85 protein-coding genes are annotated in these 82,313 nt (G+C 38.2%); 65 read left to right on the top strand and 20 right to left on the bottom strand.

Annotated features, from left to right (window positions below; genetic code table 11):
* The first annotated feature begins 158 nt into the window (after positions 1-158).
* Positions 159-449: a hypothetical protein gene (locus AC5WOE_RS18355; protein WP_496053190.1), complete on the top strand. Its 291-nt coding sequence runs from the start codon at positions 159-161 to the stop codon at positions 447-449.
* A 96-nt stretch (positions 450-545) separates the two neighbouring features.
* Here AC5WOE_RS18355 and AC5WOE_RS18350 read toward each other — a convergent pair whose 3' ends face one another.
* Positions 546-887, bottom strand: a complete 342-nt coding sequence (locus AC5WOE_RS18350) for a hypothetical protein (protein ID WP_496051414.1) — start codon at positions 885-887, stop codon at positions 546-548.
* 273 nt (positions 888-1,160) lie between these two features.
* Here AC5WOE_RS18350 and AC5WOE_RS18345 point away from each other — a divergent pair, with 273 nt between their 5' ends.
* From AC5WOE_RS18345 to purD, 13 genes are all read left to right on the top strand, one after another.
* On the top strand, positions 1,161-1,964 hold the full coding sequence (locus tag AC5WOE_RS18345; RefSeq protein ID WP_496053189.1) for an alpha/beta fold hydrolase: 804 nt from the start codon (positions 1,161-1,163) through the stop codon (positions 1,962-1,964).
* A gap of 239 nt (positions 1,965-2,203) precedes the next feature.
* Positions 2,204-2,686 (top strand): 5-(carboxyamino)imidazole ribonucleotide mutase, encoded by a 483-nt coding sequence (gene purE / locus AC5WOE_RS18340; protein ID WP_496051416.1) that lies wholly within the window; start codon positions 2,204-2,206, stop codon positions 2,684-2,686.
* Entirely contained in the window at positions 2,683-3,849 is a 1,167-nt protein-coding gene (purK, locus tag AC5WOE_RS18335; protein WP_496053188.1) for a 5-(carboxyamino)imidazole ribonucleotide synthase, read from the top strand. Before purE ends, purK begins: the two co-directional genes overlap by 4 nt.
* A 15-nt stretch (positions 3,850-3,864) precedes the next feature.
* A complete protein-coding gene (purB, locus tag AC5WOE_RS18330) occupies positions 3,865-5,157 on the top strand; it encodes an adenylosuccinate lyase (protein ID WP_496053187.1) in 1,293 nt (430 codons plus the stop codon).
* 12 nt (positions 5,158-5,169) lie between these two features.
* A complete protein-coding gene (gene purC, locus AC5WOE_RS18325) occupies positions 5,170-5,874 on the top strand; it encodes a phosphoribosylaminoimidazolesuccinocarboxamide synthase (protein WP_496051419.1) in 705 nt (234 codons plus the stop codon).
* Position 5,875: 1 nt separating this feature from the next.
* Entirely contained in the window at positions 5,876-6,124 is a 249-nt protein-coding gene (gene purS / locus AC5WOE_RS18320; protein WP_496051420.1) for a phosphoribosylformylglycinamidine synthase subunit PurS, read from the top strand.
* 2 nt (positions 6,125-6,126) lie between these two features.
* Complete coding sequence (purQ, locus tag AC5WOE_RS18315) at positions 6,127-6,798, top strand: phosphoribosylformylglycinamidine synthase subunit PurQ (RefSeq protein WP_496053186.1); 672 nt, start codon at positions 6,127-6,129, stop codon at positions 6,796-6,798.
* Positions 6,795-9,041 (top strand): phosphoribosylformylglycinamidine synthase subunit PurL, encoded by a 2,247-nt coding sequence (gene purL, locus AC5WOE_RS18310; RefSeq protein WP_496053185.1) that lies wholly within the window; start codon positions 6,795-6,797, stop codon positions 9,039-9,041. Before purQ ends, purL begins: the two co-directional genes overlap by 4 nt.
* On the top strand, positions 9,005-10,429 hold the full coding sequence (gene purF, locus AC5WOE_RS18305; protein WP_496051423.1) for an amidophosphoribosyltransferase: 1,425 nt from the start codon (positions 9,005-9,007) through the stop codon (positions 10,427-10,429). Before purL ends, purF begins: the two co-directional genes overlap by 37 nt.
* Positions 10,426-11,433, top strand: a complete 1,008-nt coding sequence (gene purM, locus AC5WOE_RS18300; protein ID WP_496053184.1) for a phosphoribosylformylglycinamidine cyclo-ligase — start codon at positions 10,426-10,428, stop codon at positions 11,431-11,433. Before purF ends, purM begins: the two co-directional genes overlap by 4 nt.
* Entirely contained in the window at positions 11,430-12,008 is a 579-nt protein-coding gene (gene purN / locus AC5WOE_RS18295) for a phosphoribosylglycinamide formyltransferase (RefSeq protein ID WP_496051425.1), read from the top strand. The genes purM and purN overlap by 4 nt, the downstream gene beginning before the upstream one ends.
* On the top strand, positions 12,001-13,545 hold the full coding sequence (purH, locus tag AC5WOE_RS18290) for a bifunctional phosphoribosylaminoimidazolecarboxamide formyltransferase/IMP cyclohydrolase (protein WP_496051426.1): 1,545 nt from the start codon (positions 12,001-12,003) through the stop codon (positions 13,543-13,545). The genes purN and purH overlap by 8 nt, the downstream gene beginning before the upstream one ends.
* Before the next feature lie 13 nt (positions 13,546-13,558).
* Positions 13,559-14,821: a phosphoribosylamine--glycine ligase gene (gene purD / locus AC5WOE_RS18285; RefSeq protein WP_496051427.1), complete on the top strand. Its 1,263-nt coding sequence runs from the start codon at positions 13,559-13,561 to the stop codon at positions 14,819-14,821.
* Between the two features lie 39 nt (positions 14,822-14,860).
* Here the strand turns inward: purD and AC5WOE_RS18280 are convergent, their stop codons facing one another.
* Positions 14,861-15,205, bottom strand: a complete 345-nt coding sequence (locus AC5WOE_RS18280) for a hypothetical protein (RefSeq protein ID WP_496053183.1) — start codon at positions 15,203-15,205, stop codon at positions 14,861-14,863.
* A gap of 319 nt (positions 15,206-15,524) precedes the next feature.
* On the opposite strand from AC5WOE_RS18280, the gene AC5WOE_RS18275 reads away from it, so the two are divergent.
* Positions 15,525-15,665 carry a hypothetical protein gene (locus AC5WOE_RS18275; RefSeq protein ID WP_496051429.1) on the top strand — a complete coding sequence of 47 codons (141 nt, stop codon included), beginning with the start codon at positions 15,525-15,527 and terminating at the stop codon, positions 15,663-15,665.
* 296 nt (positions 15,666-15,961) lie between these two features.
* On the opposite strand, the gene AC5WOE_RS18270 is transcribed toward AC5WOE_RS18275, so the two are convergent.
* On the bottom strand, positions 15,962-17,119 hold the full coding sequence (locus tag AC5WOE_RS18270; protein ID WP_496053182.1) for an FxsB family cyclophane-forming radical SAM/SPASM peptide maturase: 1,158 nt from the start codon (positions 17,117-17,119) through the stop codon (positions 15,962-15,964).
* A gap of 297 nt (positions 17,120-17,416) precedes the next feature.
* Between AC5WOE_RS18270 and AC5WOE_RS18265 the strand changes: the two genes are divergently transcribed.
* Positions 17,417-17,617 carry a TetR-like C-terminal domain-containing protein gene (locus tag AC5WOE_RS18265; protein ID WP_496053181.1) on the top strand — a complete coding sequence of 67 codons (201 nt, stop codon included), beginning with the start codon at positions 17,417-17,419 and terminating at the stop codon, positions 17,615-17,617.
* A 452-nt stretch (positions 17,618-18,069) separates the two neighbouring features.
* Here the strand turns inward: AC5WOE_RS18265 and AC5WOE_RS18260 are convergent, their stop codons facing one another.
* Positions 18,070-18,282: a hypothetical protein gene (locus tag AC5WOE_RS18260; RefSeq protein ID WP_028778373.1), complete on the bottom strand. Its 213-nt coding sequence runs from the start codon at positions 18,280-18,282 to the stop codon at positions 18,070-18,072.
* A 659-nt stretch (positions 18,283-18,941) separates the two neighbouring features.
* Positions 18,942-19,160: a YgaP family membrane protein gene (locus AC5WOE_RS18255; RefSeq protein WP_496053180.1), complete on the bottom strand. Its 219-nt coding sequence runs from the start codon at positions 19,158-19,160 to the stop codon at positions 18,942-18,944.
* Between the two features lie 194 nt (positions 19,161-19,354).
* On the opposite strand from AC5WOE_RS18255, the gene AC5WOE_RS18250 reads away from it, so the two are divergent.
* From AC5WOE_RS18250 to AC5WOE_RS18240, 3 genes are all read left to right on the top strand, one after another.
* On the top strand, positions 19,355-20,617 hold the full coding sequence (locus AC5WOE_RS18250) for an O-antigen ligase family protein (RefSeq protein ID WP_496053179.1): 1,263 nt from the start codon (positions 19,355-19,357) through the stop codon (positions 20,615-20,617).
* A gap of 67 nt (positions 20,618-20,684) precedes the next feature.
* Positions 20,685-21,296, top strand: a complete 612-nt coding sequence (locus AC5WOE_RS18245) for a 3D domain-containing protein (protein ID WP_496051434.1) — start codon at positions 20,685-20,687, stop codon at positions 21,294-21,296.
* A gap of 82 nt (positions 21,297-21,378) precedes the next feature.
* Positions 21,379-21,534: a hypothetical protein gene (locus tag AC5WOE_RS18240; protein ID WP_496051435.1), complete on the top strand. Its 156-nt coding sequence runs from the start codon at positions 21,379-21,381 to the stop codon at positions 21,532-21,534.
* Between the two features lie 159 nt (positions 21,535-21,693).
* On the opposite strand, the gene AC5WOE_RS18235 is transcribed toward AC5WOE_RS18240, so the two are convergent.
* From AC5WOE_RS18235 to AC5WOE_RS18220, 4 genes are all read right to left on the bottom strand, one after another.
* On the bottom strand, positions 21,694-22,095 hold the full coding sequence (locus AC5WOE_RS18235) for a hypothetical protein (RefSeq protein ID WP_496051436.1): 402 nt from the start codon (positions 22,093-22,095) through the stop codon (positions 21,694-21,696).
* 71 nt (positions 22,096-22,166) lie between these two features.
* Complete coding sequence (gene curA / locus AC5WOE_RS18230) at positions 22,167-23,189, bottom strand: NADPH-dependent curcumin/dihydrocurcumin reductase (protein WP_496051437.1); 1,023 nt, start codon at positions 23,187-23,189, stop codon at positions 22,167-22,169.
* 113 nt (positions 23,190-23,302) lie between these two features.
* Positions 23,303-24,223: a mechanosensitive ion channel family protein gene (locus tag AC5WOE_RS18225; protein ID WP_496051438.1), complete on the bottom strand. Its 921-nt coding sequence runs from the start codon at positions 24,221-24,223 to the stop codon at positions 23,303-23,305.
* A 28-nt stretch (positions 24,224-24,251) separates the two neighbouring features.
* Entirely contained in the window at positions 24,252-25,250 is a 999-nt protein-coding gene (locus AC5WOE_RS18220; protein ID WP_496051439.1) for a metal-dependent hydrolase, read from the bottom strand.
* 693 nt (positions 25,251-25,943) lie between these two features.
* Here AC5WOE_RS18220 and mutY point away from each other — a divergent pair.
* Positions 25,944-27,014: an A/G-specific adenine glycosylase gene (gene mutY, locus AC5WOE_RS18215; protein ID WP_496051440.1), complete on the top strand. Its 1,071-nt coding sequence runs from the start codon at positions 25,944-25,946 to the stop codon at positions 27,012-27,014.
* A 13-nt stretch (positions 27,015-27,027) separates the two neighbouring features.
* The gene (locus AC5WOE_RS18210; protein WP_496053178.1) at positions 27,028-28,188 is read left to right on the top strand and encodes a VanW family protein; all 1,161 of its coding nucleotides are present in this window, start codon (positions 27,028-27,030) and stop codon (positions 28,186-28,188) included.
* A gap of 102 nt (positions 28,189-28,290) precedes the next feature.
* On the opposite strand, the gene yfhS is transcribed toward AC5WOE_RS18210, so the two are convergent.
* The gene (gene yfhS / locus AC5WOE_RS18205) at positions 28,291-28,476 is read right to left on the bottom strand and encodes a mother cell protein YfhS (RefSeq protein ID WP_496051442.1); all 186 of its coding nucleotides are present in this window, start codon (positions 28,474-28,476) and stop codon (positions 28,291-28,293) included.
* Positions 28,477-28,604: 128 nt separating this feature from the next.
* On the opposite strand from yfhS, the gene AC5WOE_RS18200 reads away from it, so the two are divergent.
* The 11 genes from AC5WOE_RS18200 to AC5WOE_RS18150 all read left to right on the top strand — a co-directional run bounded on the left by AC5WOE_RS18200 (position 28,605) and on the right by AC5WOE_RS18150 (position 38,571).
* Positions 28,605-29,285: a hypothetical protein gene (locus AC5WOE_RS18200; RefSeq protein WP_496051443.1), complete on the top strand. Its 681-nt coding sequence runs from the start codon at positions 28,605-28,607 to the stop codon at positions 29,283-29,285.
* Between the two features lie 295 nt (positions 29,286-29,580).
* Positions 29,581-30,399, top strand: coding sequence for a pyrroline-5-carboxylate reductase (gene proC / locus AC5WOE_RS18195; protein ID WP_496051444.1), 819 nt, complete (start codon positions 29,581-29,583; stop codon positions 30,397-30,399).
* A gap of 154 nt (positions 30,400-30,553) precedes the next feature.
* Entirely contained in the window at positions 30,554-31,120 is a 567-nt protein-coding gene (locus tag AC5WOE_RS18190; RefSeq protein ID WP_496051445.1) for a DUF402 domain-containing protein, read from the top strand.
* Positions 31,108-31,638, top strand: coding sequence for a signal peptidase I (gene lepB, locus AC5WOE_RS18185; RefSeq protein WP_496051446.1), 531 nt, complete (start codon positions 31,108-31,110; stop codon positions 31,636-31,638). The genes AC5WOE_RS18190 and lepB overlap by 13 nt, the downstream gene beginning before the upstream one ends.
* A 224-nt stretch (positions 31,639-31,862) precedes the next feature.
* Positions 31,863-32,642, top strand: coding sequence for a GTP-sensing pleiotropic transcriptional regulator CodY (gene codY / locus AC5WOE_RS18180; RefSeq protein WP_496051447.1), 780 nt, complete (start codon positions 31,863-31,865; stop codon positions 32,640-32,642).
* Positions 32,643-33,030: 388 nt separating this feature from the next.
* On the top strand, positions 33,031-33,951 hold the full coding sequence (gene cyoE / locus AC5WOE_RS18175; protein ID WP_496051448.1) for a heme o synthase: 921 nt from the start codon (positions 33,031-33,033) through the stop codon (positions 33,949-33,951).
* Between the two features lie 27 nt (positions 33,952-33,978).
* Positions 33,979-34,983 (top strand): cytochrome c oxidase subunit II, encoded by a 1,005-nt coding sequence (coxB, locus tag AC5WOE_RS18170; RefSeq protein WP_496051449.1) that lies wholly within the window; start codon positions 33,979-33,981, stop codon positions 34,981-34,983.
* 163 nt (positions 34,984-35,146) lie between these two features.
* Positions 35,147-37,009, top strand: a complete 1,863-nt coding sequence (gene ctaD / locus AC5WOE_RS18165) for a cytochrome c oxidase subunit I (RefSeq protein WP_496051491.1) — start codon at positions 35,147-35,149, stop codon at positions 37,007-37,009.
* Position 37,010: 1 nt separating this feature from the next.
* Positions 37,011-37,628, top strand: coding sequence for a cytochrome c oxidase subunit 3 (locus AC5WOE_RS18160; protein WP_496051450.1), 618 nt, complete (start codon positions 37,011-37,013; stop codon positions 37,626-37,628).
* 3 nt (positions 37,629-37,631) lie between these two features.
* On the top strand, positions 37,632-37,928 hold the full coding sequence (locus AC5WOE_RS18155) for a cytochrome C oxidase subunit IV family protein (RefSeq protein WP_496051451.1): 297 nt from the start codon (positions 37,632-37,634) through the stop codon (positions 37,926-37,928).
* Between the two features lie 88 nt (positions 37,929-38,016).
* Positions 38,017-38,571 carry a DUF420 domain-containing protein gene (locus tag AC5WOE_RS18150; RefSeq protein WP_496051452.1) on the top strand — a complete coding sequence of 185 codons (555 nt, stop codon included), beginning with the start codon at positions 38,017-38,019 and terminating at the stop codon, positions 38,569-38,571.
* 154 nt (positions 38,572-38,725) lie between these two features.
* On the opposite strand, the gene AC5WOE_RS18145 is transcribed toward AC5WOE_RS18150, so the two are convergent.
* From AC5WOE_RS18145 to AC5WOE_RS18135, 3 genes are read right to left on the bottom strand one after another with little or no spacing between them, the layout of a single operon-like run.
* Positions 38,726-39,031: a hypothetical protein gene (locus AC5WOE_RS18145; RefSeq protein WP_496051453.1), complete on the bottom strand. Its 306-nt coding sequence runs from the start codon at positions 39,029-39,031 to the stop codon at positions 38,726-38,728.
* A gap of 12 nt (positions 39,032-39,043) precedes the next feature.
* The gene (locus AC5WOE_RS18140) at positions 39,044-39,637 is read right to left on the bottom strand and encodes a hypothetical protein (RefSeq protein WP_496051454.1); all 594 of its coding nucleotides are present in this window, start codon (positions 39,635-39,637) and stop codon (positions 39,044-39,046) included.
* A 20-nt stretch (positions 39,638-39,657) separates the two neighbouring features.
* Positions 39,658-40,173, bottom strand: coding sequence for a DUF6557 family protein (locus AC5WOE_RS18135; protein WP_496051455.1), 516 nt, complete (start codon positions 40,171-40,173; stop codon positions 39,658-39,660).
* Between the two features lie 329 nt (positions 40,174-40,502).
* Between AC5WOE_RS18135 and AC5WOE_RS18130 the strand changes: the two genes are divergently transcribed.
* Genes AC5WOE_RS18130 through AC5WOE_RS18120 form a run of 3 tightly spaced genes read left to right on the top strand, consistent with a single transcriptional unit; the run spans position 40,503 to position 46,092 of the window.
* Positions 40,503-42,227 (top strand): fatty acyl-AMP ligase, encoded by a 1,725-nt coding sequence (locus AC5WOE_RS18130; protein WP_496053177.1) that lies wholly within the window; start codon positions 40,503-40,505, stop codon positions 42,225-42,227.
* The gene (locus tag AC5WOE_RS18125; RefSeq protein ID WP_496053176.1) at positions 42,214-45,351 is read left to right on the top strand and encodes a beta-ketoacyl synthase N-terminal-like domain-containing protein; all 3,138 of its coding nucleotides are present in this window, start codon (positions 42,214-42,216) and stop codon (positions 45,349-45,351) included. Before AC5WOE_RS18130 ends, AC5WOE_RS18125 begins: the two co-directional genes overlap by 14 nt.
* A gap of 3 nt (positions 45,352-45,354) precedes the next feature.
* Positions 45,355-46,092 (top strand): thioesterase II family protein, encoded by a 738-nt coding sequence (locus tag AC5WOE_RS18120; protein ID WP_496051458.1) that lies wholly within the window; start codon positions 45,355-45,357, stop codon positions 46,090-46,092.
* 57 nt (positions 46,093-46,149) lie between these two features.
* Here the strand turns inward: AC5WOE_RS18120 and AC5WOE_RS18115 are convergent, their stop codons facing one another.
* Positions 46,150-47,442, bottom strand: coding sequence for a glutamate-1-semialdehyde 2,1-aminomutase (locus tag AC5WOE_RS18115; protein WP_496051459.1), 1,293 nt, complete (start codon positions 47,440-47,442; stop codon positions 46,150-46,152).
* Positions 47,443-47,608: 166 nt separating this feature from the next.
* Between AC5WOE_RS18115 and AC5WOE_RS18110 the strand changes: the two genes are divergently transcribed.
* The 10 genes from AC5WOE_RS18110 to AC5WOE_RS18065 all read left to right on the top strand — a co-directional run bounded on the left by AC5WOE_RS18110 (position 47,609) and on the right by AC5WOE_RS18065 (position 60,759).
* Positions 47,609-48,775 carry an ATP-binding protein gene (locus AC5WOE_RS18110; protein ID WP_496051460.1) on the top strand — a complete coding sequence of 389 codons (1,167 nt, stop codon included), beginning with the start codon at positions 47,609-47,611 and terminating at the stop codon, positions 48,773-48,775.
* A gap of 544 nt (positions 48,776-49,319) precedes the next feature.
* Positions 49,320-52,253, top strand: coding sequence for a hypothetical protein (locus AC5WOE_RS18105; protein ID WP_496051461.1), 2,934 nt, complete (start codon positions 49,320-49,322; stop codon positions 52,251-52,253).
* Positions 52,254-52,360: 107 nt separating this feature from the next.
* Positions 52,361-53,104, top strand: coding sequence for a sporulation protein (locus AC5WOE_RS18100; protein ID WP_496051462.1), 744 nt, complete (start codon positions 52,361-52,363; stop codon positions 53,102-53,104).
* A gap of 8 nt (positions 53,105-53,112) precedes the next feature.
* Positions 53,113-53,874 (top strand): sporulation protein, encoded by a 762-nt coding sequence (locus AC5WOE_RS18095; RefSeq protein WP_496053175.1) that lies wholly within the window; start codon positions 53,113-53,115, stop codon positions 53,872-53,874.
* Between the two features lie 138 nt (positions 53,875-54,012).
* Positions 54,013-54,870, top strand: coding sequence for an iron uptake system protein EfeO (efeO, locus tag AC5WOE_RS18090; RefSeq protein ID WP_496051464.1), 858 nt, complete (start codon positions 54,013-54,015; stop codon positions 54,868-54,870).
* Position 54,871: 1 nt separating this feature from the next.
* Positions 54,872-56,140, top strand: coding sequence for an iron uptake transporter deferrochelatase/peroxidase subunit (gene efeB, locus AC5WOE_RS18085; protein WP_496053174.1), 1,269 nt, complete (start codon positions 54,872-54,874; stop codon positions 56,138-56,140).
* The gene (locus AC5WOE_RS18080; protein WP_496053173.1) at positions 56,140-57,927 is read left to right on the top strand and encodes an FTR1 family iron permease; all 1,788 of its coding nucleotides are present in this window, start codon (positions 56,140-56,142) and stop codon (positions 57,925-57,927) included. Before efeB ends, AC5WOE_RS18080 begins: the two co-directional genes overlap by 1 nt.
* Before the next feature lie 251 nt (positions 57,928-58,178).
* Positions 58,179-59,174, top strand: coding sequence for an ABC transporter ATP-binding protein (locus tag AC5WOE_RS18075; RefSeq protein ID WP_496051467.1), 996 nt, complete (start codon positions 58,179-58,181; stop codon positions 59,172-59,174).
* 6 nt (positions 59,175-59,180) lie between these two features.
* Complete coding sequence (locus tag AC5WOE_RS18070; protein ID WP_496051492.1) at positions 59,181-59,972, top strand: ABC transporter permease; 792 nt, start codon at positions 59,181-59,183, stop codon at positions 59,970-59,972.
* 1 nt (position 59,973) lies between these two features.
* Positions 59,974-60,759: an ABC transporter permease gene (locus tag AC5WOE_RS18065; RefSeq protein WP_496051468.1), complete on the top strand. Its 786-nt coding sequence runs from the start codon at positions 59,974-59,976 to the stop codon at positions 60,757-60,759.
* Here AC5WOE_RS18065 and gerPC read toward each other — a convergent pair.
* Positions 60,671-61,039: a spore germination protein GerPC gene (gerPC, locus tag AC5WOE_RS18060; protein ID WP_496051469.1), complete on the bottom strand. Its 369-nt coding sequence runs from the start codon at positions 61,037-61,039 to the stop codon at positions 60,671-60,673. The genes AC5WOE_RS18065 and gerPC overlap by 89 nt on opposite strands.
* A 107-nt stretch (positions 61,040-61,146) precedes the next feature.
* Between gerPC and AC5WOE_RS18055 the strand changes: the two genes are divergently transcribed.
* The 11 genes from AC5WOE_RS18055 to dnaG all read left to right on the top strand — a co-directional run bounded on the left by AC5WOE_RS18055 (position 61,147) and on the right by dnaG (position 71,440).
* On the top strand, positions 61,147-61,536 hold the full coding sequence (locus tag AC5WOE_RS18055; protein WP_496051470.1) for an Hsp20/alpha crystallin family protein: 390 nt from the start codon (positions 61,147-61,149) through the stop codon (positions 61,534-61,536).
* Between the two features lie 21 nt (positions 61,537-61,557).
* Positions 61,558-61,776, top strand: a complete 219-nt coding sequence (locus tag AC5WOE_RS18050) for a spore germination protein (protein ID WP_240877064.1) — start codon at positions 61,558-61,560, stop codon at positions 61,774-61,776.
* Positions 61,776-62,078 (top strand): hypothetical protein, encoded by a 303-nt coding sequence (locus AC5WOE_RS18045; RefSeq protein WP_496051471.1) that lies wholly within the window; start codon positions 61,776-61,778, stop codon positions 62,076-62,078. Before AC5WOE_RS18050 ends, AC5WOE_RS18045 begins: the two co-directional genes overlap by 1 nt.
* Before the next feature lie 984 nt (positions 62,079-63,062).
* On the top strand, positions 63,063-63,716 hold the full coding sequence (locus tag AC5WOE_RS18040) for a peroxiredoxin-like family protein (protein WP_496051472.1): 654 nt from the start codon (positions 63,063-63,065) through the stop codon (positions 63,714-63,716).
* A gap of 46 nt (positions 63,717-63,762) precedes the next feature.
* Complete coding sequence (locus AC5WOE_RS18035; RefSeq protein ID WP_496051495.1) at positions 63,763-63,906, top strand: hypothetical protein; 144 nt, start codon at positions 63,763-63,765, stop codon at positions 63,904-63,906.
* A gap of 200 nt (positions 63,907-64,106) precedes the next feature.
* Positions 64,107-64,772, top strand: coding sequence for an NAD(P)H-dependent oxidoreductase (locus tag AC5WOE_RS18030; protein ID WP_496053172.1), 666 nt, complete (start codon positions 64,107-64,109; stop codon positions 64,770-64,772).
* A 287-nt stretch (positions 64,773-65,059) separates the two neighbouring features.
* Positions 65,060-65,497 (top strand): DUF3592 domain-containing protein, encoded by a 438-nt coding sequence (locus AC5WOE_RS18025; protein WP_496051475.1) that lies wholly within the window; start codon positions 65,060-65,062, stop codon positions 65,495-65,497.
* Positions 65,498-66,016: 519 nt separating this feature from the next.
* The gene (locus AC5WOE_RS18020) at positions 66,017-66,757 is read left to right on the top strand and encodes a class I SAM-dependent methyltransferase (RefSeq protein ID WP_496053171.1); all 741 of its coding nucleotides are present in this window, start codon (positions 66,017-66,019) and stop codon (positions 66,755-66,757) included.
* 21 nt (positions 66,758-66,778) lie between these two features.
* Positions 66,779-68,638: a tetratricopeptide repeat protein gene (locus AC5WOE_RS18015; protein WP_496053170.1), complete on the top strand. Its 1,860-nt coding sequence runs from the start codon at positions 66,779-66,781 to the stop codon at positions 68,636-68,638.
* Complete coding sequence (locus tag AC5WOE_RS18010) at positions 68,622-69,626, top strand: HPr kinase/phosphorylase (protein WP_496053169.1); 1,005 nt, start codon at positions 68,622-68,624, stop codon at positions 69,624-69,626. The genes AC5WOE_RS18015 and AC5WOE_RS18010 overlap by 17 nt, the downstream gene beginning before the upstream one ends.
* Before the next feature lie 20 nt (positions 69,627-69,646).
* The gene (dnaG, locus tag AC5WOE_RS18005; RefSeq protein ID WP_496053168.1) at positions 69,647-71,440 is read left to right on the top strand and encodes a DNA primase; all 1,794 of its coding nucleotides are present in this window, start codon (positions 69,647-69,649) and stop codon (positions 71,438-71,440) included.
* Positions 71,441-71,600: 160 nt separating this feature from the next.
* Here the strand turns inward: dnaG and AC5WOE_RS18000 are convergent, their stop codons facing one another.
* Positions 71,601-72,905, bottom strand: a complete 1,305-nt coding sequence (locus AC5WOE_RS18000) for a helix-turn-helix domain-containing protein (protein WP_496053167.1) — start codon at positions 72,903-72,905, stop codon at positions 71,601-71,603.
* Between the two features lie 224 nt (positions 72,906-73,129).
* Between AC5WOE_RS18000 and AC5WOE_RS17995 the strand changes: the two genes are divergently transcribed.
* Genes AC5WOE_RS17995 through AC5WOE_RS17985 form a run of 3 tightly spaced genes read left to right on the top strand, consistent with a single transcriptional unit; the run spans position 73,130 to position 74,016 of the window.
* Positions 73,130-73,342, top strand: a complete 213-nt coding sequence (locus AC5WOE_RS17995) for a hypothetical protein (protein WP_496053166.1) — start codon at positions 73,130-73,132, stop codon at positions 73,340-73,342.
* A complete protein-coding gene (locus AC5WOE_RS17990; protein WP_496053165.1) occupies positions 73,299-73,658 on the top strand; it encodes a hypothetical protein in 360 nt (119 codons plus the stop codon). The genes AC5WOE_RS17995 and AC5WOE_RS17990 overlap by 44 nt, the downstream gene beginning before the upstream one ends.
* A 16-nt stretch (positions 73,659-73,674) precedes the next feature.
* On the top strand, positions 73,675-74,016 hold the full coding sequence (locus AC5WOE_RS17985) for a hypothetical protein (protein WP_496051483.1): 342 nt from the start codon (positions 73,675-73,677) through the stop codon (positions 74,014-74,016).
* Between the two features lie 213 nt (positions 74,017-74,229).
* Here AC5WOE_RS17985 and AC5WOE_RS17980 read toward each other — a convergent pair whose 3' ends face one another.
* Positions 74,230-74,874, bottom strand: a complete 645-nt coding sequence (locus tag AC5WOE_RS17980; RefSeq protein ID WP_496053164.1) for a YczE/YyaS/YitT family protein — start codon at positions 74,872-74,874, stop codon at positions 74,230-74,232.
* A 72-nt stretch (positions 74,875-74,946) separates the two neighbouring features.
* On the opposite strand from AC5WOE_RS17980, the gene paiA reads away from it, so the two are divergent.
* A complete protein-coding gene (gene paiA, locus AC5WOE_RS17975) occupies positions 74,947-75,465 on the top strand; it encodes a spermidine/spermine N(1)-acetyltransferase (RefSeq protein WP_496051493.1) in 519 nt (172 codons plus the stop codon).
* A 253-nt stretch (positions 75,466-75,718) separates the two neighbouring features.
* Here the strand turns inward: paiA and AC5WOE_RS17970 are convergent, their stop codons facing one another.
* Complete coding sequence (locus AC5WOE_RS17970) at positions 75,719-76,162, bottom strand: carboxymuconolactone decarboxylase family protein (protein WP_496051485.1); 444 nt, start codon at positions 76,160-76,162, stop codon at positions 75,719-75,721.
* Between the two features lie 299 nt (positions 76,163-76,461).
* Positions 76,462-77,310 carry an alpha/beta hydrolase gene (locus AC5WOE_RS17965; RefSeq protein WP_496053163.1) on the bottom strand — a complete coding sequence of 283 codons (849 nt, stop codon included), beginning with the start codon at positions 77,308-77,310 and terminating at the stop codon, positions 76,462-76,464.
* 434 nt (positions 77,311-77,744) lie between these two features.
* Between AC5WOE_RS17965 and bcp the strand changes: the two genes are divergently transcribed.
* From bcp to perR, 4 genes are read left to right on the top strand one after another with little or no spacing between them, the layout of a single operon-like run.
* Positions 77,745-78,209, top strand: a complete 465-nt coding sequence (gene bcp / locus AC5WOE_RS17960; RefSeq protein ID WP_496053191.1) for a thioredoxin-dependent thiol peroxidase — start codon at positions 77,745-77,747, stop codon at positions 78,207-78,209.
* Between the two features lie 24 nt (positions 78,210-78,233).
* Positions 78,234-79,019 carry a class I SAM-dependent methyltransferase gene (locus tag AC5WOE_RS17955; protein WP_496053162.1) on the top strand — a complete coding sequence of 262 codons (786 nt, stop codon included), beginning with the start codon at positions 78,234-78,236 and terminating at the stop codon, positions 79,017-79,019.
* 4 nt (positions 79,020-79,023) lie between these two features.
* Positions 79,024-79,671 (top strand): endonuclease III, encoded by a 648-nt coding sequence (gene nth, locus AC5WOE_RS17950; RefSeq protein ID WP_496051488.1) that lies wholly within the window; start codon positions 79,024-79,026, stop codon positions 79,669-79,671.
* Positions 79,672-79,714: 43 nt separating this feature from the next.
* A complete protein-coding gene (perR, locus tag AC5WOE_RS17945) occupies positions 79,715-80,173 on the top strand; it encodes a peroxide-responsive transcriptional repressor PerR (RefSeq protein ID WP_496051489.1) in 459 nt (152 codons plus the stop codon).
* Here the strand turns inward: perR and AC5WOE_RS17940 are convergent.
* A complete protein-coding gene (locus AC5WOE_RS17940; protein ID WP_240877050.1) occupies positions 80,170-80,496 on the bottom strand; it encodes a YgzB family protein in 327 nt (108 codons plus the stop codon). The genes perR and AC5WOE_RS17940 overlap by 4 nt on opposite strands.
* A 118-nt stretch (positions 80,497-80,614) precedes the next feature.
* Between AC5WOE_RS17940 and AC5WOE_RS17935 the strand changes: the two genes are divergently transcribed.
* The gene (locus AC5WOE_RS17935; RefSeq protein WP_496053161.1) at positions 80,615-82,081 is read left to right on the top strand and encodes an MATE family efflux transporter; all 1,467 of its coding nucleotides are present in this window, start codon (positions 80,615-80,617) and stop codon (positions 82,079-82,081) included.
* The last annotated feature ends 232 nt before the right edge of the window (positions 82,082-82,313 follow it).

Genomic DNA, 82,313 nt, shown 5'->3' with positions numbered 1-82,313 from the left:
TTGCCCTGTTCTGGTGAACAAGTAGAAGAACAGCAGACTAAGGACTGTAGTGAAATCTTTTTATTAATATTCACTTGAGTATAATATTTTGAGCGAGAAAACCCACGGTTTAAATCGTGGGATGGTTTGTCCCCTCCCGAGAAATAAGTGGTCGTATTTTGTCCGTCACGATCCGTCGAACACCAACAGGAAAATATAACATATCCATCCTTTGCGAGGGATGCTACTTGCGATCCGTTCCCGCGAGAAAAGAAGCCATTGGAATCGATTTGGGGCTGAAAGACTTTGCTATTTTTGATGATGGAACGAAAATAAATGCGAACCGAGTTTTTCGCCAGTATGAACAAAAGCTGGCAAAAGCACAGCAAATGATAGAAAAAAAGACGGTTCCAACTGGCACAAAGCCCGCATCCAAAGTGGCTCGCAGGTCTATTTCCTACACAGGATAGTCGAAACATTAGGTATTTTATCTGATTGGAGGCAATATTGAGATACAAGCAAGGAGAAGGAGAGGAGGCTTTCTTGCTAGCTCCCCTAACTCATACCTAATATTTTAGAAAGGAGTACTGGTATCCACTATACAAAGAAATAAAATTAGTGCCATCTAATAAGATTTGCATTAAGTCTTCATCAATCACATTAGAGATTACATACTGATATGCTTCTTCGTCTTCATAATAGACTTGAGCTTGTAGAGATACATTCTGGCTTTCGGTTTGTTTTGCATCAGGGGTAATGGTCATTTGCGTTAGTTTTGTTACATCTGCCTTTATAACGCCTGGCAGCTGGAGGATTTTAGGAATGACTTCTTCCACGAGAAAATCCATGTATTCGATTAAATCCACTTCAAGTTCATTGCCAGCAATATGTACAACTTGTTTAATCAAATCACAAAACCCCTTTTTAAATTTTCTCTAATTTCTTCTATTATTTAATAAATATAACCAGTAATCAATATATAATTTGCTATTTGTAATTATTTTATTAATAAAATAGATACTATATGTTATTTTGGGAATATAGATTTAGGTTTTTGATGTACTCTGAACGACTAAAGCTGAAGAGATATAGAAATAAAAAAATATAGTCTTAATTATCAGAATATAATAAACTTGGGGGGAATCTATAAATATTTCTAGGGAATGAAAGTGGTGACATATATGGATGTGAATTTTAAATATCAACATATGAAGATTGCAACGAATATTAGAAAAGCTTCAAAAAAGTGGATTGTATTTCTTCATGGTATCGGTTGTACGAAAGATGCATTCCACAACGCTTATAATATGGAATATTTGCAAGATTACTCTTTGTGTTCATTTGATTTTTTAGGTTTTGGTGAATCAGACCATCCTATGGACTTTTCTTATGATCTTGAAACACAGACGGAAATAATTGTTTCTCTTATTCATACTCTTTCTATGGATAATGTTCATATTGTGGCTCATAGTATGGGTGGAGTTATTGGCTTACTAGCTATAGATAAAATTTCAAATTTACGTTCATTTATCAATGTAAAGGGAAATCTAGTAGCAGAAGATTGTGGTATTGTAAGTAGAAACGTGGCAAAACAACAAGAGATTGAATTTATTCAAAATGGTTTTGCTGAGTTAATGAATTCTCTTGAGCAATCGGATGAAGTCAGTGAAAAAATATGGGCAAAGTGGTGCCAACAAGGCAGTTCTCTGGCTTTTTACAGAAGTGCCTGCTCGTTATTAAAATGGTCTGAGAGCGGCAAATTACTACAACTATTTCAGTCCGTCTTTCATAAAACCTATATACATGGTGAAAATAATAAACAAAGTTTTCTTGATCCCCATCTTAAAAAGATCAAAACATATGTGATACCAAAAAGTGGACATCTTATGATGTTAGATAATCCAGAAGAGTTTTATAAAGCTATAGGAAATTGGGTTTATCACATAGACAATTTGAATAAAAAGAACGATAGTAATAATGAGTGAACGAAATAAAAAGGTACAGGTTAATATCCTATCTTTTTTAGTAGCTAATATGATATTTACGAACATTACAGGTTTTGATACCATGTGATGTTCGTTTTTTTGTTTGACTTGCTTTACAAAGGTTGGTACACTAAACATGTTATTAATAAAGCTAACACTACCTAAATAGTATAGGATTTCGCGAAGCTGCCTGATAGCTTCTGGAATACACTGTTTGGGTTTTTTTATGGAGGCGGACGATGGTACGTGTTGGAGTGATAATGGGCAGTACTTCTGATTGGCCAACAATGAAATTAGCATGTGATGTATTAGATGAATTAGGGATTATTTATGAAAAGAAAGTAGTTTCTGCTCATCGCACCCCAGATGAAATGTTTTCCTATGCAGAAACAGCAATAGAGCGTGGGATTAAGGTAATTATTGCAGGTGCTGGAGGAGCAGCTCATCTTCCTGGCATGGTAGCTGCTAAAACAGTCTTACCTGTGATTGGAGTACCTGTGAAATCTTCTAGTCTGAGTGGACTCGATTCTTTATTATCTATTGTGCAAATGCCGGGAGGAGTGCCTGTTGCAACTGTAGCCATTGGCAATGCTGGAGCGACGAATGCAGGTTTATTGGCTGCTCAAATATTAGGAGCCTCAGAAGAGAAACTTCAGCAAAGATTAGAAGAAAGACGTCAAGCTATAAGACAAAAGGTACTTCAAGAGGGGGAACTTTCATGAGTATCTTGTTACCTGATCAAACCATTGGGGTACTGGGTGGCGGACAACTTGGCCGAATGATTATCCTCGAAGGTAGAAAGATGGGATATCGTTTTGCGACGTTAGACCCATCAGAGGATGCTCCAGGAGTCCAAGTTTCGGATTATCATGTGAAAGCTGGCTTTGATGATTTGGATTCAGTCGATAAATTGGCATCATTATCTGATCTTATCATTTATGAATTTGAAAATATTGATCCGACACTAGTTCAGCGTTTGGAACAACAAACATCAGTACCGCAAGGAAGTAGACTATTAGAAGTCACGCGTCATCGATTAATGGAGAAAGCAGCAATGGAAGAAGCAGGAGTACCTGTTGCGCTGTATGCAAAAGTCTCCTCGGCTGACGAACTACTGTCTGCAATTGATAAAATAGGATTACCTGCTGTATTAAAAACAGTAACAGGTGGATACGACGGAAAAGGGCAGTGGACGTTCCACACCAAACAAGATGTAACCGAATGGCTTGCTGAAAAGGATGTATGGACTCAGACATTTATTCTAGAAAAATTTATTCCATTTTTAAAAGAAATTTCCGTTGTTGTCGCTAGAAGTGTGACAGGGGAAGTGAAGGCATTTGCCCCTGCTGTTAATCTACATCGAAATCATATTCTCCATCTTTCCATCGCTCCTGCTACAATAGCAGAAGAAACAAGTAAGTTGGCTGTAGAGCTAGCAAAAAAAGTTGCGAAACATCTACAAGTAGTAGGATTACTTGCTGTAGAGATGTTTTTACATGCTGATGGACATCTCTATATAAATGAATTGGCACCACGTCCTCATAATTCTGGTCATTATACGTATGACGCTTGCAATCCCTCACAGTTTGAACAAATGTTACGCGCTGTTATAGGCTTACCACTAGTTGAACCTGCACAATATCGTTCTGCGATTATGATGAATGTATTAGGGGAACATAAAGAAGCATTTCTCCACTCCTATGATAAATTACCTAGCAATATAAAAGCACACTGGTATGGAAAACTAGAAGCAAAGACTGGTCGAAAAATGGGACATGTGACCGTGTTGACGGACGATATAAAACAAGGTTTGGATCAGTTGGATCAATTAAAGATATGTCCAGCCCTTACCGAAACAGAAGAAAAAGCTATATGGACTCAGTAGAAAAGGGGTATTCACTTGATTAATCGTTATGCTCGTGAGGAAATGTCCTCCATCTGGACAGATCAAAATCGTTTTCAGGCATGGTTAGAAGTAGAGATACTAGCGTGTGAAGCATGGGCTGAACTCGGTGTTATTCCAAAAGAAGATGTAGAACTTATCCGCAAAAAAGCTGGTTTTGATGTGAATCGTATTTTAGAAATTGAGCAAGAAACACGTCATGATGTAGTTGCCTTTACTCGTGCAGTTTCTGAAACGTTAGGACAAGAGTCCAAATGGGTGCACTATGGCTTGACATCTACGGATGTAGTAGATACAGCTCTCTCCTATCTTTTGCGACAAGCAAATGAAATATTGTTAAAAGATGTGGATCGTTTGATCGAAGTATTAGGGGAGCAAGCAAAGCAATACAAATATACCGTGATGATGGGACGTACTCATGGTGTACATGCTGAACCTACCACATTCGGTCTTAAAATGGCTCTTTGGTATGAAGAAATGAAGCGAAATCGTGAGCGTTTTGTACAAGCTATTGAAACTGTCCGTGTAGGAAAGATGTCTGGTGCTGTTGGAACATATGCAAATATCGATCCATTTGTGGAAAAATTTGTTTGTGAGAAACTTGGATTAGAAGCTGCTCCAATCTCAACCCAAACTTTGCAACGGGATCGTCATGCAAACTATATGGCGACTCTCGCTTTGATTGCAACATCGCTGGATAAATTCTCAACGGAAATTCGTGCCCTGCAAAAAAGCGAAACCCGTGAAGTAGAAGAGCCATTTGGAAAAGGTCAAAAAGGATCTTCAGCTATGCCTCATAAACGCAATCCGATTGGTTGTGAAAATATCTCTGGTCTTGCTCGTGTCGTGCGTGGTCACATGGTATCAAGCTATGAAAATGTCCCGCTTTGGCATGAGAGAGATATTTCTCATTCATCTGTTGAACGAGTGATCCTTCCTGATGCAACCATTCTGTTGAACTATATGTTAAACCGTTTTACGAATATTATTAGTGGGATACGTGTTTTCCCAGAAAATATGAAGCGGAACATGGATCGTACTTTTGGTCTTATTTATTCACAACGGGTATTGCTTGCCCTGATCAATAAAGGCTTAACACGTGAAAAAGCATATGATCGTGTTCAAGCTTTAGCGATGCAAGCTTGGGAGGAACAAACTTCTTTCCGTGGATTAGTGGAACAAGATGAATTTGTAAGCAGGCACCTTAATCTAGAAGAGATCGCAGATTGCTTTGATTACCGACATCATTTAGCTCAAGTTGACTTTATCTTTGACCGGCTTGGACTATAGGAGGAGTACAGGATGGGAGAGCTTGTTTACGAAGGAAAAGCAAAAAAACTTTTCACCACCAAAGATCCAAATGTTTTGTTGGTCCAGTATAAAGATGCAGCAACTGCTTTTAATGGGGAAAAGAAAGAAATTATAGAGGGAAAAGGTGCTTTAAACAATAAAATTACGAGTTATTTTTTCGAATTGCTAGCAGAAAATCAAGTACAGAGCCACTTTCTCGAAAGATTATCTACATTGGAGCAATTGGTAAAAAGAGTGACCATTATTCCGTTAGAAGTAGTAGTTCGTAATGTCACTGCCGGCAGCTTCGCCAAACGATTGGGTTTAGAGGAAGGAAAACCCCTGCCTTTCCCAATTGTTGAATTTTATTATAAAGATGATAGTTTAGGTGACCCGCTGATCTTAGAAGATCATATTTACGCTTTAGAGATTACAAACAAAGAGATTCTTGCTCAAATGAAAGAACAGGCTCTCCAAATTAATAAAATCTTATCCACCCACATGGAGCAGCGAGGCATTCGGTTAGTTGATTTTAAATTGGAGTTCGGGCTTGATAAGGATGGACAAGTACTGCTTGCAGACGAAATTTCTCCTGACACTTGCCGATTCTGGGATTTAGAATCTGGAGACAAGTTGGATAAAGATCGCTTTCGTCGCAACCTCGGTAATGTTTTAGAAGCATATCAAGAGATAGATAAACGATTGGGAGGCCAATAAAATGTATAAAGCAACGATATTTGTTACGTTAAAAGAAAGTGTCCTCGATCCACAAGGTGTAGCTGTAAAAGGGTCACTTCACACGATGGGCTATAACCAAGTATCTGATGTGCGTATCGGAAAACGCCTTGAAGTATCTCTTGATGCTGAAAACAAAGCAGCAGCAGAAATTGCTGTGAGAGCTATGTGTCAAAAATTGTTCTCTAATCCTGTTATTGAAAACTTCCGTTTTGAACTTGAGGAGGTGTAAGCATGCGTTCTGCTGTGGTGGTATTCCCAGGTTCTAACTGTGATATGGATTTAGTACATGCTATCGAAGATGTATTAGGAGACGTTGATCCTGTTTGGCACCAAGAATCAGATTTATCGTCCTATGATGCGATATTTTTGCCTGGTGGTTTTTCGTATGGAGATTATTTACGCTGTGGATCTTTAGCTACTTTCTCTCCTGTAATGGAAGCAGTAAGAAAAGAGGCTGAAACAGGGAAGCTTGTAGTGGGAATCTGTAATGGATTTCAAATATTAACGGAAGCGGGTTTACTTCCTGGTGCATTGATGCGAAATGATCATTTGCAATTCCGCTGTGAGCTTGAACCGATTACAGTTGAGCGTGTAGATTCGGCTTTTACTAGACATTATGAGCAAGGAGAAACCGTACAAATTCCAATAGCACATGCGGAAGGAAATTATTTTTGCGATGAAGAGACATTAAAGCTATTAGAAGCTGGTGGTCAAGTTTTATTTCGCTATGCAAGTAATCCAAATGGTTCTTTGGCAAACATCGCTGGGATTACAAATGAAAGAGGAAATGTTCTTGGAATGATGCCACATCCAGAGAGAGCGATCGTAGATTGGATGGGTTCTCCAGATGGAGCACGTCTGTTTACTTCAATGCTAGCTTACTGGAAGGAGAATCAAGCATGATCGAACCAACAGCTGAACAAATTAGAGATCAACAGTTGTATACAGAGATGGGTTTAACTTCAGAGGAATATGAACAGGTAAAAGGCCACTTAGGCCGTCTTCCCAATTGGACTGAGATTGGTATTTATAGCGTAATGTGGTCGGAACACTGTAGTTATAAAAACTCTAAACCTCTCTTAAAAAAGTTTCCTACAACAGGTCCGCGTATTTTGCTCGGACCAGGTGAAGGTGCAGGAGTTATTGATATTGGGGATGACCAAGCAGTTGTATTTAAAATTGAGAGTCATAACCACCCATCCGCGGTAGAACCATTCCAAGGAGCTGCAACAGGTGTAGGTGGAATAATTCGTGATGTTTTTTCAATGGGAGCTCGCCCAGTTGCACTTCTCAATTCCCTTCGTTTTGGAGACTTGGATTCTTCTCAAGTACGATACCTATTTGACAATGTAGTAGCCGGTATTGCTCACTATGGAAATTGTATTGGAATACCAACAGTTGGTGGCGAAGTCGTTTTTGATAATGCTTATGATGGAAATCCACTTGTCAATGCAATGTGTGTAGGGATCATCAATCACGAAGATCTTCAAAAAGGCGTTGCAGTAGGCAGCGGTAATCCGGTAATTTATGTTGGTGCCAGTACTGGTCGTGATGGAATTCATGGAGCAACCTTTGCTTCGGAAGAACTAAACGAAGAATCAGAAGAAAAACGATCCGCTGTTCAAGTAGGCGATCCATTTATGGAAAAACTACTTTTGGAAGCTTGTTTGGAAATGGTAGAAAAGAAGATGCTTTTAGGTATTCAAGATATGGGTGCGGCTGGCCTTACTTGTTCCAGTGCTGAAATGGCAGCAAAAGGGGGGCAAGGATTAGACTTGAATCTGGATCTTGTTCCACAACGGGAAACAGGAATGACTTCCTATGAAATCATGTTATCGGAATCCCAAGAACGGATGCTTTTGGTTGTGGAGAAAGGTCGCGAAGAAGAAGTAATTGCGATTTGTAACAAATGGGGCTTACAATCTGCGGTGATTGGGGAAGTAACAGATGGTAATCAATATCGACTGTTCCAACATGGTAAGTTAGTAGCCGATATTCCGGTTAATACTTTAGTAGATGATGCACCTGTTTACATTCGGGAAGAAAAAGTTCCAGCTTATTATGTAGAAAATGAATCAGTAAATCCAGCAGAAGTTCTTGTGGGTATTGATGCAAATGAAGCATTAGTGAAAATCTTACAATCTCCAAATATGGCGAGCAAAAAGTATGTATATCAACAATACGATTTCATGGTACGCACCAGCACTGCGGTTCGTCCAGGTTCTGATGCAGCAGTTGTTGTCGTTCGCGGTACAGACAAAGCATTAGCCATGAGTACAGATGGTAACGGCCGCTATGTTTATCTCGATCCAGTAAATGGAGGACGTATCGCTGTTGCGGAATCAGCGCGTAACATTGTATGTTCTGGGGCCCAGCCGCTGGGTATGACGGACTGCCTCAACTTTGGCAGCCCTGAGAAACCTGAAGTATACTGGCAACTATCGAAATCCATCGATGGTATGAGTGAAATGTGTGAAGTTCTCCAAACTCCTGTTGTCGGTGGTAATGTCAGTCTATATAACGAAACCAAAGGCCAACCGATCTATCCAACTCCTGTTGTAGGCATGGTTGGTTTGGTTGAAAAGCGTGAACATATTACCACTCAAGCATTTAAAGACGACAATGATGTTTTGGTGTTATTAGGTGATACTGCGATTGAACTCGGTGGCAGTGAGTTGCAACAAGCTTATACAGGTAATATCTCAGGTCGTGCTCCAGTATTGGATAGTGAAAAAGAAAAAGTATTGCAACAAGCTGTGCTTTCTGCTATTCGTCAAGGATTTGTTCAGTCAGCGCATGATGTGTCCGAAGGCGGTATCGCACTTGCTATCGCTGAATCATGTATCAGTGGAAACCTTGGTGCTAAGGTAAGACTGGAAACAGAATATGATGCTACTCCATATCTCTTTAGTGAAACACAATCGAGAGTTTTATTGTCTGTACCACGAGAAAAAGTAGAAGCAGTGATTGAAATGATGAATCAATTCCAAATTCCAGCTCAAGTTATTGGAGAAGTGACTGGAGATACTTTGGAAGTTCATGTGAATGATCAGATCGTAGTCAATCGCTCCATATCAGAACTAACCAACCTTTGGGAAGAGGCGATACCATGCAAGATGACAGCATCTTCGACTTCGACGAACTAAACGAAGAATGTGGCGTGTTTGGGATAGTTGGTCATCCAGATGCAGCGAGACTTACTTATTATGGACTCCACGCATTGCAACACCGCGGGCAAGAGAGTGCTGGTATTGTAACGTCGGATGGAGAAAAATTTCATGTGCATCGCGACATGGGTTTAGTAAATGAAGTCTTTAGTTCAGAGCGTGTTTCCCAGTTAATAGGTTCTACTGCTATTGGACATGTCCGGTATTCGACTACTGGATCGAGTGTGTTGGCGAATGTTCAGCCTTTGGTGTTTAACTATGCCAAAGGGGAAATAGCGATTGCAACAAATGGGAATTTAGTAAATGGAGATAAACTTCGAAAAGAATTAGAGGCAAATGGCTCTATCTTTCAAACTACAACAGATACAGAAGCTATTGCTCATTTAATTGCCCGATCAAACGCAGATACTCTGGAAGAGGCAGTAAAAGAAACATTAAATGAATTAGTTGGTGCTTATGCATTGCTGATTTTAACCAACGATCAATTGTTTGTGGCGCAAGATCCGCATGCCTTGCGTCCCTTAGCAATTGGGAAAATAGGCGAATCCTATGTCTTTGCATCCGAAACTTGTGCTTTTGATACAGTTGGTGCGACTTTTATCCGAGAAATTGAACCAGGTGAATTACTTGTGATCACTCAAGATAACGAAATGCGAGTTACTCGTTTTTCTGAGCCAAAAGAGACATCCATCTGTTCCTTTGAATACATTTATTTTGCACGTCCAGATAGCGATATAAGCGGCATCAATGTGCATACTGCCCGCAAAAGATTAGGACGGCAGTTAGCAAAAGAAGCATTTGTCGAAGCTGATGTGATCACAGGTGTTCCTGATTCTAGTACGTCCGCTGCTATTGGATTTGCTGAGGCAACTGGGATTCCTTATGAACTGGGGTTAATCAAAAACCGATATGTCGGTCGTACTTTTATTCAACCGAGCCAAGAATTACGGGAACAAGGAGTAAAGATGAAGCTCAGTGCAGTTCGTAAAGTAGTAGAAGGCAAACGTGTGGTTATGATAGATGACTCGATTGTCCGTGGGACTACAAGCCGCAGAATTGTAAACTTGTTACGTGAGGCTGGGGCGGTTGAAGTTCATGTACGCATCAGTTCCCCACCGGTCAAAAATCCTTGCTTCTATGGGATTGATACTGCAAATCGAGATCAACTCGTCGCTTCCAATCACACTGTCGATGAGATATGTGAACTGATCAATGCAGATTCTCTAGCTTTCCTCAGTGCGGAAGGTATGATAGAGGCGATTGGCCGACCATCAAAGGAAAAAAATCGGGGACATTGCCTAGCTTGTTTTACTGGAGAATACCCAACGAAGCTATATGATGCGCTTGAGGTGGAGGAAACGGTATGAGTGAAGCATACAAACAAGCTGGTGTAGATATCGATGCAGGAAATGAAACAGTGGAACGTATTCGAGCTCATGTAAAACGCACCTATCGCCCAGAGGTATTGGGCGATATTGGAGGGTTTGGTGGTGCTTTTGCACTTGGCAAGTATGAGAATCCTGTTCTAGTATCGGCCACAGATGGAGTAGGAACAAAATTAAAATTAGCTTTTGCCACAGACTTGCATGACTCAATCGGGATTGATTGTGTGGCGATGTGTGTCAATGACCTCGTAGTTCAAGGAGCAGAACCTCTCTTCTTTTTAGATTATTTGGCAACAGGTAAATTGCATCCTGCTCAAGCAGAAGCAGTTGTTAAAGGAATAGCGGATGGTTGTGTGGATGCGGGCTGTTCGTTAATAGGTGGAGAGACAGCGGAAATGCCGGGTATGTATGCCAAAGGAGAGTATGATATCGCTGGATTTTGTGTTGGTGTTGTTGAGCGAGATCAATTAATCGATGGGTCTGCTATTAAGCCTGGTGATGTGCTCATTGGACTTGCTTCCAATGGATTACACAGCAATGGCTTTTCTTTGGCAAGACATGTTTTATTTGCGGATGGAATGAATCTCGAGCTCGCCAAAGAACTGTTAACCCCTACGAGAATTTATGTAAAAACATTGTTAACATTAATGAGAGAATTTACGATAAAAGGTGCTGCTCATATTACAGGTGGAGGACTTGTCGAAAATGTTCCACGCATGTTAGCAGAAGGCCTGACAGCAGAAATAAACTCTGACACATGGGATGTCCCTGAAATTTTTGATCGTATACAACATTCCGGTAATGTCTCTGATGAAGACATGTTCCGTACTTTTAACATGGGTATTGGGATGGTTATTTGTGTTCCAAAAGAACAAGCAGCAGGGGTAATGGTACGAGTTTCGGAACTAGGAGAAACAGTAAATCGAATTGGTGAAATTGTTTCAGGATACGAGAAGTTTCGATGGAAGGGTGAAAAAGCAAAATGAGTATTGCTGTTTTCGCCTCAGGTAGCGGAACTAACTTTGAAAGTATTGTGAATCAATCTCGCAAGGATAACTGGGCAGTGTCAGTATCCTTGCTGATTAGCGATCGCGAAGGCGCAAAAGTATTGGATCGAGCAGAACAATTAGAGGTACCCCATTATTTGGTTTCACCAAAGTCATTTGCAAATAAAGAAGCGTATGAATCTGCGTTATTGGAAGTATTAGAGGAGCAAAAGATTGATTGGATTATTCTCGCTGGTTACATGAGATTGATTGGCCCTACGTTATTAGGAAAATTCAAAGGTCGGATTGTAAATATACATCCATCTCTATTGCCTGCATTTGTAGGGAAAAATGCGATCGAACAAGCTTTTGAATATCCTGTTAAAGTTTCAGGGGTTACGGTTCATTTTGTAGATGAAGGAATGGATACTGGTCCCATCATCGCTCAGGTAGCCGTTGCAATAGAAGAAAATGATACACTCGCGACATATACACAAAAAATTCAAGCTGTAGAACATGAGTTGTATCCAGAAGTAGTCAAACAGCTTGTTACAGGGAGGATTAAAAATGTCTAAAGTGCGTCGTGCGCTTATTAGCGTTTCAGATAAAACAGGGATTGTGGAATTATCCAAAAAACTCGTAGAACATGATGTTCAAATTATTTCCACTGGTGGTACTTTTCAACTTCTTAAGCAGGAAGGATTACCAGTAACACAGATTTCCGAAGTCACAGGATTTCCAGAGATTTTAGATGGCAGAGTAAAAACACTCCACCCAAAAGTACATGGTGGATTACTTGCTGTTCGTGATAAGCAATCTCATCAACAAGCATGCAGAGATAACGGAATTGAGTTTATCGACCTCGTAGTTGTCAACCTATATCCCTTTAAAGCAACCATTAGCAAAGAAGGTTTTACCTATGAAGAGGCGATTGAAAACATCGATATAGGTGGACCTTCGATGTTGCGTTCGGCTGCTAAAAACCATCGTGATGTTACGGTTTTAGTTGATCCTGCTGATTATGCTGTTGTGTTAGAAGAACTCGCCACAAAAGGTAACACCACCCTTGCTACTAGAAAACGTCTAGCTGCAAAAACGTTCCGTCACACAGCAGCATATGACTCTCTTATCGCAAGTTATTTGACAGGAGAAGGGAACGAAACACTCCCAGATCAATTAACTCTTTCTTATGAGAAAGTGAGCACTCTGCGATATGGGGAAAATCCACATCAAAAAGCTGCTTATTATAAAGATGCTCTTGCAACATCTGACCAGTTGGTTTCTGCGAAACAATTGCAAGGAAAAGAACTCTCTTACAATAACATTCAAGATGCGAATGCAGCTTTAGAAATCGTCAAAGAATTTACCGAACCAGCAGTGGTAGCAGTAAAACATATGAATCCTTGTGGTGTTGCTATTGGGAAAACGATCTTTGAAGCATATGAACGTACTTACGCAGCTGATCCAGTATCCATTTATGGAGGCATTATCGCTGCAAATCGTCCCATTGATGCTGATACAGCTTCTAAGATGAAAGAAATATTTTTAGAGATCATTATTGCTCCAAGCTTTAGTGAGGAAGCACAACAAATCCTTAGTGAAAAGAAAAATTTACGCCTATTGGAACTTCCGTTTTCAACCGGTGGAGAAGAAGCGGTGTGGAAAACGACTTCCATTGATGGTGGTATTCTCATACAAGAACAGGATAGCAAACAGATCTCCCAAGAAATGTGTACCGTTGCGACGGATCGAAAACCAACTGATGCTGAATGGAATGAACTTTTATTTGCATGGAAAGTAGTCAAACATGTAAAATCCAATGCCATTGTACTTACGAAAGATAATCGCACTATCGGTGTTGGTGCTGGACAAATGAATCGCGTAGGAGCAGCTGAGATTGCCATTCGTCAAGCAGGTGAAACCGCGAAAGGTGCAGTATTAGCCTCCGACGCTTTCTTTCCTATGTCGGATACGCTCGAAAAAGCGGCTGAAGCAGGAATTCGAGCCATTATTCAACCAGGTGGTTCTATTCGGGATTCAGAGTCGATTGAAGCAGCCAACAAATATGGAATTACGATGGTATTTACGGCAGTGCGTCATTTTAAACACTAGGGGAGGAAGAGGCATGCGTGTATTGGTAATAGGCAACGGTGGACGTGAACATGCGATTGTTGCTAAACTAGCCCAAAGTAAGCGTGTTTCACAAATATACTGTGCACCCGGAAACGCAGGTACTGCAATACTTGCAGAAAATGTGGCTATCGGGGTGTCAGAACAAGAAAGATTAGCTGAGTTTGCCATTGCAAACGCGATTGATCTAACGGTAGTAGGGCCGGAAGTCCCACTGATAGAAGGGATCGTAGATCAATTTGAATTGCTTAACCTTCCTGTTTTTGGACCGAGAAAAGCAGCTGCAATTATTGAAGGAAGCAAAACATTTGCTAAAGAAATGATGCAAAAATATGCCATCCCCACAGCGAAGTATCAAGTTTTTAAAAATAGCAATGAAGCATTGGCATACGTTCGACAAGAGGGAGCTCCTATCGTTATCAAAGCAGATGGTTTAGCTGCTGGTAAAGGGGTTGTTGTAGCACAAACCTTAGCAGAAGCTGAACAAGCCATTGTAGAAGCAATGGATGAAAAAGTATTTGGAGATGCTGGGGATCAAGTCGTAATTGAAGAGTATATGACAGGTCAAGAAGTTTCCTTGATGGCTTTTGTCGATGGAACTACTTTCATACCAATGGTTATTTCTCAAGATCATAAGCCTGTTTTTGATGGAGACAAAGGTCCAAATACAGGTGGTATGGGAACTTATTCCCCTGTCCCTCAAATAACAGATGAGATCGTTCAGCAAGCCATTGATACAATCATACATCCCATGGTAAATGCATTTCATCAAGAAGGAATTGTCTATAAAGGTGTACTATATGCCGGACTGATGATTACAGATGAAGGACCAAAAGTTATCGAATTTAACGCTAGGTTTGGTGATCCAGAAACACAAGTAGTGCTGCCAAGATTAAAGACAGATTTAGTGGATGTTTTCCTAGCTGTTATCGAAGGGCGTTTGGGTGAACTAAAAATAGAGTGGAGCGATCAAGCATCAGTCTGTGTGGTGATGACATCTCCAGGTTATCCAGGCAGTTACCCAAATGGTCTGGAAATCACATTTCCAGACCAAATAGATGATCATACAATTGTTATTCATGCAGGTACGAAAGAACTAGATGGAAAAGTAGTTACTGCTGGTGGAAGAGTGCTCGGGATTACAGCATTAGGAGATACCATTCAAGAGAGTCAAAAGCGAGCTTATGAAACAGCAGAAAAAATTCATTTCGAAGGTGCACATTATCGCTCGGATATTGCAGCAAAAGCAATTTTATAGATATTTTAGAGGTTGCCGTATTGGTAACCTCTTCTTTTATCAATTATAGGAATCATAGGCAAAACCGATCAAGAACAGAAGTACTGGAATACATATACTGACCATAAAACTAATTTGTCCCCAAGTGTTTTTCCTATCTCTTAGGAAGGCTAATAAACCGACAATGATCAATATAGGACCACAAGGAATCGTGAATAATGACACATAGCCATAGTATTTTGGTTCTAAAACAGAAAAAATGTAAATGGCAAAACCTACATAAATGGAGGTAAGAACAAATGAGAGGAGGGCAAGAATCGTGGATGCTTTGGATTTATTCTTTACACGTTTCCAAATGAGAAAAATAGTAAGAATAAGAATAAATAATAGCGGTGTATAGCCCAAGTGGATTTCTCCTCTTTAGTGAAATGGAATTATTAATTTTAGAATAACACAAAAGCGAGCATTGTTTATTGCTCAAGGAAAGAAATAGTTATCATCAAGGTGCCTCTGATCTATGAATAATGAAACTTTGTTTGAATAGGAAAACAGAAAGAACTCATAAGTAAATAGTCGATACAATATTTAAAATATTTATTGGTTCTCACCTAATTATCAATGTATAATGAGGAAGAAACCTCTAACCCCCCTAACCAGTTGAAGAAAGGGAGAAGTCTGGTAGAGGGGAGATAACCTTGTCCTTCGAAAAAGAAGGGAGGTTAAGATGGTAAATGAAGAGAGTCTCGAAGAAATCAGGGAGAGACTCACTGCGCAGCGTCATCCTGTTCTGGACATCGTGGTTCAGACACTTGGTGATGATGGTGCGGATGTAGGAGCCTTCTACGGCTTCGACAGCCGCATGTAATGCGCAGCCCCTCCTCCAACAAACGAAGTGTTGGAGGAGGGGATACGATAAACTAAATATATGATAATTGGGAACCCCCTTGAAAAATTTTTCAAGGGGGTTCTGTGGCTGCTGCACACACTTTTTCTATTTTACTTTTGTGTGCAGAGCTTGATCTCATTGTGAGATATGCAAAATGGTTCTTTCAAAATCAGCAGCCAGTGCTTTCAAGCCAATTTGACAGGCAATCACTCCTATATTTTAGAGCCTCGTTATTTTACAGGGGTTCTGTGTCTACTACACACACCTTTTCTATTTTACATTTTGTGTGCGAGAGCTCGACCTCGCTGCGAGATATGCACAATGATCTTTTCTAGATCATGACAGTACACAGACGGATTGCAGAAGTCATTAGGTTCACGGTAACGGTGAGCGTAGTTACCTCCGCCACACACTGATTTCAAATAGCATACTTTACACTCAGCAGCCAGTGCTTTCAAGCCTATTTGACGGGCAATCACTCCTGGATGTTTTAGAGCCTCGTTAAAATCGTTCTCTAGAACATTCAGCCCCGTTTCTGGAGCACCAGGATAGGTGGACTTGAGCGAATCCACTTGTTCGATCGCTCCATCCGTTTCTACAACTACTCCAAGGTAAGGAGAGAGTCCCACTGCCTCTGTCCTGCTGGGAAGATCATTGAGTAGTCTAATGATTTCGATGAAAAAGCGAATTAGTGGTGTTTGTTTTGCTTTTTTAGATCCGTCAAACCAGTGATCGAATAGTTCTATCATCCAATCACCATATGGTGTTGATTCTGAAGGCAAACCTGGGGGCGGGTTTGTGTGATTCCCAAGCGGGAAGAGGAAGTCCAACGCTGGTGGTTTGAGCTTGAGCAGCGATTCATAGACTTCCACCGGTGAGTTTGCTAGATCGATGGTACAAAGGATCCCTCTGTAAATTTCTGGGTTTTTAGAGGAGAGTAGCAACTCTACACCGTTGATTGTTTTGTTCAGTGTTTCTCGTCCCGCATGGTCTATGCGATAACGATTCAGATCAGCCGTTCCGCCATCCAAACTCACTCCGACACCAATTTGTTCCTTCACAAACAAATCTACGATCTTCTTTGTGAGAAGTGTGCCGTTTGTTTGGATGCTTGCTTGAACCATGCACTGGTCACCAACTGCCTGATGTACTTTTTGACGTACTAGTCTGATGTAGGTGATGAGCAGCGTAGATCCAGCCAGCAACGGTTCGCCACCATGCATAGTCAATACGATATTTGTCAGTCCGTATTTCTTCACATGAGCCGCAATACGATTGGCTGTAGCGTTCATTACTTCTATTGATACAACCTTCGGCCTACGTTGCCAACTTTGGTCGGCTTTCTCATATACGTAGCAGTAAGTGCAAGCCAAATTGCATCGACTATGCACCTTTAGGATGAACTGTTGGAAGGGATATGGTGGTGTTGACATGTTTATCTCTCTACCACTCTAGATCAAATCCTTACCTTGTGTAGTGATATGTCAGAGTGGATTTGATATTATTTTAGCAATAATACCTATCATTAACAATAATAACAATATACATAATATTATGACATTTATTGAATTAAAATATATCATACATGCCACATGATGGAAAGAATTTAACTTTGGCTCTGTGTATTGATCTGGAGGAATATTGTCACGTACAGCTCCAGATGACAGAAAAACGATTCGTTTGATATGTTTTTTAGCCATCTCCAAAATAGAAAATGCTGCTTCCGACGTGTGAAATGGCCTCCCCAAGCACTTCAAATGTATGAATATTATGCAGAACATGCTGCGTTTTTCAGAACGATATTAGGTTCAAATGGAGATCCTTCTTTTTTGGTGGAAATAAAAGAAATCATGAGAGAGTTGTTTCAAAAAAACTTTGCACTGTCTAAAATCAATAGAGCTCAGCTGCCAATTCCTGAAGATTTTTATTAGTTATATAGTCTCTGCTAATTTAGGTCTTCTTCAACACTGGTTTGCGACTGATATGGTTTACTCAGCCAGAGAAATAGCGCTAATGTCGATGCGCATGCGTCTAGGTCTTTTTCATACAACAGAATATTGAATGTATTTGGTTTCTTGAAATAGAAAGAATAGGATAGAAAAACGCAGCTTTAATTCGATTACAACTACTTGATCAAATATCTTGATAGGAGAGAAATGCAGCAAATCAACTCTTGATATTCAGATAACTAGAACGGGATTTTGAGAAGGAGTATTTGAGGGGAAAATCAAAAACGAAAAAAAGGTGGTTAAGCACAGCATAACCTCCTTCATAATGGGTTTATTACATAGAAAAACCAAAGCGGGACAGGAGGTTAAAAAGTCGATAAGAAGGGTATACCTGCTTAAATGTAACCTCCTATAGAAGAAAAGAACGTTTTCATTTAACAAATGGTAGTCGTTTGCTTTTCTCCAGCAATACTCATTGCATGAACAGGAATTTGAAACCACCATGCGCCATCTTTTCTACGGATAGGTTGAAAACCAGCTTTTTTCAGGGTTCGAGCAACAGTCCAACTGGCCGTATAAACGGTGGCAAGGTTTGTGGATTCATCAAACTGGATTACAGTTTCTTTTTCTTGCTCGCTTAGTGACATTTTCTTCACTCCTCCATCCGATCTTACTGATCGTATGTTCTTGTTTTTTTACATTCACCTGATAAGCCCATAGACTCCAAATTGCCACCTTCAGAACTAACAAATTCTTATCTGTATTTTTCGACGAAATATGACATAATGCCTTCTTTTTTTTGAAAAAAAATTGTCCTTTTCGCGAGAAAATTTTCAAAGAATTTATTTGCTAAGAAGATCCGCCAGTTTTGAAACATATCGTCAAAATCGAAAATTTTTGATTTAACCGAACGTTAGATAATCACTGGTAATTAGACAGATCTCCTACTATCTTGAAAACTATTATACAAAAAACTCAGAAAACAGACAATAGATAAAGTTTTGAATTTGAATAGTTTTTATTGAAATTGGACAATCGGGGAATGCTTGTTCTTATATAGTTTATAGCACAACCAAAAAAATTTGGCAAGCATAAAATAATATTAAATATTTATGGATATCATTTTTCGTTTCGACTTTTGTAAAAAGAGAAAACAAAAAACTATATAATTTAGAATGGATTTTTATTTGCATGCGCTTACATAAATAGTTGATTTGCTTGAAAAGTTAGGTGTTTATCAGAAAAGTAAACAGGCCGAAAAATGATTTCTTTATCAGGAGATAAAAAAAGATGTATTTATGTTAGCCTATTTTGTATCGTTATACAATGCTTTTAAAGGACAAAATTTTGTTATGCCTTCTGCAACTTTCATTGCAGACATCATTGCGATCAAGATGGAAAAAGGAGACCAGCACCTCCTGCTAAGTCTTGCAGTACTCCAAGCTAATCCTGTTAACCCACAGGTAATGCGCATAATAGCTTCCAGGTTATTTAAGTTTTTCTTCACGATTTTACTTCCTTTCATATGGGATTGCTTCCTTAGTTTGAGCATAAAGTACAGTAGTATATGTAAGACAACTCTTGGTAATGGATTAATATCTTGGATAGTAAAGGGTTTTTTCTTTTCCTGCTGGCGGACAGAAATCTTCGACAAAATGTCATATCTTTGATAAAATAATCGAGCGTAAAATTAGAAACTATGCACTGGGAGAGTTCCCCTTGAAACATTTACATAGACGACTTATTGAATTGCTATATTTATCTATACTGTTATCTCCATTTTTTCCACCAGTCGTTTTATTGGTAATTGCAATTGTAACGATTACTTTCTACCGAACGCATTGGAAACTAAAAGCATGGCCAGAAAGTTTTTTTCTTTCGCTTACTGTCATCTCATGTATAAGTTGGTTAGTTGATCCTTCATGGTACAATGGTATACCGATTGTGGTCATCGTAGGATTATGTTTTGGATTGTATTACTTGCTCACCGTCTGGTTCCGTAATGCCCTTGATTTCCACTGGAAGGACATTCAGCACCTTTATTTATCATTTTGGGTAGGTGGACTTTATTTAGTATTTATTTGTCTTATACAGCAGGTAGATTGGCCGTGGTTAATCAATTCACCGATCGGGGCACTCATGCAGTTTTATAAAGAATACCGATTTCAGACAGAATCTGTGCGAAGTTTTGGAACAACTGGCAATTCTAATTTGACGGCAGCTTTATTAATTTGTTTGGCACTCATCAGCATCTATGCTGCTTCCGTTCTGAAATTAAAAGGGCAAAAGATAGCAGGATACGTCATGTTCTTTTTGTTTTGCTACGCTATTTGGCTTACAGGTTCACGCGGCGCTTGGGCTGGTTTAGTAGTTGGGCTTGTCGTCCAAGTTTGGATGACAGGAGCGAGGAGATGGACAGTAGGTATTTTCTTAGGGTTAGTCGGTCTAATCACCTTTTTCCCTGATTTGATTCCAAGACAAGAGACTATTATTAGTACGATTCGTGTTAGACTCGAGGTTTGGTCGACAGCATTTGAAATCTTTAAAGAACATTGGTTGCTTGGAGTCTTGCCGCTTCATTTTAGTCAACTATTTGAACAGAAGGCTCATTTCAGTGTCATACATGCTCATAATATCTTTTTGGGTATTGCTGCTGAGTTTGGGATTTTTGGTTTACTAGCTTTTCTTGTTTTATTATTTGTCACTATACAGAGGGCGAGAAGATGGAGAAAGACCGCAAATTTAAAAGAGGAAAAAAGATTGGCAGGTATGCTGCTTTCCCAAACTGTTGCCTTAATAGGGCATGGGATGTATGATTACCCCATACTTTCTCCTCAAATTGGTGTGTTATTTTTTCTCAGTATGATCATTATACATACCCAGTATGAACGTCGTTGTTTGAAGCGGCCGGAGTGGAGTGAACCAAAAGTCGAATCAGAAATCGAAGACAAAGAAGAAAAGTTAGTTGTGGTTACCAAATAAATTGTCAGGTATAAATCCTCTTCCACTGGAGAAAGCTGGTAACAGCTTTTCTAGGGAGGGGATTTTTATGTGTAAAAACAAATTGATATTTATAGTACCTGTCATTGTACTTGTGGCAATGGTTCTTTTTGACAGTCAAAGTTCAGCAGAAACTATTAAAACCGTGCGTATTCAACAAGGAGATACCTTATATGCTTTAGCCAAAAAGTATCGCACAAGTGTCGATCAAATTGCGAAAGTGAATCATATTACCAATCCATCTTTGATTCATATTGGTCAAAAAATTCGTATCCCAAGTCAGATGTCGCAGAGCCGAGTATATGTTACCAATGAAAAGAAAGCAGTAACCAAAACGGCTTTTTCAAGAGGGAAATTACTAGGGGCATTTAAGCTTACAGCTTATACATCTGGATATGAATCAACAAATAAAAAGCCAAACGATCCTTATTATGGTATCACTTCCAGTGGAGCACATGTTCAAGATGGAGTTACTGTTGCTGTAGATCCAAAAGTGATCCCTATCGGTTCGCGAGTCTATATCGAAGGTATTGGTTACCGAATCGCACAAGATGTAGGAAGTGCGATCAAAGGCAATCATATCGATGTCTATATTTCGGATCTTCAAATGGCAAAGTCATTTGGTGTTCAATATGGGAAAAGAGTAGAGCTGATCGACTAAAATCAACCACTTTTAAGTGGTTTTTTTTATGGGATAGAGATGGTAAGCTAATACTACTAGAAGGAAGTGAGGAGAAAAAATAGTGGCAAAAAAGAATAAAGCAAGAGAGCCAAGAGTTGCAGCAGTGGATGAAATGGGAGTATTGAAGCGAGATATAGGCAGAATGGTGTTTTGGATTGTTGTTTCTGTAGCTGTTGCTGCTGTGGTCGCGGTAGGTGTGGAAAATTTTTTGGTATAGACTCACATACATAAGAAAGAACTCCCGGATGGGAGTTTTTGTTTTTTTGGAGGTAATACTTTATTTTTTTATGGATTACAAATAATATGTTGTGGCGACTGATACTACTTGCTAAACAAGATTTACGTACCAGTCACCATCATCCTTTGGGAAGCGCATTCACTTCACGAAAGGGATCACCCTGCCATGCTTCGGGGACCATTCCATGGCACTGTATGTGAGCACAGGCCGGAGCTGGAGGCAGGTGTGGTAGGTGTAGCTGCCGTTCTCCTGATGCTCGACTGGGGTGTTCTCTGTTCCCAGCATCAGGACCGGAGCTTCCTCCGGCTGATCCCGCAGCAAGGCATGGTAGGACGCACTGAGGCGGTCTTCATACCAGTACACCCGGCATCCATGTTTGTCGACATGGGTGAACTCCAGCTGCAGGCGAATGCCTGAACTCAGGGTCACTTCGATGGTCTTCGCATCCGGGGTGAAGTAGTCAACTCCCATAAACAAGGGCATCGTCATGAAGATGTCCATTCTGTGAGAAGTGTTTGCGGTTTCTTTTATTTTAAGCATTTGTTATAAACATTACAATAAAGATTGGGATCGATATTCTACATGGTTCTTCATTTTTTATTACGCAAATTTTAAGAAGGATCAGCGACATGGACAAGCTGTTTGCCTATATTTTCTCCAGCGAATAATCCTAAAAATGCATTGATCGTGTTTTCGAATCCTTCGATGATATTTTCTTGATATTTTAATTTTCCCTCTCGAAGCCACTCGGCAAGCTGTGCGATGCCTTCATCAAATCTTTCTGCGAACTCTCCGACGATAAAGCCTCGTATCATTGCACTATTGATAAGCAGTTGGGATTGAATACGAGGGCCAATATCTGGTTGTTCTTTGTTATACATCGAGATCAATCCACATAGAGGAATGCGAGCTTTGAAGTTGAGATGCGATAAAACTGCATCTGAAATGGAACCACCTACATTTTCGAAATAAATGTCTACTCCATCTGGGCATGCCTCTACTATGGCTGTTTTTAAGTCAGATGTAGTCTTATAGTTGATCGTTGCATCAAAGCCTAATTCTTCCTCTAAATATTTATTTTTTTCATCAGATCCTGCAATCCCTACGACGCGGCAACCTTTTATTTTTGCTATTTGTCCAACGACCGTCCCTACTGCTCCCGCTGCTCCTGATACGACAACTGTTTCTCCTTCTTTTGGTTGTCCGATTTCTAACAAACCAAAGTAAGCAGTTAGACTAGGCATTCCTAATATTCCGAGAGCAGTTGAGATCGGAGCGATTGTTGGATTTACTTTTTTGACTTGTTTCGGTTCTATAACTGAATACGTCTGCCAACCGAGATTTCCTAAGACAATATCCCCTTTTGATAAAGTGGGTGCTTGTGATTCAATGACTTCTCCCACTACCCCACCTGTAATAACTTCATTTAGTTTATAGGGAGGAGCATAAGATTTTTGATCATTCATTCGACCTCGCATATAAGGATCAACGGATATGTACAGAGTACGAATGAGTGCTTGTCCTTCAGATGTCTGTGGGATAGACTGTTCTACCCATTTAAAATTCTCTTCTGTAGGCAATCCTTTCGGTCTGTTGACAAGAAGGATTTGTTGATTTCTATCTTCAGTAGCCATGTGATCATCCTTTCTTTTTTCTCAGTGTACCCAGAGATTTAAAATAAATTGTATGCAAAGGAATAGAATCCTTCTGTAGAAAAAAACTCGAAATACAAAAAATGACAGCAGGATTATTTTCCAGCTGTCATTTTTTGTGAAGACTGCATCTCATTTATTTGCTCTGGACTGTATAAGACACTTCTTGGATAGGCGATATGGATGTTATGCTGGCGTAAAACTAAGACACTCTCTTTTCTCATTTCTCTTTCTAGATTCCAATATTCATCAGGGTCACTGAGGGCAGTGATGGTAAATTGCACCCCATTTTGATCGATATTGGTGACTCCTACTACTTCTGGCTTTTCAACAAGGTGATCTTTAAATTTAACGCCAATGCTTTCCACTACTTCTTCCAATGCTTTTGACACTATATCGAGATTGGATTCATAAGGAACAGTAATCGGGACAATCGAGCGCATTTTTTCCCGGTTATAGTTGGTCACTTGCGTGATGGTACCATTTGCAAGATAGTGTAGACGTTGGTTGTATTCGCGAATTTTTGTGATTCTCAGGCCCACCTCTTCTACTGTACCTCGGATAAGACCGTTGATTTCCACAACATCTCCTACCTCTAATTGTCGTTCAAAGATCAAGAAAAATCCTGTTATTACGTCTTTCACCAAACTTTGAGCTCCAAAACCGATAGCTAAACCTAAAATTCCTGCCCCTGCGAGTACGGGACCGAGGTTAATCCCAAATTTCGATAGTACCGTCAGTAAGGCGATAAAATACAGTGTATAGTGGACTACTGATTTAATCAGTTTTCGTAAAGTATGTGCCTTGTTTGTCTCTACTTTACTCCACTTGAAAGTATGATCTACCACTCGATCTAGTAACTTTACAGCAACATAGGTGAGGATAATCACAAATACAATTTCCAGTAGAGGGGCTATCAGATTGGAAACTGGATCTTTCACAATAGAGGTAAATAAATTTTTCGTATGTTGAATTACCAAATCCATCATGTTGGTAGTTGTTAAAAATATGGACATTTTGTATCACCTCGGTAAACAGTATAGCTTATTTTGCTACATTTTCAGCTCTTTTTTCAGCCTGTTTGTCACTTAACCAGCCGACAAAAGAGAATATGATATCATAATTTTGATCGAGGTGCGCCACAGCGACAAAAGGGAACTGTTTTTTGTGGTAGTATCTTACATCTAACCATTTGACAACATATCCATTTTCCCTTGTTAAAACTTGGGGATAACCATAAGAAGTAAATGATAGGAAAGAAGAAACAGCATTACATTCCTTTGATTTAAGCGTTGCTAGATGGTTTTTATCTTCCGTCGTGATTGTACCTGTCCACACTAATTGACCGCTTCGAATTTCTCCCATTTGAACTCTATCGTCCATCTCCACGATCACGTTCCAATTTCTCAAACGATAAGTAGGGATAACTGTATATTTTCCTATAAGTCCTGCTTCCTGTTCGACCCACCTGGTTATTTGATGGTGGACAATTGTTCTCCAAGCCACATATAAAATGAGAAGGAGGTAAATAATGGCAAAAATGATTCCTTCGCTTGTTCGAAAGAAATACCAACATACAAAGCCAATTAGATGTAATCCGAAAATAACAGGATCGAAAATATTGATGATATTAAGGGAAATCCAATCCCGTTTAAAGGGTCGTAAAGCTTGTGTCCCATAAGTATTAAAGCAATCAATGAAAATATGGATGAAGACAGCAAGACAAGTCCATAGCCAAAGGGTGAGAAAGGAGGGTACTGGCAGGAATAAGGAAATAATGAAGGAAATAATAGTCGGCCATATAAAAATCATAGGAGAAGAATGAGTCCATCCTCGATGATTCCGAACATAGATAGCATTTCCTTTTAGTCGATAAAGTGTGTCGAGATCAGGTGCTTGAGATCCGATTACGGTTCCAAGCAAGGCAGCATAGAGCATATCTGGATTGTGAGCTATGCTTGGATCCAGATGTGTTAGCCCGTATAAACCAATGCCCATTACGAAGTGAGTACCAGTATCCATTTTTCCTGCTACTACAAACATAGAAAAATATCCTTACTTGTGTATGTGCGTTTCCAACTTTGTCTCTTATTTTTTCTTTTCTCGTTTGATCAAGTTGTAAAGGACATTTTGTATATGTTGCTTCCACCTTTTGTAGCAGCTTATTTCACCTCGCTTTTTTTATTCGTATTTTGAAATCAATTTTTCGCAAATACGTATTTATGGTGGAAGTCTTGTGGGTTTATCGAGAGGTCTCCTTTTTTTATCAAATCCGTTTTTGTTGTTTCCATGCTATAGTAATGTTCTTTACTCATCACCTTTAAAAAGAAGGTACTCCAATGGTATAGTATTGTAATATAATTTTGTCACCATTCGAATTTAAAGACAGTACATATTGGTGTATTTCTCATAGAAATGTTATTTTTTAGACAACTATGCTTATTATTATATCTTCTAATTCTTATCATTAGCTTATGCATTTTTTTTGTGCAAGGTTTTTTGTTTGAGAAAAATGATGAAAGCAGTTACATTTTAACGTTTTATTTGATTATTATTTAGATGTTTTAGCATGAAATTCCTGAATTTGTTGTTCTTTGTATATAAAATATTAAAAAGTAATTGTACAATTTATATTTGTATAAAAAGAAGATTTCCCTCTCCATAAGATTTTTCCATTTTATTCTTACTTTCCATATATAATAAAAGGAGAGTTACATAGAAAAGGATGTACAAATTATGGAAATCATACAAGATGTTCCTCACATACAAAATTCGTTACTAGGGTGGTATAACGCAAATAAGCGGGATTTACCTTGGAGAAGGCATTCAAATGCTTATTATACTCTGGTTTCAGAAATCATGTTACAGCAAACCAAAGTGGCAACCGTTATCCCTTATTTTGAACGATTTATTTCTCGTTTTCCTACTGTATATGATTTAGCAGCTGCAAATGATGATGAAGTCGTGAAATTATGGGAAGGTCTTGGATATTATTCAAGAGCACGAAATCTACATGCCGCAGTGAAGGAAGTAGTAACTGTATACGGTGGTCAAATCCCAGATGGGAAGACAGAAATTTCCAAACTAAAAGGTATAGGACCATACACAACTGGTGCCGTTTTAAGTATTGCATATAACCAGAAAGTGCCAGCTGTAGATGGAAATGTGATGCGTGTTTTTTCTCGTATCTTTGCATTAGAAGATGATATTGCAAAGCCATCTACACGAAAGAAAATGGAGGATATCGCGGAACTAGTGATCCCAGATCATTCTCCTGGTGATTTTAATCAAGCATTGATGGAGTTAGGTGCTACAGTCTGCACACCAAAATCACCGCAGTGTTTATTTTGTCCGGTAAACGATTCCTGTTTAGCTTATGAGAAAGGTTTAGAAAAAGTATTACCTGTAAAAAAGAAAGCAAAAGCACCAGAGAAAACTTCCATCATGATGTATGCAATTACTTACAATCGTAAACTTTTAGTGGTGAGAAGACCAGCTTCAGGTTTATTAGCCAACATGTGGTCACTTCCAACAGAAGATCGTATGGAAGAGATGCCCCATCTTCAACAAGTGGAAGAATATTGTGAGGTAAATGGATATTCTGCTAAAATCTCTAAAGATATATACTATTTTGATCACATCTTTAGTCATCGTCATTGGAAAATTATGCTGATACCGATAGAGCTTGATCAAAACCCTGAATTGCTTCCAAAACGTTCCATCTGGGTAGACCAGCATGCTATTTCCGATTTCGCCTTTCCTAAGGTATATCTAAAAGCATTAGAGCAGTTAGGATATAGAAATTAAGGGAGAGAGAATCGTGGATAAAAATAATTCAAATGAAGAAGGAGTTACAAATCGAAAAGCAAACGACAACCAGGAACATCAATTAGTTCTTTTCCAACCACAAATAGTGGAGTTAGAGGAAGAGAATCATAATCGTTTTTTACTGTGGCTTGGCCATAAAAAAGTTTTATTAACTGCACTCATTAGTTTGTTCTTAGTAGTGGGAAGTATTTTTGTGGTATTTTCCTACAAATGGATCATTACTGGTTTGGCAGATAAAGAGCCTGTGAAACAAACGAAAAACAGATGGACTGCTCACATCATATTGAAATTACATGAGAAAACGTTTTCGTTAGATTTGAACAAAATCGGATATGATGGAAAGGACTTCTCATCGATTGATAAATGGGAACTTCTAACATGGTTTGATCAGCTAAAGAAGCAATTAAATACTCTTCCGAAAAATGCAAATCAAGATCGATTTGGCAGTAAAATCAAACCAGAAAAAGTTGGTTCAGTTATAGATGAAAAGCAGCTGTCATTTTGGAAAAACCATCCCGAAAAAATTATTAATAAGCCCCAGCAAATAAAGATGGTGACCAAGCGCCCAAGTGTAACGATCGCCATGCTCAAACAAGTCGACAAGAAAGTGATTGGTAATTATACCACCTATTTCGATCGGAGAAATGCAATTCGTACGAACAACATGCGTATAGCTTCTAAATCTATCAATAACATCATTTTGCTTCCAGGAGAAATTTTCTCATTTAATAAAATTGTTGGGAAAAGAACATATCAAAAGGGCTATCGTGTCGCTCGTAAGATTGTAAAAGGAGAATATAGTGAAGGAATTGGCGGAGGTATTTGTCAAATTTCCTCTACTTTATTCAACAGTGTAGATGAGGCTGGTTTATACATTGTAAAAAGATTTTCTTTTAACTCTTTAGCGACATATGTACCGAGTGGAAGAGATGCTACTGTTTCATGGGGAGAACCTGATTTTCGTTTTAAAAATAATCTGGACAAGCCTATCTTAATTCGATCTCAGGTGAAAGATGGTAAAGTAACCATTACTACTTATTCTGTGCCGAATGTTAAGGTGAGTCCCAAAAAGGTAAAAGATGCTCCTATTAAAGTTTTACAGATGATCGTTAAGGGAAATAGATCGACAAACGATCTACATGGAAAGAGCTAAAATTCATCACGGAAAGATTAAAAAAGAGCTTCCATCAACTACCTACAATCGTTAGGGTATAACCATTTAGGTTAAGTTTAATGGCGGCTCTTTTTTATGGGTTTAAGGGTGGGCTTTATTGTCTCTTTTCATGATTTCATCTACAACCTGATGATGGAGACTTACTCCTTGTTCATTCATTAATGGAGACATCTGCGAGAGCATATAATGGTGATAAGATAACTCATCAATTTCCCAGTTTTCAATGGGAATCGCACTCAATTCTTCCAAATCTCTTCCAAAATACATTTTTTCATCACCTCATCTATCAGTATGTGAGATAATAGGGGTACTCCATACAGAAAATTTTTCAAGTTCTAGGTTTAATTATCAGAAAAAGCGAAAAAATGGTAATACAAGAGAAAGGAGAGGATTCAATGAGAAGAAAGGTGGAAGCAATAGTAGAGAATAAAACGTTCTTTTTGTGGAGTTTTCGTACCTCTGCTGGCTTTGTATTTTTATCTGTTTTTCCGATTTTGTTTGTTTTAGTGGATGTTTGCAGTGGTTCGTTATCAGAACGTTTTCATTATATTTCACATAATTATGTGATGGTTCAAATTGCTTGGAGTTTAACTTTTGCAGCTCTCGTCGCTATTTGTTTTGTGTTTACAATGCTCTTTTTCCATTTAAATCGTACTTATCGGCCTATTTTACAAATGGCATGGTTTATTAATGTAGTAGCGCTTTGCGCTAGTACCTTATATCTTTTAATCGAAATTTTACTCATGCCAACTTTAATGGAGTGGTTAATGACTATTCCCGCTGAATCTGCTCATCAAACCTTAACAGTATGGGATGAATCTCTATCCCATCTAAGTGGAATTTTTATTCCTACTAGTATGTCTATAGGTGGTCTCATATACACAATTGTGATGTTTCAAACGAAGGAGATCCCGCTCGTATTTAGCTATTGGTCATTTTTTATTTGGAGTATGGTCCTTATCGGTAGTTTGTTTGCTACCCATTTAGGTGTTTTTGTCTTTTTGTTACTTTCGGTTATGATTCTTTTGTATGTTCCTTGGATATGGAAAGTAGGCACTGTATTGAAAAAATCTTGACGTATAAAGGGAAGCATGGCCATAATAGTAGTTAAATTAATAGTTTCCCGAATGCAACGATAAAGGCTAGTATGATTTTCGCCTTTTGTGCAGAGAGCAGGCCCTAGGCTGAAAGGTTTGCCAAGGTATGAATCAGAACCCACCTTTGGAGTATCAGATGAAAGTCTGCGGCTTAGTCTGCCGATATCTGGCTGTGAGATGTCGTTTACACGGCATAAATTAAGGTGGTACCACGTGAGTAACTCTTTCGTCCTTAGGATGAGAGAGTTTTTTTATTATAGAAAGGAGAGTTCCGATGAAAATCAGTTTTATTGGAGCAGGGGCTATTGCCGAAGCATTATTAGTTGGATTGTTAGCGCATGAAAATGTAAAGTCAAAAGATATTGCCTTTATCAATAAGAGTAACCAGCATCGTTTACAGTATTTAACCGATCAATACCAACTGCCGACTATTTCTGAACAAAAAGCCATGTTACTATCTGCAGATGTGATTATTTTAGCTGTAAAACCACAAATCGCAAATGAGATGCTGGCAGAATGGGGACCTAAGTTCAGCCGAGGTCAGCAAATTATTTCTGTGATTGCGGGTATTCCTACTAGTCATATTGAATCTTTTTTAAACGAAGAAATTTCCGTGATTCGCTCTATGCCCAATACTTCTAGTACGATCGGAATGTCTGCTACTGCTATTACCGCAGGAAAATATGCTTCAAACGATGATATGAAGCGAGCAGAAAAGATTTTTCAAGGTGTAGGGACAGTAGTAGCATTAGAAGAACATCTGATGGATGCTGTCACGGGTCTATCAGGTAGTGGACCTGCTTATTTTTATTTGATGGTGGAAGGTTTAGAATTGGCAGCACAGAAAGTTGGTTTGCCACGTAACGTTTCTAGACAATTAATCCTTCAAACCTTAATAGGTGCATCCCATATGTTGATGGAAACAGAAAAAAAACCTGAAGTGCTTCGACAAGAGATAACATCAGAAGGTGGGACAACAGCTGCTGGTTTACAAGTGATGAAAGAATATAAATTTATCGAAGGACTGGAAAAGACGATAGAAGCAGCTACGAAGCGTTCTAAGGAAATGGGAGAAGCCGTGTGTGTGAAATAGAAATATAATACTTATCGTTATTTTTTGAACCTTAACTATAAAAAGAGTAGTTAGGGTTTTTTTTTTGAAAAAAATAATTCTGATTTTTAGGTTTTAGAAACTTGTGTTATTGGAAATAAAGAGACTAAAGACATGACTAGGGAGAGACAAAAAGATGATTCCATTTCAAGTGGGTGAGGTAATTGACATAAACAGCTATAAACATGGCGGTGAATTCCATCGGCAGTGGAAAGGTTCAAAAGTCTTGTCATCCGATGAAATTCTAATTGTTTCCAACTATCATCCGAAGGTAACTGAGTCTGATGGTAGAATTCATACTTATCCAGGTCTTTCTATTGCTCTGTTTTTTCCAAAAGAGTGGTGGAATATAGTCATGATTTATCGATATAACAAACGTTTGGTTTCTTATTATTGCAACATAGCATCTCCGTTCCGTATGGATCGAGAAAAAGGATGTATCAGTTACATCGATTATGATATCGATTTGATTGTTAGGCCAAACCAAAGTTTTAAAGTGGTAGATGAGCATGAATTTGTGGAAAATAGCCAGAAATATTACTATCCTAACACCATTTTGAAAAGAGTGGAATTAGCAGTGAAGCAGTTGACAGCATGGGTAAAAAAAGGAAAAATCCCGTTTACCAAAGAATTTGCATCACACTGGTATCATCAGTATCTTTCCCTTGAATTATCAGGGGTGAATGGAAGATGCAATATGTAGTTGCTAAGCGTTCCATTTTTTGGGGATCTGTTTTCCTCTTTGGACTAGTAGTTGTAATTTTGGTTAATCAGTTTGTTATTTCATTATCAGTTGTGAGTGGTACGTCCATGCGACCTACTTTACAAAACGGCGACAGTCTGCTGGTTAACAAGTGGGATCTGCTTTTTGGAAAACCACACAGGGGGGATGTGATTACATTTGAAGATCCTGAAGAAAAAGGAAGATATCTAGTAAAGCGTGTAGTTGGTGTTCCAGGAGACACAATTGAAGTAAAAAAAGGACAACTTTATCGTAATGGGAAGTTAGCAAATGAGCCTTATATCGATGTATCTATTGAAGATGGTGATTTTGCTCCAGTTAAAGTTCTCGTCGGGACCGTGTTTGTGATGGGCGATAATCGTCACCGCTATGCGAGTCGTGATAGCCGTTATCAAAGTGTTGGTTTGGTGCCTTATGGTTTAATTAGTGGAAAAGTGGAAATAATCTTATGGAGACCATCTCTTTCAACTTTCCTTTAAAAAAAATGGTTAAAAAATAAGAAAATCAAGTGAAATTCAAAAAATGTTCACAAAAACCAATTTGCCTGTTCCACCAAATAACGGATAATGGTGTAGGTGCAGTGGATGAAAAAACTCAATAATTCAATTACCGCAACAAAATTTTTCCATAAAGTATTTCGGATAACGATATATTTTATGACAAAATAAATAGTAAGGGTAATGGTTAATAAGGAGGAAAACACATGAATTTACTAAGTAAAACACGTAGAATTTCAAAGATACTTCAAAAAAATGCAGGTCACAATCTTGTGGATTTTGATGAGGTGGCTCAAGCTCTTTGTGATGTTATCGGTGCAAACATTTATGTGGTTAATCCAGAAGGTCAGATGTTAGGGTTAGCCATTAATCATGAGTTTGACAACGAGCGAATGAATGAATATATAGAAAATCGAGCATTCCCAAATGAATTTGCTGGGCTGCTGATGGAAGTGGGCAAAACGATGCCTAATCTTGGTATCGATAGTCCATACACTGCATATCCAACAGAGCTCAAAGGTCAATTTTCAAAAGCTTTTACAACCGTTGTACCAATTATCAGTGGAGGAGACCATCTGGGCACATTGCTTCTATCTCGTGTGGAAGAAGAGTTTGTGGATGATGATCTTATCCTTGCTGAGTATGGTGCAAATGTAGTAGGAATGGAAATTTTACGTGAACGTGCTGGTCAAGTGGAAGAAGAAGCTCGTAGTCGGGCAGTTGTACAATTGGCAATTAATTCGCTATCTTTTAGTGAATTAGAAGCCGCTGAACACATTTTCAATGAGTTGGATGGTTTGGAAGGTTTACTAGTTGCTAGTAAAATCGCTGACCGTGTAGGCATTACACGTTCTGTGATCGTCAATGCACTTCGAAAACTAGAAAGTGCTGGTGTCGTAGAATCTCGTTCTCTAGGGATGAAAGGTACGTATATCAAGATTTTAAATCCTAGATTGCTGCCTGCTTTGGAGAAAGCACGTCACTAGTATTTTTCTAGCAATATCATAAAAATCCCTGTTGACAGAAGTTAACGGGGATTTTTGATTGATTCCTATAAAGGTGTTATTTGATTTCTAATAATTTGACAAATAAATAGCTGATATGTGTCTAATTTACGACAACTTCATTTCCTGATGATGGAATCCTAGAGTAAATTCCCGTTCTGTGGTCTGCCAAGTTTCATTCCTCTCTTGCGATTATGATATGAATCATCTAAAATGATGATGATATTAGGCGTGTATTTTGTTTTGTCCCATATTCTCCTTAAGGGAATGTAAGTCATGGACGATTCGTCTGTGATATTACATTTTTTGTATGTTATAACCTAATTAACCAATTTATTTGCCTGTGTTTCTTGGGAAGGAGGTAAGAACGATGGAAAGATCCGCTGAACGTTATATAACCCCGCATACACTAGCTGATATTTGGAAAGATTTTATAGATATAACCAAACCTGGAATAAATGCTTCTAACTTACTAGCCACATTTACAGGATATTTACTGGCGGCAGGGTATACCCATTCTTTTGGATGGATGGTATTTATCTATACAATGGTCGGTACAGCTTTGGTTATTGCAGGAGGATGTACTTTAAATAATTTCTATGATAGGGATATTGATCCCCATATGGAAAGAACACGTATACGTGCCGTAGCAAGTGGAAGAATGAAACCACGTACAGCACTTATTTACGGGATAATACTCACTGTTTTAGGGCATCTTATTTTAGCATTTGGCGTGAATATTTTAGCAGCAGTTCTTGGTTTTATAGGCTTTGCAGTATATGTATTTATTTACACCATGTGGTTAAAACGAACAAGCACATGGAATACAGTTATAGGTGGGGTTTCTGGTGCAGTACCTCCTATGATAGGTTGGGTTGCAGTAACGGGAAGTTTGGACATAGCCGCTTGGGCGCTCTTTTTCATCTTATTCCTATGGCAACCTCCACACTTCTTTGCTCTTGCAATGCGTAAAACGGAGGAGTACAGGGCCGCAGGTATTCCGATGTTACCTGTAGTAAAAGGTAGTGCTGAAACCAAGAAACAAATACTGATTTTCACGATTTTGTTGATACCTGCTACCATACTTCTCTTTGCAACGAATGCTGTGGGATGGACTTTTCTGATAACAGCTATTATCCTTGATATTATCTATGGGTTTTTAGCTATAAAAGGTTTTTCAATGCAAGATGAAGATGCATGGGCAAAACAAATGTTTTTGTATTCTTTGTTTTATCTTACCTTCATTCTATTTATGATGATGGTAGATGTATTGGTAAGACAGATATTTTAGTATGTGGGTAGAAAGCGAGGTTTGGCTGTGGAAAGACTTCGAGCATGGCGTATTGGACTTCTCATATCTCTAGTAATGCTACTGTTGGCTGGTTGTAGCGGTGATCCATCGCTAAGCGTTCTCGATCCAAAAGGTTCAGCAGCTAAGATTCAGCTGAACCTGATTTACTGGAGTCTCGGGTTAATGACCGTCGTTTTTGTAATCGTTATTACCATCTATGTCTATGTCTTGGTTCGCTATCGAAAACGCAAAGGTCAAAACAGAATGCCTGAACAAGTGCATGGCAGCACAAAGCTGGAAATTATCTGGACTGTAATTCCTATTGCAGCATTGATAGCATTAGCTATCCCAACTGTCCAGTACACATTTGACTTGGCGAAAACACCACCATCAAAAGATACCGTTATCATTGACGTAACAGGTCATCAATATTGGTGGGAATTTAAGTATCCTCAGTATGGAATTACTACTGCACAAGAAGTACATATACCAGTTGGTAAAAAAGTTCTCTTCCGTATTCACGGAAAAGATGTATTGCATGCATTCTGGATTCCATCCCTTGGTGGAAAAGTCGACGTAGTACCTGGACGTGTAAATACGTTAACACTTGATGCTCAAGAGGCTAACGTATATCAAGGGAAATGTGCAGAACTATGTGGTGGCGGACATGCCTTGATGGACTTTAAAGTATTTGCACAGAAACAAGCAGATTTTGATAAGTGGCTTACTGGTATGAAACAACCTGTTGCCTCCGTTTCTACTTCATCTTCTGAAGCAAATGGAGAGAAAATCTTTAAACAAAACTGCATGGGTTGTCATGCTGGGGTAAACCCAAATATTCAAGGACCAAACTTGAACAAATTTGCTACTCGTACCACAATCGCAGGAATTTTGCCACATAACGATGAAAACCTTAAAATTTGGCTACGCAATCCTCAAGCTGTGAAACCGGGTACATTGATGCCTAAAATCGATTACTTAGACAAAAATGATTTAAATGATCTTATCAAGTATCTCGATAGTAGAAAATAGGATCTCTCGCTTGGAGATAAGTAAAATTTATCTACAAAAGTACTACTAATCCTCTGTCTGCTTCTAACGATTTGCCGGTGGCAAATATTCTTTATCCAAAAAGGAGGGACTTTACTTGGGAACGCTGATTGTTATTCTCGTTCTTGTCCTGTTTTTAGCCGCAATATTTACAGGTGGTTACAACAAACAGTTTCAAGAGCGTGTACGCAAAAGTCGTACATGGGATTGGCTTACTACTGTTGACCATAAGAAGATCGGTATTCTTTATTTGATGGCAGGTTTGGTCTTTTTTATCGTCGGTGGTATTGAAGCCACATTTATGCGCTTACAATTGTTCGCACCAGGAAATGATCTTTTCGTGGGACGTACCTTTAACGAACTACTGACCATGCATGGTACAACCATGATTTTCTTAGCAGCAATGCCAATGATTTTTGCATTGATGAATGCGGTTGTACCTCTGCAAATTGGTGCTCGTGATGTTGCATTTCCTTTTGTAAACGCGCTCGGTTTTTGGTTGTTTTTCTCTGGAGGGTTACTCCTGAATTTAAGTTGGATTTTTGGTGGAGCGCCTGATGCAGGTTGGACTTCTTATACAGGACTTGCTCTAAACCAATACAGTCCAGGGCCTGGTGTTGATTTTTACGTACTTGGGTTGCAGATAGCCGGTATCGGAACACTGATCGGTGGTCTGAACTTCTTAGTTACCATCATCAATATGCGAGCACCAGGAATGACGTTTTTACGTCTTCCTCTGTTTACTTGGACTGCTTTTGTAACATCTGGGTTGATTCTCTTTGCTTTCCCAGCATTGACCGTCGCCCTTCTTATGCTTATGTTTGACCGAATATTTGGCGCTAACTTCTTCGATTATGCGATGGGCGGAAGCACGGTTATTTGGGAGCACTTATTCTGGATTTTTGGACACCCTGAAGTATATATTGTTATCCTTCCTGCTTTTGGGGTTATGTCAGATGTTATCAGTACATTCTCGAAAAAACGTTTATTTGGTTACAATTCCATGGTATTTGCGACAGTACTAATTGGGTTCCTCGGATTTATGGTTTGGGTTCACCACATGTTTACAGTAGGATTGGGACCAATATCTAACTCCGTTTTTGCTGTAGCAACGATGGCGATTGCTGTACCGACAGGGATTAAAATATTTAACTGGTTATTTACTATGTGGGGTGGAGAAATTCAATTTAAAACCCCAATGCTTTGGGCAGTTGGATTCATCCCTACTTTTGTAATGGGTGGTATGACGGGAATTATGTTGGCATTACCTCCTGCTGACTACCAATACCAGGATAGTTACTTTGTTGTAGCACACTTCCACTATGTACTTGTTGGTGGTACCATATTTGGCTTATTTGCAGGTATATATTACTGGTGGCCAAAAATGTTCGGTAAGTTGTTGAACGAAACTCTTGGGAAGTGGCATTTTTGGACTTTCTTGATCGGATTTCATTTGACATTCTTCCCACAACACTTCTTAGGATTATTCGGAATGCCGCGTCGGGTATTTACATATCAAACGAATGTGGGTTTAGAAAAATTAAATGAATTAAGTACCATTGGAGTAGCAGGTATGGCCATCGGGACGATCCTTTTCCTCATTAACATCATCTATACGTTTAGAAAAGGGAAAAAAGCAAAAGCAGATGCTTGGGAACTTGGTCGCACTTTGGAATGGTCCATTCCTTCACCGCCACCTGAGTACAACTTTGCACAGACTCCTCTTGTTCGAGGATTTGATGCACTATGGGTGGAAAAAGAAGCTGGAAATAAATCGATGACTCCTGCAGAACCACTTGGATCGATTCATATGCCATCTCCTTCCTATATCCCGATATTGATGTCTTTTGGGTTCTTTGTCGCTGGATTTGGATTTATTGTGAGAGGTATTCCTGCTGCAGTTATTGGTTTAGTTATTGTTGTCACTTCGCTTTTCCTTCGATCTTTCGATTATGATAAAGGGTATCATGTAGAGCCTGAAGACCCTGAAAAGGGAGGGAAAGAATAACATGGCAAATAAAGTAGAGTCAAGTACAGAAATGCCAAATCACCTAGAGACAGCTACATTTGAAGGGAAAAACAAAGTATTAGGTTTTTGGTTGTTTTTAGGTGCTGAAACAGTACTATTTGCGTGTTTATTCGGTACGTATCTCGCGCTTCGTAATCAATCCCTAGGTGGTCCTACAACACATGAATTGTTCGATCTTAAGTTAGTAGCACTTGCAACAGCCCTACTATTGACTAGCAGTCTGACAAGTGTACTTGCGATGATCAAAATGAATGAACGTAACCTAAAGGGAATGGTTACTTGGCTAGTAATCACCTTGCTGCTCGGTTTAGGATTTCTTATATTGGAAATTTACGAGTTTCAAAACTATGTGCATGAAGGGCATACTTTTATGAGTAGTGCTTTTGGATCTTCCTTCTATGCATTAGTCGGTACTCACGGAGCTCACGTTACATTCGGGATTATCTGGATCACAACGATTATGTCTCAAGCAATTAGACGTGGAATCAATACAGATACTGCTCCAAAACTATTTGTTAGTAGTTTATATTGGCACTTTATCGACGTAGTGTGGGTATTCATTTTCACCCTCGTCTATCTGCTAGGAAAGGTGGGCTAAGTAGTGGCGAAAGAAAGTAACCAAGCTATTAGTCAGAAACCTGCTGGTGCAATGAAACATATACTGTCTTTTGTATTTATGATTGCCTTTACAGCTGCTGCCTTCTTTGTGGTTGTATCAGATAAAGTTCCAAGCGGATGGGTAGTTCCATTGCTTTTGATATTTGCCGTTATTCAAGTCATCTTACAGCTCTTTACATTTATGCATTTAGACCAAAAAGGCTCCGCATTCTATACAACATTTATCATTTTCGGGTTATTTGTTGCTGTAATCTCAGCACTTGGAATTCTCTTAATGTAAAAAAGAACAGCTCTCTATATCATAGTGGAGGGCTGTTCCTATTTGCTTTATTTTCATACATAAAAAGTTTTTTATGGAGTGATTAGATGTGAATACAGAAGAAGATAAACAAGCTCTAATATCAAAGGATAAAAACTTTACTCCTTGGATCATTACTATTACGATTGTTTTAAACCTTGCGATTGTTCTGATTTTCTTTTTGCCGAAGTATCAAGGTTTAAGTCATTTGGATCTTACTTTTTTACCGATGATGAATGCGATTTTTAATAGCTTTACTTTTATTTTCCTACTTGTGGCACTCTACTTTATTAAACAGCGAAATATTGTATTACATCGACGTTTTATATATGCTGCTTTTACTTCCACTATGCTTTTTTTGCTCACTTATGTGTTTTACCATATAAATGCACCTGATACCCATTATGGTGGTTCAGGACCTTTGAAGTATATTTACTTCTTCATCCTTATTTCGCACATTGTCTTAGCTGTTCCTACTGTTTTGATCGCATTATTTACCGCAGTGGCTGGATTGCAAGGAAAATTAGCCAGGCACCGGAAAATAGCCAGATGGACGATGCCAATTTGGTTATATGTAAGCTTAACAGGTGTTTTAGTTTATATCATGATCTCCCCCTATTATTAAATAATAAATAAACCTCTTCTTACTGTATTGTTAGGAAGGGGTTTATTGTTGAAGCGTTTTTATTTAGAAGAAATCCAAAACAAAAAAGTGTTTGATTAGCATAAGGCAAACATCCGATGAATGGAAGAAGAATGTTTGTCTTATGCTAACTACGCTACATTAAAATATGCAAAATAACATACAACACAGCGATAAAGCAGAATAGGCATAATGCAAAGAAAATGATGGGAGACCAAATACTATCTTCTGTTCCTCTATAAATAATTTCTGTATGATTGTCCTGATCTATTTTTACTTTCTGAAAGAGAATGAAAGCATCTTGTTCTTTTTGCAAGCGAAGGCTAAATTGTCCGCCTTCTTCATGCAATTTTTCTAATTCTTGTATCGTATATATCAAATCGTCTTTGCTAATCTGTAATGTGATGTGGTTATCAGATTCAGTAATGATAGATTTTTCCATATTTTGTCCTCTTTAGCTTAAAGTGATAAGATACCATATCTCCTTAATTACAAGGTAAATCCCCATTAGTGTGCCAATTATAAATAACAAAAACATGAGGTTTTGTCCCCATTTTTTGAACTTCTTGACTTTACCTCCGATAAGATGAATAGTTAAGCGGTTATAAGGAGAGGAGGGAAAATCAAACGTGATCGTTTCCTCCAGATTCTTGTTCAATTCCTCTAGGGAACTCCAAAAGCTAATCAGTTCCTCTTCCGTTAGTTGTACAATATATTGTCTTCCCATTGTAGGGTTTTCCACATGTAACTCGCTCTGTTCCAAGGAGACATAGCTAATCTCTTGTGTTTTAGAAGTCTCTTTGGATTTCATACGATCCAAAAAAGATAATTCCCATTTGAAAAAAGAGAAAACCCAGCCACTTAAGCTGAATGCTAAAATCCCAGAAATAATATTTGGTACATAAGAATCGATGGTATAGACAAAACCAGACTGAATCATAAAATGATTCTGGACAACTTCCCACAACGATTCCATCACAAATTTATCTATGCATTTGTAAAGGAAGAAGGTAGCTAAAATAAAGAATAAATGGCGCAGAAAATTCATTTTTTTCCTCCAACAGGTAGTTATGCTGTAGGGGCTTGTTTCCTTTGTGAGATTTCTTTTGAGGAATAGCCAACTGTTGTTATAGTAAAAAGTGTAGCACAGACGAGAGTTGGTTTCGAATACTTATCTAGGATTTCCTTTGAAACCTCATAAGCTAATACATTTTTCCACTCATCCTCATCTATCATATATTCGGTATAAAAATCACCTTTTTCTTTGGCATAAACATCGATAAATTTGCGTTCTTCATTAAGATGGAGATAAAGTACAAACGGCTTCTCAAGTGAATCATTAGGCTGTAGATGGAGTAATTCTTCATACGTTTGTTTCAATTGAGACAGGTTACGCAGTTTATCTAAATATAAGCGAATCAGTTCCTCTTCTACTTCATCCCAACTTACCTCAGCCAGACAGCTGGAAAATGATGGGGTATCGAATGTTTCTCTGTTGCCAGTACTTTTTGATTTGTGAATAAAATACCATAGTATTAGGAATAAGAGCGCAATGATAATCCCCATCCCTACAAAAATTTTCACACAGATTCCTCCTCGTATATTTGTAATATCCAGTTTCAAAGGTTCAACTTATACATAATAGCATAAGTATTGTGTATATAATTTAGAAAAACATTTTAAAGGATCGTCTTTATTTTAGTGATGAGTTGAATGCTTTATATCAATAATTTATAATAGAAATAACATAATAATTATTCGTAAAAATATATTAATACACTTTTAATTTGCTGTTTTTTTGATCCCCCTCTCTTTGACCTACCAATTTTTCTAATTTTTTTGACACCAGTAACAATATCCATACTAGTAAACATAATTTAATCCTAATTTTTGAGGAGGTATTTTCCGTATTCATGGGTAAGTTGAAAACGTGGATAGAAGTCATACAGGAGCAGTCAGCGATTCGGCCTGAAAAAGAAGTCTTTACTTTTTTAAGGGATATCGGTGGGAATGATTCACGGCTTACCTTTCAAGAATTAGAGCAGAGAACGAGTTCTATGGGGACTCATTTGGCACAGGTTGGTGCAACAGGACAGAGGGTGCTCATCCTCTTAGAACCTAGTATGAACTATATCCTGGCCTTTTTGGGTTGTTTGTATGCAAAAGCTATTGCCGTTCCTGCTTATCCCCCTAACATGAAGAAGCAATTTGGAAGGTTATTCAATGTTATACAAGATTCAAAAGCTAAGTATGCTATAACGAGTAGAGTAATCTACGATAAATTGAGAGACTGGACAAATGAAGAACTTCCTTTTTTTAATTGGCTTTTAGTAGAAGAACTTCCTCAAAATCTTTCTACCACTCAAACACTGCACTGGGAAGCAAATGATATTGCTTTTCTCCAGTACACCTCTGGTTCTACTGGTAATCCAAAAGGCGTTATTTTAAATCACACTCATCTCATTGAAAATGGATACCGCATGATGGAGCGTTGGGATATTCATCAAGATGCCAAAATAGTCAGTTGGTTACCGCCTTATCATGATATGGGTTTGATTGGAACAATTCTCACTCCTATTTTAGCAGGTACAAAAGCTGTTCTGATGACCCCTTACCATTTTGTACAGCGTCCCATCCGTTGGTTGCAGGCATTGTCTGACAATAAAGCAGAGATTTCTATTTCCCCGAATTTTGGCTTTGATCTTTGTGTGGATAAAATTAGTTCGGAAAAACGTGATGAGTTGGATCTCTCACATTGGAGGGTAGCTGTTAATGGATCTGAACCAGTTAGACCTGCTACGTTGAGGAAATTTGCAGCGTATTTTGCACCAGTTGGATTCAAACCAGAAGCTTTATACCCTGGGTATGGAACTGCTGAAACAACATTGATGGTTTCTGGAGGAGACTGGAGAGAAAAGCCTGTTTTCAAGCATTTTGATGCAAATTTGTTAGAAGAGGGAATTGCAGAAGTAGTCGAACCTCATGCGGAAAATGCAAGAGAATTAGTGGGAAATGGTCAAAGTGTCTATGGTCATGAGGTGATCATTGTAGATCCTGATACACGGATGCAGTTAGCTGACGGCTGTGTTGGGGAGATTTGGATGAGAGGCCCGTGTGTTTCCCTTGGTTACTGGAAAAATGAAGAAGCTACGGAATATGCCTTTCATGCTTTTACACAGGATGGAAAAGGCCCGTTTTTACGATCTGGTGATCAAGGTTTTTATTGGGATCAAGAGCTTTACATCAATGCACGGCTCAAAGATTTGATTATTATCAATGGCCGCAATTATGCACCATCTGATATTGAGTGGGAGATAGAAAGAGCTCATAATGGGATTCGTAAAAATGCCAATGCTGCATTTTCTATTGATCATTTGGGGAGAGAGCGGTTAATAATTGTTACAGAAGTGGAGAACAGAATACTAAAAAACGTCGATAATCCTATTCAACTGCTGAGTAATATCATTCGGAAAGTAGTCTCACAATCTTATGAAATACCAGTTTATGACATTGTTTTTATTAAGAGAGGGACCATCTTAAAGACTTCAAGTGGAAAAATTCAAAGACAAGCTATAAGAAAAGCTTATCTTGCAAATCAGTTAGTAAGATTAGAGGCTAAAAAATATGACAAAAGATAAATTAATTGCTTGGTTACGTAACCATGTTGCTGAATGCCTTTATCTTTCTTCTGAGGAAATTAAAATAGATGAACCATTGGAACAGTACGGACTTGGTTCGAAAGAGAGTTTGATGATATCGGGCGATTTAGAAGAGCTATTGGATCGAGAATTAGCCCATACGATTTTATGGGATTATCCAACTATTGAGTCATTATCCTCCTATCTCGTTGGAGAAATGACACAAGAACGAATTGAAATAAACAGAAGTAGTGTAAATGAGCCTGTTGCTGTGATCGGTATGGGATGCCGTTTTCCAGGGGCATCATCAGCTGAACAGTTTTGGGAAATGATGATGAAGGCAGAAGATCATATCACTACTGTTCCTGAGGGTAGATGGTCCAATTTATCTTTAGATTTGATAGGAAAATCACCTGTTTCCTATGGGGCTTTTCTGTCACATATCGATCAATTTGATCCAGCTTTTTTTGGTATCTCTCCTAGAGAAGCTGAGATGATGGATCCACAGCAACGGCTGCTATTAGAGGTGACATGGGAAGCATTAGAGGACGCGGGACTAAGGATGGATCAGCTAAAAGGATCAGATACTGCCGTATTTGTGGGTGTATCAGGCAATGATTATATGAGTCTAGTGGAAAAGGAAACAGATTTTTATCATCTGACTGGAAATTCTTCAAGTATTTTAGCAAACCGTATTTCTTATTTTATGGATTGGTATGGGCCAAGTATGGCAATTGATACCGCTTGCTCTTCTTCCCTTGTCGCTGTTGATTTAGCTTGTCAAAGCATTCGTAGTGGACAATCTTCGCTGGCATTTGTAGGTGGGGTTCATTTACTTTTAACACCAAGTAATTCCATCCGATTTGCTGCTGGAGATGTTTTGGCTCTCGATGGAAGATGCAAGACATTTGATGCAAAAGCAGATGGCTATGTTCGAGGAGAAGGAGCAGGAGTAGTTGTTTTAAAATCATTATCTCAAGCACAGGCAGATGGAGATGCGATTTATGCAGTTATTCATGGTTCATCTGTCAATCAAGATGGGAAAAGTAACGGTCTTACAGCACCAAATGTACACGCTCAAAAAGCATTACTGAAAAGTGCGGCCAGATCAGCAGGAGTACAACCGAAAGATATTTTTTATGTAGAAGCGCATGGAACGGGTACACCTTTAGGGGACCCTATAGAAGCGAAGGCATTGGCTGAGGTTTATGCGCAGAAGAGGGAGAATCCATTGTATCTTGGTTCCGTAAAAACAAATATAGGACACCTTGAAGCAGCAGCTGGTATTGCTGGTTTGATCAAGTCTGCTCTTGCCCTGCATCACAAATGTATTCCACCTCACCTTCACTTTCAACATTGGAATCCACAGATACCAGTTGACCAATATGAGCTAGAGGTAGTAACGAAACCGATAAATATCCCCAATCAAGTATATGTGGGTGTGAGTTCCTTTGGATTTGGAGGAACCAATTCTCATGTGATATTAGGAGAAGCTCCTTCCAAACCGCCGAAAACCAACAAGCATGCATCTGATGGCGGATTTACTTTATTAGCAATATCAGCAAGGAGCAAAGAATCTCTGCAAAAACAAGTTACACAGTACAAAGACTATATCCAACATAAGTCATCTATATCTCTTTCTGATATTGCTGCAAATGTTTGGCAGACTAGAGATCAACATGAAGAACGTATCATGCTTTTAGTGAAAGAGAGAAAAGAAGCAGTGAAACTATTGACTTCTGTGGAAAAAGGCGAGCAATGCGACCAGATTTTTTACTCGAAAAATTTAAGAACAGATCAAGTAGTTTTCGTATTTTCGGGACAAGGACCAAAATGGTCTATTAGTCGAGATCTACTTGAAAAAGAAACGGAATTTCGCAATACTTTGTTGAAAATGGAAAAAGAAATCACCATTAAAGTCTCTTGGTCCTTATTAGAGAAAATCACTCAATTAGAGCAAGGCGTCCAATTGACTATGGTAGAAACACAATTACTTTATTTTTCTATTCAAGTAGCACTAGCGAGATTGTGGCTGTCTTGGGGGATTGTACCAGCAGCAGTTGTAGGTCATAGTTTAGGGGAAGTTGCAGCAGCACATATTGCAGGAGCTTTAACACTATCAGAAGCGATTGGAATAGTAATAGAGCGCAGTCGTTCAGCTCAGAATATGGTGAATAAAGGAAATTTATTAGTTGCACAAATTGATCGGAAAACAGCCAGACATATATGCGAACAGTCAGATAAACGAGTTGCGATAGCAGTTTATAATAGTCCAAATAATCATGTTTTATCGGGGAAAAGTTCTGCTTTAGAAAATATACAGATAGAGTTAGGGAAGAAAGGAGTATTTTCAAAGTTTGTAGCTACATCTCCATATCCTTCTCATAGTTTTTATATGAATGAAATACGGGAACAATTAGGTAAACGTTTAAGTTGGATTCAACCAAGAGAGACATCCATACCTTTTATCTCTGCCGTAACAGGAAAAGAAATGGATGGCAGTAGCCTCAACGCTGAATACTGGTGTGATAATATTTGCCAAGCTGTACGTTTTCAGGATGCGGTATCCCTTTTAATCCAAGATCAAAAAAAATTATTCTTGGAGATATCCCCACATCCTGTACTTGAAGTACCCATATACGACTGTGCAGCCCCATTTCATACAGAAGTGAATATCGTTTCGTCTTTGGAAAGAGACCGGCCAAACGAGGAGAGTCTGCTCGCTTCATTAGCTGTTTTATATTGCAATGGATTGAACTTCGACGGGACAAAAGTTATGCCGGAAGCAACTAGTAGAATACCATTACCGAAGTATCCTTGGAATCAGGAACGGTATTGGGTGGACTCGAAATTAGAAAAGGCACACAAAGAAAAAACGACGATAGAAGAAAAAAAGATAATGATGAATATAGAGGAATATGTGTTGGGTTTAATCAGCGAAATGTTGAAAATCCCCATTGCAGACATCCCGATAAATAAGCCTATCATTCACATGGGGTTTGATTCAATCATGGCAATGCGTTTAAAAAGAAAAATAGAAAAAGATGTAGATGCTCAAATTTCCATTGTTCCTATTTTACAAGGTTGTTCCGTCAAAGACTTTATAAAAATACTCCCTAAATAAGGGGTGAGATTTTTGTGGTATCACCGATTTCCCGCCACAAAAAAGCGGGAGGGGAGACTTATTTGCTTTCATCATGCAGGGGGAAATCCACATGTGTTTCAAGCTTGGTCCAATTGGCTGGGTTCTTCGCTGGAGATTGTTTCGATTGAACTCCCTGGTCATGGAACGCGCTATAGAGAAGAGCTAATTCCAACCGCAGAAGAAATTGCTGCACAAGTCATCCCACATCTCTTATCCTTTTTTGATGAACCTATCTTCTTCTTAGGACATAGCATGGGAGCTATTCTAGCTTTGGAAACAGTCAGCCAATTAATTTCCTTAGATATAACACCAAATCATTTGTATGTGATTGGTGCATACCCGCCATACGTTAAAAAAGAACCAATCACCCATAAATCAGATGAATCATTTTGGGAAGATGTGTATCAATTAGGGGGGATGCCAGAAGGATTTTTTCAAGATCCAGACTTAAAGAAGTTTCTTCTCCCTATTTTGCGCAGCGATTTTCGTTTGACAGAGTTATATGATAAAAAAGTAGAGCTGCTCTGCCCTGTGACTGTATATGCTGGTGACAAAGATATTCCATCCTTAAAAGATTTAGCTGGGTGGAAAGAAGTAAGTTCAGCAGCTTTTACATTGCGGATATTTCAAGGGAATCACTTTTTTCTGCATCAACAACAGGAAGAATTTCAGGAAACATTAAAAAAATCTCTCCTCCAGCAAATAAAAAAGGAAGAGTGAAAGAAATATGCTTAGGAAAATGCTAGAGTGAACATCTCTAGCATTTTTTATTTATTATTAATAGATTAGATTTTTAAATGATTTATTTATCGCTGAAATTGTTTTATTTATATCATGATCAGAGTGAGCGGTGGTGAGGAACCAAGCTTCGTATTTGGAAGGAGCTAAGTAGATTCCTTCTTCCAGCATAAGTCGAAAGAAACGTCCAAACTGCTCACTATCGGATTTTTGTGCACCATCGTAATCGGTAACAGCCTGATCACTAAAATAAACGGTCAGTGCTCCATTTTGCCGGTTTAATTGGATCGTTCGATTATATTTGTTTGCTGCTTCCCATATTCCTTCTTCTAATTGTTTGCCCATTTCATTTAAACGCTCATATGTACCTTCTTTGGAGAGCTCTGTTAGACAAGCCATTCCCGCAGAGATAGAAAGAGGATTTCCAGCCATTGTCCCTGCTTGGTACATCGGGCCCATTGGTGCGACTTTTTCCATGATTTCTTTGCTTCCGCCATATGCACCAATCGGCAGGCCTCCACCGATGATTTTTCCTAAGGCAGTAAGATCAGGTTCTACTTGATAAAGCGTTTGTACCCCGCCAAAATGAAAACGAAAAGCAGTGATCACTTCATCATAAATAACGAGGGCACCAGCTTGATGTGCCAGTTTGTTGACTTGCTCTAAAAAGGATGGCTGAGGAGGCACAATGCCAAAGTTACCTACCAGTGGTTCGACTAATATACCAGCCACTTGGTCTCCCCAATGGTCTAGTGCAGCTTCTAATGCCCTAGGATCATTGAATGGCACCGTGATTACTTCTCCAGCGATACTAGCTGGAATACCCGCACTATCCGGTATACCGAGAGTGGATGGACCAGATCCTGCTGCAACGAGAACGAGATCGGAATGCCCATGATAGCAGCCGGCGAATTTGATAATTTTATCCCGTCCTGTGTAAGCACGAGCAAGACGAATCGTCGTCATGACGGCCTCTGTTCCGCTGTTTACAAAGCGAATTTGTTCCATCGAAGGGATCGCATCACGGATCATTTGGGCGAACCGTACTTCTTTTTCTGTAGGTGTACCATATAAAATTCCCTGCTCCGCTACCTCTTGGATGGCACGAGTAACAGCAGGATGTGCATGTCCAAGTATAATCGGGCCAAATGCTGCTAAGTAATCGATATATTGGTTATCGTCTTCATCCCAAAAATAAGCTCCTTGGGCTTTTTTCATGAAAATCGGATACTCGCCGCCAACCGCTCGAAAGGATCGAGATGGACTGTTTACTCCTCCTACGATAACGTCTAACGCTTCTTGGTATAGTGTTTGTGATGTTGTTGTTTTCATGTTAAGTCTCCTTTCTACATCAGATATTATATCGTAGTTTGGAAGGGAGGTTTGTTTGAGGAGAAGTTTTTTATTTAATCCCTATCCGTTGAGGGTTTTATAGTTTTCATGATGTATCTTTTGTATAATTAGTAGTAATTCTGATTCATAGGAGAAAGGCGTCGAAATGACCAGATGCGCAACTCCAGAAGAGATGGAACAAATCCGGCGAACTATAGTTCAGTATATTGCGGATGCTCATGGGCTAGAGAGTAGCAGGCAAACCAAAGATTTTGTTTACTGGGCAAAATCAAAAGAGCACCGATTTATTAGCTGGAAAGAGGATAAAACGATGCTTTGGAGGATCAGTTCCAGCTATACGGCTCAATTCGGACAGCTAGGTGTTTGGAATTACGTTCCACCAGTAGAAGAACAACTAGAAATTGCAGAGGAAGCTTTTCAGCTCTCAGAGGATAGACATCGATCTGCAATAAAGACAGAAACAGAAACAGATCAAAATGAAGGGGAAATCGAACTGTTTCGTTCTCCTCAAGAGTATATTTACGCTTTTGGGAGAAATACGGTTATCTTTCTGACAGGTCGATGCGGTGCAGGTAAGAGCACATTGGTAAGAGCACTACAAGAGAAGATAGCTACACAGACCTACTTGGATAGAGATGAGAAGTTTAACATCGTCTCTCATCCCTTAACTGAGATTTCGGTTGCAGATCCGGATGATTTTCTCACTGAAGGAAGATGGGTTGGGGTAGTTCCGACAGAAAAGGTTGAACCGGCATGGCGGGAAACGCTGAAAAAGATTGACAATCTCCTCAAGAGGGAAAAAGGAATCATTGTCATTCCAGATGCTGGTGACAACCAGGCTGCACGTGAAGCTATTTTGGTTGCCATTCATAGTTCTTATATTGTGAGAAATGTCCACTATGTACTCGCGGATTGCCCCCCATTGGAGGCACTTGCTAGAAATGAGACAAGAGAGAGGAAAGTGAGCTACGATGTGTGGCTCCGAGTACATGAGAAAGTAGATGTGACCTTTGAGTCGGTCAAGAACTATCTGAAAAGTTCATCAAACGAACATGGACTTAGAAACCAAACATGGGAGATTGTAGATGTAAGCTCTTCTCTCTATAGAAGGTTGGAGGAGAAGCTGTATCAATGTTCTTACGTTTCTCCTTTTGGAGTGCGATGTTCCCATAGAGCCATTCCGGTTTCAATCGATTGTTGCAGAGGAAGTTTCGTCGTTTCACGAATAGATTCGCCTTTCTGGAAAGACCAATCCAACCTGGGTTTCCTCTGTGCGGATCATTTTCCCTCCCCAAATAAAAGGTTGATATAATATCAATGGAAGAGGGAAGCGGCGGTATTCATGAAAATGGATACCGCCGCAGCATTTAGCAGCTCAAAGTAGAATGTTTAGATTATATGAAGAAATGATAGAATATTCCCATAAAACCTGTTAAAATATTTGTTTTTATGGTAAAATGAATTCGTTGCCGAATATTTCAAGGAGGGTTAAATAGATTTCACAGTATTGGTAGTCAACTTCTATACGGTGATTTTGAAAATAAAACATGAATATTTTATCTATTCATGTGAACGATTACATTTGAATTTGAGAAGATGGTATATAGAGGAAGTCCACACCAAAACTGCTGATTTACAGCAGTTTTTCTTTTGTATACGTGAGATGAGGAAAAATCAAAGTAACAAATAATGGATACATTTTCAAAGCTGGAAAAGTACTGATTTCTAGCGAATTTAGAGACTATGTAGTTCTTTCTGTGTATTGTGAAAGCAAGCGTTCTTATGATATTCTAAACCTATTCATCAATTTCTCTTATTATTTTACAAATTATGCTGGTTAAGGAGGAGGTTGTAGCATGGCTTTCTTTAAAGTTGGCGATGTATATCGGCAAAAATATCTAATCGAGAGCGTTGTTCCCTTCTTTCAAGGCGAACTGGCAATTGCAGTATACGAAGGCAAAAGATATTACTTACAATCAGCAAGTTTAAATAGACAAGCTCCACTGCGAGCAATATCCCAGTATCGTAATCTGAAATTGCCACAAGTGATCCCTTATTTAGACGTTTTTGACGAACCGGATATGTTAGTATTTATTCGACCATATGTAGAAATACGACCATTACGTGAAATCATCACCACACAAGAATTGTCTGAAGAGCAAGTAGTCAAATGGGTGAGGGGACTCCTTCATGTTGATGCTGTACTTCGATCCAAACCGATGTCCATGTATCTCTTACTCGATTTAAGAAATATTGGAGTAAATAGCCAAAATGAATTGCAAGTCTTTTTCTGTGGTTTGGAACAAATTATGGTTTATGAATCCAAGTTGGACTGGGGAACGTTTATTTACAGTATGTTATCTGGTCAATTTCTAGATGGTCCTATTTTGAAATTACCGCGGAATTTTAAAGTTTCAAGACCCATGGCTAGACTCATTCAAAAATCTTTTAAAGAATATACAGTTCCGCCAGTATTGGAGCAAGTAGAGATTTTTGAAAACAAAAATACGAGCGGGAGCATCTTGAGTAAATTTTGGGGTGAAAGAAAAGAAGAAAACAATGGGCTTGGCAATCCGAATGCAAAACAAGAACCCATAATTTCGGTGAGTAATAGACCTACCTATCGTGCGGAACAAAATTCCGGGACATTAATTCATCAAGGAAATGGATCAACAACTACTGTATTTACGGATAATCAAAATGAAGAGGACACAGAACAACACGATATAGTTGTCCAAGAAAGGGGTAGCGTGGTGAAGGAAGACGAGACAAAAAACTTAAATAAAACAAGTAGCAAACAGCAAGAACAACAAGAGTCTTCTATAACTACTGTGTTTAAAGAAGATGCAAATGAAAACAGTGAATTAGAACTAAACGATGCAAGTTTTGAGGCGACTTCTCATACAGATTGGTTATTAGAAGAAGAACCACTCGTTGGAGCGAAAGATCAAGCTTATGATGAAAATGAAAACAGTAAAGTTGTAGTTCAGCCAAAAGTATCTGAGCCTTCTCATACAGAAAATGCAGACTTGAATTCTCCTGTACAAGAAGCTGTATTTTCAGAGGAATCACAACAAAACATTGAACCAAAATTGGAAGAAGCGGCACAGGAAAAATCTGATAAAGAACGAAAATCAGATGAAAATGTAGAAGCAGAAGAAGCAAATGAGAAATTAGCTAAAGAAGAATCAGTGGGAACACATCCTGATGCCAATCACACAACAGTGACAGTTTCACCAGCGTTAGCTCAATTAGAAGGACAAGACCTGTCTCAATCTTTTGTGCTGAAATTAAATAAGCAACAAGAAGAGTTGGAAAAAGAACAAGAAGAAAGTTTACGGAAGATGCGGGAAGAATATGAGCGTCGGGAAAGGGAACTCATTGAGCAGCATCGGAAGAAATTAGAGGAAGAGCAAAGGCGTTTGTTGGAAGAACAACGCAAAAAATTAGAACAGCAGCAAGAAGAACTTCTCAAACTAAAACGAGAAGAACTCTCTAGAATGGAAAAAGAGGCTCGACTTGCAAAAGAAAGAAAAGAAAAAGAAAAACGTCGTAAAGCAAAACTGGCAGTAGCACGAAAACAGTTTGAAGAAAAGCAAAAAATGGTATTGGAACAGGAAGAACAAGCCTTTCAAAAGCGCCAAGAGGAGTTACTGGCCCAACTTCAAGCTGAGTATGAACAGCAGAAAATAACCTTACTTCAGAAGCAAGAAGAAGAGTATCAAGCACGAACAAAAGCTAAATTGGCTGAATTGACGGCAGAGTGGGAACAAGTAGAGGCATCTACCGATGGTGAAATAACGAACGAATTTAAGTTTGAGCCAATAACCAGCCAAGTAACAGAAGAATCAGAAAAGGAAGATATACCTCTAATTTCTTTGGAAAATTTAACCACAACGACAATTCCAGTGGATGAAGTCAAATCTTCTGATACTGACTCTCCTGAAATAGAAACGAAGCCTGTAGTTACAGAGGTAGAACCAATATCTCAGGAAGAGAACGAAGAAATCGAAAATGTATTTGCTGAAGTTATACCCACGAAAGAACCAGAGCCTATCAAAGAAACCAAAAAACAAGTGAAAGTATCTAAAGAACAAACAAAAGAAATAGAACCAAAAGTGGAGCAAGTAGACAATAAACAGGAAACAGCAGTGAAAGATGAGATAAAAACGGAAGCAGTATTTGGAAAACCAAAAAAAGTAGATTCAAAACAAAATGTACCAAATTCCGTTCAAACTGAAGAAACAGAAGGTAAAGTAGAAGAGACTACAGATGAAACAGAAGATTTACAAGAAGCCTCTGATGAAGAAGGACCGAAGAAAAAACGCCGACGCAGAAGACGGAGAAGAAAAAAGAAATCTACAGATGGAGAAGGAACATCAACAGAAGAAGTGGCCGCTACAGCAACTTCGGACACTGCTGTTGAAGTGCAAAACACCACTAAAGAAGTGAAAAGCAGCACAAGTGAAGCGAAAAACAACACAAATGAAGTCGATCCGCTGGAAGCAGAGAGACGCAGACGTGAGCTAGAGTTACAGCAAATGGAACGTGAACTATTGGAGATGGAAAAACAAGAGAAACAGAACAGACCAAAAGTTCAAAAACAAGAACCAGCAAAAGTAAATAAGGTAGAAGAAATTACTCCAAAGAAAGAGGAGAAAAAGGAAACTACACAAGCTCCTGCAGTTGCAAAAAAACCAGAAGTTCCAGTGGTGAAAGATACTACAGAGCATGCAACACTTGCCAAACAGTTTGAACAGTATTTAAAACTGTTTAAAAAGAAGAAATAGGAGGCGCTCGTCCTCCTATTTTCCTTGCTGACGAAATATTTAAGCATTTTTTATGCAATCATGTTGAAGGTCCAGTAAATCGGGCTTTTTGAAAGGAGTATTTTTTATTGTTTAATTGGATATCCAGCGTTGGTATAGGCGCAGCTAAAGTTGATACACAACTGGAACGACATCAATATTCTCCTGGAGATATTGCAAATGGGGAGGTAGTGATCAAAGGAGGCATTGGTACTCAATCAATTGATCAAGTAGAACTTCATCTCATTTTCGAGTATCGCGAAGAAGGAAGCAAAAAAAAGAAAACCTACATAGCAGACGTTTTTCAATTATCAGGCCCCATTGAGATTGCCGAACATGAAGTCAGGAGAATCCCTTTTCAACTAACATTACCTGACACGATACCGATGTCTACTGGCCATTTTCCTACGTATCTTCGAACCTATTTGGATGTTAAGTTTGCCATTGATCCGAAAGATGAAGATAGAATTACGATACTACCAGCAAAACTGGTACAACATATATTAAAAGTAATAGAAGATGCAGGCTTTATCCTATATCAAATAGATAATCTGGAGCTGATAGAAAAGCCAAAGAGCGGATGTCCCTTTATGCAAATTTTTATTTTCCGTCCTACTGGTTCTAATCATGGGGTGATTGATGAGTTTTCTGTAGTATTCTCACATTCTACCACCTCCTTTAAAATGGAGATGGAAATCCTAAGAGCTCAGCAAGCTCTACAAAGTACATTTGAATGGAATCACCGTGATCCTGAAGGTACTTTTCGCATAAATGGTGAAGCAGCAGAAGGAAATCCGTTTGAAAAACTTCGATCACTTTTAAGAAGAAAGTAGGGTACTGTATGAATTTATTTCGAAAATCGCTGACTACATTTGGAGTTGGCTCTGCAAAAGTAGATACAAGACTAGAGAAATCTACGTACATGCAAGGTGAAATCGTTAAGGGTAAAGTATATGTTTTAGGCGGACAAGCAGAACAATTTGTAGATGAAATTTATTTATTTTTAAATATCCAATATGAACTCGATGGAAGTCTATCTGAGTATATGGTGGAAAAAATCTTAATTACGGAACCATTTACGATTGGCCCAAAAGAAGATAGACAGTTTGAGTTTGAGTTTCAATTACCGTATGACTGTCCTGTCTCTATTTCTGGAGCACCTATATTTCTGCGTACGGGACTCGATATCAAGTTAGCTCGCGACCCGCAAGATGTAGATGGGATCGAAGTTCTTCCTCATCCTTATATTGATATGATTTTAGAAGCAGTTGAAGCTAATAATTTTCGTCTATCCAAAGTAACTTTTGATTTTGAACATCATTTTTCTCGACACCCCTTTGTACAAATGTATTGTTGTGAGCCTATTTCAGGAGTAGAATTTGATTTGGACAGCGCCTCTTTTGTCTTTTTTGCTCATCAAAATGAAGTAGAAGTAATCATGCACTTAGATAAAAAAGGTGATGATATTTTCAGCTCGATGGAGGAAGCGCTTAAACTTGATGAGAGATTAGGAAGGTTTATTATTTTGATAAATGATATTCATCAAGGAAAACAACATTTGGTAAATCGAGTAAAAACAGAAATGGAGAAGGCACTCCAATAAGAAATCCATCCTAAGCAGGATGGATTTTTTTATGTTGTGATATAAGGCATATTTCGTATGTTTTTATATTGACAATGAGAATCACTATCATTAATAATAAAAAGGACACAAAAAGGTGATGGATGAGGAGATAGATAGATGTTTTTTTACAGCAAAAAGATTTTAGCTTTGGGACTTATCAGTGCTTTAGTAGCTGCAGGATGTTCCACTAAAGCAGATACAACAGAGAAGAAACCTACAACACAAGTGAAACAAACTGGGGAAAATCAAGCTTTGAAACCAGTAGTAGAGGAATACCGAAAATTTGTTATAGAACAAACAGATAAATTGGTAGAACAAACAGAAGCTTTTGTTCAAGCGGTAAAATCAGGAGATATGGAAAAAGCAAAACAATTGTATGCCCCAACCCGGATGTACTATGAACGAATTGAGCCTATTGCTGAATCCCTTGGTGATTTAGATCCCAAAATTGATGCCAGAGAAAACGATGTACCGGCAGCGAATTGGTCAGGTTTTCATAAATTGGAGAAAGCATTATGGCAAGATAAATCGCTATCTGGTCAAGAAAAAACAGCAGATCAATTACTGCAAGATGTTCAACTTTTGCGTGCAAAAGTGGAGACAGTGACAATTGAACCCAGTCTTTTGATTACAGGTGCTGTAGAGCTTTTAAATGAAGTGTCTACTAGTAAGGTGACAGGGGAAGAAGAACGTTATTCTCATACAGATTTGTATGACTTTGTTGCAAATGTGGAAGGTTCCAAACAAATTTTCACCTATATCCAACCTTTACTGGAAAAGAAAGATGCGAAATTGGCAAGTGATATAGAATCCAAATTCAATGCATTGCAAGCGGAACTAGCAAAATACAAACAAGGAGATGGGTATGTCCTATATGGACAATTGACGAAAGATCAGGTAAAAACCTTATCTCAGCTGCTGGATGCCCTTGCTGAACCCTTATCTCAGATTGGGACAGTAGTGGGAGGGAAATGAGATGAAACCGGAAAAAAGTGATTTTCTTTCTCAACCTATCAGTAGACGAGATGTATTGAAACTAACGAGTGTTGGCGGGCTCGGTTTAATGCTTGGGTCAGGCGGGACTTGGCTTGCTAGTAAGACATTATTGGCAAAACCATCCTCCAGTTCGGCAAATACTATTCCATTTTATGGTGAACATCAGGCAGGGATTACTACCCCTGCCCAAGACTTTGTAAGCTTTGTGTCCTTAAATATCGTTGCTTCTAAGTTATCAGAAGTAAAGGATTTATTCCGGGAATGGACAGAGGCAGCTGCTAGGATGAGTGCAGGTCAAACAGCTGGGAAGGAATCAGGACAAGCTCTCCTGCCTCCAACAGATACAGGAGAAGCAGGAGGATTAACAGCTTCAAGGCTTACTATTACTTTTGGTGCAGGTTCTACTTTTTTCCAGAAAGATGGAACAGATCGGTTTGGTATCCGGTCTAAATTGCCTCCCATGTTAGCTGATTTGCCAGCATTCGCTGGTGATCAATTACAACAAGAGTGGTGTGGTGGCGATCTTTGTATTCAGGCCTGTGCTGATGATCCACAAGTAGCATTTCATGCTATCCGCAACTTGATTCGGATGGGAAGAGGATATGTTACGGTTAGATGGATGCAATCAGGATTTCAGCGGACAAGTGCAGCAGATCCTAAGAAAGGAACACCGAGAAATTTATTAGGATTTAAAGACGGGACGGGTAATCCCGATGTAAATGATAAACAGAAGATGAATCAGGTAGTGTGGTCCGGGTCAGCTGATCGTGTACCTTGGATGACAGGCGGCAGTTATATGGTTGTCCGCCGGGTTCAAATGCACATTGAAGTATGGGATCGAACCACTTTACAGGAAGAAGAGAATACATTTGGCCGTCATCGTCAAACTGGTGCTCCACTTGGAATGAACAATGAATTTGACAAACTTGATTTAGAGAAAAAGAACCCTGATGGAACTTATGCAATCCCAGAAAATTCACATGTTCGCCTTGCCCATGGTAACGGGAAAATAGAAATATTACGTCGATCCTACTCTTTTACCAATGGTTTAAAAGATACAGGACAATTAGATGCAGGACTTCTATTTATTTGCTTTCAGCGAGATCCAAGAAAACAATTTGTTCCGATCCAAGCAAGACTAGCACAGGCAGATAGTCTAAACGAATACATCTCACATGTAGGAAGTGCTGTATTTGCTTGTCTTCCTGGAGTCCGCAAAGGCGGGTATATAGGAGGTACATTATTTTGATGGCTAGAACTCAAATAGGAAAACGTTTGACATTACTGATCCTTTTGCTTAGTGTTTATCTCTTATTTTGTCCTTGGACACAGACGTATGCTGCTTCCAGTGATCAATTATTGATTATAATAGGGGATGCACTTGCGAAGGCTGGTTCTAAAAATTGGCCGAAGGTTGAAGAAGATCTTGGTAATTATCAGCAAGAGTGGAATTCACAAAAAAACACAGCAAATGCATCTATACGAAGTCAAATAGATCAAGCACTGTTAAGGGCAAATCAGACAGTGAAAACAGCCAATACAAACCCTGAAAAAGCTTTTCAGTCGATATCTGTTTTGGCGAAAGTAACAGATAAGTATATAACGAGTACACAGCAATCCATCAAAAAATCTGGTAAAGAAGAAGCAAAATTATTATTGGCAAGTATGCAAAAATGCTTGGATTTCGCGAGTAAAAATCAGATGCAGCAAGCAAAAAGTTGTAATCTGCAATTTACAAATGAATGGTCAAAAAATGAGCTGCTTATCCGAAATGATGCATCTGCTGTCTATGGTTTGGCTGAAACGAAAATGAGTCTTGTTCGAATCTATGTACAAGCAGAGCCTGTAAATCAAGCAAAAGTGATCAGTGCAATGCAGGAACTAATCCGTGTTTTACAAGATTATGTGAATGGTTCGGTTTCATCCAATACAGTGAACGGGAAAGATTCCTTACCGAGTGTGATACAACTTTTAACCAAAGCAGACGAGTATATCACAGCTGGACAACCTGCAAAGGCAGCAGAACAAATGCAATTATTCATTCAAAAATGGCCAAATGTAGAGGGTGTTGTTCAGGTAAAGGCTCCTGAATTGTACACAAAGATAGAGAATCAGATGACAGAGGCCGTGAGTTATCTTGTTTCTAGTCCACTTCAAGAACAAAAAGCGTCTAATGTGATCAAGGAGATGAAGACAGCACTTCAGAATGTCTCAGATAGCGGGAGCTATACCGCTTGGGATGCAGGAATTGTATTGTTTCGAGAAGGACTAGAAGCTGTATGTGTGCTAGCTGCACTACTTGCCTTTTTGAAGCGATCCAATAATGAAGAAAAACGCAAATGGATATGGAGTGGAGCAGTAACAGGGGTTCTTTTAAGCATAGGGATAGCATTTTTATTACATGCATTTTTAACGAGTCTCTCCGCTGGCAGCACCCGAGAAATGATTGAAGGAATAACAGGCATCGTTGCAGTAATCATGATGATTACGGTAGGAGTATGGCTACATTCCCAAGCAAATATAAAAAATTGGAACAAGTATGTCGAACAGAAGATGGGATCTGCCTTGGCTACTGGCAGTCTATGGTCTCTTTTTGCAGTAAGTGCATTATCAGTCCTGCGAGAAGGTGCGGAAACGGTTATCTTCTATATGGGTATGGCACCGTCGATTGAAACCAATCAACTAGTATTAGGCATGTTTGCTGCATTTGTTTTACTGCTTATTATTGGTTTCTTCGTTATCATTTTGAGTAACAAAGTCCCATTCCGTGCCTTTTTTATGGTTGCAGCGTTTTTTATTTATTATTTGACGATAAAATTTACAGGGCAGAGTATTCATTCCCTTCAAGTGGCTGACCAATTTCCAGCACATCCATCGGATCTATTACCAACGGTAAGTTGGCTTGGAATCTATCCAACTTGGGATTCGATGATCGCCCAACTTGTCGTGCTAATTCTCATCATTGGGTTAGCTTTTTGGAATAGTAGATTAAAGGTGAAAAAAACATGGGATGAAAGTTTGGATAGTATAGAATAGGGATGAATGGAAAAAAGAGATATCATAAGCTAAAAAAATAATTGGAATAGATGATTCTTCATATTGATAAAAATAACACCTGATGGAAAAATTGGCATCAGGTGTTTATTTACAAACTAAAAGCTTGTGTTGCTTCATTTTTGTATTTTTTGTGGAAATATAATTGCAGAATAGTGAAATGTACTTTACAATATAAGTGATCTGATGTTCGTCTTTTTAAAGACGGGCGTTTTTATGTGGAGGAAACAGGAATGAATGCAATCGAAGCAGAGAAATTAACAAAAGAATTTCAAATTTATCAGAGTCGAAAAGGTTTAACAGGGGCTTTCCGAGATTTGTTTAACCGTAACTATCGGACAATCCGAGCTGTAAATGAAGTAAATATAAGCATCCCTCAAGGAGAGATGGTTGGATATATAGGAGAAAATGGTGCTGGTAAATCTACAACCATCAAAATGTTAACGGGTATTTTGCAGCCTACTTCTGGCGAGCTAAAGGTGAATGGCTTTGATCCCCATAATCAACGGGAAGAGTTCGTAAAAACGATCGGGGTTGTATTTGGTCAGCGAAGCCAGTTGTGGTGGGATATTGCAGTTCAAGAATCGTTTACACTGTTGCAAAAAGTGTACCGTGTAGACAATCAAAAGTTGCTTGATCGAATGATTGAAGTGTTAAATATCGGAGAACTGCTCGATCAACCTGTTCGCAAACTCAGTCTTGGCCAGCGTATGCGTTGTGAATTAGTCGCTTCCCTTATTCATCAACCATCTTTGTTATTTTTAGATGAGCCAACGATTGGATTAGATGTATTGGTAAAAGAAAATATTCGGCAATTTTTACGAGAAATGAACAAAGAATTTGGAACAACTATTTTGTTGACGACACATGATTTAACCGATATTGAAGCATTATGCAATAGAGTGATTATGTTAGACAAAGGAAATATCATCTACGATGGTGGATTGACGAAGTTAAAACAGGAATGGGGAGAAGGCAAAAAGATTCACTTGGAATTGGATCAAGAAATTTCTCTCGCCCATCTAGGTCAATTGACAGAAGCACTGCCTGTTACATGGAGCAAAAATGAAGCAAACACAAAGCTGTTCACTGTTTCACTGCAAGGACATTCAGTCACTGCTTCAGAAGTATTGTCTCTACTAGTAACTTCAGGTGTTCCTATTCATGAAATGCAGATTCAAGAAGTTTCTACCGAAGAAATCGTGCGGAAGATTTATCAGGAGGGTTAAATTTTGCTGGCTATGTATAAAGAGGTAATCCGCATCCGATTTCTGATGATGTTGGCTTACCGTGTAAACTATTATAGCGGGATTATCATTTACAGTATTAACATCGGGGCATATGTATTTTTATGGCATGCTGTTTATGGTGGAAAACCTAGCATACAAGGGTTTACTGCTATTCAAATGGCAACCTATATCGCAGTTTCTTGGATGGCGCGTGCTTTTTATTACAATAATCTGGATCGGGAAATAGCAGAAGAAATACGGGATGGTTCTGTTGCTATACAAATAATCCGGCCCTACAGCTATTTGATGGTGAAAGTATTTCAGGGACTTGGAGAAGGTCTATTTCGTTTATTTCTTTTTAGTATTCCGGGGATGATTATTGTCGCTTTCATCTATCCGATTCAACTCCCAACCGATCCACTTATATGGACACAGTTTTTAATCAGTTTATTATTTGGGTTTATTGTTAACGTTGAAGTAAATTTGATAGTGGGTTTATTTGCTTTCTTCCTATTAGACAATCAAGGAATACTTTGGGCAAAAAGATTTTTGGTAGATTTGTTATCTGGGTTAATCATTCCGATTACTTTTTTTCCAACTGTGCTGCAAAAAATATTTGCCTTTTTGCCATTCCAAGCAATCAGCTATATTCCAAGCAATACGTTAGTAAAAGGATTGAGTATTGAGCAGTGGTTACCAGCGATTGGAGTTCAGTTTGTTTGGACGATCATTTTAGGTCTGATCTGCTGGGGATTTTGGGCGAAAGCACGCAAAACGCTAATTGTGCAAGGTGGTTGAGATGGTACAATTTCAAATATTTTGGGAATATGTGAAACAATATATGAAGGCAAGACTTGCCTATCGTTTTGATTTGGTCGTGAAGTTTCTTACCGATTTAATCTCTCAGTCCTTCAACTTGATATTTATCGTAGTTGTCTTTGGGCATACGAAACAATTGGGCGGATGGAATCAAGCAGAAGTAGTATTTATTTATGGTTATTTTTTATTGCCTTGGGCGATATTTGGTACCTTTTTCAATCTTTGGAGTTTTAATGACCGCTACATTATCAAAGGTGAACTTGATCGAGTACTGACTCGACCCGTTCATAGTCTTTTGCAGATTATTATGGAATCGATGACACCAGAATCACTTATTGGCGTGGTCACAGGCCTCTGTGTAATGGGTTATGGTGCTTCTCAGCTCGATTTGGACTGGGCTTGGTATGATCCCGTTTTGATGATTTTGTTCACCTTGGGAGGAGTTCTCGTTTATGGTGGGATCTTTATTGCCTTGACTAGTGTTAGTCTATATACGGACTCCAAAACAGATATTCAACCGATTGTCTTTAATGTGAGCAATTATGGTCGATATCCAGTTAATATTTATAATCGGATTGTGCAATTTGTTTTGACATGGATACTGCCATTTGCCTTTGTTGGTTTTTATCCAGCAAGCTTTTTATTAGATAGAGGAGATTGGCGTTTTTATGCCTACATTACCCCTGTGGTGGGTCTTGTGTATTTTTCCATTGCTGTTTTGCTTTGGAATCGTGGGATACGTCATTATCGGGGAGCGGGGAATTAACCTGCTCTTTTTTTTGTCCAAAATCGACAGAAACCCCTTCTTCATTCACGATTTTTTCTGCCAGTTCTGTCATATTTTCTCCATCTCCGTTAAGGCTCATGCCGAGGTTTAACATACCACTTAAGGTTTCAATATTGAGTTCTTGGATTTTATACACCATACGCTCAATGTGTATAGGTTTTAGTTCTTCAATTTGTTTTCGCAAAGAATTATTTTCCTCGCGAATTTTTTCTATTTCTTGTCTGAGATACTCGAAGTATTGCCAATAAGGGTCATACATATCATTTCCCTCCATTTACTGTAAGCATTTCTTTTAGTATATGGGGTGACCATCTCATCTCATGACGCATAAACTAGGCTAACGACAGAAAGAGGGGGTTTTTTGCATTGACAAAAAAGAGCTTTGCTGAGATTCATGAACTTGCTAAAGCATTCCTTGGAGAAGATTTTTTTCAAGAAATGGGTAATATTACGGCAGCTTCTTCCCCCTCACAGCCAGCGGCAGATGTGTATCAATCACGAAATGAAGTTATCGTGGTAGTAAATCTACCGGGTATGGAAAATATACACACCATTGATATCTCGGTAGAAGATACAAATCTTAAGTTAAAAGGAACATTTGAGTCTCCTTATCAAGCATATGAAGCAACATTGATGGAGCGAAAACGAGGAATATTTGAGCGGGAAATACCCTTAGGAGTAAAGGTGCTGCCTAAATATGAATCAGCGCGATACAAAAAAGGAGTCTTAGAGCTTCGCTACCGAAAACAAGTCTAATGATCAAAGGAGGAGGAGACGGTGGGAACCATAAACAACATTTTTAACTTACGCATCAACAGTGTATCCAGCACCGCCTCCGTGAACTTTGGTAACACGATCAATGTAGGATCAGAGAGCAATTCCAAGTCAGTCGGGGGATCTTCTCCAGTTGGCGATTTTTCCAGAAATGCGGATTTTGAGCGTAATATAAATATCGATCCAGATTTAATTGACCAAGGAAGGTCAGGTTTAATCTGATGATTAAAGTAAAAGTAGGATGTATTAACATAAATATAATAGATGGTGCTGCTTCCTTTAATATTGGTACAGCTATCAATCTGCAAAATACAGCCTATCGAGTGTTACAACCTAGACGACCAGAGGAAGAGCAACGACTACCCGAAGGTCCACTTGTTCCACAGAGGCCGATCCCCCCCATTGAACCAGAGCCGCCACAAAGGCCTGTTTTACCAGAAGGACCGTTGATTCCAGAGAGACCACACAGACCAAGACCAGTTAGGCCTTTTCGACCAATCCCCCATCCACGCCCAAGGCGTTAAGGTCAACAAATAATTTTGGTGATGACCAACCAGCACACAAAAATCGCTTGCTTCCTTTTTTTTAAGCGATTTTTGTGTTATTTTACATTTAATAAAATTAGCAAAAATACGACACTGTATATTATTTGGAAAGAGTTGTTTTAGTTGAATAAAAATGAATATGGATATTTTATTTATATTGGATTATTCATTGTGTCATTAATCTTGGTTAAGATATATGGTTGGAAGGACCCAATTTCAAGTTATATCTTTATTTGGATCAGTTTTACTGCATATATTTTAGACAGCATCTTTTTCAAAAAATCATTCCATAAATTAGGTCTTATTTTTCTCGTTTTGTTTTGTATCACAGCAACTATTTATGTATCCATATAAAAAGGGGTAGAAGAATGCTGGGGCTTGATAAGGGAACTATCGTTGCTCAATTTATCATTTTTTCTGTTTTGATAGCTGTGATAATTGGTATTGTCGTTTATACGATAAAAAAGATAAGAGACTTGCTGCGATAAGATACAGATTCTGAGTTATTTTTGGGGGCTAAAGCAAAAATCAAGTTTTTCGAGCATGAAACGATTTTTCAGATCAAAAGAAGCCGATCATTTTCCGTGTATGCAGGAAGATCGGCTCCTTTTGATCTTTATTAGGAATATTGTTAGAACAGCAAACAGAAAAAAGTACTATCGAACAGAAAGTTAGATGAACACATCCTGCTGTTTTTAAGTCTAGAAAAGCTTTCTGTCTCCAGTGTTATATGGTCTTTTAACATAGTGATCTACGACCGATTTGAAAAAAGTTATGAACGAATGTCACAAATCCACTCTCTTCCCCGTCTTAGTTAATGATAGATAAAAAGCGAAGGGAGGCATAGGCGATCCAGAAACTCGTATGGTTGATTGAATCATTCCCGCACTAGGTATTGACATTATTATTTGGACAGATTGGGTTTCGGGTATAGTCTGCGAAAAAATCCAAGAGGTGAAACAAATGACAAAATTAGTTGATGAAATCCAACAATTCGAAGAAAGCGTTCCAAAAGAAGCCATGACTGAAAACAAAAAAATGATCGCACAAGCAACAAAAGAATTGATCGAATCGAATGTAGCAAAGGGATTATCGATTGGTGAACAAGCACCTGATTTTACATTAAAAGATGCCACAGGCTCTTCCATTACCCTTTACGAAGAATTGAAAAAAGGACCTGTCATCTTAACTTTTTATCGAGGTGGATGGTGTCCGTACTGCAATCTTGAATTAAGAGCTTACCAACGAGTATTAACAGACATTAAAGCAGCAGGAGGACAATTAATTGCGATTAGTCCTCAAACCCCTGATTCTTCCCTCACGACAAAAGAAAAAAACGAGTTAGAATTTCTTGTTCTAAGTGATAGAAACGGGAGCGTTGCTGAAAACTACCATTTACTATTTCAGCTGCCTGATTATCAAATTGATATTTATAGATCATTTGGTGCGGATCTTACAAAACATAATGGAAATGATGCATGGCAGCTTCCAATTCCGGCAACTTATCTTATTGACCAATCAGGAAAAATTCGATTTGTGAGTGTAGATCCTGATTTTACAAAAAGAGCAGAGCCTACAAAAATGGTAGAATTGTTAAAAGAGGTTCGCAGGCCGTAAGGGTGGTCGGGAAACCACTGTAGTGTGAGTAACAGGAAGAAAGCGGGTGGCTGTCATCTTGGAAAACATAAAAACGGAACAAATTTATACTGAATATAAACCACTACTATTCTCCCTTGCTTACCGTATGCTGGGCAGTGTCGTGGATGGGGCACATACCGATTTTTTCCGGCTTGGCGGACAATTTTAAAAAATTGTCTGCAAGTGTAACTTACCGTATTACCATGGTAAATGGCCTGCCTGGAATCGTCATATACAGCTAAAAAAACGATATCTGTCATTTCTATCCAGATTATGAATAATCGCATCGTTAATCTTTACGCTGTTGCAAACCCGGATAAATTGACACATGTTCATCTACAAAAAGCAGAAATGGAAGGTTGATTCCACATGATAGGAACAGAAAATAAAAAACAAGAAATTTTAGAAGCTTACCAGTTTAGACATGCTTGCAAGACATTTGATACCAACAAAAAGATTTTAGATGAAGATTTTCACTTTATTTTGGAGACGGGAAGGTTATCACCCAGTTCCGTAGGCCTTGAGCCATGGAGATTTGTTGTCGTTCAAGATCCGAGCCTTCGTGAAAAATTAAAACCCGTCTGCGGCGGGGCCCAAGGACAACTGCCTACAGCTAGCCACTTTGTAGTTATATTGGCTAGGAAAGGCTTAAAACACGATTCGGCTTACGTAATCAAAATGATGAAAGAAATTCACCATATGCCTGATGAAGTTGTTCACGTTCTTTCCGGTTTCTATAAATCCTTTGTCGAAACAGAACTCGAAGATAATGACCGTCTCGTTTTTGAATGGGCAAGCAAACAAACATATATAGCATTGGGAAATATGATGACAGCTGCGGCTCAAATTGGTATTGATTCTTGTCCAATCGAAGGTTTTGATAAAAAGCAGGTGACCTCTATTTTACAAGAGGAAGGGATCATCAAAGACAACGAATTCGGCGTATCCTGTATGGTCGCTTTTGGATATCGGCAAGATGATCCCAAACGTCCCAAAGCGAGACAAACTCTCGAGGAGATAGTTGAGTGGCGATAAACTTTAGATGATATTTCTCAATATCAGAAGACATGTTTTACTAATCGATGTCTTAAGAGGGGGTTGCTAAAGGCGACTCCTTTTTTTGTTTGGTGTCTCTACTGTAGAAATGCAGATGAAACAATATAAACTATGAGGATATTGATGTTTTTTCTGAATTTAGAAAGGCGTTTATGGTGGGGAATAAATATATTTATTTGAATAGTTGACAATAAAATTCTGATTAAGATTATCTTGAATCGCTTTTGTTAAAATAGAGTAGTAGGCATGAAAAGAGGTGTAAAAACATGATACTTTTACCCAACATAATGTTGCTTCCTGTCGTGATACTTGTCGCAATTGTTCTTTGTTTTATTGTATTTATTATCTTGTTACTGAGATTACCATATGAATGGAATTTTACCTCTTTAGCGAAAGTTGCAGATGTTACTGTAAAAATGAAACGAGTAAATGTTTTGTTTTGGTCAAAAGAATACCAAGAAATCACGTTAAAAACCGATGATGAGCGTATATTTCGTTTCAAAAGCCGTTATCCAGTATCTAATTACTATATAAAATCAGGGGATTCGTTTAAAGTGTACTACCATCCTAAAAATCCTAAATATTATAAAATATACAACAGTTCCGAATTAAAATTTATGATTGCCGGCGTTATTTTTTGTGGTAGTGTGTTTTTTCTTATGATTTATCTGATATGGAGTTATATAGCTTCCTTTCATTTTTAGGGTGGATGATGTTCTATTAAATGATTGGATAGTTAGTAATATGTAAAAAATCCAGCTAGGGTAAACCTGCTGGATTTTTGTTGGTATAAGGGAAGTTCTATAATCAATTCGGTTCGACGATAGGATCATTATTAAACATGATATCCTTCTCATTCCTATTCTTCAAAATTAAATAATTTATTCTATTTTATCTAACTCTCTAGATTAAAAGATCTGAAATGAAACCAGCTTTTTCTTACATTGTTTTTTGGCAATAGATGAATAATTTTGAAAATATAAACTAAAAACAAATACATACAACAAAAATCATCAATAATGGATAAATATATAATGTTTGTAAAAATTTAAACATTGTTTTAGAATGAATGCCATATGAGGGGAGGTGTTAGTATGAAAAAAGTTTCCATTAAAATCATGAAGATTATCAAACCAATTGCGTACTGGTATCAAGGAGGAAACTAATATTTTGGGGCAAGAAAGATTCTTTCTTGCCCTGTATAAATGGAGGGAATGACAACAATGATGAACCTTGAAGAGTATAATGATCCAATATTATATGATATTGAAAATCCTAAAATTCTAGAAATTCCACTTATAAAAGAATACAGTCATCCAAAATGTTCTATTCTTGATTTAGCTTGTGGTACAGGCAGAGTCACTATTCCTCTTACAGAGCTTGGTTATCAGTTAGTAGGAGTAGATATACACGATGGAATGTTACTCCAGGCACGAAGTAAAGCGAAAAAATTAGGATTACAGATTAAGTGGATTCATGGAGATTGTACGAAATTAACATTAGATCAATCTTTTCCTTTAGTAATAATGGTTGGCACTTCATTTCAGCATTTTTTAACAAATGAAGCACAAGAATCGCTTTTTCAAAGTATTTCCCAAGTGCTTACTTCTAAAGGATATTTTATTTTTGATACAAGATTTGCTGCTGCGCCTGAACTGATACAAAGTTCACAACCAATTTACAAACGTACGCTTCAAAGCCATAACGGAAATGAATATGATCTTTACCACCAGTCCGTATATGATCCTTTATCGCAAATACAACACTATAATGTCTATCGTCGTTACAAAAAGGGGGAGGAAATGGTAAGTCGTATAAGTTTGAGATATACCTATCAACAAGAAATGGAAAGGCTTATGCGTTATACAGGTTTTTCTATTATTGAATGTTTTTCTTCTTGGGATAGACAGCCTCTTTATGCCAACAGTAAGAAAGTTGTCTATGTATGCAAAAAGAATGGATAATCAATGAATGGAGGTTTTTGGATGTGTAAGGAAAAAGAAGGGATTGTAAATATTATTTGTCCCAAACTCGCTTTAAAAAGTATCGAAAGTAATTTATTATGCGTTGACATATATCTACATATTATGAAACCATCACAAGTGACTAGAGAAACTGTTAAGTTTTTTCTACAAAGATTTGATTCGGAATTGTTTGATATCTATAAATCTACATTAACAGATTTATGGATTGAGGTTTCAGGTGAAATGTCTCTGATGGAAAAAACAAAATGGATTCAACCATTTCGATTTCCTCCAAAAGATCACTGTTTAAATGTTTCCGTAGATGCTGCCTATATGGTTAGTAAATTATTAGAAGAAGCTAATCAAGGGATTCAGTTGACAATTGAAAATGCCGAAGCACTAGATTCACTTTCAATTGAGTTTATCACAGTCTTGACTAGATGTTGTCCATGTAAGATTAACTTAATTTATTCTAATGTGGATTTAGCTGAAAGCATGTGTTCCTCTTTTAATAACAGCTTTGTAGAGGTGAATTATTATCATTCCTCTATTAAAGATGGTAAGGAGAAAGAGAATGATTGTTCCACTTATTCACTTAGCGAAAGATGTTCTCTTGAGAGTAATGAAAAAAAATATAACCAGCCAGAGTTTATTAACTACTTACGTGAAACCAACAATAGTGGGGAACTACTTAGTTCTCTTATAAAAGTAGCTGTAGACTACACGAATGGCGGTTTCTACTATTTTGCCAAAACATTTATTGATGAAGCATTGTCTCTCATACATGTTGCGTATCCAGAGGAGATTCAACATACATACCAACTTCTTCAATGTCAATATATTACCTTTGTCGTGCATTATCAAGGCGATATGGCATTAAGTACTGCCCATAAACAGCTAGAAATCGCTCATCTCCTAAATGACGAAAGTAAGATCATGAATTCTATTTACAATATTGCTATGGTTAATTTAAGGATAGTCCGAGATCCTGTAAATGCATTATCAATGCTGGATTCTTATAAGATGAAAAATACTAGTTCTAAAGAAAACAGAATATCAAAAGCTTTTTGCATGAATGCGAAAGCTTTTGCATTATTTCAGTTAGGCAGATTGGATGAAGCTAAATCTTTTATATTGAAAGCAAAACAAATTCTTGATCCCTATTCCGATGATCGTATTCGAATAGAACAAGCAACATTCCTTTATAATTATTCGCAAATTGAGTATTTCCAAGGAAATTATGAAAAAGCTCTATATTGGATAAGAAAAACCAAAGACTTCGAAAATGACTTTTTCCTTTTTAAGTTGGAGGAAGCAAATTACTTATCTGTTTTGGGAAAATACAAGGAAGCGCTAGATTGTTATTGTACTGCTCAAAAAATGACATCACCTAGCCCTGAACATTTAATTTCAAAAGCTCACACTGAGTATATGAATGAAGAGACAGGGAAGGCATTATCAACTTTAAGGGAATTAAGAATAAAGTTCCTCAATCGAGTAGAAGGGTACTTAGACTCTGCCACGATACTGATTGATTTCAATAAGGAATTTGATCAGGCTTTGGAATTACTTCGAAGAGCTTTAAAAAGGCACGAAAATAATTCATTCGTATGGTTTCGAATGGGAAATTTATATCAGGAATGGTCGAAATTGGATGAAGCTAAATATTACTACAAAAAGTCTCTTGAATTAAACAAAAATTTGGTAGAGTCTTGGATTAACTTATCCTGCATTTACTATGCGGAGTCAGATGTACAAAAAGCCCTTTCAGCAGTAAATAGGGCGTTGAGAATAGATCCAAACAATCAAGATGCAATGGAAAATAAGGAGTTTTTAATTCAACAAGGTAAAGTGGGAGAATGGCATGAAACAAATTGTTGAGAATGACATTGATTTTTTTATCCCGGATTCAGGTGAATTTCAGTATCCTGTTACCTATAGAAGAGATTTTTCCTACTTAGGTTATTTGGTGAGGGTTGAGTCTAATACTACTTTTATAGATAAGGTGATGGGATATTTTTTTGATGAAGTTAAAAGTGGATCAAACTATCAGGAAAAATTCTTTGTCCTTTCCATATTTGTTACGGAAAAATCTACACCTTTGCCAGTTCAACAAATACATAGAAAATATTGCAGTCAAAACAGGTATATTTGGCTCTTTGATAATACTGTAGGGATTAGCGAAGGTAGCAACAATAAAATAACTATATTCTTAACTCCAGAGGATTTGACGAACACTTACTGGTTTGTAAGGAGTTTTATGAGAGTCTTGTTAAATTACACCGTCTACAGACAAAGTGATTCTTATTGTTTTCATGCTTCTGCGGTAGAATTAGATGGTTCTGTGGTTATGTTATTAGGAAAAAGGGGAGCTGGTAAATCTACCTTGTCTCTTAATTGCATGAGAGCAGGTTTTCGATATGTGTCGGATGATTTAGTGTTACGTCACATAAATGACGATTTAACAGTATGGGGAGAGCCTTGGGTAACTTATATTAGATCAAACGAGATTCATATTTATCCCGATTTTAAACCAGATATTTATCCCAAAGACATGAGTAAAAAAGTACTAATCAATTTAAAAACATCGTTCCCCAATAAACTCCAATCAAATGGGTGTTTAGGTGCTGTAATTTTACTAGATAAAACAGAAAATCACACAGGTATCTATCCAATTGGCTACGAAGAAGTGATGGAATATGTTGATCCAGAACTTCATCTATTGAGACTTTCGGAAGAACAAGAGATAATAGATTTGATAAAAAAAGATGCAAAACATTTGTTTCAATCAGTACCAACATACAAGCTATTTACCAATTGTGATATTGATACAGCAGTTAGACATATTCGAATGATTGTAGAGAAGTAGCTTTTAGGGGAGTGATCCGTTTGAAAGGAAATATATCAGGGGAAGTTTTGGACGAGATACGAAAGCACTATGACATATTAGATATGGTGCAAGAGTATGTACAAGTCCAGAAATATGAAAACTACCATCTTGGACAATGTCCTTTTCATTCGGATAGGTCTACTTCGTTTGCAGTTTTGCAAGAAAAACAAATCTATCATTGTTTTGAGTGTGGCATGGGTGGGGACATGTTTACTTTTGTCATGGGAATCATGCAATTGACTTTTGAAGAGGCTGTAACCTATTTAGCCAATGAAGCAAATATTGCAGTACCCATCATGGATACTCCTTCCCATGATCTGGAAAAACAAGAAATTCAACAGATACGAGATGCATTAGATATAGCGGCAAAACTGTATCATCATGTATTGACAGCTACGATTTATGGTCAAAAAGGTTCTACATATGTGAAATCCAGAGGAATTTCGCCAGAAATGACCCAAAATTTCCAAATAGGTTATGCCCCAGATTCATTTGATTTTGCGAGGGATTTTTTGGGGAGGAGAGGATTCAGCTATTCTATTTTAGAAAAAGCGGGTCTACTTGCATTTAGCGAACGAAACGGCAACAAGAAATATTTTGATCGTTTTCGAGATCGGCTTATGATCCCAATACATGATGGCCAAGGTAGGGTAATCGGTTTTGGTGGGAGGTTAATTGGGGATAACGGACCTAAATACTTAAACAGCCCAGAAACACTTATTTTCCATAAACGGAAAAATTTATTTAACTTGCACCGTGCGAAGAATTCGATAAGAAAAGACAATTTGGTCATTCTGTTTGAAGGGACAACAGATGTTATTTCTGCTTATCAAGCTGGAATAGGCTCTGTTGTTGCTACACTTGGAACTGCTTTAACAGAAGAACAAACGAATTTGATTTCTCGCATTACGAAAAATGTTATTTTGTGTTATGATTCCGACTTTGCTGGACAGTCTGCTACACTTCGCGGTGCAGAGCTTTTGAAGAATCAAGGTTGCATTGTAAAAGTGGCACAAATGCCTAGTGGTTTTGATCCAGATGATTACATCCGTAAGTTTGGAAGTGATCCATTTCAACGGGACATCATTTCACAAGCAATGCCTCTATCCTTGTTTCAGCTTGAACAGCTAAAAAAAGCATATAATTTGCATGATGAAGATCAAAAAATGATGTACCTTGCCAAAGCCATAGATTTGATTAACACTCTCCCCAGAGTAAAGGAACAAGACCAATACCTCTATATGCTTTCCACAGAAACAAACATATCATTTTCCGCGATTAGAGAAGAGCTAAAGAAGCGTCCCATAAAAAGAAACAGAGTCAATCAACGGCCACCTGTTATGAAGGGGATGCTTTTTGGGTCTAAGTATATGTCCATTTCTGAAAGGTCAGAGATGCTATTAATCGCACATATGTTACAAAATAAAACGGTTGCCAGATGGGTAAAAGCACATATAGGAACAGAGTTCCAGACGGATATTTACAGGGAAATAGCTCAATATCTGTATAATTACTACTCACGGGGTGAGGAAGCAAACATCGCGAAATTTATGTCAGATTTACCTGTAGCAAAACTTGTAAACAAAACGGCTGAGATAGGTATGTTAATCATTGAAGAAAGCATATCGGAAAATGTGCTCCAAAGTTATTTGCAAAATATCAAAACTGCTCCAGTATTAAAAGATATACAAGAAAAGGAGAAAATGATAAAAGAACTCTCTGATTCTGATCCTGCCAAAGCTGCAAGATTGCTTAAGGAAGTGATAGAGCTTAGGAAGCAAGTTCAAGTTTAGGAGATAAATTTTTTGTGGGAATTTCTGTGAAATGTAAAAATCCAGCTAGGTAAATCAAAGCTGGATTTATGTAAGTAAAGTGATAAGTTTTTAAGGATCAACGGGGTCTCCTTCATAGGTATGTGTCATATTTTATATACCTCCTGATGTCCAATTGATATCAGTTTAACTTAACCTTTAGATACTTGTCCATATAGGTCTGTGCCATGCTCAAGTCTGTAGTTTGGTAGCAGCGGGACATCTTAGCATAGACATCAGGATCAATAATAGAGGCTTGTTGTTCAGCATTGGTTATAGCTTCTTTATAATACTTTAGGGCCTGTTTGAAATCATCAACTTTCATGCAGTAGTCTCCAAAAGTAACCAAAGCATGGTGATGTCGGACGCTATCTTCATTTCTTGTTCCTAAATCTACTGCTTTTTGTAGATTATTTTGTGCTTTTTCCATTTGTCCTAAGGACATATATAACGATCCTAACTGAGTATAAATTGATACAAATAAATGCTCTTTTTTAGTCTCTTTTTCTAATTGTAGAGCAAATAAAAGCCATTCTTCTGTTTCTTTATAATCTTTTTTTAACATACATATGTTACCTAATGATGTGATAAATTCTAAAGCGCGTTCCAGATTTTTATGTGATCTAGCTAACTCCATCCCTTCCAAGGCAAGCTGGTATGCTTCGTCATGAAATCCTTGTTTAGCTGTGATATTAGCTTGAATTTCCATCATATTTAGAACAATTTCATTACTTCGATACCACTGATCTTGTTCTTGTTGTAACATTTCTAGTATCTTCAAGGTTTCTTGATACCGTTGCATTTTTTCAAGGTATGATGCTTTATCACTTAATAAAGCATACTTAATAATCTTCCGTTCTCCATTAGTATTAAACACCTCTAGACCTTGATCCGTATACGATAATGCTTGTTCCAAATTGTGATGAAAATAAAAAGCGATTCGCCCCAATTCCTTATAACAAGCAGCACTAATATTGGAATAACGAAGGTCTGGGTATTTGATCACATCTTGCAAAGCTCGTGTAAAACGATCACTAGCTTTGACATAGTTTTGTTTATGATAATAACACCGTGCCTCCAAATAAAGATAAACCACATACAAAGGATGTTTCTCCTCTACGTTAACCTTCCTGAGTTCCCGATGTGCTTGTTCTGCTCCCAATAAATCAATCTTTTGTTCTATCCGTAGTAAGGTTTTTGCCCAGCCTTCTTCTACATCATTATCTAAGTTGACCATTTTTGGTAGCTGCTTAGGGTCGATATCGAGTAGTTCACAGTATTCGATAATTTTTTTCTCTGATACACCGGAAAATCCACGTTCGATGTTGCTCATACTGGAGGAAGAGAGATGGGCTGCCATGTTGGATAGATTACTCAATGACAAGCCTTTTTTAGAACGCTCCCTGCGTAAAACTCTTCCGATGCTTGTCCGATCGAGGTTCAACATTTTTCTATCTCCTACAAAACCTACTTTTCATCCTTATTTGACAAGAAACTCCATTTATCCTTTATTTGTTTTTGGATATAAACAAATAAATCAAAAATGGAGAATGTAAAACAGGAATATGCAATAACTGAATATAATAATCAGTAAATATATAATATTTGTAAAATTAAATTATATATTTTAAAATAATATCAATCACAGTTGATGATAAGGGGAATCAGATTATGGGGTTAAACATTAAAGTTGAAGGAGAGAGCAAAGTGGTTCGGGACTTTATCACGTTTCTTAGGACAGATCAGCGTTATGCCTTTTATGATGCTGCGAAGTATGTTTATTCTCCTGATAGAGATATGGTGGAGTTTGTGTTTGAAAAGGCGGATGGAGGTGTTAGGTTTGGAACAAACACAAATCTTCCAGTTAGGCAAAGAGATCGCTAGATTTTTGGTCACCTGTTGTGAAGGGGAGCAGTATGTATCGTTAGTCGAACAATTTCGGGCGGCTCGCTCGCGACAGGCATTGATCGATGTTCTCCATTCCTTTATCTATTATGGAGAAGCAATGGAGGTACAAGCCAATCGGCTGCGTGTAACTTCCGCGAAATGGCAGACAGTATGTCAATTTATTCGTCATGGAAAAATGAAGGAAGTACGGCACCTTCATGTTTCCATGGTCTCTTGTATTGCGATGTTGGAGATGGAAAGAATTCGCAAGGCACAACAATATCTTACGAAATTATTAGGCGGTTTGGAGTAAGGAAGGGGGAGTTTCCATGCTGACGATGATACTAAAAGGAAAACAAGGTGATCTTAAAGGGTTTGTGACTCACTTAAAAACGCAAACCTTTATGACCATCGAAACAGAAGACTGGAAGGACAAAGAAGAGGTGGAATTTCAATTTACGACCAATATTTTTAAACCGACGATTCCTAAAGTTTGTTATGTGGTACTAGAGACAATGGATGGACAAGCGATACAAATTGAATTGCTTGGTCCTGTGGAGTCAAGGATTACCGATCATGTCACCCAAATAAAAGGATTTAGTTATGATGTTTTTGCGGCTCCAAATCCGAAAACCAAACAAGGAATACGATTAGAAACAAATGAATGCTAAATTTCATGAGAAAAGGATTTCAAAGAAGAGGTTCTTTTCTCATGAAAACTTAAATATAGCTTGAAACATGCTGATAGAAATGTCAATTCGGTCAGGTTCTTCAGACCTTTGGTAGATTTTTCTCTCTTTCCCTACTAATAAGATTACTATTACTCTGCTTTGTTCTCCATGGATCGATCCCTATAAGTATTTTGTCGACAAGCTGAAAGCAATCTATATGGAATGCTTTTTATCTCTATCATCATTTAATGATGTATGTGAGTGTATCAATAAGCAGTCTAATACTTTTTTGGTAAATGGCATAAAGTTATTGAGTATTATTCCACTTAAACAAACGGTTAATAAAGTTCCAACACCAATTGGTCCATGTAAAATCATTGCTATTATCAAGAATACGAGGTAAATGAGTGTTCTCGAAAAAAATATATTTGTTCTAGTTAATTCTTGTATGATTAATGTTAATCGATCAATTGGAATCGGTGCGAAATTTGTGTGTAAATATGTTGCAGTCCCTAATCCGATAATAACTAAGCCGATTCCAAAACAAATAACTTTGCTGTACCATAGTTCAGGTGTTATCAAGTTGTGCAATAAAAAAAGCCACATATCAATACCAATACCTGTTATGAATGCTGTTAACAACCCGAAAACTTCTGGTCTTTGTCTTTTTAAAAATGAATTACAGCATGTTACTATTAAAGCTATTATTATTTCCCAACTCCCCACAGTAAGCCCTACATTTATGGACAGTCCTACCAAAAGTGCATCAAAAGGTGAAGTTCCAAGGTCTGAATGTATAGTAAAAGAAATACCAAGGGTTAATATTAAAATTCCTAATACATAAAAAACATATTTCACTTTACTCGACCTCTTTCCCATTTTTTGTTTTAGATGCAGTGAAATTGTAAAATAAAGGAGAGAGATATGAAAATGACTACAAAAATAAAAAAGTGTACCCTTGAAGATTTACGCAAACTTCAAGAAATTAGTTATGACACATTCAATGAAACATTTAAGCATCAGAATTCACCTGAAAATATGAATGCTTATTTAGAAAAGGCATTTAACTTAAAACAATTAGAACAAGAAGTATCCAATATTTCTTCGAAATTCTTTTTTGTTTATTTTAATGATGAAGTTGCTGGATATTTAAAGGTCAATACCAAAAATGCTCAGTTTGAAGAAATGGGTGATGAATCACTTGAGATTGAGAGGATTTATATAAAGAGCACATTTCAAAAATGTGGGCTTGGAAAATATCTGTTGAATACAGCTATGGAAATTGCGAAGGAATGTAATAAAAAGAAAATCTGGCTGGGTGTATGGGAAAAGAATGAAAATGCTATTGCTTTTTATAAGAAAATGGGGTTTTTCCAAACCGGAACACAATCTTTTTATATGGGTGATGAAGAACAAATAGACTTTGTAATGACCAAAACACTCATATAATTTTGAAGGATAGGTTATTATGTATATTCTAAAATATTTAAGATCACAAATTTTGATGAAATTAGGGGTATTGCTCGGGTTGCATATGTCGGGTAGGTCAGGCACCTCTCCCCTCTAAGAACTGATCGTGCGAGTTTCCCTGCAATCAGCTCAAGCCTCTTCAGACGCCTTTGAAGGATGCGGCTTTTTAACAATAACTGTGAGGGGTATTGGCACAATCCTCAAAAGGAGGGGCCCTGCCTACTCGACTACTCTAGATACAACCGGGAAACATACCTGTGGAAATACCAATGCGATTCCATGAATTGATGGTATTGATCGCCAAAATCAAGTCCATATACTCTTTTTCATCAAAGTGTTTTCTTACGTTCTCGTATATTTGGTCTGATACTCCTTCGATTGATATGTTTGTAACAGCTTCCGTTAATGCAAGGACAGCTTTCTCTTTGTCTGTGAACAATGGGGACTCATGCCAAATCGGAATATGAATAAGACGGTTCACAGCTTCTCCTCTGTCTAGAAAAGTTTTTGAATGGGAATCGACACAGTAAGAACAACCATTAATTTGAGATGCTCTTATCTTGATCATTTCGTATAATGTTCGGTCAATTCCTGTTTTTAATACCGTTTTCTCCATTTGTAACATCAGTTCAAATACTTTGGGATTCACTTCACGATGATTAAAGCGCAATTTCATGATACTTACCTCCTGTGGTTTAAAATAGATATTAAAGATAATATATATCTATAATAATCCCGTTATTGCACGAGGTCAACTGAAATGGATATGATTGTCATCCATAAGTAGGATATGCTATCGGGTAAAGTATATTAGTTATGATATTTTTTGTGACTCCAAATAGGAAGAACATACTTGGATACATCTCATTTGAGAGCTAAATGTAACGCCAAAACTATCCTACTAGCAATAAGGATGGTTTTGGCGTTCGTAGATTTTTGTTAATTGTTTTCTATTTTTCATTAAAATAATAAGGATTATGGTCTTCCTGCTTCAATCAATTTCTCTGCAATTTGTTCAGGATCAGTGTGAACGGTTGTAAAGTGATCACCGGTTCCTTCAATATAACGGTATAAACCAAGATGGCTGGATTGTACTGGATGCCAACCGTAACCTGGTATTTGTGGAATAGCGGTATCTTCAGTTAGATTCAAATAGCTTTTAGGAATTTGTAAACTGTAAAACTTTTTGAGGTCCAACTTTTGAAACAAGGGACTCGCTGGTTCTGGGGAAATTTTGCTGTACAATGCTTTAGCTTCTTTACGACTAGCTGTATTTGCAAAAGCGTCACGGAACAGTGGGAATGGCAGCATAATTGTTCCGTTACCAGAAGATTCAAGAAGCTGACTAAACGTTGTTTGTATTGGTGGTGGAAGCTGGTCATATAGGCTTTCTCCGTCTTTTGGAACAATAGCATTAAAGAATACCAGTCGGTTAATGCGGTCAGGGACTTGTTCGGCCACTTTGACGATTACAGTGCCACCAAAGCTATGACCAACCAGTATTATATTTTTCAAATCTTTCTTCTTGATATAGTCCACAACGGATTTCGTAATTTGTTCATGGGTAACGTTTTTCATGTTTTTCATAGTGCCGTGACCTGCATATTCAGGGACATAAACTTTGTGGTCTTGTTTGCGAAGTTTGGAGGCTACTTCTTTAAAATAACTCGTGTCCGCCCATGAACCGTGAACGAGTACAAATGTAAGCTTGTCTTTTTTACCATGAGCAGTTATAGCAGATTTTGCATCATCTGCTTTAACTTCTATTAAATAGGAATTAAGTAAAGTAGTTATTGCTAGTGCAATTGCTACTAATCCAAACATCGAATATTTCCTGTATTTTTTTATTATCATTTCCTCCTTGTGTTTTTAATTAGATGCAGAGCTAAGGTCTATTTGCTTTAACAAATAAACTGTAGATTTCTATGAAAAGTACCATCATTTCATTCAGTATCCTGATAACAGGGACCTAGCTTAGTGGAATACTTGATGAATAGAAATAGTATGATCTTTATTTGTATGCTATTATGCATGATCGGTTTTTATGTATTTCCATGAACTTGTATTCCGAGTGTGGACTTTTTTGGATAATTCTCAGCTAATATTTTTATCCTTGCTGGTATTATAAGAGGAGCATCAGAAAATCCTAAGTAGAGCTGTGAATTTGATCCAGTATAATGAGAAACGCTATCGTATAGCAGAGTGCCAGGCAAAAATGATAGAATAATATGATACATGTTTTGGAGGTGTTTGTTTTGATCAATGAGGGTGATATTGCCCCAGACTTTACATTGCTCTCCAGTAATGGAACGGAGTCTTCCCTTTCCGATTTTCGAGGGAAAAATGTAGTTTTGTATTTCTATCCAAAGGACAACACACCAGGATGCACCACTGAAGCGTGTGATTTTCGCGATGCCTATGACAAATTTGCGAATTTGAATGCTGTTATTATAGGTGTGAGTAGAGATTCAACCACATCCCATCGCAAATTTGTCGATAAATATGATCTGCCATTTCTACTGCTTAGCGACACAGAAGAGACTGTCTGCAAACAATATGACGTCTTAAAAGAAAAAAAGATGTTTGGTAAAACTGGAATAGGAATTGAACGATCAAGCTTTATCATTGATAAAGCGGGGCAAGCAGTTAAGATTTATCGAAAAGTGAAAGTTAAAGATCATGTAGAAGAGGCACTTTCTTTTATCAAAGAAAACCTTAGCTAGATAAGAAGGAGAGGAAGAGAACGGATGGGGAGCCATACTGAACCCATTATGACGGAATATTACAATTTTTATGCCAATAATCCGACAGATATGGATCAAGATATTCATTATTATGTAGAACTAGCAAAACAAACGGGTGGTCCTGTAATCGAGTTAGGTTGTGGCACAGGTAGAATGAGTATCGCTATTGCCAAAGAAGGAATAGAAGTAATTGGTGTCGATTTTAGTACTGAGAAATTAGCGATCGCAAAGCAGAAAGCTGATGATTTTGGTTTATCCCATCGAATTAAATGGGTGGAAGCGAGCATCACAAATTTTCAGGTTCCAGGTGAGACGTTTCCTTTGATTATTATGCCTGACCGATCTTTTTTGCAATTGATCAACATTCGTGACCAACTTAGCACATTAAAATCGATTCGCCGTCATTTGGAAGAGGGTGGATTGTTTGCGTTCCATGCTTTTGTTCCCCATATGCGAAAGCTGATCGATATGGAAGGAAAGTATACGTTTAGAGGCAGCTTTCCAAGCGGTAATGATGAAATGGAAGTCTATGATTTTACAGAACTAGATACTTTTAATCAGATTGCCAATATAACAAGATATATGGAACGTTTTAATGCACGTGGGAAATCGGTCAGTCGAACAAAATCCAAAATCCGTCTTCGCTATATTTTTCCAGCTGAGTTAAGTCATTTGCTGGCTGTATGTGGCTTTAAGATAGAAAATCGATATGGTTCTTTTTATCGTGCACCATTTGATGCAAATAGCGAGGAATTAATTGTAGAGGCAGTTAAGTTAGCTAGGAGGTAGGGAGATGCGGGTTTCAGCAAAAAAAATTCTCGATATATTAGCAGATATGTACCCAGATGCGCATTGTGAACTCGAATTTGAAACACCATTTCAGTTGCTTATTGCTACCATCCTCTCTGCTCAATCTACTGATGTACAAGTGAATAAAGTGACCAAAGGTCTGTTTAAGAGATATCCTACGGCTGAAGCGATGCTTCAATTAACAGAAGATGAATTGGCGAATGAAATTCGGATGTTAGGTTTGTTCCGCAATAAGAGTAAAAATATCTACCAGACTTGTCGTATTTTGGTAGAAGAATATAATGGTCAAGTTCCAATGGAACGAGATGCATTGGAGAAGTTACCAGGAGTTGGAAGGAAGACAGCGAGTGTTGTTTTGAGCAATGCATTTGGTATACCAGCTCTTGCAGTCGATACACATGTACAGAGGGTGTCTAACCGCCTAGCTTTAGTAAAAAGTGAGACTCCTGTAGAAACGGAAAAACAACTGACAAAAAAGATACCAAAGAAAAAATGGCTAGATACACATCACCAATTAATTTGGCATGGCAGGAGACTGTGCATGGCACGAAAGCCGAAATGTTCCATGTGTGACCTGCTTCCGTATTGCAAATATGGGCAAGCTAACATTGACAAGATTATAAGTAAGTAGTTATTCTTAAGTTAGAATTATTTTCGTAAATGAGGTGAAACAAATGGCTAACGGCCGCTTGATGGAGGCAGTGGAAACTTTAAAAGTACAGGGAGTTCGCATGACCCCTCAAAGGCATGCCATTTTAAATTATTTATTGTCCAGTATTCAACATCCAACGGCAGATGAAATATATAAATCTTTATCTGATAACTTCCCCAATATGAGTGTTGCCACTGTGTACAATAATTTAAGATTGTTTCGTGAAGCTGGTTTGGTCAGAGAGCTGACATATGGGGATGCTTCTAGTAGATTCGATGCGAATATGAATGACCATTATCATGTCATTTGTCATCACTGTGGTCATATTACGGACTTTGACTATCCTGTCTTATCGGAAGTAGAAAAGTCTGCTAGTGAGATGACGGGATATGAAGTAAATACACATCGCCTTGAAATTTATGGGACATGTCCAAACTGTCAAAAATCATTACACGAAAAAAAAGAAGAGCGCATGTCCTAAGACAGTGGCTCTTCTTTTTTTGTTTCAGGTGCATCTTTTGGATCAACCGATAAAATTGCTTTGCAATGCATACATTGATCTCTCTTACCAAGAACTTTTGTATCTTTTCCACATTCTGGACAGGTGACTCTAAGAGACTGCGTAGACAATATGCCAACCCAAAAGTAAATCCCCACACTCCCCAGAACGAAAATCATTCCAAAAGCAATGAACAATGCCATCCAACTCGGAACTAGAAAGCCAATATACATAACACCTACTCCAATGAAAATAAGGAGTAGGGCAAAAGTACGTATTTTATTTAGTTTGCCTGATAGTAGCACAGGAAGAGCCTCCCCTCCAAGGCCTTATTGTATCACAGGTAAAAATAGTACAGAAAGATAAGGTGATTTTTTCTTTTTTGTTGTATACTGAGAATAGTTCTCAACGAAAGGTTTTATGGTGAAACACGCTAAGCACAGGAAAAGTTCTCATGGGAAGCACCGAAAGCAGCCTCCTTATAAAGAAGTGCTAAAGAAGACGAAGTGGTCCTTTTGTACCAATGTTTCTACGGTCTTGGGCGACTTCATCAACATGGCGTTCCTTTCCTATCTGGGTACAGCGGCCATCTCGGGTGTTGCAGCCACTGCTATTATTTCCTTTTTCTACGTAAGTGTAGACAAAAATGGCATGAAGCAAGCGACTGGTCGATATGTTGGACTATCTACCAGTGAGAAGCTAGAAAATCTGCCACCTAGTCTCCAGCGGGTGAAAGAGGAAGCAAAAGAGAAGAGGGATCTGGTACTAGTACAGTATATTACCTATAACTCTTTCTTCTCTAGTCTGTTTTTGGGTTTGCTAGTTGGAGGACTGGCCATTGCATTTCCAAGAGAAATTCTGGAAATTAGTGGAGCTGAACATACTGTTGCAGTGCATGGGGCGCCATATTTCCAAATTATCATGGGATGTGTCGTTTTCAGTTCCATTGCAAGCTGTCTAGCTAGTACACTCAATAGTCAAAAAGAAACAAAGAGTGTGATGATTGCAGCAACCTGCAGTTTTATTACACAAGTTTCGCTTGGATTCCTAGCGGTCAAAGTGCTGGATTTGGGGCTCAAGGGCGTGGCTTGTGCAAATGTAGTTGCGAGTGTGGTACAAGCTGTTATCCTCGTGTACATGCTCTACCATAGAGGATTTTCCAACCTTCTCGTCAAACTACGCCCTGATTGGCGTTTTCAGTGGGATACATGCAAAGAAGCGTGGCCTTACATTTTTGAGAAGCTGAGTTTTCAAGCATGTATTGCATACTTCTGGCACTGTCTTCAGGGGCATGATTTGGAAGTCTTGGCTTCCCAGCGAGTGGCAAATCAGATCACCCTTGTTCCCTTGGCTTTGATTACTGGAGCTTATCCTTTGATCACTGCCTATGTTTCGCAATACCATGGGGACGAAGCGTACAAATCGATTCGATCTTTCACCTCCATGATGCTTTTTGTAGGAACCTTTAGCTGTTTTGTACTGCTGATGGGAACCTACCTTATTGGTCCATGGGTGACAAGTCAGTTCTTTACGAACGATGAGAGCCTGTTGAAGTTGACTCAAATGTGGCTCTTGTTCCTCGTGTTTACCCATGGTTCTAATACAGCATTTCAAATCATGACGTACTCTCTGAAAGCTGCGGGATCGAATAAGATCACTTTGATCGGCAGCCTAGTGAGTAATGGTGCTTGGGGTGCAGCCCTGTATTTGTGGGGATCGACTGGGGACTTGATAGTGGTTTCCTCTCTGCAAGTAGTAGCATCATTGCTGAAATTCACCATTTTGGGTTGGTATTTTTACACTCAAAGGTGGATTCCAAAGCAAAAACCACAGAAAGATCCAGAGGAAGAACTAGGTGTAAAGCCAGTTCTGTCGACGCTTACTAGCTAAAAAATAAAAAGAGAAAAGTGAGCCAAGCACCCCATCTATTTCATATAGGCGGGGTGCAGAACATTTGAAAGGGATAAATCGGATAGAATTAGGAAAAACTTTTTTAAAAAAAGTGTTGACTATTTAAGTCTGTCCATGCTATATTATTTCTTGTCGCCGCGACAGTGCGGACAGACAACAAAAGAGAAGTTGTTCCTTGAAAACTGAAGAGTGAGATCACAAACCTGTTAAT

This window comes from Shimazuella sp. NTD248 (genome assembly GCF_059510395.1).
This window is presented reverse-complemented; position numbering and strand designations above follow the sequence as displayed.

What these genes read in the sequence shown, in the direction of transcription:
- AC5WOE_RS18000 (WP_496053167.1), bottom strand. Translation starts at nt 72,905, where the DNA reads ATGTTGAACCTCGATCGGACAAGCATCGGAAGAGTTTTACGCAGGGAG.
- purC (WP_496051419.1), top strand. Translation starts at nt 5,170, where the DNA reads ATGGGAGAGCTTGTTTACGAAGGAAAAGCAAAAAAACTTTTCACCACC.
- AC5WOE_RS18010 (WP_496053169.1), top strand. Translation starts at nt 68,622, where the DNA reads ATGAAACAAATTGTTGAGAATGACATTGATTTTTTTATCCCGGATTCA.
- AC5WOE_RS18030 (WP_496053172.1), top strand. Translation starts at nt 64,107, where the DNA reads ATGATAGGAACAGAAAATAAAAAACAAGAAATTTTAGAAGCTTACCAG.
- AC5WOE_RS18245 (WP_496051434.1), top strand. Translation starts at nt 20,685, where the DNA reads ATGTGTAAAAACAAATTGATATTTATAGTACCTGTCATTGTACTTGTG.
- AC5WOE_RS18065 (WP_496051468.1), top strand. Translation starts at nt 59,974, where the DNA reads ATGGTACAATTTCAAATATTTTGGGAATATGTGAAACAATATATGAAG.
- purD (WP_496051427.1), top strand. Translation starts at nt 13,559, where the DNA reads ATGCGTGTATTGGTAATAGGCAACGGTGGACGTGAACATGCGATTGTT.
- AC5WOE_RS18105 (WP_496051461.1), top strand. Translation starts at nt 49,320, where the DNA reads ATGGCTTTCTTTAAAGTTGGCGATGTATATCGGCAAAAATATCTAATC.
- lepB (WP_496051446.1), top strand. Translation starts at nt 31,108, where the DNA reads ATGCAATATGTAGTTGCTAAGCGTTCCATTTTTTGGGGATCTGTTTTC.
- AC5WOE_RS18095 (WP_496053175.1), top strand. Translation starts at nt 53,113, where the DNA reads ATGAATTTATTTCGAAAATCGCTGACTACATTTGGAGTTGGCTCTGCA.
- paiA (WP_496051493.1), top strand. Translation starts at nt 74,947, where the DNA reads ATGACTACAAAAATAAAAAAGTGTACCCTTGAAGATTTACGCAAACTT.
- AC5WOE_RS18255 (WP_496053180.1), bottom strand. Translation starts at nt 19,160, where the DNA reads ATGAAAGGAAGTAAAATCGTGAAGAAAAACTTAAATAACCTGGAAGCT.
- AC5WOE_RS18190 (WP_496051445.1), top strand. Translation starts at nt 30,554, where the DNA reads ATGATTCCATTTCAAGTGGGTGAGGTAATTGACATAAACAGCTATAAA.
- AC5WOE_RS17965 (WP_496053163.1), bottom strand. Translation starts at nt 77,310, where the DNA reads ATGTTTGGATTAGTAGCAATTGCACTAGCAATAACTACTTTACTTAAT.
- AC5WOE_RS18130 (WP_496053177.1), top strand. Translation starts at nt 40,503, where the DNA reads ATGGGTAAGTTGAAAACGTGGATAGAAGTCATACAGGAGCAGTCAGCG.
- AC5WOE_RS18140 (WP_496051454.1), bottom strand. Translation starts at nt 39,637, where the DNA reads ATGAATTTTCTGCGCCATTTATTCTTTATTTTAGCTACCTTCTTCCTT.
- purS (WP_496051420.1), top strand. Translation starts at nt 5,876, where the DNA reads ATGTATAAAGCAACGATATTTGTTACGTTAAAAGAAAGTGTCCTCGAT.
- AC5WOE_RS17955 (WP_496053162.1), top strand. Translation starts at nt 78,234, where the DNA reads ATGGGGAGCCATACTGAACCCATTATGACGGAATATTACAATTTTTAT.
- AC5WOE_RS18225 (WP_496051438.1), bottom strand. Translation starts at nt 24,223, where the DNA reads ATGTCCATATTTTTAACAACTACCAACATGATGGATTTGGTAATTCAA.
- AC5WOE_RS18275 (WP_496051429.1), top strand. Translation starts at nt 15,525, where the DNA reads ATGGTAAATGAAGAGAGTCTCGAAGAAATCAGGGAGAGACTCACTGCG.
- AC5WOE_RS18160 (WP_496051450.1), top strand. Translation starts at nt 37,011, where the DNA reads ATGGCAAATAAAGTAGAGTCAAGTACAGAAATGCCAAATCACCTAGAG.
- purE (WP_496051416.1), top strand. Translation starts at nt 2,204, where the DNA reads ATGGTACGTGTTGGAGTGATAATGGGCAGTACTTCTGATTGGCCAACA.
- purF (WP_496051423.1), top strand. Translation starts at nt 9,005, where the DNA reads ATGCAAGATGACAGCATCTTCGACTTCGACGAACTAAACGAAGAATGT.
- AC5WOE_RS18125 (WP_496053176.1), top strand. Translation starts at nt 42,214, where the DNA reads ATGACAAAAGATAAATTAATTGCTTGGTTACGTAACCATGTTGCTGAA.
- AC5WOE_RS18345 (WP_496053189.1), top strand. Translation starts at nt 1,161, where the DNA reads ATGGATGTGAATTTTAAATATCAACATATGAAGATTGCAACGAATATT.
- efeO (WP_496051464.1), top strand. Translation starts at nt 54,013, where the DNA reads ATGTTTTTTTACAGCAAAAAGATTTTAGCTTTGGGACTTATCAGTGCT.
- AC5WOE_RS18145 (WP_496051453.1), bottom strand. Translation starts at nt 39,031, where the DNA reads ATGGAAAAATCTATCATTACTGAATCTGATAACCACATCACATTACAG.
- AC5WOE_RS17995 (WP_496053166.1), top strand. Translation starts at nt 73,130, where the DNA reads ATGGGGTTAAACATTAAAGTTGAAGGAGAGAGCAAAGTGGTTCGGGAC.
- AC5WOE_RS18110 (WP_496051460.1), top strand. Translation starts at nt 47,609, where the DNA reads ATGACCAGATGCGCAACTCCAGAAGAGATGGAACAAATCCGGCGAACT.
- codY (WP_496051447.1), top strand. Translation starts at nt 31,863, where the DNA reads ATGAATTTACTAAGTAAAACACGTAGAATTTCAAAGATACTTCAAAAA.
- AC5WOE_RS18025 (WP_496051475.1), top strand. Translation starts at nt 65,060, where the DNA reads ATGATACTTTTACCCAACATAATGTTGCTTCCTGTCGTGATACTTGTC.
- perR (WP_496051489.1), top strand. Translation starts at nt 79,715, where the DNA reads ATGGCTAACGGCCGCTTGATGGAGGCAGTGGAAACTTTAAAAGTACAG.
- cyoE (WP_496051448.1), top strand. Translation starts at nt 33,031, where the DNA reads ATGGAAAGATCCGCTGAACGTTATATAACCCCGCATACACTAGCTGAT.
- AC5WOE_RS18235 (WP_496051436.1), bottom strand. Translation starts at nt 22,095, where the DNA reads ATGCTTAAAATAAAAGAAACCGCAAACACTTCTCACAGAATGGACATC.
- AC5WOE_RS18220 (WP_496051439.1), bottom strand. Translation starts at nt 25,250, where the DNA reads ATGTTTGTAGTAGCAGGAAAAATGGATACTGGTACTCACTTCGTAATG.
- purK (WP_496053188.1), top strand. Translation starts at nt 2,683, where the DNA reads ATGAGTATCTTGTTACCTGATCAAACCATTGGGGTACTGGGTGGCGGA.
- nth (WP_496051488.1), top strand. Translation starts at nt 79,024, where the DNA reads ATGCGGGTTTCAGCAAAAAAAATTCTCGATATATTAGCAGATATGTAC.
- AC5WOE_RS18270 (WP_496053182.1), bottom strand. Translation starts at nt 17,119, where the DNA reads ATGTCAACACCACCATATCCCTTCCAACAGTTCATCCTAAAGGTGCAT.
- purQ (WP_496053186.1), top strand. Translation starts at nt 6,127, where the DNA reads ATGCGTTCTGCTGTGGTGGTATTCCCAGGTTCTAACTGTGATATGGAT.
- AC5WOE_RS18260 (WP_028778373.1), bottom strand. Translation starts at nt 18,282, where the DNA reads ATGTCACTAAGCGAGCAAGAAAAAGAAACTGTAATCCAGTTTGATGAA.
- purN (WP_496051425.1), top strand. Translation starts at nt 11,430, where the DNA reads ATGAGTATTGCTGTTTTCGCCTCAGGTAGCGGAACTAACTTTGAAAGT.
- AC5WOE_RS18115 (WP_496051459.1), bottom strand. Translation starts at nt 47,442, where the DNA reads ATGAAAACAACAACATCACAAACACTATACCAAGAAGCGTTAGACGTT.
- yfhS (WP_496051442.1), bottom strand. Translation starts at nt 28,476, where the DNA reads ATGTATTTTGGAAGAGATTTGGAAGAATTGAGTGCGATTCCCATTGAA.
- purM (WP_496053184.1), top strand. Translation starts at nt 10,426, where the DNA reads ATGAGTGAAGCATACAAACAAGCTGGTGTAGATATCGATGCAGGAAAT.
- AC5WOE_RS18040 (WP_496051472.1), top strand. Translation starts at nt 63,063, where the DNA reads ATGACAAAATTAGTTGATGAAATCCAACAATTCGAAGAAAGCGTTCCA.
- purH (WP_496051426.1), top strand. Translation starts at nt 12,001, where the DNA reads ATGTCTAAAGTGCGTCGTGCGCTTATTAGCGTTTCAGATAAAACAGGG.
- AC5WOE_RS18045 (WP_496051471.1), top strand. Translation starts at nt 61,776, where the DNA reads ATGATTAAAGTAAAAGTAGGATGTATTAACATAAATATAATAGATGGT.
- AC5WOE_RS18080 (WP_496053173.1), top strand. Translation starts at nt 56,140, where the DNA reads ATGGCTAGAACTCAAATAGGAAAACGTTTGACATTACTGATCCTTTTG.
- AC5WOE_RS18075 (WP_496051467.1), top strand. Translation starts at nt 58,179, where the DNA reads ATGAATGCAATCGAAGCAGAGAAATTAACAAAAGAATTTCAAATTTAT.
- efeB (WP_496053174.1), top strand. Translation starts at nt 54,872, where the DNA reads ATGAAACCGGAAAAAAGTGATTTTCTTTCTCAACCTATCAGTAGACGA.
- gerPC (WP_496051469.1), bottom strand. Translation starts at nt 61,039, where the DNA reads ATGTATGACCCTTATTGGCAATACTTCGAGTATCTCAGACAAGAAATA.
- AC5WOE_RS17985 (WP_496051483.1), top strand. Translation starts at nt 73,675, where the DNA reads ATGCTGACGATGATACTAAAAGGAAAACAAGGTGATCTTAAAGGGTTT.
- AC5WOE_RS18015 (WP_496053170.1), top strand. Translation starts at nt 66,779, where the DNA reads ATGTGTAAGGAAAAAGAAGGGATTGTAAATATTATTTGTCCCAAACTC.
- mutY (WP_496051440.1), top strand. Translation starts at nt 25,944, where the DNA reads ATGGAAATCATACAAGATGTTCCTCACATACAAAATTCGTTACTAGGG.
- proC (WP_496051444.1), top strand. Translation starts at nt 29,581, where the DNA reads ATGAAAATCAGTTTTATTGGAGCAGGGGCTATTGCCGAAGCATTATTA.
- purL (WP_496053185.1), top strand. Translation starts at nt 6,795, where the DNA reads ATGATCGAACCAACAGCTGAACAAATTAGAGATCAACAGTTGTATACA.
- AC5WOE_RS18200 (WP_496051443.1), top strand. Translation starts at nt 28,605, where the DNA reads ATGAGAAGAAAGGTGGAAGCAATAGTAGAGAATAAAACGTTCTTTTTG.
- AC5WOE_RS17970 (WP_496051485.1), bottom strand. Translation starts at nt 76,162, where the DNA reads ATGAAATTGCGCTTTAATCATCGTGAAGTGAATCCCAAAGTATTTGAA.
- curA (WP_496051437.1), bottom strand. Translation starts at nt 23,189, where the DNA reads ATGGCTACTGAAGATAGAAATCAACAAATCCTTCTTGTCAACAGACCG.
- AC5WOE_RS18020 (WP_496053171.1), top strand. Translation starts at nt 66,017, where the DNA reads ATGATGAACCTTGAAGAGTATAATGATCCAATATTATATGATATTGAA.